Source organism: Rhodococcoides kroppenstedtii (assembly GCF_900111805.1).
Lineage (GTDB): Bacteria > Actinomycetota > Actinomycetes > Mycobacteriales > Mycobacteriaceae > Rhodococcoides > Rhodococcoides kroppenstedtii.
In genome coordinates, this window is the sequence record NZ_FOJN01000008.1 from 1 (window position 1) to 115,343 (window position 115,343).

95 protein-coding genes and 1 pseudogene (1 of these 96 running past the window's edge) are annotated in these 115,343 nt (G+C 70.4%); 38 read left to right on the forward strand and 58 right to left on the reverse strand.

Going from position 1 to position 115,343, the window contains the following annotated elements; translation table 11 throughout:
• On the forward strand, nucleotides 1-386 hold a 386-nt coding region (locus BMZ18_RS10500; protein WP_139203913.1), incomplete at its 5' end, for an integrase core domain-containing protein.
• A gap of 31 nt (nucleotides 387-417) precedes the next feature.
• Here the strand turns inward: BMZ18_RS10500 and BMZ18_RS10505 are convergent.
• From BMZ18_RS10505 to BMZ18_RS10520, 6 genes are all read right to left on the reverse strand, one after another.
• Nucleotides 418-1,173, reverse strand: a complete 756-nt coding sequence (locus BMZ18_RS10505) for a glycosyl hydrolase family 28-related protein (protein WP_082895092.1) — start codon at nucleotides 1,171-1,173, stop codon at nucleotides 418-420.
• Nucleotides 1,174-1,230: 57 nt separating this feature from the next.
• Nucleotides 1,231-1,353 carry a hypothetical protein gene (locus tag BMZ18_RS20170; RefSeq protein WP_280141986.1) on the reverse strand — a complete coding sequence of 41 codons (123 nt, stop codon included), beginning with the start codon at nucleotides 1,351-1,353 and terminating at the stop codon, nucleotides 1,231-1,233.
• Nucleotides 1,353-1,529: a hypothetical protein gene (locus BMZ18_RS19680; protein ID WP_156511630.1), complete on the reverse strand. Its 177-nt coding sequence runs from the start codon at nucleotides 1,527-1,529 to the stop codon at nucleotides 1,353-1,355. The genes BMZ18_RS20170 and BMZ18_RS19680 overlap by 1 nt, the downstream gene beginning before the upstream one ends.
• Before the next feature lie 97 nt (nucleotides 1,530-1,626).
• The gene (locus tag BMZ18_RS10510; RefSeq protein ID WP_082895089.1) at nucleotides 1,627-2,490 is read right to left on the reverse strand and encodes a sialate O-acetylesterase; all 864 of its coding nucleotides are present in this window, start codon (nucleotides 2,488-2,490) and stop codon (nucleotides 1,627-1,629) included.
• The gene (locus BMZ18_RS10515; protein ID WP_068364216.1) at nucleotides 2,491-3,504 is read right to left on the reverse strand and encodes a GDP-mannose 4,6-dehydratase; all 1,014 of its coding nucleotides are present in this window, start codon (nucleotides 3,502-3,504) and stop codon (nucleotides 2,491-2,493) included. It lies immediately after the preceding gene.
• 17 nt (nucleotides 3,505-3,521) lie between these two features.
• Nucleotides 3,522-4,583: a glycosyltransferase gene (locus BMZ18_RS10520; protein WP_244516498.1), complete on the reverse strand. Its 1,062-nt coding sequence runs from the start codon at nucleotides 4,581-4,583 to the stop codon at nucleotides 3,522-3,524.
• On the opposite strand from BMZ18_RS10520, the gene BMZ18_RS20050 reads away from it, so the two are divergent.
• The gene (locus BMZ18_RS20050) at nucleotides 4,476-4,736 is read left to right on the forward strand and encodes a hypothetical protein (protein WP_244516502.1); all 261 of its coding nucleotides are present in this window, start codon (nucleotides 4,476-4,478) and stop codon (nucleotides 4,734-4,736) included. The genes BMZ18_RS10520 and BMZ18_RS20050 overlap by 108 nt on opposite strands.
• A gap of 197 nt (nucleotides 4,737-4,933) precedes the next feature.
• Nucleotides 4,934-5,554, forward strand: a complete 621-nt coding sequence (locus BMZ18_RS10525) for an acyltransferase (RefSeq protein ID WP_068364221.1) — start codon at nucleotides 4,934-4,936, stop codon at nucleotides 5,552-5,554.
• A 37-nt stretch (nucleotides 5,555-5,591) separates the two neighbouring features.
• Here BMZ18_RS10525 and BMZ18_RS10530 read toward each other — a convergent pair whose 3' ends face one another.
• The 4 genes from BMZ18_RS10530 to BMZ18_RS10545 form a co-directional block, all read right to left on the reverse strand.
• Entirely contained in the window at nucleotides 5,592-6,635 is a 1,044-nt protein-coding gene (locus BMZ18_RS10530) for a lipase family protein (RefSeq protein ID WP_244516488.1), read from the reverse strand.
• A gap of 193 nt (nucleotides 6,636-6,828) precedes the next feature.
• Nucleotides 6,829-8,073 carry a lipase family protein gene (locus BMZ18_RS10535; protein ID WP_068364228.1) on the reverse strand — a complete coding sequence of 415 codons (1,245 nt, stop codon included), beginning with the start codon at nucleotides 8,071-8,073 and terminating at the stop codon, nucleotides 6,829-6,831.
• Nucleotides 8,074-8,168: 95 nt separating this feature from the next.
• Nucleotides 8,169-9,422: a lipase family protein gene (locus BMZ18_RS10540; RefSeq protein WP_170851483.1), complete on the reverse strand. Its 1,254-nt coding sequence runs from the start codon at nucleotides 9,420-9,422 to the stop codon at nucleotides 8,169-8,171.
• 32 nt (nucleotides 9,423-9,454) lie between these two features.
• Entirely contained in the window at nucleotides 9,455-10,777 is a 1,323-nt protein-coding gene (locus BMZ18_RS10545) for a tyrosine-protein kinase domain-containing protein (protein ID WP_068364231.1), read from the reverse strand.
• A gap of 328 nt (nucleotides 10,778-11,105) precedes the next feature.
• Between BMZ18_RS10545 and BMZ18_RS10550 the strand changes: the two genes are divergently transcribed.
• The 9 genes from BMZ18_RS10550 (at nucleotide 11,106) to BMZ18_RS10590 (ending at nucleotide 21,895) form a co-directional block, all read left to right on the forward strand.
• A complete protein-coding gene (locus BMZ18_RS10550; RefSeq protein WP_068364234.1) occupies nucleotides 11,106-12,101 on the forward strand; it encodes a GDP-mannose 4,6-dehydratase in 996 nt (331 codons plus the stop codon).
• On the forward strand, nucleotides 12,098-12,643 hold the full coding sequence (locus BMZ18_RS10555) for an acyltransferase (RefSeq protein ID WP_082895091.1): 546 nt from the start codon (nucleotides 12,098-12,100) through the stop codon (nucleotides 12,641-12,643). Before BMZ18_RS10550 ends, BMZ18_RS10555 begins: the two co-directional genes overlap by 4 nt.
• A gap of 35 nt (nucleotides 12,644-12,678) precedes the next feature.
• Complete coding sequence (locus BMZ18_RS10560) at nucleotides 12,679-13,758, forward strand: glycosyltransferase family protein (RefSeq protein ID WP_068364237.1); 1,080 nt, start codon at nucleotides 12,679-12,681, stop codon at nucleotides 13,756-13,758.
• A 2-nt stretch (nucleotides 13,759-13,760) separates the two neighbouring features.
• Nucleotides 13,761-14,924 carry a lipopolysaccharide biosynthesis protein gene (locus BMZ18_RS10565; RefSeq protein ID WP_068364240.1) on the forward strand — a complete coding sequence of 388 codons (1,164 nt, stop codon included), beginning with the start codon at nucleotides 13,761-13,763 and terminating at the stop codon, nucleotides 14,922-14,924.
• Complete coding sequence (locus BMZ18_RS10570) at nucleotides 14,925-16,037, forward strand: glycosyltransferase (protein WP_068364241.1); 1,113 nt, start codon at nucleotides 14,925-14,927, stop codon at nucleotides 16,035-16,037.
• Entirely contained in the window at nucleotides 16,022-17,473 is a 1,452-nt protein-coding gene (locus BMZ18_RS10575) for an O-antigen ligase family protein (protein WP_074922157.1), read from the forward strand. The genes BMZ18_RS10570 and BMZ18_RS10575 overlap by 16 nt, the downstream gene beginning before the upstream one ends.
• A complete protein-coding gene (locus BMZ18_RS10580; protein ID WP_068364246.1) occupies nucleotides 17,466-18,728 on the forward strand; it encodes an acyltransferase family protein in 1,263 nt (420 codons plus the stop codon). Before BMZ18_RS10575 ends, BMZ18_RS10580 begins: the two co-directional genes overlap by 8 nt.
• 7 nt (nucleotides 18,729-18,735) lie before the next feature.
• Nucleotides 18,736-20,271 (forward strand): cellulase family glycosylhydrolase, encoded by a 1,536-nt coding sequence (locus BMZ18_RS10585; RefSeq protein ID WP_068364249.1) that lies wholly within the window; start codon nucleotides 18,736-18,738, stop codon nucleotides 20,269-20,271.
• Between the two features lie 169 nt (nucleotides 20,272-20,440).
• The gene (locus BMZ18_RS10590) at nucleotides 20,441-21,895 is read left to right on the forward strand and encodes a cellulase family glycosylhydrolase (RefSeq protein ID WP_169817734.1); all 1,455 of its coding nucleotides are present in this window, start codon (nucleotides 20,441-20,443) and stop codon (nucleotides 21,893-21,895) included.
• Between the two features lie 131 nt (nucleotides 21,896-22,026).
• Here the strand turns inward: BMZ18_RS10590 and BMZ18_RS10595 are convergent, their stop codons facing one another.
• On the reverse strand, nucleotides 22,027-24,453 hold the full coding sequence (locus BMZ18_RS10595; RefSeq protein WP_074922158.1) for an outer membrane protein assembly factor BamB family protein: 2,427 nt from the start codon (nucleotides 24,451-24,453) through the stop codon (nucleotides 22,027-22,029).
• Nucleotides 24,454-24,632: 179 nt separating this feature from the next.
• On the reverse strand, nucleotides 24,633-25,409 hold the full coding sequence (locus tag BMZ18_RS19685; protein ID WP_068361092.1) for a variant leucine-rich repeat-containing protein: 777 nt from the start codon (nucleotides 25,407-25,409) through the stop codon (nucleotides 24,633-24,635).
• A 724-nt stretch (nucleotides 25,410-26,133) separates the two neighbouring features.
• Here BMZ18_RS19685 and BMZ18_RS10605 point away from each other — a divergent pair.
• The 3 genes from BMZ18_RS10605 to BMZ18_RS19695 all read left to right on the forward strand — a co-directional run bounded on the left by BMZ18_RS10605 (nucleotide 26,134) and on the right by BMZ18_RS19695 (nucleotide 26,910).
• Nucleotides 26,134-26,475 carry a hypothetical protein gene (locus BMZ18_RS10605; RefSeq protein WP_074922160.1) on the forward strand — a complete coding sequence of 114 codons (342 nt, stop codon included), beginning with the start codon at nucleotides 26,134-26,136 and terminating at the stop codon, nucleotides 26,473-26,475.
• Nucleotides 26,472-26,621, forward strand: a complete 150-nt coding sequence (locus tag BMZ18_RS19690) for a hypothetical protein (protein WP_156511593.1) — start codon at nucleotides 26,472-26,474, stop codon at nucleotides 26,619-26,621. Before BMZ18_RS10605 ends, BMZ18_RS19690 begins: the two co-directional genes overlap by 4 nt.
• Before the next feature lie 142 nt (nucleotides 26,622-26,763).
• Nucleotides 26,764-26,910 carry a hypothetical protein gene (locus BMZ18_RS19695; protein WP_156511594.1) on the forward strand — a complete coding sequence of 49 codons (147 nt, stop codon included), beginning with the start codon at nucleotides 26,764-26,766 and terminating at the stop codon, nucleotides 26,908-26,910.
• 12 nt (nucleotides 26,911-26,922) lie between these two features.
• Here the strand turns inward: BMZ18_RS19695 and BMZ18_RS10610 are convergent, their stop codons facing one another.
• Nucleotides 26,923-27,615, reverse strand: a complete 693-nt coding sequence (locus BMZ18_RS10610) for a GAF and ANTAR domain-containing protein (RefSeq protein ID WP_068361126.1) — start codon at nucleotides 27,613-27,615, stop codon at nucleotides 26,923-26,925.
• A gap of 168 nt (nucleotides 27,616-27,783) precedes the next feature.
• On the opposite strand from BMZ18_RS10610, the gene BMZ18_RS10615 reads away from it, so the two are divergent.
• Nucleotides 27,784-28,527: a polyprenol monophosphomannose synthase gene (locus tag BMZ18_RS10615; protein WP_068361096.1), complete on the forward strand. Its 744-nt coding sequence runs from the start codon at nucleotides 27,784-27,786 to the stop codon at nucleotides 28,525-28,527.
• Nucleotides 28,528-28,546: 19 nt separating this feature from the next.
• Here BMZ18_RS10615 and BMZ18_RS19700 read toward each other — a convergent pair whose 3' ends face one another.
• From BMZ18_RS19700 to BMZ18_RS10630, 3 genes are read right to left on the reverse strand one after another with little or no spacing between them, the layout of a single operon-like run.
• Nucleotides 28,547-29,653 (reverse strand): hypothetical protein, encoded by a 1,107-nt coding sequence (locus tag BMZ18_RS19700; RefSeq protein ID WP_082894900.1) that lies wholly within the window; start codon nucleotides 29,651-29,653, stop codon nucleotides 28,547-28,549.
• A gap of 9 nt (nucleotides 29,654-29,662) precedes the next feature.
• On the reverse strand, nucleotides 29,663-30,775 hold the full coding sequence (locus tag BMZ18_RS10625) for a GGDEF domain-containing protein (RefSeq protein ID WP_068361097.1): 1,113 nt from the start codon (nucleotides 30,773-30,775) through the stop codon (nucleotides 29,663-29,665).
• Nucleotides 30,772-31,260, reverse strand: coding sequence for an Lrp/AsnC family transcriptional regulator (locus tag BMZ18_RS10630; protein ID WP_068361101.1), 489 nt, complete (start codon nucleotides 31,258-31,260; stop codon nucleotides 30,772-30,774). The genes BMZ18_RS10625 and BMZ18_RS10630 overlap by 4 nt, the downstream gene beginning before the upstream one ends.
• Before the next feature lie 221 nt (nucleotides 31,261-31,481).
• Here BMZ18_RS10630 and BMZ18_RS10635 point away from each other — a divergent pair, with 221 nt between their 5' ends.
• Nucleotides 31,482-32,984 carry a tyrosine-protein kinase domain-containing protein gene (locus BMZ18_RS10635; RefSeq protein ID WP_068361104.1) on the forward strand — a complete coding sequence of 501 codons (1,503 nt, stop codon included), beginning with the start codon at nucleotides 31,482-31,484 and terminating at the stop codon, nucleotides 32,982-32,984.
• 4 nt (nucleotides 32,985-32,988) lie between these two features.
• Here the strand turns inward: BMZ18_RS10635 and BMZ18_RS10640 are convergent.
• From BMZ18_RS10640 to BMZ18_RS10665, 6 genes and pseudogenes are all read right to left on the reverse strand, one after another.
• Nucleotides 32,989-34,304, reverse strand: a pseudogene (locus tag BMZ18_RS10640) (MCE family protein).
• Between the two features lie 43 nt (nucleotides 34,305-34,347).
• A complete protein-coding gene (locus BMZ18_RS10645; RefSeq protein ID WP_068361107.1) occupies nucleotides 34,348-35,082 on the reverse strand; it encodes a TetR/AcrR family transcriptional regulator in 735 nt (244 codons plus the stop codon).
• A 15-nt stretch (nucleotides 35,083-35,097) separates the two neighbouring features.
• The gene (locus BMZ18_RS10650) at nucleotides 35,098-36,720 is read right to left on the reverse strand and encodes an FAD-dependent oxidoreductase (protein WP_068361132.1); all 1,623 of its coding nucleotides are present in this window, start codon (nucleotides 36,718-36,720) and stop codon (nucleotides 35,098-35,100) included.
• Nucleotides 36,720-37,691 (reverse strand): AurF N-oxygenase family protein, encoded by a 972-nt coding sequence (locus tag BMZ18_RS10655; RefSeq protein ID WP_068103388.1) that lies wholly within the window; start codon nucleotides 37,689-37,691, stop codon nucleotides 36,720-36,722. The genes BMZ18_RS10650 and BMZ18_RS10655 overlap by 1 nt, the downstream gene beginning before the upstream one ends.
• A gap of 240 nt (nucleotides 37,692-37,931) precedes the next feature.
• A complete protein-coding gene (locus tag BMZ18_RS10660) occupies nucleotides 37,932-38,447 on the reverse strand; it encodes an arsenate reductase/protein-tyrosine-phosphatase family protein (protein ID WP_074922161.1) in 516 nt (171 codons plus the stop codon).
• Nucleotides 38,448-38,469: 22 nt separating this feature from the next.
• A complete protein-coding gene (locus BMZ18_RS10665) occupies nucleotides 38,470-39,630 on the reverse strand; it encodes a GGDEF domain-containing protein (protein WP_068361115.1) in 1,161 nt (386 codons plus the stop codon).
• A 196-nt stretch (nucleotides 39,631-39,826) separates the two neighbouring features.
• Here BMZ18_RS10665 and BMZ18_RS10670 point away from each other — a divergent pair, with 196 nt between their 5' ends.
• Together BMZ18_RS10670 and BMZ18_RS10675 are read left to right on the forward strand one after the other, a co-directional pair.
• Nucleotides 39,827-41,173: an NAD(P)/FAD-dependent oxidoreductase gene (locus tag BMZ18_RS10670; RefSeq protein ID WP_244516489.1), complete on the forward strand. Its 1,347-nt coding sequence runs from the start codon at nucleotides 39,827-39,829 to the stop codon at nucleotides 41,171-41,173.
• A 137-nt stretch (nucleotides 41,174-41,310) separates the two neighbouring features.
• Entirely contained in the window at nucleotides 41,311-42,795 is a 1,485-nt protein-coding gene (locus tag BMZ18_RS10675; RefSeq protein ID WP_068361120.1) for a DUF7159 family protein, read from the forward strand.
• Nucleotides 42,796-42,851: 56 nt separating this feature from the next.
• Here the strand turns inward: BMZ18_RS10675 and BMZ18_RS19375 are convergent, their stop codons facing one another.
• From BMZ18_RS19375 to BMZ18_RS10690, 3 genes are read right to left on the reverse strand one after another with little or no spacing between them, the layout of a single operon-like run.
• On the reverse strand, nucleotides 42,852-43,403 hold the full coding sequence (locus BMZ18_RS19375) for a YdcF family protein (RefSeq protein WP_068103378.1): 552 nt from the start codon (nucleotides 43,401-43,403) through the stop codon (nucleotides 42,852-42,854).
• A 6-nt stretch (nucleotides 43,404-43,409) separates the two neighbouring features.
• Complete coding sequence (locus BMZ18_RS10685; protein ID WP_139203919.1) at nucleotides 43,410-44,984, reverse strand: sugar transferase; 1,575 nt, start codon at nucleotides 44,982-44,984, stop codon at nucleotides 43,410-43,412.
• Nucleotides 44,981-45,304, reverse strand: coding sequence for a phosphopantetheine-binding protein (locus BMZ18_RS10690; protein ID WP_371828499.1), 324 nt, complete (start codon nucleotides 45,302-45,304; stop codon nucleotides 44,981-44,983). The genes BMZ18_RS10685 and BMZ18_RS10690 overlap by 4 nt, the downstream gene beginning before the upstream one ends.
• Nucleotides 45,305-45,534: 230 nt before the next feature.
• Between BMZ18_RS10690 and BMZ18_RS10695 the strand changes: the two genes are divergently transcribed.
• Both BMZ18_RS10695 and BMZ18_RS10700 read left to right on the forward strand, forming a co-directional pair.
• The gene (locus tag BMZ18_RS10695) at nucleotides 45,535-46,305 is read left to right on the forward strand and encodes a GNAT family N-acetyltransferase (protein ID WP_139203920.1); all 771 of its coding nucleotides are present in this window, start codon (nucleotides 45,535-45,537) and stop codon (nucleotides 46,303-46,305) included.
• A 256-nt stretch (nucleotides 46,306-46,561) separates the two neighbouring features.
• Complete coding sequence (locus tag BMZ18_RS10700) at nucleotides 46,562-47,779, forward strand: glycosyl hydrolase family 28-related protein (protein ID WP_244516490.1); 1,218 nt, start codon at nucleotides 46,562-46,564, stop codon at nucleotides 47,777-47,779.
• Nucleotides 47,780-47,836: 57 nt separating this feature from the next.
• On the opposite strand, the gene BMZ18_RS10705 is transcribed toward BMZ18_RS10700, so the two are convergent.
• Genes BMZ18_RS10705 through BMZ18_RS10740 form a run of 8 tightly spaced genes read right to left on the reverse strand, consistent with a single transcriptional unit; the run spans nucleotide 47,837 to nucleotide 59,032 of the window.
• A complete protein-coding gene (locus BMZ18_RS10705) occupies nucleotides 47,837-49,186 on the reverse strand; it encodes a glycosyl hydrolase family 28-related protein (protein ID WP_074922164.1) in 1,350 nt (449 codons plus the stop codon).
• Nucleotides 49,183-50,898: an alpha/beta fold hydrolase gene (locus BMZ18_RS10710; RefSeq protein ID WP_074922166.1), complete on the reverse strand. Its 1,716-nt coding sequence runs from the start codon at nucleotides 50,896-50,898 to the stop codon at nucleotides 49,183-49,185. Before BMZ18_RS10710 ends, BMZ18_RS10705 begins: the two co-directional genes overlap by 4 nt.
• A gap of 58 nt (nucleotides 50,899-50,956) precedes the next feature.
• Nucleotides 50,957-53,038: a Wzz/FepE/Etk N-terminal domain-containing protein gene (locus BMZ18_RS10715; RefSeq protein ID WP_074922167.1), complete on the reverse strand. Its 2,082-nt coding sequence runs from the start codon at nucleotides 53,036-53,038 to the stop codon at nucleotides 50,957-50,959.
• Nucleotides 53,029-54,417: a hypothetical protein gene (locus BMZ18_RS10720; protein ID WP_068363823.1), complete on the reverse strand. Its 1,389-nt coding sequence runs from the start codon at nucleotides 54,415-54,417 to the stop codon at nucleotides 53,029-53,031. Before BMZ18_RS10720 ends, BMZ18_RS10715 begins: the two co-directional genes overlap by 10 nt.
• Nucleotides 54,414-55,418 (reverse strand): CgeB family protein, encoded by a 1,005-nt coding sequence (locus tag BMZ18_RS10725; RefSeq protein ID WP_068363820.1) that lies wholly within the window; start codon nucleotides 55,416-55,418, stop codon nucleotides 54,414-54,416. Before BMZ18_RS10725 ends, BMZ18_RS10720 begins: the two co-directional genes overlap by 4 nt.
• Complete coding sequence (locus BMZ18_RS10730) at nucleotides 55,415-56,788, reverse strand: lipopolysaccharide biosynthesis protein (protein ID WP_068363816.1); 1,374 nt, start codon at nucleotides 56,786-56,788, stop codon at nucleotides 55,415-55,417. Before BMZ18_RS10730 ends, BMZ18_RS10725 begins: the two co-directional genes overlap by 4 nt.
• Nucleotides 56,778-57,971 carry a glycosyltransferase family 4 protein gene (locus BMZ18_RS10735; RefSeq protein ID WP_068363813.1) on the reverse strand — a complete coding sequence of 398 codons (1,194 nt, stop codon included), beginning with the start codon at nucleotides 57,969-57,971 and terminating at the stop codon, nucleotides 56,778-56,780. The genes BMZ18_RS10730 and BMZ18_RS10735 overlap by 11 nt, the downstream gene beginning before the upstream one ends.
• Nucleotides 57,968-59,032, reverse strand: a complete 1,065-nt coding sequence (locus BMZ18_RS10740; protein WP_068363810.1) for a glycosyltransferase family 4 protein — start codon at nucleotides 59,030-59,032, stop codon at nucleotides 57,968-57,970. Before BMZ18_RS10740 ends, BMZ18_RS10735 begins: the two co-directional genes overlap by 4 nt.
• Nucleotides 59,033-59,513: 481 nt before the next feature.
• Here BMZ18_RS10740 and BMZ18_RS10745 point away from each other — a divergent pair, with 481 nt between their 5' ends.
• The 3 genes from BMZ18_RS10745 to BMZ18_RS10755 all read left to right on the forward strand — a co-directional run bounded on the left by BMZ18_RS10745 (nucleotide 59,514) and on the right by BMZ18_RS10755 (nucleotide 64,149).
• Nucleotides 59,514-60,662: an Hsp70 family protein gene (locus tag BMZ18_RS10745; protein ID WP_068363808.1), complete on the forward strand. Its 1,149-nt coding sequence runs from the start codon at nucleotides 59,514-59,516 to the stop codon at nucleotides 60,660-60,662.
• An 86-nt stretch (nucleotides 60,663-60,748) separates the two neighbouring features.
• A complete protein-coding gene (locus BMZ18_RS10750; RefSeq protein ID WP_068363805.1) occupies nucleotides 60,749-61,729 on the forward strand; it encodes a DUF1839 family protein in 981 nt (326 codons plus the stop codon).
• Entirely contained in the window at nucleotides 61,726-64,149 is a 2,424-nt protein-coding gene (locus tag BMZ18_RS10755; protein WP_082895061.1) for a glycosyl hydrolase 2 galactose-binding domain-containing protein, read from the forward strand. The genes BMZ18_RS10750 and BMZ18_RS10755 overlap by 4 nt, the downstream gene beginning before the upstream one ends.
• Here the strand turns inward: BMZ18_RS10755 and BMZ18_RS10760 are convergent.
• The 11 genes from BMZ18_RS10760 to BMZ18_RS10810 all read right to left on the reverse strand — a co-directional run bounded on the left by BMZ18_RS10760 (nucleotide 64,136) and on the right by BMZ18_RS10810 (nucleotide 72,845).
• Nucleotides 64,136-65,089: an amino acid--[acyl-carrier-protein] ligase gene (locus BMZ18_RS10760; protein WP_068363802.1), complete on the reverse strand. Its 954-nt coding sequence runs from the start codon at nucleotides 65,087-65,089 to the stop codon at nucleotides 64,136-64,138. The genes BMZ18_RS10755 and BMZ18_RS10760 overlap by 14 nt on opposite strands.
• A 1-nt stretch (nucleotide 65,090) precedes the next feature.
• Complete coding sequence (locus BMZ18_RS10765) at nucleotides 65,091-66,263, reverse strand: acyl-CoA dehydrogenase family protein (RefSeq protein ID WP_068363799.1); 1,173 nt, start codon at nucleotides 66,261-66,263, stop codon at nucleotides 65,091-65,093.
• Nucleotides 66,264-66,267: 4 nt separating this feature from the next.
• Complete coding sequence (locus BMZ18_RS10770) at nucleotides 66,268-66,525, reverse strand: acyl carrier protein (protein WP_068145423.1); 258 nt, start codon at nucleotides 66,523-66,525, stop codon at nucleotides 66,268-66,270.
• Between the two features lie 187 nt (nucleotides 66,526-66,712).
• Nucleotides 66,713-67,981: a YibE/F family protein gene (locus BMZ18_RS10775; RefSeq protein ID WP_082895060.1), complete on the reverse strand. Its 1,269-nt coding sequence runs from the start codon at nucleotides 67,979-67,981 to the stop codon at nucleotides 66,713-66,715.
• Nucleotides 67,982-68,214: 233 nt separating this feature from the next.
• On the reverse strand, nucleotides 68,215-69,237 hold the full coding sequence (add, locus tag BMZ18_RS10780; RefSeq protein ID WP_068363793.1) for an adenosine deaminase: 1,023 nt from the start codon (nucleotides 69,235-69,237) through the stop codon (nucleotides 68,215-68,217).
• Nucleotides 69,238-69,240: 3 nt separating this feature from the next.
• Nucleotides 69,241-70,512, reverse strand: coding sequence for a pyridoxal phosphate-dependent aminotransferase (locus tag BMZ18_RS10785; RefSeq protein WP_068363832.1), 1,272 nt, complete (start codon nucleotides 70,510-70,512; stop codon nucleotides 69,241-69,243).
• A gap of 70 nt (nucleotides 70,513-70,582) precedes the next feature.
• On the reverse strand, nucleotides 70,583-71,242 hold the full coding sequence (locus BMZ18_RS10790) for a hypothetical protein (protein ID WP_139203922.1): 660 nt from the start codon (nucleotides 71,240-71,242) through the stop codon (nucleotides 70,583-70,585).
• Nucleotides 71,239-71,811 (reverse strand): hypothetical protein, encoded by a 573-nt coding sequence (locus tag BMZ18_RS10795; protein ID WP_068363787.1) that lies wholly within the window; start codon nucleotides 71,809-71,811, stop codon nucleotides 71,239-71,241. Before BMZ18_RS10795 ends, BMZ18_RS10790 begins: the two co-directional genes overlap by 4 nt.
• Nucleotides 71,812-71,833: 22 nt before the next feature.
• A complete protein-coding gene (locus tag BMZ18_RS10800) occupies nucleotides 71,834-72,106 on the reverse strand; it encodes a DUF4235 domain-containing protein (RefSeq protein ID WP_068103340.1) in 273 nt (90 codons plus the stop codon).
• Nucleotides 72,103-72,411: a DUF3618 domain-containing protein gene (locus tag BMZ18_RS10805; RefSeq protein ID WP_068363784.1), complete on the reverse strand. Its 309-nt coding sequence runs from the start codon at nucleotides 72,409-72,411 to the stop codon at nucleotides 72,103-72,105. The genes BMZ18_RS10800 and BMZ18_RS10805 overlap by 4 nt, the downstream gene beginning before the upstream one ends.
• Nucleotides 72,408-72,845, reverse strand: coding sequence for a phage holin family protein (locus tag BMZ18_RS10810; protein WP_068363829.1), 438 nt, complete (start codon nucleotides 72,843-72,845; stop codon nucleotides 72,408-72,410). Before BMZ18_RS10810 ends, BMZ18_RS10805 begins: the two co-directional genes overlap by 4 nt.
• A gap of 80 nt (nucleotides 72,846-72,925) precedes the next feature.
• Between BMZ18_RS10810 and BMZ18_RS10815 the strand changes: the two genes are divergently transcribed.
• Genes BMZ18_RS10815 through BMZ18_RS10820 form a run of 3 tightly spaced genes read left to right on the forward strand, consistent with a single transcriptional unit; the run spans nucleotide 72,926 to nucleotide 74,277 of the window.
• Nucleotides 72,926-73,606 carry an SOS response-associated peptidase gene (locus BMZ18_RS10815; RefSeq protein ID WP_068363781.1) on the forward strand — a complete coding sequence of 227 codons (681 nt, stop codon included), beginning with the start codon at nucleotides 72,926-72,928 and terminating at the stop codon, nucleotides 73,604-73,606.
• Between the two features lie 19 nt (nucleotides 73,607-73,625).
• Nucleotides 73,626-73,754, forward strand: a complete 129-nt coding sequence (locus BMZ18_RS20175; RefSeq protein WP_280141987.1) for a hypothetical protein — start codon at nucleotides 73,626-73,628, stop codon at nucleotides 73,752-73,754.
• A gap of 55 nt (nucleotides 73,755-73,809) precedes the next feature.
• The gene (locus tag BMZ18_RS10820; protein WP_068363826.1) at nucleotides 73,810-74,277 is read left to right on the forward strand and encodes an SRPBCC family protein; all 468 of its coding nucleotides are present in this window, start codon (nucleotides 73,810-73,812) and stop codon (nucleotides 74,275-74,277) included.
• A 332-nt stretch (nucleotides 74,278-74,609) separates the two neighbouring features.
• Here BMZ18_RS10820 and BMZ18_RS10825 read toward each other — a convergent pair whose 3' ends face one another.
• Nucleotides 74,610-77,849: a heterodisulfide reductase-related iron-sulfur binding cluster gene (locus BMZ18_RS10825; protein WP_068363778.1), complete on the reverse strand. Its 3,240-nt coding sequence runs from the start codon at nucleotides 77,847-77,849 to the stop codon at nucleotides 74,610-74,612.
• 456 nt (nucleotides 77,850-78,305) lie between these two features.
• Between BMZ18_RS10825 and BMZ18_RS10830 the strand changes: the two genes are divergently transcribed.
• Nucleotides 78,306-78,983: a DUF8020 domain-containing protein gene (locus tag BMZ18_RS10830; protein ID WP_068363776.1), complete on the forward strand. Its 678-nt coding sequence runs from the start codon at nucleotides 78,306-78,308 to the stop codon at nucleotides 78,981-78,983.
• 170 nt (nucleotides 78,984-79,153) lie between these two features.
• Here the strand turns inward: BMZ18_RS10830 and BMZ18_RS10835 are convergent, their stop codons facing one another.
• The 7 genes from BMZ18_RS10835 to BMZ18_RS10865 all read right to left on the reverse strand — a co-directional run bounded on the left by BMZ18_RS10835 (nucleotide 79,154) and on the right by BMZ18_RS10865 (nucleotide 88,359).
• Nucleotides 79,154-79,528 (reverse strand): hypothetical protein, encoded by a 375-nt coding sequence (locus BMZ18_RS10835; protein WP_074922170.1) that lies wholly within the window; start codon nucleotides 79,526-79,528, stop codon nucleotides 79,154-79,156.
• Between the two features lie 482 nt (nucleotides 79,529-80,010).
• Nucleotides 80,011-81,057: a S1 family peptidase gene (locus tag BMZ18_RS10840; RefSeq protein ID WP_068363773.1), complete on the reverse strand. Its 1,047-nt coding sequence runs from the start codon at nucleotides 81,055-81,057 to the stop codon at nucleotides 80,011-80,013.
• Nucleotides 81,054-82,364, reverse strand: coding sequence for a S1 family peptidase (locus BMZ18_RS10845; RefSeq protein WP_068363770.1), 1,311 nt, complete (start codon nucleotides 82,362-82,364; stop codon nucleotides 81,054-81,056). Before BMZ18_RS10845 ends, BMZ18_RS10840 begins: the two co-directional genes overlap by 4 nt.
• 120 nt (nucleotides 82,365-82,484) lie before the next feature.
• Complete coding sequence (locus tag BMZ18_RS10850) at nucleotides 82,485-83,549, reverse strand: hypothetical protein (protein WP_074922172.1); 1,065 nt, start codon at nucleotides 83,547-83,549, stop codon at nucleotides 82,485-82,487.
• 132 nt (nucleotides 83,550-83,681) lie between these two features.
• A complete protein-coding gene (locus BMZ18_RS10855) occupies nucleotides 83,682-84,779 on the reverse strand; it encodes a hypothetical protein (protein ID WP_139203923.1) in 1,098 nt (365 codons plus the stop codon).
• Complete coding sequence (locus tag BMZ18_RS10860) at nucleotides 84,776-86,629, reverse strand: helix-turn-helix transcriptional regulator (protein ID WP_068365957.1); 1,854 nt, start codon at nucleotides 86,627-86,629, stop codon at nucleotides 84,776-84,778. Before BMZ18_RS10860 ends, BMZ18_RS10855 begins: the two co-directional genes overlap by 4 nt.
• Nucleotides 86,626-88,359 carry an Hsp70 family protein gene (locus BMZ18_RS10865; protein ID WP_139203924.1) on the reverse strand — a complete coding sequence of 578 codons (1,734 nt, stop codon included), beginning with the start codon at nucleotides 88,357-88,359 and terminating at the stop codon, nucleotides 86,626-86,628. Before BMZ18_RS10865 ends, BMZ18_RS10860 begins: the two co-directional genes overlap by 4 nt.
• Before the next feature lie 268 nt (nucleotides 88,360-88,627).
• Here BMZ18_RS10865 and BMZ18_RS10870 point away from each other — a divergent pair, with 268 nt between their 5' ends.
• The 3 genes from BMZ18_RS10870 to BMZ18_RS10880 all read left to right on the forward strand — a co-directional run bounded on the left by BMZ18_RS10870 (nucleotide 88,628) and on the right by BMZ18_RS10880 (nucleotide 96,227).
• Nucleotides 88,628-92,668, forward strand: a complete 4,041-nt coding sequence (locus BMZ18_RS10870; RefSeq protein ID WP_068365955.1) for an IniB N-terminal domain-containing protein — start codon at nucleotides 88,628-88,630, stop codon at nucleotides 92,666-92,668.
• Between the two features lie 173 nt (nucleotides 92,669-92,841).
• A complete protein-coding gene (locus BMZ18_RS10875; protein ID WP_082895244.1) occupies nucleotides 92,842-94,764 on the forward strand; it encodes a dynamin family protein in 1,923 nt (640 codons plus the stop codon).
• Entirely contained in the window at nucleotides 94,761-96,227 is a 1,467-nt protein-coding gene (locus tag BMZ18_RS10880; protein WP_068103314.1) for a dynamin family protein, read from the forward strand. Before BMZ18_RS10875 ends, BMZ18_RS10880 begins: the two co-directional genes overlap by 4 nt.
• Before the next feature lie 12 nt (nucleotides 96,228-96,239).
• On the opposite strand, the gene BMZ18_RS10885 is transcribed toward BMZ18_RS10880, so the two are convergent.
• Nucleotides 96,240-96,815: a hypothetical protein gene (locus BMZ18_RS10885; protein ID WP_074922175.1), complete on the reverse strand. Its 576-nt coding sequence runs from the start codon at nucleotides 96,813-96,815 to the stop codon at nucleotides 96,240-96,242.
• A 180-nt stretch (nucleotides 96,816-96,995) separates the two neighbouring features.
• On the opposite strand from BMZ18_RS10885, the gene BMZ18_RS10890 reads away from it, so the two are divergent.
• Nucleotides 96,996-98,300 carry a lipase family protein gene (locus BMZ18_RS10890; RefSeq protein WP_074922176.1) on the forward strand — a complete coding sequence of 435 codons (1,305 nt, stop codon included), beginning with the start codon at nucleotides 96,996-96,998 and terminating at the stop codon, nucleotides 98,298-98,300.
• A gap of 28 nt (nucleotides 98,301-98,328) precedes the next feature.
• Here the strand turns inward: BMZ18_RS10890 and BMZ18_RS19705 are convergent, their stop codons facing one another.
• The gene (locus tag BMZ18_RS19705) at nucleotides 98,329-99,174 is read right to left on the reverse strand and encodes a hypothetical protein (RefSeq protein WP_068364785.1); all 846 of its coding nucleotides are present in this window, start codon (nucleotides 99,172-99,174) and stop codon (nucleotides 98,329-98,331) included.
• 75 nt (nucleotides 99,175-99,249) lie between these two features.
• Nucleotides 99,250-99,849: an HhH-GDP family DNA glycosylase gene (locus BMZ18_RS10900; RefSeq protein ID WP_068364788.1), complete on the reverse strand. Its 600-nt coding sequence runs from the start codon at nucleotides 99,847-99,849 to the stop codon at nucleotides 99,250-99,252.
• A 587-nt stretch (nucleotides 99,850-100,436) separates the two neighbouring features.
• Here BMZ18_RS10900 and dnaK point away from each other — a divergent pair.
• Genes dnaK through BMZ18_RS10920 form a run of 4 tightly spaced genes read left to right on the forward strand, consistent with a single transcriptional unit; the run spans nucleotide 100,437 to nucleotide 104,609 of the window.
• Entirely contained in the window at nucleotides 100,437-102,278 is a 1,842-nt protein-coding gene (gene dnaK, locus BMZ18_RS10905) for a molecular chaperone DnaK (protein ID WP_068103305.1), read from the forward strand.
• Between the two features lie 11 nt (nucleotides 102,279-102,289).
• Nucleotides 102,290-102,907 (forward strand): nucleotide exchange factor GrpE, encoded by a 618-nt coding sequence (gene grpE / locus BMZ18_RS10910; protein WP_068364838.1) that lies wholly within the window; start codon nucleotides 102,290-102,292, stop codon nucleotides 102,905-102,907.
• Between the two features lie 45 nt (nucleotides 102,908-102,952).
• Nucleotides 102,953-104,128, forward strand: a complete 1,176-nt coding sequence (gene dnaJ / locus BMZ18_RS10915) for a molecular chaperone DnaJ (protein ID WP_068364792.1) — start codon at nucleotides 102,953-102,955, stop codon at nucleotides 104,126-104,128.
• Nucleotides 104,129-104,162: 34 nt separating this feature from the next.
• Nucleotides 104,163-104,609, forward strand: coding sequence for a heat shock protein transcriptional repressor HspR (locus BMZ18_RS10920; RefSeq protein WP_068103302.1), 447 nt, complete (start codon nucleotides 104,163-104,165; stop codon nucleotides 104,607-104,609).
• A 21-nt stretch (nucleotides 104,610-104,630) separates the two neighbouring features.
• Here the strand turns inward: BMZ18_RS10920 and BMZ18_RS10925 are convergent, their stop codons facing one another.
• The 3 genes from BMZ18_RS10925 to BMZ18_RS19710 all read right to left on the reverse strand — a co-directional run bounded on the left by BMZ18_RS10925 (nucleotide 104,631) and on the right by BMZ18_RS19710 (nucleotide 107,141).
• Nucleotides 104,631-105,407: an FAD-binding oxidoreductase gene (locus BMZ18_RS10925; protein ID WP_068364795.1), complete on the reverse strand. Its 777-nt coding sequence runs from the start codon at nucleotides 105,405-105,407 to the stop codon at nucleotides 104,631-104,633.
• On the reverse strand, nucleotides 105,407-106,885 hold the full coding sequence (locus BMZ18_RS10930; protein ID WP_068103299.1) for an alpha,alpha-trehalose-phosphate synthase (UDP-forming): 1,479 nt from the start codon (nucleotides 106,883-106,885) through the stop codon (nucleotides 105,407-105,409). Before BMZ18_RS10930 ends, BMZ18_RS10925 begins: the two co-directional genes overlap by 1 nt.
• Before the next feature lie 85 nt (nucleotides 106,886-106,970).
• On the reverse strand, nucleotides 106,971-107,141 hold the full coding sequence (locus BMZ18_RS19710) for a hypothetical protein (protein ID WP_167322910.1): 171 nt from the start codon (nucleotides 107,139-107,141) through the stop codon (nucleotides 106,971-106,973).
• A gap of 267 nt (nucleotides 107,142-107,408) precedes the next feature.
• Between BMZ18_RS19710 and BMZ18_RS10940 the strand changes: the two genes are divergently transcribed.
• Nucleotides 107,409-108,239 (forward strand): alpha/beta fold hydrolase, encoded by an 831-nt coding sequence (locus BMZ18_RS10940; protein WP_068364798.1) that lies wholly within the window; start codon nucleotides 107,409-107,411, stop codon nucleotides 108,237-108,239.
• Nucleotides 108,240-108,280: 41 nt separating this feature from the next.
• Nucleotides 108,281-115,343, forward strand: the 5' portion of a protein-coding gene (locus tag BMZ18_RS10945) for a non-ribosomal peptide synthetase (protein ID WP_068364801.1). Its footprint extends 9,137 nt past the window's final position; 7,063 of the gene's 16,200 nt are visible here — the first part of the coding sequence; its start codon is at nucleotides 108,281-108,283; the stop codon falls past the right edge of the window.

The window sequence follows — 115,343 nt, forward strand, 5'->3', positions numbered from 1 at the left end:
TGCGTACCGACCTCGTCGTAGACGCACTGCAGATGGCGCTGTGGCGACGCCACCCCGATACCGGGACGATCATGCACTCGGACCGCGGATCTCAATACACCAGTTGGGTTTTCGGTCAACGACTGCGCACGGCAGGACTGCTCGGGTCGATGGGTCGGGTGGCCTCGAGCGTCGACAACACGATGATGGAGTCGTTCTGGTCGACGATGCAACGCGAGCTGCTCGACACCCGATCGTGGGACAGCCGAGACCAGCTTGCCTCCGCGATCTTCGAATGGATCGAGGCCTGGTACAACCCGCATCGCCGGCACTCCGGGATCGGCTACTCCTCGCCAGTGGACTACGAACACGCCTACCATCGACGGGTCACCTCACAAGTGGCCTGAACACCCAACCCGAACTGTCCGGGAAACCGGGTCAAGCTCCAATTACAGCCAGCTGCGCCTGCTGGAACGACATTCCATTGAACAGGTGCGTGTGTCCGCTCTTGTTCGAGGCGAAGGTGGTCGACTCGTTGTACGTCACGTCGTAGCTGTTGAGCTGTCGGCAGATCTTGAGATCGACGCCGGCGGCCTCGGCGGAGTTGGCACCGAACGCATCCATGCGACCGCCGTTCCGCGTCGTCTGGTTCACCTGTCCGGACATCAGGACGCAGATCGACTGGGCCGAGTCGTTTCGACGTTCGACCACCATGCCGTAGAACTCCATGATCTGGATCGGGTCGAGGGCGTCGACACCGCCGCCCTGGAACCAGATCTGGGCACCGGCGAAGTTGTACACACGGACGCAGTCCCACTTGGCGTGCCACAGGCCGGATGAGCCGGCTTTGGAGGTCCCTCGGCGGGCCCAGATGTGTATTTCGTGCTGGCCCGCGTTACCGGCGGCGACGATGCCAATGTCTTTGAGCATGGTGTGCTGGGTGATGCCCTCGGCGATTCCGAAGACGAACGTGTTCGCGCTGCCGGCGACTGCGGTGATGATCGATTGCTCGCGACCGTCGCCGTAGATCATGAACCCGGAACGGAACAGCAGCCCGTCTGCTCGGTAGTTCGCTTTGGGCAGGTAGACGCTGCACGAGTTGGCTGCGGCGTAGTCAATTGCCGCCTGGATCGCGGCGGAGTCGTTAGTGGTGCCGTCGCCCTTGGCGCCGAAGTCCTTCCCGTTGATCGCAATTTCGTGAGCGCGAGTGGCACGACGGAGGTTGCGGGTCTGGGTAGACCCGTCGCCGCCCTAGACGTATCCCCGCACGTCGACCACCAATTCCCCGCTACCGAGCGAGGTGGTGTTAGCGAGCAATTTCGCCAGGGTCTTGCGATACCAGGGTCGCGCCCCAGCCTCGAAGGGGTTGGCCATCAGTATTCCGTTCCTGCGTCGAATCCGCCGCCGCCGCCGGCGCCGGTCGTCCTGGTCCAGGCCGCCGACTCGGTGGCGTCGAAGGTGGTGCGGGTGGTGCCCGCGGTGATGCGGGTGCCGATGGATCCGTCGGGGAGAATGCGCAGCGCGCCCGCGGCAACCGGGGTCTCCTTCACCCAGAGGGGGCATAGTTTTGGTCAGCGACACCTTCGTCAAGGATTCCGGCGCCCAGATCGAAGCTCCTGCCGACCGGGAGTTCTTCAACTCGCTGAATCAGACGAGTGCGCGGTACACCTCGAACATCCGCCGCCCCAGCTCCCGCTGGCCGGTCGCGCTGTAGTGCCGATCCTCGGCGCTGTTCGTCATGCCGGCCGGGCCGGGGACGAAGGCGCACATTGGATGCCGAGTGGGGGTATCGACGTGAACGGCGTTGATGGCCGGGTACTTCCGGTGCCCCACAGCCATCTCTTCGGGGACCATGCCACCGAGGATCACGGGGACGGGCCCGTACCGCTCACGGAGGAGCGTCAGCAGCCGGTCGAGCTTCGTGCGGTACACAGCTGCGTCGAGCAGCGGAACGTCGGATTCGCCCTGATGCCAGAGGATTGCAGTCAGAATGTTGCGGGGGTCCGTCGCCAACGCGGAGTCGATCTGCCGCACGGCCCGCCGGTACAGATTGACCCGCGTTCGCGTGTCGTCCGCATCCCAGGTGAACCCGTTCTTCGGAGCGAAGGACGTGTCACCCCGTGCATACGGCACCAGCAGGACGCGGTCGCCGCCGTCCGCGGCGAGAAGCGAGGCGAACGTGCTGCCGAATCCGACGCGCTTGCCGGGAACGTCGTGCAGCAGCGGTTCGCCCCCCAGCAGGATCGTTCCCTTGCGCCGTCCCGCCGACGGCCACTGGTGGACACGCGGGTCCGGGGCGTCGAGGCCGGCGCGGTCGAGGCCGAGCCCCGAGCCGTACGCATTGGATTGTCCGAGCACGGCCACGACCCGGTAGGGCCCGCTGTTCGGGGGCGCCGGCGTTCCCGAGGCTCGCGCACGGATGACGACTTCCTTGGCTCGGGTGATCAGTCGCTCACGCCACGGGGAGTCGCCGTGGCGCTGCCGGTCCAGAATGTCGTCGGGGTCGCTCACCTAGGTCACGCCCTCCGCGAGTAGTGCGCGGTCGTGCTCGACCATGGCCGCCACGACGTGCTCGAACGAATGCGTCGGCGTCCATCCCAAAACCTCTTTCGCCTTCGACGCATCGCCCACCACGACGGCGGCGTCGGCGGGGCGGAGGAGGTCCTCGTCCAGAGTGACCACGCTGCGCCAGTCGGCGATACCGACGGCCGAGAACGCCGCAGCGACGAAGTCCTCGATGGTGCGGGCGTGGCCGGTGGCGACCACGAAGTCGTCCGCGACACCGCGGACGGCCATGGCGGCCATGGCCTCGACGTAGTCCGGCGCCCATCCCCAGTCCCTGGCGAGGCGCACGTCGCCGAGCGCCAGCGAATCCTGGCGCCCCGCGGCGATGGCCGCAGCGGCCTTGGTGATCTTTCGGGTCACAAAGGTATCCGGGCGCCGGGGTGATTCGTGGTTGTACAAAATGGCGTTGATGCCGGCGAGCCCCTTGGACCGATACACCTGAACCAGGCTGTGCGACATGGCTTTCGTGGCGCCGTACGGAGAAGTGGGGACGACCGGCGTCGATTCGTCCTGCCGCGCGACGCCGGATCCGGCGAAGATCTCGGCCGACGACGCGTTGACGAACACCACCGGCTTGTCGGCGTCGTCCTGCAGGTGAACCGCCGCGTTCAACAGTGCGGCCGCGGACACCGAGTTGACCCGGGTGGTCAGCACGGGGTCGTTCCAGGACTTCCACACCGACGAGATCCCGGCGAGGTGAAAGATGTGGTCCGGCCGAACATCTGCGACGGCAGCGGCGGCCACGTCGGGGTCCGAGACATCGCCGAAGCGCACGTCGACACCATCCAGGAACTCCTCGTAGGGCGGCGCGTCACGGTCCGGACGAGTGATGCCGTGCACCGTCCACCCACGCCGTAAGAGGAGTTGCGCCAGGTACGTTCCGTCCTGGCCGGCCACTCCGGTGATGAGGGCGACGGGGCTCGAAGGCGGAGGGCCGGATTCGGCATCACGGTCGCGCATGGCGACAGTATGCCCCGTCATCGGCCTCGGGTCGTCGGGGCGCGAAACCACGTTCCCTTGCTCGAGGCCGCCCCCGCGGTGGTCGGCTGTGTCGGGAGGGCGACGGCGCGAACGTCCACCATCGGCACGGCACCGGCTCCGACGGCCCGCGCGACAGGAGGTGCGCCGTCGCCGAGCCTCCGCTCGGCGAAGGCGTACGCGGCGGAGAGGCGGGTCTGCATGCGCGAGAACGAGAAATCCTGTGCGATGCGGGAGCTGCGGCGAACCACGTCGGCGTGGAAGTCGGCGTCGGCGAAGAATCGGTTCGTGGTCGCCGCCACCTCAGACACCGTGGCGCCGGCCAGGGGATAGCCGAGAGCCGCCATGCTCGGAATCGAGCGGCACAGCACGGGGCACCCCATCACCGAGGCTTCGATGGTGGAGAGCGGCGCCCCTTCCCACGCCGCGCTGTGGAGGTAGAGGCCGGCGGACCTCAGCAGGGACCGTGTGCGCGCGGGATCGACCCACCCGGTGATGCGTACTCCCGCCCGGTCGAGATGGTGGCGGCCCTCGTCGCCCTCGCCGATCCAGACGTAGTCGAACCTGCCGGTGCCCAGCTGCTCGGCGACGGCGGCAAAGAACTGTGGGTCCTTCTGGTCGGCGACGCGCCCCACCATCACGATGGTGGGTTTCGACCCGCTCGGAGCCACGGTGTCGTCGTCGACGGGTGCCACGTCCGGCGCGCTCACGGGCGTGGCGCAGTTGGGCACCTCTCGGATGGGCAAGGCCGACCGCAGGTGGTGACCGAGTTCGGCCTCGCGTGGACCGACGGCCATGAGCATCTGCGGGCGCTGAGCCAGCATCCGCTCCACGGACCAGTACACCGCCCGCTTCATCGCGGGGCGGCCGGTCTCCATCGCGTAACAGTGCGGCGAGTAGACGATGCGGATACCGCTGGGAAGCAACGCGCGTAACAGGCCCGCGTAACTCGAATGCAAATGCACGATGTCGGCTCGCTGCTGCAGAACGAATGCACGCGCCTCGAAAAGAAAACCAAACAGTCCACCGCGGTATTCGACGAATCGCGCGGAAACCGGCACGTCGAAGGTTTCGTGGCCCGCTCGCGCACGGGCGAAGATCAGATGCTCATGATCGTCGGTCGCCTGAACGTAATTGATGATGGCGCTGCGCAACCCGCCACCGAAGGCTTCCGAGACGTGGATGATCCTCATAGAACCGCTGCTTCCGGGTAAGCGATCGCATCATGACAAGAGCCTCGATCCCGACCCGCAAAAGGGTATTGGCCTGCACGCTTTTTCGCAACCGGTGGAGAATCCGAGTGACATCAATCACAGTATCATTCCCGGGCCAATCCCGTCGGCCGTCGTTCGGATAATTTTTACCCGCAATCGACAGGCGCGATCAGAGCGAGTCAGACGGAGGAAACACCATGACGGTTCCGGATTCCGGCCCGATCGACACGGCCGATCGGTCGCCGTCCCCGGTGACCAAGCCCCCGAAGAAGTTCGGCACCGAAGTGCCCACCAATGCGCGGGAACAGATCGGCGAGCGCCTCTTCAACTTCGCAGTGACTCACATCCCGTCGCACACGATTCGTCAAGCCTGGCTGCGCGCGTTCGGCGCCCGCATCGGCAAGGGCACCTCGATCATGATGGGCACCCGCGTCCACGGCCTTCAGCAGATCGTCATCGGGAACAACTGCTCCATCGGCTCGCGGTGCCTGCTCGACGCCCGCGGTGATCTGGTGATCGAGGACGACGTGGTGATCGCCTCGGACGTTCACCTCATCAGCGGTCAGCACGTGGTGGACTCGGACGATTTCGGCCGCTACCACTCGCCGATCACCATCGGACACCACGCCTGGATCGCCAGCCGCGCCATGGTGGTGGTGGGCGTCGACATCGGCTACGGCGCGGTGGTGGGGGCGGCATCGCTGGTTCGCGACGACGTCGAACCCATGGAGATCGTGGCCGGCGTACCCGCGAAGCACCGAGGTGTCCGCAAGTCCACGCTCGACTACCACCCGACTTTCCGGCCACTGCTGTACTGACCCGCCGGCCTGATCGACCGACGCCGTGCCGAGCCGGTCAGCAATCGTCGGGCGCGTCCATGCCGGCGAATCGTTCGCCCAGCCATGTGACCGAGGCGTTCCCGTCGACGTCCGCGTGACCCTTGTCCGGCTGGAACGAGATCGCGACCGTGCTCCCGCTGTCACAGGACTGCTCGAGCGCGGCGCGAGTCCACTCCGGGTCGATGTACGTGTCCTCGCCGCCGTAGTAGACGGTCATGGGTGCCGCGGCGCGGGTGCCCTCCACGGCCCAGGACTCCAGGATCCCGCGCAGCCGGTCCGCGGCGTCCGGTGACGTCGGCCGAAGATCGTTCGGCTCCACGGCATTCAAGGCGCGGGCGCGGTCCGCTGCGAGCGGGCCCGCGCACACCGCCAGGGCGTCCCACGACGCCGCGAGCGACTCGCTGCGGTACTGGTCCAGGTCGAGGTCCGGGAAGGTGGCGGCGACGCGGTTGAGCAACCAGATGTACGCCGCGTTCTGATCGTCGGTGAGCGTGCCGGCCTCGGCCTTGTTCACGAGTCCCGAGACATCCGCCGCGGGAACCAGACTCACGGTACCGACCAGCGACAGCTCGGGGGCGTACTCGCCGGCTTGCTCGTTGGCGGACCAGGTGGCGCCGCCGCCCTGCGATCCGCCGAATGCAGCCCACCGCGTGGACACCCCGCCCACCGTCTTGCGCAGGGCGCGGACGGAGTCGATGACGTTCCGGCCGGCCGTGCGTGCGTCGAGGTACGGGTGAACGCCCGGCGTCCCGAGCCCCTGATAGTCGGTGGCCGCCACGGCGAAGCCGAGCTTCAGGTAGCTCGCGATCAGCGCGGTCCCGCCCGCGAGATCGGGCGTGGACGTGGGTGCGCAGCTCTCCAGGATCCCGGTGGTGCCGTGGGCGAACGCGATGACCGGCCACCCTCCGGCAGGCGGTGCACCCGCGGGCGTGAACACCGCGCCGCTCACCTCGGTATCGCTGCCGTCGACGGCCGAGGTGGATCGGTAGACCACCTTGACCGCCCGAGCGCCGAGAGCGCGGATCCCGTCGTCGATGGCGGGCATCGTCTGCGCGGACACCAGAGTCCCGGGTCCGGTCCCTGAAAGATCGGCCCCCACCACGGGTTGGGGCTCCGGCACCGGTTCACCGCCCGTGTCACGGGCACACCCGGAAACCAGGACAACGAGCGCTGCGAGCGCGGCGCCCACCGCGGTCGACCTTCGACCCATCACGTCCCCCGTTTCCCTCCGCGCGAGCCCGCACGGGCCGCTGTCACCGCGCACAGCCGTTCTCGGCCCGTTGCCCGTCGAATCGGGCACCGATCCACGGAAAAGCCTGCGCCGCATCGATGTCGCCGTGACCCTCACCGGGACGGAGAAACCACGAGATGGAGCTCCCCAGCTCGCAGCCTCGCTGCAGGGCCGACTCTATCCAGCTCTGATCGACCAGGCGATCGGCCGAGCCGTAGATCACGATCATCGGCGCGGCCGCACGCTGACGGGGCACCGCGATCTCCCGGAGCCACCCGGACATCCGCTCGGCGGCCGCGTCGTTCACCGGCACCAGATCGGCGGCCGATGCGGTCTCGAGGAAGTCGACGGCCTCGGGGATGCGAGGGCCCGTGCAGAGAACCAGCAGGTCCCTCTTCTCGTACATCTCGCCGCGCACGTAATCGCTCAGCACCAGATCCGGATGCAGCGTCGCTTTCATCGACATGATCGCCAACAGATACAGGTGCAGTTGGTCCTGCGTCAGGGTGCCGGCCGCGGCTTTCCGGGGTAGCTCGGACGCGTCGACCATCGGCACCCACGAGGCGGCGCCCACCAGATCGAGTCCGTCGCCGTAGGTCGAGGCCTGCTCGTTGGCGGCCCAGGTGGCCAGGCCGCCCAGCGATCCGCCGAACGCCGCCCACTGCCGTCCGACGGAGGGCACCAGGTCGGCCGCGGCGCGGACGCCGTCGATCACGTTCCGGCCCAACGGCGCAGCATCGAGCAGCGCGTGGGCGATGGCCGAGCCGCCGGCGCCGCCGAGTCCCTCGTAGTCCGAGGCCACGACGAGGTAGTTGTTGAGCAGTAGTGCGGCGATGGGGAGCCACTGCTCCTTGAGGTCGTCGTAGAGCGACGGCCCGCAGTTCGGGGCGATGCCGGTGAAGCCGTGATTGAACGCGACCACCTTCCACCCGCCCTCGGGTGCCGCGCCGCCGGGAACGAAGACGCTCCCCGTCACCTCGACCGGGCCGCCGCCGATCGCGGCGGTGGACATGTAGCGGATGCGATAGGCCGTGGCCCCGGTGTCCGTGACGGTGTCGATCACCGAGTCGAAAGGTTCGACGGCGGTGAGCGATCCGGGCTCGGTGCCGCCCAACTTGGGGAAGAGGCTCGCATCGGCCGATTCCGACGGTGTGGACGCGACCGGCGCACGGCTGGTGGTGAACGACGCGGTCGATCTGTCGGATTCGTCCACCGGCGCGGCCGAGCAGGACACCATCACGGCCGCCGTCGCCAGGATCGCTGACACCCGCAACGCCGTACCCGGGACACCACCCGATATTCGTTGCCTCACAGACGTCTTCACCGATCTCCGAACCTTGCTGTCGGCTCCTGCTCGCACTGTCAGGAACACGAATCGGATGCCCGCCCGACACCGTCCACCGTATCCCGCAGCCAGGGGACCGCGGGCGAGGTGTCGGCAGTGGCGTCCGTCTGACCCACCCGCACCAACACCTCGATCCGGGAGCCGAGGCCACAGGCGGCCCGGACGGCCGCGGCGGTCCACTCCGGCTGTGACGTGGCCTCGGTCGTGGCGTAGATCAGCAGCATCGGAGCGGTCGAGGCGAGGCGAGGGAGTGCACGCTCGCGCAGCCAGCCCCGCAGCCGCTCCGTCGCCTCCGAGGATCTCGGCACGGTGTCCGACGCCGGTAGCGACTGCGCCAACTCCGCCGCCCGGTCCGCATCTGGACCGACGCAGGCCGACAGCAGCTCGAGATTGCGGAACGTCTCGCCGCCGATGTAGTCCTCGACGTTCATCTCCGGGTGCGACGTGCGTTTGATGGACAGTACTTCCAGGACGTACTGATACCGCTGCGCCGCGGAGAGGGTCGACGTCGCCGCTGCCGCGGGCATCTCCGTCAGGTCCGGGGACGGCACGAGGGACACCGACCCCGCCGGATCGAGCTCGGGCGCGTACTCGGCGGCCATCTCGTTGGACGCCCAGGACGCGGTGCCGCCGATCGAGGCGCCGTAGGCGGCCCACCGCGGCGCGGCATCGGGCGCGATGCGTCGTGCAGCTCGGACCGCGTCGATCATGTTGGCGCCGAGCGTGTCCGGGTCCGACATGGGGAACGCGCCCGGTGAGCCCAGACCCTGGTAGTCCGGGACGGCCACGACGTACCCGCTCAGGAGCAGACCGGCCACCTGGTCCGCGTGTCCGAGCAGATCCGGGAAGAGCGACGGTCCGCACTCGTTCCGGACACCCGTCTGGCTGTGGCCGTAGGCGATCACCGGCCACCCGCCCTCGGGTGGGGTGCCCGCCGGCACGAACACCGTGCCGCTCACGACCGTGGGAACTCGCGCGTCGGTAGGTCCGGTCGAGGAGCGATAGGTGATGGTCATGCCGCGGGCACCGGTGTCGAGAATCTGCCGCGCGGCCGTCGTCGTCTCCGTGGCGGTGACCACCGAACCGGCTCCGGTGTCGGTGAAATCGGGGCGCAGGACCGCGGTGGCCGAGTCGTCGACCGCCGCGCCGCCGCCGTCGGAGGGCGCACTGGTCGCCGTCGCGAAGCGCGTCGGCTCCGTGTAGTCGTCGGTGGGAGCGGGTGTGCAGGCACTCGCCACGAGAGCGATCGCCACGCCGACCGCACCCGCCATCGAGACCGTTCGCCGCATCGCGCCGGTCTGCGTCAACGGAGGAGTCGGCGACGGCGCGCGCTGGTCGCGACCGCGCCGATCACTCGTCCGCGGGCCAGGGTGATCTTCGAGACCGTGTCGCGCAGTTCCGGCGCGGACGTCGACCCCCGGCGGGCGACGAGCACGGCGCCGTCGGCCAGTGCGGCCAGGACGGCGCTGTCGGAGGAGGTGCTCACCGCGGGCCCGTCCACGACGACGATGTCGAAGTCGCCGTGCAGTTGCTTGATCAGGTCGGCCATGCGGGTGCCGCCGATCAGTCCGCTGCTCGACGCGTCCGCTGCTCCCGTGCCCACGATGCTCAGATTGTCGACGGCCGTCGGAACCACCACGGCATCGAGATCCTCGTTACCGCGGAGGAAGTCGACCAGTCCCGGTCCGGCTTCCGCGCCGAACGCCGCGGCCACCGAGCCTCGACCGAAGTCGGCGTCGAGAAGCACGACGGACCGCCCGGTCTCCGCGACGGCGACCGACAGCCCGACGGCGACGGTGGTCGCGCCGGCACCGACACGCGGACCGGTGACGACCACCGTCCGGAGCGATCCGTCGTGATCCATGGCGAGCAGATTGGTGCGGATCTCCCGGAACGGCTCCGTGACGACGGGCGTCGGCGCGGCGTCGACCGACCCTGTCTCGTCCCGTGTGCCCTCGGCGGGAGGAATCGATCCGAGCACCGGACCGCCCACTGCCGCGGCGATGTCGTCGGCGGTGCGGACCGAGCGGTCCAGCTTCCACCGGACGACGGCGGCCACGAGTCCCAGGATCAGACCGCCGACGAGGCCGAGTCCCAGGTTCCGGACCCAGGACGGACTGCTCGGCGACGTGGGCAGGTCGGCCAGGTCGACGATGGTCGCCGACGCGGCCGGCACTCCGCCGCGCGCCGAGGTCTCGAGCTCCTGGACCAGCGAGCTGGTCTGCGAAGCAACGACATTCGCCAGGTCACGAGCGAGCCCCGGGTTGGTATCGGTCACGGTGATGTCGAGGAGAACCGAATCGGGGACCGGCTCGGCGCTGACTCGGGACATGACGTCCTCGGCGCTGGCTCGCAGACCCAACTCGTCGACCGCCCGCTGCGCCACCTGCTTCCCGGTGGCGAGGCCCGCATAGGAGGTGACGCGGTTGGTGGAGAAGAGATTGCCCTGGTACGCCTCGCTGACCGACGCGCCGCCGGTGGTGGTGGTGAACAACCGGGTGGTGGCGACGTACTTCGGTGTCATCAGTGCGGACACCCCTGCGGCCACACCGAGCGCGAGAACGACGCACGCCACGATGATCACCCACTGTGCGCGCCACGCCGCGAGATAGTCGCGAATGTCCACGGATGTGCCCCTGTCGCATGGTGGCGAGAAATGGTCGAGACCGACTCGGCGCAATACTAAGCAGACTCGGTCCGATGCCGCACGACGGAACGACGCCGGTCGCTTACGGTCGGCACCGGACACCGCATTGTGTAACGATGTTCCCGCCTGACGACGAGGTGTGGGCAGCGCTCGGCCCGGCCCGTACCGGACGGTGCCTTCTGCGCGGCAGGCCGATTCGAGGAAACGAGGTCGAAAACCGACTTCGATCCTGCTTCGAGCGCATAACAGGGGCTCTTTCCGAAATCGATTCCATGCGGTGCGAGCAATGACAGAAAGGCGGGTCGGCGTGAAACGCGCACTGATCACCGGAGTGACCGGACAGGACGGTATGTATCTGTCCGAATTGTTGCACGGCAAGGGTTACGAGGTGTTCGGTTTGGTTGCCGGACAGAACAACCCGAAAGCCGAGTTGCTGGCGAAGAGTCACCCGTACGTCCGCATCGTCAGTGGCAACCTGCTGGACCTGGTGAGCTTGATCCGCGCCGTCGCGGACTCCGAGCCGGACGAGGTGTACAACCTGGGCGCGGTCTCCTTCGTGGCGTACTCCTGGCAGAACGCCCGCCTGACCAGCGATGTCACCGGGGGCGGGGTGCTGAACATCCTCGAGGCGGTGCGGTTCTATCAGGACAGCTCGGGCAAGGCCGTCCGCTTCTATCAGGCGTCGAGCTCGGAGATGTTCGGCAAGGTGCAGGACGTTCCACAGCGCGAATCCACCCTGCTGTGGCCGAGGTCGCCGTACGGAGTGGCCAAGGTCTTCGGCCACTACATGACCATCAATTACCGCGAGTCCTACGGCATGCATGCCAGCTCGGGGGTGCTGTTCAATCACGAATCGCCCCGGCGCGGACCGGAGTTCGTCACACGCAAGGTGTCCCAGGCGGTGGCCAGGATCACACTCGGACTGCAGGCCGGGATCGCCCTGGGCAACCTGGACGCCAAGCGGGACTGGGGCTTCGCCGGGGACTACGTCGAGGCGATGTGGCTCATGCTCCAGCAGGACGAGGCGGACGACTACGTGATCTCCACCGGGGAGACACACTCCATCCGCGAGCTGTTGACCATCGCGTTCGACGAGGTCGGCATCACCGACTGGGAGCCGCTGGTGACCATCGATCCCCGCTTCATGCGCCCGGCCGAGGTGGACCTGCTCATCGGCGATTCCACCAAGGCGCGCGAGAAGCTCGGTTGGAAGCCTCGCGTCGAGTTCGACGAGCTGGTGCGCATGATGGTACGCAGCGACCTGGAGTTGCAGGCCGCCGCAGGCAGCGAGCGTTCCTCGTGAGCGAGCTGTACGTCAGCTCGCGCAAGGAGCAGTTCGGGGAGCGGATGTTCAACTTCCTGATCACGAACATTCCCTCCCACACCATCCGGCAGTGGTGGTTGAGGTATTTCGGCGCCACCCTGGGCACGGGATCGTCGATCATGATGGGCTCCACCGTGTTCGGACTCCACCGGCTCCGCATCGGGAACAACGTGTCCATCGGGTTCTCGGTTCTCCTCGACGCTCGGGGCGGCATCACCATCGACGACGACGTGGTGATCGCCTCGGACGTGCAGATCATCACCGCCCAGCACACCGTCGACAGCGACGATTTCCACGTCACCCTCGGGCCCGTCCACATCCAGCATCACGCGTGGGTGGCCAGCCGGGCGATGGTGCTCCAGAACGTGACCATCGGCGTCGGTGCGGTGGTGGGTGCGGCCTCGCTGGTGCGCACCGACGTCGGCGAGCTCGAGATCGCCGCGGGCATCCCCGCGAAGGCCCGTGGCACCCGCAAGTCGACGCTCGACTACCACCCGACCTTCCGACCGTTACTCTACTGACCACTGCACAGACCCGTCTCGGGAAGAGGAACGACGTGCCCGACCTCGCGAACACCAGCCTCGTCTATGTGGCCCCCGCCGCCGGCAAGAGCGGCGTGGGCGATTACGCCGACGACTTCCTCGCCGCCGTGGCGCCGCGGTTCCGGGAAGTGATCGACTACCGAATCGACACCGAGGGTGCGGAATCTGCGGCCGACGTCGTCCGCCACGTCCGTGCCGTGCGAGCGCTGGCCAAGAAGAAGAGCGCCGAAGGTCCGACCATCGTCCATTTCGAGCAGAGCGGCGGATCGCTGTCGGTGTTCTGGGCGTCCCTGCTGCCGCGCGATATTCCGGTCACCGCCACGGTCCACGATCCGCCGTTCCAGGTGTGGTGGCCGTTCAAGACGCGCTTCGTCGGTCAGCATCGCCTGGTCCATCACGCGATCCATTACCCGTTCAAGATGCTGACCAGACGGTTCCAGCGCCGGGTCATCGCCGGGCGCACCGTCTTCACGCTGACCGGCATCGGCGCCGAGGTGCTCGGGCAGAAGGCGCCCGAGAGCAACCCCGTGGCGTCGCGCATCTTCGTCCCGGCCCGCCGCGACCTGAAGCCGCTGTCCTCCCGGCCGGTGGCCGTCGGACTGTTCGGACACGTGTACCGCGGCAAGGGGTTCGATCTGCTCGGCGCCCTGCGGGAGCGCATCGATCCCGACGTCGGCATCATCGCCGCCGGCCGGGGAACCGCCGCCTTGCCGCCGGTCGACGGAGTCACCCTGCTCGGGGAGGTGAACGGTCCGGACGAGGACGACTTCTTCGAATCCATTCGGCTGCTGCTGGTTCCGTACTCCAAGCACAGCCAGTACGGGAAGGCCTACCCCGCGTCGAGTGCGGTCACCCGCTCCTACGCGTACGGCACGCCCATCGTCTGCATCATGGACGGCGCGCTGGGCGAGGCCGTGGACGAGGGCGGCGCGTACGGCGTGGAGCGCGTCGAGCAGATCGCGGAGGCGGTCAACAGCATCGTGCGGGACGACGTGCAGCTCGAGAAGCTCGGTGACCAGGTGGCCGTGCTCCGCGTCGAGCACGATCTGGACCACTGCGTCGTCCCGTTCCTCGAGGCCTGGGAACGCTCGTGAGAGTGGTCGACAGCCACCTGCTGCGGGCGGGGTTGGCCTCGTTCTGGAGCTACAGCGGGCGTGTGTTCGGGCTCGGGTGGACGTTCGCCCTCATTCACGTTCTCGGCATCGGGTCCTACGGTCAGTACGCCGTCGCGGTGGCCGCCGCTGCGATCCTCAACGCCGGTATCGACAATGCCTTCTTCGTCCGGTCCCTCCGCCTCGACGAGGCCCGCTACGAGCGGGAGCGCTGTGCCCGTGTGCTGTTCGGCATCGCGGTGGCCGCCGTCGGCGTGCTCTGCTACCTGCAGTGGTTCGTCGCGGGGTTCGCCGTCGTCGTGGCCGCCGGCGAGTTGCTGTTCAACACCTACAAGTCTCGCTTCCTGCGTGCGGGCCGACCCGACGTCACCATGCGTTTCGACGCCGTCCGCCAACTCACCAGCATCGCGCTGGGAGCGTCGTACCTCTACCTCGCCGCGGACCCGACGGTGGCGGTCGCGGGCGCTCTCTACCTGCTTCCGTACCTCGTGATCGTCGTCCTGTGCCTCGGCTACGTCCCGGGCCGCTCGCCGGCATTCCCCGGTGGCGGAAAGGAATTCGGCCTGCTGTCGGCCGAGGCGTTCGTCGGCGGTGTGTACACGCAGGGTGACGTCCTGATCATCGGGTGGATCGCCGGGTCCGACGTCGCGGGGTACTACTCGGTGGCCCTGGTCACCGCCATCGCCATCTCGATGATCGGCCAGAATTTCGCGAACACTTACATCGAGAAGATTCGCGACGCCGACGGGCACCTGTCGAGCGCACCGTCCCGTGGCGGAATCGCCCGCGTCGGTCTGATCACCGGCGCGTCGATGGCCGCCGTCGGTGTCGGCGTCCTGGTGTGGGGCGGTGCCGACGAGACGGGATGGATCGCCGTGATCCTGTCGGTGTTCGTCTTCGCGCGCTCGGTCGACCACTCCTTCATCGTCGTCCTGTTCGTCCAGAAGCGGGACGCTCTGCGCGTGCGGGCCACCCTGGGGGTCGCGGCGGTGAAGCTGGCCGTCCTGCCCGTGACGGTGGCGTCCCTGGGCGGCGTCGGCGCCGCCGTCGTCTGTGCTGCCTGCGAACTGCTCCTCCTCGCCGTCTACTACCGCGCCGTCTACCACTCCCCGGTGGCGGCACCTCTCGACCGGGAAGTGGTGACCTAGGTGAAGGCGACCTTTCTGTTGCCCAAGGACCCCAGTGTCGAATCGACGGGCGACCTGACGATGGCCACGCTGGTGATGACGCTGGCGGCGGAGAAGTGGGACGTGCAGGTCGTCTGCCTGTCCTCCGACCCCGGGTCCTCCCGCGACGGATACACCCGCGTCCCGAAGACGATGCCGCCCGCTCCGGCGCTGCTGCGCGACAGCCTACGTAGCGGGCGATCACTGGTGCACTCGCGCTTCGTCTCTCGCGAGCTTATCGACGCGATCGACGCCACCGAGACGGACATCTTCGTCGCCGACCACAGCTACATGGCCGAGGCGTTCCTGCAGTCGTCCCACGCGCACGACCGACGGGACGGCGAGTCGGTCCTCGCGGTCAGCACGGTCGTGTCCGAGTCGCTGGTGTGGCGGGCGACCCGCGGAATTCTCGGCAAGCTGGACGGCCGTCGCATCGTCCGTGACGAGCTCCGCGTGGCGCGCCACGCCTACAGTGTCGGCACGTACGACGCCGAGGAGGCCGAGTTCTACAGCCATCACGGCATTCCGCGCGCCCACTGGCTGGACCTGACGCTGCCCCCCAAGAAGCAGGTGGATCTGGGCAATTCGCGTTCGCGTCTGGTGTTTCTCGGCGACCGCAAGTGGCCACCGAATCAGCAAGCGTACGAACGTCTTCTGCGGCTGTGGCCGGACATCGCCCGCGGCATCCCCGGAGCGGAGCTCCGCATCGTCGGATCGCCCGATCCGACCAGGACCGTGGCGCCCGTCGACGGCGTCGAGGACCTGGGCTTCGTCGACGACCTGGACGAGTTCCTGTCGAGCTGCCGCGCCATGATCGCCCCCATCGTCACCGGGGGCGGTGTGCGGGTGAAGATTCTCGACGCGGCCAGTCGCGGCATGCCCATCGTCGGCACCACCGCGGCCATCGGGTCACTGGGGTCGGTGCTGGGCATCGACGGGATCGACGACCCGGCTGCCTTCGTCGCCGAATGCCGTCGGTACCTGCTCGACCGGGACGCCGCGGTGGCCGAGGGCGAGCGCCTGCACGGTCGCAACGCGGAGCGGTGGAACACCGGCGCCCCGCATCGCACCGTCCACGAGTGGCTGGCACCGTGACCACCCGCACCGACCGGCCCGTCTCCGGCTCCGTCGCCGCCGGCGTGCTCGCGGCGCTCGGGGCGGTCCTGGTCGGCGCCCTCGCCGGCGGTGACGCCGGCCCGTCCCAGCTGCTGGCCGTCGCCGTGACCGCGATGGTGGCCGGTATCGCGGTCACGCTGTCCTCGCCCGTGGTGGTCTACGCGGCCCTCGCCTTCGTGCTCGGTGCCATTCCGTTCGCCGTGATACCCGGTGTGGGACCGGCGATTCTGGTCCTGAGCCTGGCGGTCTGGGCCGGCGTCCTCACGCACCCCCTGGCGCACCTCCGCACGCACGCGCTGGAAGTATCGGTGGCACTGCTGATCCTGGTCTCGCTGGCCTCCGTGACGATGAGCGCCGCCGGGGCGGTGCACGTCGCCGAATTCGTCAAGTGGGTGATCGCCACCTCGCTGCTGTTCCCGCTGATGCGGTTGAGCCGCCGCGACCTTCGAGTCGTGGGTCTCACCTACGCGGTGGGTGCCGCTGTGGGCGGCGGGTTCTCGTTCTTCCTCTTCCTGTTCGACCGGTCCGGCACCATGATCGGCCTGCTCTCGCCCATCGGGTACGGAGTCGCGGGCACCATCGGCACCACCCTGCGCTTCTTCGAGGCCGGCGACACCTCGATCGTCCGGCTCACCGGAACCTACGTCGACCCCAACGCGGCGGGCCTGTTCCTCTTCCTCGGTCTGATGCTCGCGCTGGCACTCATGCGGGGGTGGGTGCGCCTGATCGCGGCGTCCGTGATCGCGGTGGCGCTGCTGGTGAGCCTGTCGCGCTCGGCCATCTTCTCGGTGCTCGTCGCCGTCGTCGTCTTCCTGATCTTCCAGAAGCTCTCCACCACGGCCCGTTTCGGCGTTCTCCTCGCCGGGGCCCTCGCGGTGGCCGGCGCCTTCGCGGTGCCCGCGGTCAACGCCCGCATCGTCAACTCCTTCGACTCGTCCGATCGGGGCACCAGTGACCGCGCGGACGCCCTGGCGAACTTCCTGCCCTCCATGCAGGGCAACTGGTGGTTCGGACGAGGCTGGGGAGCGAAGGAGTTCATCGACGAGGTGGCCGGATACGAGGTCAACTACGTGGCCAACACCCCGTTGCTCACGATCTACCGAGGCGGCCTCGTCGTGGGCATCGTGTTCCTCGTCCTGCTCGGCATCGGCGTCGTCACGGCGTATCGCAGCATGCGCACGTCCTCGTGGGAGGCGGGCGTGGTCGGTGCCGGGTTCATCGGATTCACCCTCGTGGCACTGCAATTGGATTTCCCGGTGGTGACCAACGCTGCGGCGACGATGATGTTCGCCATCATGCTCGCGGTCCTCGCCCGCTACCCCGATCTCACCGAGCGCGCCGACGACGTCGTTCTCGATCGTCCCGTCCCCGCCGGGGCCGTGCATCACCGAACGCCGGAGGTCACCCATGGATGACATCACCCGTCAGCGCCCGCCCGAGGCGTCGCCGAGCGCACCGCCCGCCGACACGCTGTCCCGTCTGGCACCGCAGACCAAGGGCACCCGCCTGGCCGGTCTGGAGGGACCGCGCGGCCTCGGCGCGATCTGCGTCATCGTCGCGCATGTGGGGGTGCACACTCCCGGCATCTCGACGGCGGCCCGCCTCGATTTCCTCGGCCAGGCGCTGACGTTCTTCTTCGTGCTGTCCGGTTTCCTCCTGTACCTGCCGTACGTCCAGCGCTACCTCGACGGCCGGCCCCGGCCGGATGCCAAGCGGTACTTCGCCAATCGCGTCCGCCGCATCTTCCCCGCCTACCTCGTGATCTTCCTGATCGTGAACTTCGTTCTGCGGGTGAGCTATCTGGAGAACCCGGTGGTGGCGGGCTGGGACAAGTCGGACAACAGCACGGGCATGATCACCGACCCGATACCTCTGCTCGCGCACCTGACGCTGACGCAGTCGCTGTTCCCGTCCACGCTGCAGACCGGGATCAACCCCGCGTGGTCCCTCACCGCCGAGTGGGGTTTCTACCTCGTCCTCCCCCTCGTCGGGTACTTCCTGTTCCGGTCCGTGCGGCGGCGCTCGGCCACAGTGACGGGAGCGCTGATCCCCGCGGCTGCGTTGATCGCGGTGGGCTTGGTGGCCAACACGGTGACCGGATTCCTGCAGCGGGGAGCGACGAATCTGACTCCGCTGGAGGCGTACTGGGGCCCCAACTGGATCGCGGTACTGTCCCGGAGTTCGCTCGCGTTGGCCGACAACTTCGCGTGGGGGATGGTCGCCGCCGTGATCTACGTGGCCATCGCCCGCGGTGCCTTCCGCGGCACGTCGACACGCACGGTGGTGCGCGTCTCCACGGCTGCCATGCTGATCGCCCTCGTTGCCTCGATGATCGCGTTCGTGCTCGGCAGCCGGTACATCTCGTCGATCTTCGCCGTCTCGTCGTGCGCTCTGATCGTCATGATCGTGGCGCCACTGGCGCGGGGGGAGGAGTCGCGGCTCGCGCGGATCACCGACTGGCGCCCACTCAAGTACCTCGGCATGATCTCGCTGTCGGCCTACCTCTGGCACTACCCGGTCCTGATCCTGGTCGAGCGCTGGGGGGTCCCCATTCCCAACAGTCCTCTCGGCTTGCTCTGGGGCTCGGCGGTGGTCATCGGCATCACGGTCGCGCTGGCCACCGCCACGTACTACCTGGTGGAGAAGCCGATGATGTCGTGGCGTACCTGACGCTGCCGTGACCGCACTCGACCGACGCCGTTTCCTGGGGGCCGCATCCGCCCTCCTGCTGGGTTCGGTGGCGGGGTGTGCGGGGGAGTCGGTGCCGTCGGAATCCACCCGTCCGGGACCCACGGGTACCACGCCGCCTGTGTCCGCGAATCCGACGGCCACGGTGCTCGGGTACTCGACCGGGGCGTCGGTGCTGTGGGCGGATCCGGACCTGTTGGCGCGAACCATGGACGCCGTCCGTGACGGCGGTGTGTCGTCCGTCCGCGTCGACATCTCGTGGAACTTCGCCGAGCCGTCGCGCGGTCGTTACGACTGGACGTCGTCGGACCGCGTCGTCGATGCCGCGGTGGCGCGCGGTCTGACGGTCCTGGCCACGCTGACCAATACGCCGACGTGGGCCGCGCTGGGCGGGAGCGCCGTGCACACGACGGCGCCGCGAGACCCCGCCGAGTACGGGCGATTCGCGGGAGCGGTGGCCGAGCGTTACCGCGGCCGCATCGCCGCCTACGAGATCTGGAACGAACCCAACGGCACCATCTTCTTCGGTCCACAGCCGGATCCGGTGCGCTACACCGCCATGCTCCGCGAGGCCTTCGCCGCCATCAGGGCCGCCGATCCCGACGTCGAGGTGATCGCCGGTGCCACCGGGAACACGGCGACGGAGAACGGTCAGGTCGACGCCAACGAGTTCGTCGCCGCGGTGTACGACGCCGGCGGACAGGGCTACTTCGACGCCCTGTCCTACCACCCCTACGACTTCGGCATGCCCTTGGGCGACGCGACGCGGTACCCGAATTCTCCCATGCAGCAGATGATTCGGATGCACCAGCTGATGGCCGAGCGTGGTGACGGGGGCAAGCGCATCTGGATCACGGAGTACGGCGCCCCCACCACCGATGTCGACCCGGTCGGACAGGCCCGGCTGATCTGCGATTCGGCCCGGCAGTGGACCGAGGTGTCCTTCGCCGGGCCGTTCTACGTCTACACGGTGCGGGACGCCGATAGCGCGTCGGACGATCCGGAGGACCGGTTCGGCGTGCTGACGGACACGTTCGACCCCAAACCGGGGTATGAGGAGTTCGCCGCTTTGGCGGCGAGCGGTGTGCCGCCGCGGCCCATCGTCGCGGACTTCGAGGCCCGGGCACGTGAGGCTTCCCTCGGGGAGGCCTGGAGTCCGGTCTTCCCCCTGTCCGACGGGTACTCCCAGCAATTCGCGGGGGGTAGCGTCTATTCCACACCGCGCGGTTGGTTCGTCTCGCCTCCGGCCATTGCCGATCTTCTTCGACCGGCCGGTCTGCTGCCTGTCGGACCATTCGTCGACGGCATTCAGGATTTCGCGTCGGAGATCGACGTCCGTGCCTATTCTCATCCGGTTTTCGGGACACATGCGGTGTACGGCGCCATTCTTTCGGCGTGGGAACCACGATTGGGCTTCCCGGTGACCGCAGAGTATGCCGTCGAGGACGGGGGTCGAGCCCAGGATTTCGAGAACGGACGCATTACGTGGGCCGTGACAGGAGAAACGCGCGTCTTCTCCTCCTGACCGCCGTTCTTGGGTTGGGCAATGTGTTTGCTAACAACGCCATTCGGGAATCGATGTGATTAATTGAGCACCTACCTCACCGGGAGGTAGCACTACCGATTCCGAGGCGGCCATGGGTGAGTTCTCGCGTCGTATCGTTCTGACCCACGCGGCCCTCGCAGGAGCGGCCGTGACGAGCGCGCTCGTGCTGGGACGCAACGAGAGCCGAGAGGCGGTACTCCCGGCCGCGCGCTCGCTGAGTCCGGTGGGGTTCTCCGCCGGGTCCGCGATTCTGTACATGAACGACGCCGACCAGAACCAGACCCTCGACGCACTCGTGGCCACCCGAGCCACGCAGATCAGGTTCGACATTCCGTGGGTCTTCGCGCAGCCGTCACCGACGACGTTCCAGTGGGATTTCGTCGACCGGGTGGTGGACAAGGCTCGTGCGCGCAATCTGAGCATTCTGGCCGTGCTGACGTCGTGTCCGCCCTGGGCCGCGCTGAATCAGAGTTCGCAACCCATGACGCGACCCGCGCAGGCCTCCACCTATGCCACGTTCGCCGCCGCCGCAGCCCGTCGCTACCGCGGCAAGATCACCGCCTACGAGATCTGGAACGAGCCCAACGGGGACATGTTCTTCGCCCCCGCACCCGATCCCACGTTCTACGCCTCGATGATGGTGGCCGCCTACAACGCGATCAAGGCGGTCGATTCCTCGCTGACCGTCGTCGCGGGCGCGATGGGTCCGGTGGACGACGGCGTCGGCACGATCTCGGCCAACAAATTCCTCGCCACCATGTATGCGGCCGGGGTGGCAGGGAAGTTCGACGCTCTCTCCTTCCACCCGTACGAGAACGACGCCACGTTCGCCGGGGCGTCGCTGTACGAGAATTCGCCGGCGCGACAGATGATCGGCCTTCACAACACCATGAAGGCGCGCGGCGACGGTGCCAAGAAGATCTGGCTCACCGAGTACGGGGCTTCCACCTTCGACATCACGGCCGACGCGCAGAACGCATTGGTGACCGGATCGCTCCGCCAGTGGCCGGAGGTGTCCTTCGCCGGGCCGATGTACCTGTACACGGTTCGGGACGCCGACAGCTCGCTCGCGGAATCGGAGGCGCAGTTCGGCGCCTTCACCTCCACGTACCAGCCGAAGCCCCTGGCCTACAGCATCGAGTCGTACGTCCGCCTCGGCATGCCAGAGCGCGAGGAAGGGCAGGTGTTCGACGCGAATGCCGATGCAGCACTGGGCAAGTCCGTCACACCGGTCTTCCGGATCAGCTACGGCTACGGCCAGGAGTTCGAGCTCGGTTCTCGGTTCCTCTCCAACGGCGGCTTCCTCAGCTCCCCGCCCGCCGTCGCGGAGGTGGCCAGGCGCAACGGCCTGGTGCCTATCACGCCCTTCACCAACGACATGCAGGACTTCGACAAGGACACCGGCTTCCGGGTCTACAGCCGGCCCGCCACCACCGGCACGCACGTTCTGGTGGGCTCCTTCATCACCACCTGGCAGCCCAGCATGGGCTTCCCCGTCACCGACGTCTACGCCGTGCCCGGCACGCAGAACTGGGCGGTGGACTGCGAATTCGCGCGGATGACGTACTCGCCGACGACGGGGATGTCGGTCACGCCGACATGACGGGACCCCCGGTCGCCGATCCGGTGCAGTAATCGGTGTACAGCGCCGTTGTCCGCACAGGATCCGTGAACCCGTCGCACATGCCCCCGCACCGCGGGCGAAGGTCGGTCGATTGATCCTCGCCTGCACAGTCACCGACTCGCCGTACTCCCCGCAATCGGGTGTGTAGCGCTGATGAGTTTCGCGAAACAGTGGTCGGCGTCGAGGCCGTTCTGGTCACACCACCGGTTGGCCCCGGCGGGGTCCGAGAACGTGGTGCCGGCGGCCGTCACCCAGAAGTCCGAGAAGCTGAAGACACTCCACTCGCCGGACCACATGAGCTTGACGTTCGGGTACCTCAGGCGCAGATCGAGGTGCTCGGCAAGCGTGGACGAGTTGTTCCACGTCGTCCCGTCGGCGACCAGGCCCGGCTTCTTCGAGCTCAGCTGCGGAACCCACCGCTCGCCGAGGTCCCGCAGGATGACAGGCCGGTCGGCGTTCGCGATCGCGCGCAAGGCGTCGAAGGCAGCGGACTCGGACGTGCCGGTGACCGGCTCGGCCGGTGCGGAGGCCGTGACCGGTTCGATGTCGGAGCCGAGCTGCGCCCGCGCGCCCGAGGACTCCCCACGGTCGCAGTCCACCACGTACCTGGTCCCGCCTGACGTCGATCCCCTGGTCGAGCCCGTGGAGGAGTCCGGGGGCAGCCAGAAGGAGCCGACCGGGAAGCGGAACGACTGCTGGACCGAGCTGTTCCCACCTCCGCTCGAACCCAAGCCGGTGGTGTCGGCCCCCGGAATCGCGAGGGGAGCCTCCGACATGTCGAACACCGCGGAGGCCACGTTCGCTCCGCCACGGGTGATCGACAACCGCATCGCGTCGGACGACAGGACGTCACCCGCCGGGCAGGTGGCCCGCACCTCCATGGTCACCACCAACGCGCCGCTGTCGGTGGTCACCTCGGTGGGGGTGAATGTCGGCGGAGTCCCGCACGCCGTCACGTAGGAGTCGGACGAGTCCGAGCTCCCGGCGTCGGCGTCACCGGCCGCGACCGCGCCGGCGGGCGGGCCGGTCGGGTCGAAGCGGTGCAGGACACCGGAACCTGCATACAGGAGCCCATCGCCGACCGTCTCCAGCGTGCCTCCTCGTTCGTCCAGGGGGTACAGCGGAACGCTCCACAGTGCCGATCCGTCCTCCAACGAGAAGGCGGCCAGCGTCGAGTCCGCCGTCGACAGGAACGCGCGACCGTCGGTCGCGTCGACGGTCGCGCCGTAGCGCGGCGCCGTCCACAGGGTGTCGCCTGTCGCCACGTCGAGCGCCTCGGTCACGTCGCCGGACGGCACGACGATCGTCGATCCGATCATCGCTGCCTCGGACATCTTGTCCGAGAGATCGGGACGGGCCCAGCGGAAGTCACCCGTCACGGGGTCGAGCGCTCCACCGCCGCGATACAGGAACGGTGCGGACGGGTCCGCGTCGGCGACGAAGGCGTAATCGACCGGGAAGTCCTGCGGTGTCGCCGTGGTCAAACCGTCGCTGGAGACGATCGCCGGCGTGAATTCGCCGCTCGACGGGTTGTCGGGACACCGGCTGGCCATGACGGCGCGCCCGCCCATTGGATACGAGTACCCGGTGTTCGAGATGACGAGGTCGCCGTCCGCGGTGTTCGCCACCACCGACGTGCCGGAGTTCTTGACCAGCACGTCACCGATGACGTCGAACGTGTTGCTGTCCCCGCTCCCGGTGACCGAGCAGCGGTTGTCGGGATAGGACCGGGACCACGACGCCGTTGGGTCGTCGACGGTGCCCTTGCTGATGACCGAGGCTTCCGCGTTCTGGTCCCAGCCGCTGACGTAGAGGTCGGATCCGCTCACGTAGACGGCGCCGACGTACGCCGCCACCTCGTGGGTGGAGTCGGCGGCACCGGTCGAGGCGTCGAGAAACTGGACGCTGCTGGACCCGGGAGTCGAGCCCCGGTCGATGCAGGGCAGCCGTCCGTCGAGCGTGGCGTTGGCGCACCCACCGAAGTTGTCGATCACGTGCGTCCACTCGACCGTGCCGTCGGTGGCGTCGACCGCCGCGATGGTCGTCGACCGGGTGGATCCGTCCCGTGCGGCGACGAAGGCTCGCTCGCCGTCGACGACGGCACCGGGCCGTTCGTAGTCTTGCTCTCCGAACAGAGGGTTGAAGAAGTAGCTGTCGGACCCCGGAACCACCGTGGACGGCTCCAGCGACCAGACCGCGGTCGGCGCAGTGGGGAACGTTCCCCCGGTAAGAGCGTCCGCGACAACCGTTGTCTGCGAGCCGAAATCGGGCCGTACGACCACGACGACGGCCGCCGCCAGAGCCACGACGACGGCTGCGACAGCAGCGCCCAGAAGGACGACGCGACGACGTCCCGACCTCGGCGCGCTGCCCGGTTCGGTCGACGACGCGGGTGCGTCGCCCGAACCGGCGAGGGGCGCGGGCGCCGGTTCCTCGGGGGTCAACGGACGGTTGGGCGCAACCGGTGGGGCGGGGGGCGTGTCCGTGGTCGACGACGGGGTCTCCGGCGTGGTGCGCGGCGACTTCGACAGCGACACAACGGGTGTGGTCTGTCGGGGCTTCTCGGTGCGCTTGGTCAGCGGGATTACCGGCCGCTCCTGCGGAGGCGGTGGTGGCGACGGCGCCGACTGCGAACCGGTGGACGGCGGGGGTCCGGGTGGCGGCGGGGGCGGCGGTCCGGGTGGTGGCGGCGGCGGTGGCGGCGGGGGAGCCCCGGTCATACTCGTGCGGCCAGGGCGCGTTCGACCTCCGGGTCGCCGAGGCCGCGAAGCCAGTCGAGCAGTCCCGGATAGCAATTGGGGTTGGCCGCCACGGTGGACCTCAGTGAGGGCTCGTGCTCCGCGATCTGCGAGAGCACCGCCTGCGGAGTGGTCGGGTCCGACGCCTGCGCCGCGGTGAAGCGGGACGGAGCGGACGACGGGGCCGCCGACGTGGGCGCGGGGATGACGACGGTCGGGTCGGTGACCGGCGCCGCCGGAACCCCGGACTCCACTGGCTGCTCACTGGCGAACACGATGTCGTTCACCGCCCGCTTGGCCGCCTCCACCTTCGCGCGCTCCGATTTCGAGGCTGCAGCGAAGAGGACGCCACCACCGTGGTTGCGGAAGCCGATGCCGAGTTCGTGCGCCGTGTAGAGCAGAAACGCCCCCAACCCGATCACCAGCAGACCGATCACGGAGAGCGCGGGGCTCAGCGCAGCCATTCCCGCGGTCAGGTACAGGCCCATGATGACCCCGAGGCCACCCTGGATGAGCTTCCGTGTCGAGAACGACTCCCCGGCATTGATCTGGGAGACGTGACGCAGTGGGCTGGTCTGTTCGTTGTAGCCCCTCGGGATGATGCCGAAGATTGCATTGGGCTGTCGCACGATGACCCGGCGGTCGGTGATGACCATGGTCGTCTTGAACTGCGTCAGAATCATATTGGGGCTGAACTCTTCCGAGAAGCGCGCTCGCTCTCCGGTGGCGAGCGTGATGTCGGGGATCTGGTTCATGGCCGTCCGTTCTGTGTGTATCGACCGGAGAGCCAGTGTTTCCCGGAGGATTGTCGGCCACAATCGCCCGAACGAACGACACCCACACGCCGGCGGTTGACGAGTTGTCCTTTGAACGAAGCAATCTGCGGCAGATGTACTGTCGCGGAAAGTCGGGCGTGCAACCTTCAGTCGTGGCCTCGAACCTTCTGACATCGGTTCCGTCGGCGCGGGTGGTCCGTGGCGCTGCGTGCCGAGTCGACCGGTCGCCGTCCCGTCCAGCCGAGGATTTTTTCGAGGTCAGGTGCGGGGGCCGTCGCATACCCGGGCGTCAGCGCCCACAACTCGCGTCGAACACCGGGATCCCGGAGATTCGACCGAATTCAGGGCACTCGCGCCCGCGAGTATCGCCACAAGATCCGCGCGATAGCCGCGAATTCGCGGATTGTCACCCGATAGTGTGCCGAAACTCGCGCCCCCACCTACCTCCGCGACGATCTCCTCCGCGGTACCCGGGGCGTGAGGACTGCGCCGACCGATAGTGGAACCTACCCCCCCGCGTTCCGGGCCCACATTCCACGATCCGAGGTCGCGTGCCTCCCGAACCGACCGCCGACCTTGCACCCATGTCCCCGAACCACTTTCGTGCGCCCACATCATTCACACCCATCCCACCGCCCGGGTTGACTGAACCCATCGGGGGAGCGGCATCCGGCCGCCCCCGGGTCGATGGGGGAGAGATCAGATGGTGGGTTCGGCGATCGTGGCGGCCACGGCGATCACGGCGGCGCTGGCGGGCGGGGGGCTGCCCTTCACGCCCGACATCCAGGGCGTCGTGGAGTCCGCCGAGGTGCAGGTGGACGAGTGCTCGCAGGCCGTGCTGTCCAACGGCATCGGTGCGGCCGGTCTGGGGGCGGCGATCGGGGCGTCCGGCGGTTGGGTCGGGACGGCGGTCGGTGCCGTGCTCGGCGGTGCCGGCGGGGTGGCGGCGGGCGTCGTCACCGAGTGCCCCCGCGAGATCGAGGGACGACCCGTGCCGGCGCCCGACGAGCCGCGGGTGGGTCACAAGCGCAACTCGCACAAGTGACGCGCAGTCGGCATCTGTTCGTGGCCGCCATGTTCGCCGCCGCGGCGTCGGTGGGGTTTCTCACCGGCGCCGGGGCGGTGGCGTCATGGTGCTTCGTCGGCGCGTCCGTCGTGTTCGTCGTTCGCGGTGCACGAGCACGTGAGTGACCCGTGGGGCGTCAGAGATCCATGAGGCGGCGAACCGCACGCCCCTGTAACAATTCGTTGCAAATACCGAAGAACAACCAGGGAACGGAGTCGGAAACGGTACCTTTCCCCAAAACGGAGACTTCCACCCCAGGAGCACGAGATGCGGCGCCCCCATACCGGCCTTCATGCGGCCCTTCTTCGTCGCTACCCGCTGAGCCCGTGGCTGCACCTGTTCCCGGCCAAGCCGGCGCAGCAGGACGTCACGTCGACGACGGTGAACCCGCCCAAGACCACCCACGCGGCCTGACGCGCGGCGCGGCTACTGCAGCCGCGACTCCACCACCTGCTCGGCCAGCGTGACCACCGGGGTGTTGGTGTCCTGGGAGAGCTTGCGCAGCATCTCGAACGCCTGCACGGCGTCCACTTTGTACTCCACCATGATCATGCCCTTGGCCTGACCGATCACGTCGCGCCGAGCGATGGCGCTGGCGAACCCGCCGAACTGCTTGCTCGCATGGAGAGCCAGGGCGGCATGGGTGGCGTAGACCAGGCCGATTTCGGCGGAGTCGTTGTCGAACGCCCCGACCGCGTTCGAGAAGAGGTTCAGCGCGCCCTGTGAGCCCTGGTGGGTGAACAGTTGGAACGACATCGACGACCGCGCGGGCGTCTCCGCGACCACCCGCGCCGAGAAGTCCGGCCACCGGGGGTCGGACTCGATCTCGTCCACCCGCACCATCGGCTGCTCCCACGCAGCCTCCAGGCACGGACCCTGGTCCGTCTCCTTCTGCAGCCGATCGAGCGTGTTCATCAGCGGATCCGTCGGCGCGAGCGTCCGGAACGTCTTGTCCTTGCTCACCAACAGCACGCCGGCGTACTGCGCGCCCGGCACGTGCTCGATCGCGCCCGCGGTGATGGCGTCGAGAACACGGCCCTCGCCGCCCTCCTCGCCGACCCCGGTGGCGTGCATCTGCCGTGCCGTCTCGGCGATGGCGCGATGGACGTCGATCGTCATGATGCTCCTGCTCCTGTTCACGCTCGGAAAATCGGACTCGTTCTCGGTACTCATCTCACCACGACCGGTTCGACGCAGCGCCGAGAACCAGACGAGCGGGACCGCGCCGCGAACCGTGCCGTATGTCCGGTTCTTGCGATTCGCGAGCCGATCGATCACCATTCCACGGTGTCGGAAGCCCCCACAGACCCCCGCATCACCGTCGTGGTCCCCACGTACAACGAGCGCGAGAACCTCCCCAAGCTCGTCGGCATGCTCACCGACCTGCAGTTGCCCAACCTGGGAGTGCTCGTCGTCGACGACGGATCGCCCGACGGCACCGGCGACGTGGCGGAGCAGCTGAGCCGCGACGCCGCCATCCCGGTGAGTGTTCTTCATCGCACCACCAAGGACGGCCTCGGCCGCGCGTACGTCGCCGGCATCGTGCGGGCCCTGGACGACGGCGCCGACATCGTCATCCAGATGGACGCCGACCTCTCGCACCCCTGCGAGGCCATCCCGCGCATGGTGGCCGAGTTGCGCACCACCGATGCCGCCGTCGTCCTCGGCTCCCGCTACGTTCCCGGCGGCGCCGTCGCCGAGGATTGGCCGTGGCATCGCAAGGCCCTGTCCAAGTTCGCCAATCTCTACGTGAACGCCATCCTGCGGCTGAAGGTGCGGGACGCGACGGCCGGCTTCAAGGCCTGGCGCGCGTCGACCCTGCGTACCATCGACGTGGCGTCGGTCGGCAGCAACGGCTACGCCTTCCAGGTGGAGATGAACTACCGCGTCATCAAGCACGGCCTGCGCATCGCCGAGGTCCCCATCCGCTTCGAGGAACGTGTCGACGGCACGTCGAAGATGAGCCTGGCAGTACAGCTGGAGTCGGCCGCGGTTCCGTGGCGGCTGCTGCGCTCGGGCATCGGCCGGTAGCCCGCAGTCGACCCGTCCGTCAGTCGGTGCCGAGCCGACTCTTGGCCGCTCGTCGCCGCGCTGCTTCACGATGGCCGAACGTGGCGCCGAGAATCTGCTCCTGGTCGGCAACCGTGGACCCGACCGCACCGGCCACCGTGCCCAGCGAGGCCGCGAGCCAGGCCAGCCGCACGTAGTCGACGGCCCCGGCCTCGCGGCCGATCTGCTCGGACAGGAACTCGGGAGAGATCACCACGGCCGACGCCGCTCCCACCACGACGAACAACGCGGCATACATGACCATCACGCCCGCGAGAACCGTGGCCAGGGTGGCCATGTTGTACATGGCGCGGTCCACACCGGTCTGGCGACGAGTTCGCCGCTCCCACAACCCGTTCGGCAGGATCAGCCACGCCGTGATGAGCGCGAGGGCGGTGACGGAGACCCACATGAGCCGCAGGATCGACATCGACGCCGCCATCTGCCAGATGCTCGAGTAGAAGACACCGAACGCCGACGTCGCGGTCGCGGCGGCCAACGCACCGGACAGTGCCGGCACCAAGCGCCACGGCCGGTTGGTGCGAATCATGCCCGCCACCATCCGGGTTCGGCCGAGCAGCGCCGGGGCCACCAGGATGTCGTGACCGGAATCGACGGCCCAGTGCGCGAGACCCGTGGCGGGAGTGGGGTGATCGGGCGCGATTGCGCTGCCGTCGTCCGTCTCGTCGTCCCGCCGACGCATCGAGTCGATCGCCGTGAGCGCCACGGCGCCGGCCCGGCGGGCCACGGCGCGCATGCCGAACGAGGGGACGTAGAGCACCACCATCGAGGTGCCGACGATCTCGGCGAGTACGGGGCGCGACCCCACCCGCCGGGGAATCTCGGAGACGCACACCGTGATCGTCTCGGCCTGACCCTCGTCCGACCCGCCGGTCGCGAGCAGCGACGCCCATGTCTCCATGTCCGGTCGCCCGCTCTCGACGGGCGGCAGGGGGAGCGAGACCGACTCCGCCCGTAGCACGGTGCCCGACGCGAGCCGATGCCCGTCGAGGCGATCCGTGACCTTCTCGGCGACGGCGGTGGCGAAGCCCGGGTCCGCCGCGATACGCACCGTACCGGTGCCGTCCTTGGTCCCCGACGCGCTCACCCCGGTCGGCTACCCCCGGGGGCTGCCGTGAAACTGGACGTTGTCTCGTCCCGCGCTCTTGGCCCGGTACATCGCGATGTCGGCGCGGTGCATCCCGAGGCGGATGGTGGACCGGACGTCTTGCTCGGCGACGTCGTCCGGCGTCACCAACGACGCGCCCACGCTGGCGGTGATGGGGACCGCGTCGGTGGGCACGTGCAGGCGGTGCCGGGCGGACTCGGCACGGTCGACCAGTTCGGCCGCGTCGACGTTCTTCGCCGTGATCACCACCAGGAATTCCTCCCCGCCTCGCCGCGCGACCAGGCCGTCGTCGCCGACGAACGTCGCCAGGCGGGACGCGGCCAGCGCCAACACCTCGTCGCCGACGAGGTGGCCGTGCAGATCGTTGACCCGTTTGAAGTGGTCGAGATCGACGAGCAGGAAGCCCAGGGCCACGTCGTCGTCGACCCGCCGGAGGACCATCTGCTCGAGACCGCGCAGGTTGAGCAGGCCGGTCAGCGGGTCGGTCTGCGCGCGCCCGATCTGCGTGCGCAGGTTGCTGTGCAACGTGGCGGACGTCTGACTGATCACCGTCATCGTGCCGTTGACGGCCAGCCACAACGACACGCCCGCGGCGGCGAGGGCCAGGGTGTCCGCCGCCGGGTCCATCGCGGCGCGCAGCGTGATGATCAGGATGACCGCGGTCGTCGCCACGACGTGGAAGCCGACGGCGACGGACGTTCCGAAGAACGCGACGAACGACGAGACGACGGCGAACAATGCGCAGCCGAAGAGTGCCGTGCCCTGGTCCCGGAAGAGCAGCAGGAAGGCGGCGGTCCCGACGTCGGCGTAGACGGTGAAGGCCAGGGCCAGAGCCGCCTGACGGCTGGGTCTGTTGAACCACAGGAAGGCCGTGCGCGTGCGGTAGACGATCAGGGACACCGGCACGGTGCTGAGCAGGATGCCGACGGCGGCGATGCGCGGCGCGCCGGGCGCGGGCCCGGCCGGAGAGCCGAGAATCAGCAACGCACCGGGGAGCGCGAACGCGGTGATGAGCACGGCGATGCGCCGACGCACCAGGTCGACGATCGCGGGCTGGTCGGGAGTGTCCTTGGTGAACCGGCGATCCGCCGGCGGCGTCATCGCGACGTCCTCCCGTCGTCGTCGGCGAGACGCTCGATGAGTGGCTTGGTGCGATAGGGAATGGCCTCGCGCATGATGACCGAGACGGTCGTGCGTTCGATGCCGGGCACCGCCAGAATGAGGCCGGCGACGCGATAGAGATCGTCCGCGTCGGTCGCGGACACCCCGATGTGGAGATCCGCCTCGCCGGACACCCCCACCACTTCGGTCACCTCGGGAATGTCGCGCAATCGATCGATGACGGCCTCGAGTCGGTGTTGATCGGTGACCGCTCCGACGTAGGCGCGCAGGGGATAACCCAAATCCCGGGGTGAGACCAATCGATCGATGCGGCCCAGCACCTGTGATTGATCCCAACGTGCAAGCCTGGCCTGCACCGTGTTTCGCGCGAGACCGAGCAACGACGCCAGATGGACGCCCGTCGCGCGCGGCACGTCGCACAGGGTCAACAACAGCCGCGCATCGGTACGGTCCAGCTTGCTCACGGGGAAAACTGTCTCACAGCGGACGCCCGTGCTCGGGGGTAATGCGGCGGGAAAACAGGGCAGTTTCCGGTTATCGATGCGGGTCTCGGGGCCGGGTACCGACCGGTGTGCTCGAGGTGCTCACACCCCGCCCAGTCGATAGGGTGAGCCGAACACGATCGAGTTCCGCGGCGTCACGCCCGTCCTCGACGCGGTGGGGAGACCCGGACGAGGAGCAGTCGGTGGAGATATCGGATTACGTCAGAATCCTGCGCGCGCGGTGGATCGTCATCGCCTTGACGACGGTCGTCGCCGCCGCCGCGTCCCTCGTGTTCTCGTTGGTCTCGACGCCCGTGTACGAGGCCTGCACCCGGCTCTACGTCTCAACCGGATCGTCGTCGTCCTCGGTCACCGAGGTCTACCAGGGCAACCTGGCCTCGCAGCAGCGCGTCGCGTCCTACACCCAGCTGCTCGGCGGCGAAGCGGTCGCGGCCCGCACGGTCGACGCTCTCGGACTCTCGCTCACCCCGGCGCAGCTCGCGTCGAAGGTGCGCACCACCTCCTCGCCCGACACGGTGCTGATCGACACGTGCGTGTCCGATGCGAACGCCGTCACCGCCCGCGACCTCGCCAACGGCATCGGCACCACGTTCGTGGACTTCGTCGACGATCTCGAGACCCCGCCCGGCGGCGGCGCCGCGCTCGCTCAGGTCAGCGTCGTCGAGCCGGCGCAGGTGCCGGCCGCGCCGATCTCACCGAAGACCACCCGCAACCTCGCGCTCGGCATCGCCGTCGGTCTGCTGCTCGGCATCGCCCTCGCGGTGATCCGCGACCGGCTCGACAACACCGTCAAGGACCGCGAGACACTCGCGGGCCTCAGCGACAGTCCCGTGGTGGGCGTGGTGCCGTTCGACAAGACCATCAAGGAGGAGAACGCGCTCTCGTTCGCCGAATCCTCTTCCGGTACCGCCGAGTCGTTCCGGGAGCTGCGCACCAATCTGCAGTTCCTCGAGGTGGACTCGCCGCCGCGCGTGCTCGTGGTCACTTCCGCCGTTCCCGGCGAGGGCAAGACGACGACGGCCGTCAACCTCGCGCTCGTCCTCGCCGAGGCCGGGCACCGCGTCGTGCTCGTCGAGGGCGATCTCCGCCGGCCCCGCGTCTCCAAGTACCTCGGCCTGGTGGGATCGGTCGGACTGTCCACCATCCTGTCCGGACAGGCCGACGTGGACGACGTCCTGCAGCCCACCAAGTTCCCCGGCGTCGACGTGCTCGCGTCCGGACCCCTGCCGCCCAACCCGTCCGAGCTGCTCGGATCCGAGGCGTCCCGCACGGTCATGGCCACGCTGCGCAGCCGATTCGACTACGTGGTGGTCGACGCGCCGCCGCTGCTGCCCGTCACCGACGCGTCCGTCATCACCGCCCACGCCGACGGCGCCCTGGTGGTCGCCCGCCACGGGCACACCAAGCGGGAGGAGATCAGCCGCGCCCTCGGCAATCTCGCGCAGGTCGGCGCGCCGGTCCTCGGCGTCATCCTCACCATGACGCCGAACAAGGGGCGCAAGGACTACGACTACCGGCACTACTACGAGACCGACGCCGACGCGCCGCGCCAGGAGGCCGCGTTGCGTCCGCAGGCGCCCGCGGCCGTACCCGAACCGCCGCGCACCGAGCCCGCCCCGCCGCCGCGCAGCGAGCCCGGACCGCGCTTCCGGCGTGGAACCTCGGTTCCGCCGCGCACGTCCTGACGGGTCACCTGATCCGGACGTCGCTGCCGCGCAGGGCGGGTGCACCGACGAGCGCGGCCCAGCCGGGCACGTCCTGCGGATCCAGTCCGCTGCCCTGCCCGTAGACGACGGCGAGGGTGTCGCGTTCGAGCTGCGACCCGGCGTACTGGGTGGCTGCTGCGGGGAGCGGTGAGAACTGCGGCGGGCTCACGGTGGTCACGGTCGTGGGACCGGGGTTCCGGGACGGCACCGCGTAGGACCCGTCGTTGATGCCGCTGCCGGGGTACTGGGGGAAGAACGTGCCGGGTGCCGTGACGTCGTCGTAGCAACTGCCCGGCCGGTCGTCGAACAGGCGCGGCTCGTCCTGATTGGGCAGGTAGCGGCCGCGGGGGTTGACGAAGTTGATGGTGGCGCGGGCGCCCGGGTACGTCTCGTTCACCCCGAGAATGCGCTGCGCCTCCGGGTAGAGCGCGGCGAACTTCGGCAGCACGCACGCCAGGGTGGGGGAGAACTCGGCCAGCAGCTCCACGGCCCCGCGCGAATCGGCGGCGAAGGACACGATCGACTCGGCGTTGGTGTTCACCAGATCGGCCAGCGATCCCGAGGCGCCCGCTGCGCTACGCAGCAGGGTGTCGACGTCGCTGCGCCGTTCCACCACCGTTCCCGTGGAAATGCGCAGATCGTCCAATGCGGCGACCAGATCCGGTGCGGCCGTGGAATAGGTCTGGGACAGGTCGGCGAGACCGCGGAGATCCTCGCGAATGGTCGGGATCTCTCCCGCCAGCTCGGTGACGATGGTATCCAGCCGATCGATGGTGCGACCCAGTTGCTCCCCGTTGCCGTCGAGTGCGGACGCCAACGCGCCGAGGGTGGACGAGAGGTCCTCCGGCGGGATCGCCTCGAGCAGGGGCAGCACGGAATCGAGCACCCGGCCCACCTCGACGGCGTTGCCGGTGCGGTCCTGCTCGATCTCCGCGCCGTCGATGAGACCCGTGCGGCCGGGGTTCTCGGGAATCTGCAGGGCCACGTAGCGTTCGCCGAACAGCGTCTTCGGGAGCAGCCGGGCTGTGACGGTGGACGGGATCCGTTCCGCCTGTGCCGGGTCGAGATACAGAGACGCCACCACCCGGCCGTCCTCCGTCGCCGTCTCCCGCACGTCGCCCACCAGCACGCCGCGCACCTTGACGTCCGCGTTGAGGGGAGAGCGTTGCCGACGTCGTCGAGGACCAGGCGCACCCGGATCGACTCGTCGAACGCCCGCGCGTACTGGGCGGTGGTGAATCCGACGAACGCAGCCACCGCGACGAAGAACGTCAGACCTGCGAGGCGACGCTTCACCATTGCGGAATGGTATAGCCGGAACGCCAGGGAAATGGGCGAAATGTCAGCGAGAAGTGGTGGATTCCGGATCGGTGAACAATGCCTCCAACGGCGTCTCCGGCATCGTGATGCCGCGCGAGGACGCCAATCCGAGAATCTGGATCCACACCGTGTCGGAAAGAAACGCGACCACCTGATCCAGGGCAACGCTGTTCGGGCCCTGTCCCTCCCAGGCGCGCACCGACGCCATACAACCCGAGATCAGACCCGCCACCCACGGGCCGGTGAGCCGCTGATCGTCCGGGTCGAGTTTCGCGCCCACCAGGGCGAGGAAGCCGTCGACGGCGAACTCGATGAGTTCGGCGATCCGGCCGATGACGTCCGCCATCGGGTTCTCGGTGGCCCCCGGTACCGCGCGCTCGGCGAATCGTGTCCACGACGGGTGAGCCACCGCCCATCGCACGTAGGTGTCCACCACGCGGTGCACGGCGGTGCGCGCCTGGCCCTCGAGGACCACCGCGCGGCTCAGATCCGCCTGCAGCCGGTCGCAGATCTCGCGCTGGATGGCGACGTCGAGGTCGGTCTTGTCCTCGAAATAACGGTAGATCCCGGTGCGGTGGATCCCCGCCTGGTCCGCGATCTGCTGGGCCGTCACCGGACCACCCGGATCGTCGTTCCGGTCGAGCACCGCGAGCGCCGCGTCGATCACCTGCGCGCGGCGGTCCGCATTGTGCTGCGCCCAGCGTCGTTTACGACCGTCGTCGGGTCGGCCGGCGGGCGAGGGCGTCTTCTGGCTCATGTGGCCAGAAGTGTCTCACGCCGGGACGACTCCCCATGCTCGCTTGGTCCGCGGCGCCCTTGGCGCCTCTCGGGGCTCCTGGACCCGCGCCTGTTCGTGAGGATCGGAGATCTTCGTCCGGGGTCGGTCCTCCGCCGCACCGCGCGCCGTCTCCGCGGCGTCGAGGCGTCGCCACCCGTCCAGGTCGACACCCCGCCGTCGTGGCTGCGCGGTCGGTGCGGGAAGGCCGGCGTCGAGGTCGTCGAGAATCGACTCGACGGTCTCCTGCGCGCACGTCTTGTTGGTGCCGATGAACCCGCGCGGACCCCGCTTGACCCACCCCGCGACGTAGAGGCCGGGTTCGATGCGACCGCGATCGTGACGGGCGATGCCGGTCACCGGGTCGGTGGGCAGATCCGTGGTGGCCGTTCCCCGGAAACCGATGGCGCGGACCACCAGACCGGCGTCGACGACGCGGGTGGAGCCCGTCGGGACGCCGTCGGCGCCGGTGCGGGCGATCTCGACGGCGACCGTTCGGTCGTCGCCGAGGATCTCGACGGGGGCGGCGTGGAATTCGAGGACGATACGTCTTGTCGCGGGGTCGGTGGGAGCGGGGCGCTCGGCCAACTCCCGGAGTATTCGCGTGTGGCGATCGGTGCCGGCCAGGGTGGCCGGATCGGCCTCGACGACGACGTCGACGTGGGTGGCTTGCTTCAGGCCCAGCAGCTCCGGCACGGTGAACGCGGCGTTCGCTGGGCCCCGTCGTCCGAGGATACGAACCTCGCGGATGGTGCTGTGGCGCAGCTGGTTCAGGGCGTGCGGCGCGATGTCGGTCTGCTCGGCCAGCCACTGTGGGTCACGGGTCAGCATGCGGGCGACGTCGAGGGCGACGTTGCCGTTGCCGATCACCACCGCGCGCTCGTGGTGAAGCGGAACGGTGAGCTCGCGTCGATCCGGATGGCCGTTGTACCAGCCGACCAGGTCGGTGGCGCCGAGGGAGCCGTTCAGGTGCTCGCCGGGAATGCCCAGCTGCTTGTCGTGCGACGCGCCCACGGCGTACACCACCGCGTGGTACTCCGAACGGAGTTGCGCGAGTGTGACATCCGTGCCGACGTCGACACCCAGGCGGTAGCGGAAACCGGGCTGCGACTCGATGGCCGCGAACAGCTCGGTCACCCGCTTGGTCGACCCGTGGTCCGGGGCGACGCCGTGGCGAACCAGGCCGTAGGGGGTACGCAGGCGGTCGATGACGTCGACGGTTTTGATCTCCGGATGCCGGAGCAGCTCGTCGGCGGTGTACAGCCCGGCCGGGCCGGCGCCGATCACGGCGACGCGGAACGGGCCGGGACGACGGAGCCGTCGCTGTTTCGGCACCAGCGCCAGCGGGGTGCGGTCCTCGTGCGGATTCTGTTGGTAGTACTGGGCGTTGAGCTCGAGGAACGGCAGCTCGGCGGGGGTGAGCGCCGTGTCGGGCTTGATGGCGCCCACCGGGCACGCCGTCACGCACGCACTGCAGCCGACGCACGTGGCCGGATCGACGAACAGCATCTCCGTGGTGCCGAACCCCGGTTCGCCGGGGGCGGGATGAATGCAGTTGACCGGGCACGCGACCACGCACGAGGCGTCGGCGCAGCACGACTGCGTGACGACGTGCGGCATCAGGCCGCCGCGGACGCGGGCTCGCTGCGGAACCGCGAGGGCCGACCGTCGATACCCAGGGCGCGCCACACGCGTCGGGACACGGGGTTCATGAGCTGCAGGTCGTCGGCAAGCATCCGGACGTCGCCGAACATGTCGCGCAACATCTTTCGCGATGCTTCGCCATCCCACCAGACCTCGTCCACCACGTGGTCGGGGATCTGCAGATCACGGCGCATGGCGGGGGTGGGCTTGATGATGGCGTCGCACAGCACGCGCATGATCACCGGCATGATCACCGAGATCAGGCCGCGCTGGTAGGTCTTCAGGCGCGGGGCCTTGTGGCGCAGGTACTGGTGGGCGAAGCCGATGTGGCGTGCCTCCTCCGCGACGTGGATCTGCATGATGCGCGTGATCAGCGGGTGCCGGTTCTCGCCGCTGCGCAGGATCGACTTCTGCACGTGGTCGATCGGCTCCTCGCCCGCGAGCACGCCCACGAAGAATCCGAAGGACAGCGGGCCGGCCGCCAGCGGCATGATCGGTGCCAGGGCGCGGAACCAGCGGGGCCCGCCGGCCACCTCGATCCCGATGCGGTTCACCAGCTCCTGGAACATCTGCGTGTGGTGGCACTCCTCCGTCGCCTCGTGCGTGGAGTAGCGGAATTCGGCCTGGCCGTTGGGGAGCCGGAAGGCGTAGTTCATCAGCCCGGCGATGAGGATCTGCTCGAACTGCAGACCCACCTTCATGATGTTCGCCTGCCGGTACATCCCGATCTCGATCTGCCGCTCCGTGCTGAGCGAGCGGTACCAGTCCGTGGCGCCGAGCGGATCCGCCTCGGGGAGGATCCAGCGCGGATCGTTCGGGACCACCGCGTACTCGGGGTCGTCCCAGGGGATGTCGGTGAACGCGTCGAAGTGACGCTCGACGGACGCCTCGGACAGGATGCGCAGCGTGTCCTGGTAGGCGGTCGGGTTCTCGTGCAGAGCGGTCATGGTGGGTCCTCCGCAGGCAGCCGGGGTGTGTGCAACAGCGTGTTGCAGACAAAGTTAGTGCAACTGGCTGTCGCAGACAAGGGGTGGATGGGTCTCGGGGCCGTTTCCGCGGGTGGTGGGGGTGTTCGGCGGGGGTGATCGCGCCGATCCGCTGCAGTTCCAGCAGTCCGCGGCACCTGCAGCCGACGCGGATCACCGGAAGTCGCGCGGATCCCGCCGCGCTGCGCAGCGGGCCCCCGACTACCGCGCCCGGTACCAGGCCTCGAACAGCGGCTGCAGGCAGTCGGCGATGACCTCTCCCACGGCCTCGAAGACGGCCGGGTCCTGGCCGATGGGGTCGTCGATGTCGAGGTCGGTGACGGGGGAGGCGGCACGGGCGGAGAACCAGGCCGCGGGGTCGACCACTCCGGTGCGGCGGGCGAACTCGGCGGCCTCGCGGAGGGTGTAGGTACGACGGAGGGTGCGCGGGGCGACGGTCAACACCTCGTCGCGGTGCCCGGCGGTCATGGTGACGACGATGTCGGCGTCGGTCGCGATGGCAGGGGTGAGCCGTCGGGCGGCGAAGCCGGTGGGATCGCCGCCGAGCGATTCGAGCACGGCGGCGGCGTGGGACTCGACGCCGTGGCCGACCACCGCGCGCACGCCGGCGCTCTCGGCGGTGACGTCGACCTGCAGCTCGTCGGCCCACGCCGTCGTGAGGCGTTCGGCCGTGGGGGAGCGACAGATGTTGCCGGTGCAGACGTAGAGCACGCGCATGAGCGGAGTGTAGGGGTCCGGGTCAGGCCACGTCGTCGTACGGCCGCCGGTGCGGCGTGGAATCGGAGCGCGTCGCCGGACGGTCGCCGGGAGCATCCGGAGGGCAGTGCGCGATGTCGAGGCGGTCGCCGCCGTCGCGCTTCGCGTCGTACATGATGCGGTCGGCCCGTCGGAGCAGGTTGTCGACGTCGCTGTGATCGCGCCGGAACTCGTCGGCGCTCTGCCACGCGAGTCCGGAGCTGGCCGTGACGGGTACGGGATCGTCGCCCCAGTGCACGGCCTCGTGGACGGCGGTGAAGCGGTCCCGGAACGCCGAGGCGGGCACCGCGGCGACCACACCGAACTCCTCGCCGCCGAGTCGCGCGGCGACGGCCCACCCGTCCGTGGCGGCGCGCAGGCGTTCGCCGACGCGGCGGAGGACGTCGTCGCCGCCGGCATGGCCGAGGGTGTCGTTGACGCGCTTGAAGCCGTCGAGGTCGATCACCAGGGCACCGACGACGTGATCGGCCGGGAGATGCATGTGGCCGTGCCCCGCCACTACCTGATGCAGGCCGCGCCGGTTGAGCACGCCGGTCAGGGGGTCGTCGGCGGACCGGTAGGCATCGTCCCGCAGGTGGAACAGCGGCACCTGCGTGAGCAACGGCATGAAGACGAACAGCGTGGCCAGTACCAGCAGCTGCACGACGAGAAGGGCCGTGTCACCGTCGGACGCCCGCGCGGCGATCACCATGAGGATCGCGGACCCCGACACCGTCGCGCCGACGTGGAGGAACAGAGCTGTCATCGGCAGGAAGTGTCCGCAGTAGACGCCCACCACGAGGAACGCGGTGGACAGCGTGAACGCCGTCGGCGCGTCGGCCACGGACAGCAGAGCGCAGAAGATCAACAGGTCGGCGCAGACGACGAAGAGCACCGACTGGCGGTACGTCGGCCACGGTCGCACCCACCAGAGCACGGCGACCACGGCGCCGCCGACCATGGCGGTGATCATCAGCGCCGACTCCGCCGCTCCGGTCGGGCCGATCGGGCTGAGGAACAGCGCTCCGCCGGCCACGACCATCGTCAGGACGATCCCACCGATGCTGCGCCGGTAGTGATCCAGCAGCCCGTGTCGCCGCATGTAGTCGGGGAGCGCTGCATAGTCGAACGGCAGGCGCCGCCACCGAGCCAGCAGACGGAACATGAGGACAACTCCCGAGACACAGGGGGGATCAGCGACGCGAAGCAGAACCGAATCTCGGTAGAAGAGTACCGAAACCTACCGAACGGATCGTTAATCCGGCAGAAGTGTTACAGAAGCAACTTTCACCGGGCGGTGAGACAGCGGGCAACCGGGTACACCTCGACGCACCGTTCGCACGCCGAGGAGGATGACCAGGGTGACCGCGCAGCAGACCGACCCCGACGCCGATCGACTCCCGCGTCGCCGCCCGTCCGTCGTCGTCATCGGGGGTGGATTCGGCGGCCTCTACGCGGCGCGACGTCTTCGCAAGGTCGACGGCGACGTCACCGTGCTCGACCGCGGCACCTCGCACGTCTTCCAGCCCCTGCTCTACCAGTGCGCGACGGGACTGCTGTCCGAGGGATCGATCACCTCTCCGTTGCGCCATCTGCTGCGGCGGCAGAAGAACACGCATGTGGCCCTCGGCGAGGCGTCGGGCATCGACCCCGAGAATCGGACCGTCACTGCGACGCGCATGGACGGATCGACGTTCGAGCTGCATTACGACTACCTCGTGGTCGCCGCGGGCATGCGGCAGAGCTATCACGGGCACGAGGAGTTCGCGCGGCACGCCCCGGGCATGAAGACGGTCGACGACGCCCTGGCGATCCGACGCAAGCTCATCGGTGCGTTCGAGATGGCCGAATCGCTTCCCACCCCCGAGGAACGACGCCCGTGGCTCACGTTCGCCGTCTCGGGCGGCGGCCCGACAGGGGTGGAGATCGCCGGGCAGATCCGCGAACTGGCCACGCGGGCCCTCGAGCACGAGTTCCGGGCGATCGACCCCGGTGAGGCGCGGGTGCTGCTGTTCCACGGCGGCGATCGCGTGCTGGAGTCCTTCGACGAGCGCCTGTCGGCGAAGGCGCAGAAGACGTTGGACGCCGTCGGTGTCGAGACGCACCTGGGCGTGCACGTCACCGATGTCCGTGAGGACGGCATCGAGACGACGACGAAGAAGGACAAGAAGGTCACCTCCTACGACTGCCGAACCGTCCTGTGGACGGCGGGTGTCGAGGCGGTGCCCTTCGCCGGGACTCTCGCTCGCGCTCTGGGAGTCACCCAGGATCGCGGCGGCCGCATCCCGGTCCAGCCCGATCTGTCCGTGGCCGGCCATCCCGAGATCTACGTGGTGGGCGACGTCAGTTCGCTGAACGACCTGCCCGGTGTCGCCGAGGTGGCCATGCAGGGCGGACACCACGCCGGAGCGATGATCGCGAAGACGCTGCAGGGCGAGCGGCGGTACTCGACCCCGTTCCGGTATCGCGATCTGGGATCGGCCGCGTACATTGCTCGTCGTCACGCGTTGCTGCAGGCGGGTCCGATCCAACTGTCGGGGTTCGCGGGGTGGGCGGCGTGGGGCGCCATCCACATCGCGTTCCTTTCCGGCCGACGCAATCGGGCCGGAACCCTGATCAACTGGGCGGCCACGCTGGCCTCCGGAACGCGACGCGAGCGTGCGGTGACCTTCGGCGATCCCGAAACCGCGCGCACACCGTACGCCTGAGCCGAACCGGGCCGTACGTCTGCCGAGGGCGGTGAAAACCGTCGGGGTGACGCCCACTGGGGTGTGTCGTTACACTTCGGGACGGAAAGCAGCGCCCGTGGTTCGGTCCGCTGCACGCGAACTGTCGAAGGCGGCTGATGAGCTCGGTTCTCGGTGTGTCCGTGGGCACCAGTGCGGTGCGCATGGCCAGCCCCGTGCACGAGGTGCACGCAGGTGCGGCCGCGCGGTTCCGCCACCGTGTCATCGACACCAGCTTCGACCCGGCCGAGCAGCTCGCCGCCCAGTCCATCGGCGAGGTGCTGGCCGATCCCGCCATGCCGGACCCCATCGCGGCCACCGGCGTCGCCTATCGCGACGATGCGCAGGCCGGCGCCGTCGCCAAGGCCATGGCCCGCCAACACATCGCGAACTACCGCCTGGTGCCGGAAGTCCACGCCGCGATCAACTACCTGCGCACCACCGGTGACCTGGAGGGCCTGCGGACGGTCGCGTTGTACGACCTTGGCAGTTCCGGGCTGTCCGTCACCGTCGTCGATTTGGAGTCCGGCGAGGTGCTGGCGTCGGAGCGCAGCTTCGTGGTCAGCGGCAACCTGTTCGACGCGCTCATCCGAGACAACCAGATCGGACGCCAGCAGCCGGGTGCCGACGGCGTCGACGAGCGGGAGTTCGAGGCGCGCTGCCGGGTGGCCAAGGAGCAACTGTCCACCAACGGCGCGGTGTGCGTCCCCGGGATGGGCGGCCTCATCCTGCTCTCCCGCGAGGCGTTCGACGCCATGGCGACGGTCCCGATCGAATCGTCCGCGCGGCTCACCCGCGACGTCCTCGCCCGCGTCGACCGTCCCGTCGACGCGCTGGTCCTGGTCGGCGGTGGCGCTCGAATCCCGCTGGTGCGGGACACGCTCGCCTCCTGGGTGGGGCTGCGCACCATCACGCCCGACGAGCCGGAACTGGTCGCCGCCAAGGGCGCTGCCCTGTCCGCGACGCCGGTCGAGCACGCTCCCACCGTCGCGGCGCCGAGAGAGCACGCTCCCACCGTCGCGGCGCCGGTCGGCGACGCCCGTCCCGCGCCGGTCGGTCCTCGGCCGGGGCCGCCCGTCGATCCCGGGCCGGTCGCCGACGAGTCCGCGCCCGAGGACGCTCCCCGGTCGAGCGGCATGGCCTACAGCGAGGTCGCGGATCCACGCGCGGCCGAGACGCCGGCATGGCTGTCCGGTGACACCGGCGCGCCGTCGTCGGACGGGTATCGACGACGATCCAAGGCACCGCTGTTCGCCGCGCTCGGGTTGGCCGTCGCGGCGGCGGTCGGCCTCGTCCTGGGCTACGGCGGTACCACGTCGCAGGCGGTGGACGACGCGTCCACCGGTGCTGACGTCACGTCGTCCTCGACGCCCGTGACCACCACGCCGCGGGCGACGACCACGAGGCCGACGACGACGCCCCCGCCGCCGTCACCGACCACCACCGTCGCACCGCCCGTCGTCGAGGATTCGGGCCCGGTGTACGAGGCGCCCGCTCCGGCACCCGCGCCGGCTCCGGCACCCGCGCCACTGATCCCGGGTCTGCCGCAGATCCAGCTGCCGCCGCCGATTCAGTTGCCTCCGTTGGTGCTTCCGCGCTTCTGATGCCGACGCGAGCGCCGTAGCCCCCCGACGACGCCACCGGATGGGTGGCGCCGCTGCTACGGCGTTCGCGTCGGTGTGCACTCGCTGTCGAGTGCGGCCTTGAGGTATCCGGCGGTCTGATAGACGTAGCTCCACGCCCACTCGGCGATGTTCTGCGAGGTGGGGTTGGCTGCCATGGTGACGCGGCCGGAGAAGCACTGCTCCACGATGAAGCGCGCGCGGGACAGGTGCGGGGTGTAGGTGACCACGATGACGTGGTGCCAGTTCTTCTCCTCCGCCAGGGCGGCGATCTCCTCGGCCTCGCCCTTGGTGGAGTACGGATCGGGGAGGAAACAGCTGACCGTCACCGAGTAGTCGCCGTCGCAGATCTGTTGCATGCGAACGTCGTCCGGCCCGACGGAATTGGACAGCACCACCTCCGGTGCGAGCCCGCTCTCGGCCAGGTCGATGCCGTAGTGGAAGCGAGCGTAGGGCTCCCCGCCGAGCACGACGACGGCGTCGGCGGGCTCGAGGGGATCGACTTGCGGGTGGACGTACACGGGCCATCCCGCCGCGATCACCACCGCGAGCAGAGCCGTGAACGCCACCACGAGGCGGCGGAAGGTCATGGTCGATCAGCCGCCGGTCCGTCGGAGCACGGCCATCACCGTGCGCAGGAGAATCTTGACGTCGAGCCAGAGGGACCAGTTCTCGATGTAGTAGTTGTCGTACAGCGCACGGTCCTGCAGCGAGGTGTCGCCGCGGAGTCCGTGCACGGCCGCCCAGCCGGTGAGTCCGCCCGGAACACGATGGCGCGCACTGTATCCGGGGATCTCGCTGGCGAACTTGTCCACGAAGTGCGGCCGCTCGGGCCGCGGGCCCACCAGGTCCATGTCGCCCTTGACCACATTCCACAGCTGCGGGAGCTCGTCGAGCGAGGTGGCGCGGAGGAACCGGCCGAGGCGTCCGATGCGCGCGTCCTGCGAGATGTTCCAGGTGGTGTCGGCTTCCTCGCGTGACGCCGGCTTCATCGAGCGGAACTTCAGGCACTCGAACACCCGACCGTCCGCGGTGACGCGGATCTGACGGAAGAGCACCGGCGCCGAGGGATCGGACAGTCGCACGGCCAGCGCCACCAGCGCGAGGACGGGCGCGAGCGTCACCATGGCGAGGCCGGCCAGCACGCTGCTCACCACCCGCTTGACACCCCACGCGAGGGACCGGTGGACGTCGCGACGGATGCGGACCAACGGGATGGCGTGGAGTCGGTCCATGTCGCCGGAGACCGACACGAACTCGAACAGTCGGGGAACGACGAAGATCTCGCAGTCCATGCGGTCGCACTCGCGCAGCAGGGTGAGCAGTGCGGACTCGCGCATGGCCGAGAAGGCGATGACGACGGTGTCGATCTGCCGCACGGCGATGTAGGCCCGCAGTTGGTTGGCCAGCGGCTCCACCGGGATGTGGCTGGCCACGATCGCCGGCATCGGCGAATCGTCCAGCAGCGCATGGGGAGCGAGTCCGTGCTCGGGGTAGGCCTGCATGCTCTCGACCAGTCGTCCCGCGACCTGGCCGCTGCCGATCACCACGGTGCGCCGCTGGAACCGGGTGGACCGGCGCAGGCGGCGGGTGACCACGTAGGAGAGTTGACGGCCCACGATCATGGCCACCAACACGGCACCGGCCACTGCGGTGGCGCCGCCGACGGACGTTCCGGGCGCGGTGATCACCACGGCGATCAGGGTGGCCACGGCGACGGTGGTGGCCATGCGCGGCAGGTCGTCGAGCACCGAGAGGGTCAGGCGCTGCCGGCGCTGGTGGGGGACCACCACGGCGAGCACCACCAGGACGGCGAGAAGGAGGCGGTTGCCGGCGAACGGCACCGCAGCGAGGGCGACGACCAGGGCCGCCGTCTCGAGCAGCACGCCGAGCACACCGTTGAGATGCAGCGCCAGCCACCGGGACCCGCGGCTCCGCGGTGCGGACATCCCGGGCCGCAGGGGGATCGGCTCGGCGACGTGGTCGTCGACCGGCTCCGTGCGCGGTGCCGGGGCGCCCAGCCGTGCCGTCGCGCGCTCGTCCGCGCGAGGGGATTGGTACTGCACTTCCTCGGCGCGACGGGCGAAGCGCGGCAGCAGGTTGTCCGGCTCGGATTCCGGGACGGAATCGGTGAGGCGGAGAGGTGCGGTGTCGGAGTGCGACGTGGTCATCGACGGCTTCCCGGTACGGACGCGGCGGTGCCGTCCGTACCCTCCAGCACCCGGGCGAGTGCGGCGCGGATGGTGGCGATCGAGGCGAACGTGGACTTGCGCAGCAACACGTCGGGGAACTCCGCGCCGATGGAGTCCTCGAGGTCGACCAGAACGGCGACGCTGGCGTGCGACGTCAGCCCGGCGTCGAAGAGGTCGTCGGAATCGGTGATGGTCCACGCGTCGACGGGAAGCCGACCCGCCCGCTGCAGCGAGCTCCGCACGAGGTGATCGTGGGAGGCGGCGGGTGCGTCGCTCGGTGCGGGCGCCGACTGCGTCACGGGGCTCACTCCTTCGAAGTACCTCGGACCGGCGACGGTCCCCTCATGTGCGTGCACACCGTCCGACGACGGCTGTCTGCGCCCCGCGGCGACACCCGTCGACGACCGATGAGAAACTGATACCGCCCGCTGCTGCGGAGCGACTCGGTTGTCACGGAGAACTATATACGAGTCGTTTCCGTACCGCACGATTGTTTCTGGGCCAGCGAAAGAACCGATACTCTGTCGAGGTGTCCGTTGTGTCCGATCTTCATCGCGTCCGCCGTGCCTTCGGCGAATCCGCCGCCCCGTGGGCTGTCACGACTCACGACGTCGGTGAGCACCATTGGACGGCCTTCAGTGGTACGCAGCAGATCGACTACAACATTGCGCTGGTGCACGGCGGTGACGTGCAGGTTCTGGTGGCCGCGGCCATGGCGGCCCTCGCGGACCACGGAGTGCCCGGCCTGATCATGCTCGCCGGGGAAGGCCTGTCCGGTGCGCAGGTGATGGCCGACGCGGGATGGGTCGCCGCGCGGGCGATGCCGCTCATGCGCCGCCCCGCCAACGCGGGCGTCGCGGCGGTCGACGTGCGCGAGATCACCCCCGCGGACCTGCCCCGCACCCGCGAACTTGCGAGCGAGGCCTTCGGACTCGGCCGTGAGTTGGCCGGCGCCGTCTTTACCGAGGATCTCCTCGCGCGGGACGACGTCGTCTTCGGCGGGCTGTGGGAAGGCGCCCCTGACGAGACGTCGTCGATGGTCTCCTGCGGGCTGCTCTGTCGTGCGGAGGGAACGTCCGTGGGGTGGACGCTCGCGACGGACCCGGCGCGGCAGCGTCGTGGGCACGCCTCCCGGCTCGTGGCCGGCGTCAAGCACATCGACGCGGGAACGCGCGGTCCCACCGAGGATCTGTGCCTGGCGTCCATCCCCGGTGCGCCGCTGTACGAGCACATCGGGTTCGAGCGGCTCGAGCACTGGCAGGTCTGGACACGCCCCCGCTGGATGCTCGGCGCGTCCTGACCCTCGGACGCGCCGATCTCGGCGGTTCGCCGACTCGCCCCCCTCGAAACAGGGCGCAGGTCCGGCATCGGCCGGATTGTCGATCGCGGTGGTCGGTCTGTTTGCGCCACAGGTGTTTTCGATCACGCACCTCCGGCGAGTCGCACCCGCACGGCGTCCCACCGGTGCTTTTCTGTGCCCGGGGTGACCGGGGGGGGCGTGGCATCCCGTCTGCGAGCGAGGAGGTTCCATGGTGGGTCCGGGGCGTATGGAAAAGATGGGTCGACGGTCTTTGCTCGTCGGCGGAGTGGCGGCAGGAGTCGGAGCGGCCGCGCTGGTCGGCTCGACGCGGGACCCGGTCGCCGTCGAGATGACCGCGGGTGAGACCGATCCCGGCTCCCTGCTCGGCTGGGTCAGCGTCAAGGCGGCACCGTTCAACGCGCAGGGCAACGACACCGCGGACGACACCGCGGCCATCGCCGCCGCGTACACCGCGGCGCAACAGCAGGGACGGCCGCTCTATTTCCCGCCGGGCGAGTACCGGGTGCGATCGCTTCCCGCGTTCGACAACTACGCCACCGTCTTCGGCGCCGGCGCGGATCTGACGACCATCATCCACGCCGCGTCGGGAACGTTGCTGACCCTGAAGAACAAGCAGCGCGTGGCCATCAAGAACCTCGGGATCTTCTCGCTGGACCCCAATTCCACTGCGGTGGTGCTCGATCAGTGCTTCCGGTGCTCGTTCGACTCGGTGGTCTTCCGCGGAAACCACACCGCAGGCACCCACCCGCGGTTCCTCCCGCAGCGCGGGGTGTCGTTGATCAACAACACCGGCGGCACGTCGTTCGTCAACTGCGACTTCAACAACTACGGCACCGCCATGTCCACCACCGCGATCCAGTCCTACATCGCGAACTGCAAGTTCACCACCAACTGGGTGAGTCTGCTGGGCACGGGGAACAACTTCGCGTCCGGAATGTCGCTCGCCAACGTCGAATTCACCTCCGACATCAACCCGAAGACGACGTCGGTGCACCTGCTCGTGGACGGCCGCGCGAACGACTGGTGGCTCACCAACGTCTGGTTCGAAGGTGCCGGCACCGCCCTGCAGATCGGCAAAGCCGGAGTGGGTGGGCCGTCGCAGTTCGGCATGGTCAACTGCAAGGTCGCCGCGCGCACCATCGGACTCGACCTCATGCACTGCCGGCAGCCCTACCTGGCCAACGTGGCCTTCGATCCCGACCAGCAGTCGACGCCCCGCCTGATCCGCATCGACCCGAACAACGTCCCGGAGGGGACCGCCGTCAACCTGATCACCAGTCAGGGTGCGGACTTCCCGCTGAACACCTTCCCCCGCGGGTGGGCCGTCCAGGGTCGCGGCAAGACGGTGTCGGCCGGTGGGGGACCGATCGTCGTCTCGCCCGACGGCAAGGCCTGGCGGCTCACCATCTCCAACTCCGGACAGGTGACGGGGCAGAACCTCGGCGTCATCTGACCCGTGCGCCTTTTGCACATCCAGGGATGTGCAAAAGGCGCACGGGGGCGGAGCCCACTACGGTCGGGTCCGGCCGAGCGAGTCGGTGCGCAGCGCCCCGTCGGTCCCGACGACGAGTCGCCAGTACCCGCCGTCCGAATCCTTGAGCACCACACCGGCTCCGGGATCGTCGGAGACCCAGGTGCCGTCGGGACGGACCACCGCGGTGGTGCGTCCGTCCCGTTCGGTGCGCAGTAGATCGTCGTCGCCCGTGGCCCGGGCGACGACGGTGCCGGTGTACGTCGCGCCCGCGGAGGCGCCGCGGCCGGTCACCGTCCAGTCGGGTGGGAACGCCGAGAAGTCGACGTCGTCGTCGGACCCGGAGATGAGATTGATCGCCGTGCCGGTCGGGGTGTGCACCGGGTCGATCACCACCTCGGCGGGCGTGCTGTCCGGGTCCGGATCGAGAATGACGTTGGCCAGGTACGGCTGTCGGCAGTAGCGCAGTTCGATGCACGTGGTCCGCGCCGCGACCTTGCAGTTGACCATGCCGAACTGCGACGGGCCGCCGACGTCCGGCGCCCCGACCGACACCGCGACGTCCGACCCCTCGAACCAGACGTTGGTGAGCCACCAGTCGTTGGCCGGGCCGTCCACCACCAGGTGCTTGTCGGTGGTGTCCCGGTTGTTGTCCGAGACGAACTCCACGTTGGTGAGCGCGAGCCCTGCGGTGAAGTCGCCGCCGGTGCCGAGCACCCCGACGCGGTTGCTGGTGAACTTCGACGCCGTGACGTAGTTCTGAATGGTCCGGGTGGTGAGGCCGACTCCGAAGTTGTTGATGTCGCAGTTGGTGAACGTGGTCCCACCCGTGTTGTCGGACAGCACGATTCCGCGTTGCTCGACGAACTGCGGGAACGTCGACGACGAGTGGTTGCCCCGCACGGTCACCGAATCGAACGAACAACGGAAGCAGCCGGCCAACACGATGCCGGTGGCCGTCGGGCCGGTCAGGAAGAACCCGAGCCGCCGGAAGTTCACTCGCTGCTTGTCCCGCAGCTCGATCAGAGTGCCGTTCTGCTCGTACAGCACGGTCGTGACGTCGGCGCCGTCTCCCGAGAGGGTGGCGTAGTCCGGCATCGTCGGCCAGGACGTGACGCGGTACGTCCCCGTCGGCAGATACACCGCCGTCGGACGGTCGAGGCCCTCGAAAGCCCGCGCGATCGCGGCGGTGTCGTCCGTGGTCCCGTCGCCGGTCGCGCCGAAGTCGCGGACGTTCCGGGCGGCCGGAGCGTCGCCGATCGGGGCGTTGGCGAATTCGGTCGTGGGGGCGTCGTCGTCACGCGAGCAGGCCGCGGCCACGAGGGGCAGCGACGCTGCGCCGAGACCACCGAGCAGCAATCGTCGGCGGTCGACACCGGAGGACGTCATGCGCTGAGCACTCCGTCCCGGTGAGCCTCGGTCACCGACAGCGCGCCGAGCACGGCGTCGGTCACCGCGGCGCGGAACGTGTGGTGGAACCCCGAGTGATCGCCGACGCCGACCTCGACGACGGACGGCGCACGGCCCGTGCGGGCGATCCGGCGGACCCCTTCCGTCCCGCGCTGGTCGACGAACCACCGGTGGTCCGCCGGGGCGAGCACCACCGTGGTCTGCACCCCGCGCTCGGCCAGGGTGCTCAGCAGGACCTCGGGCACCTGGGTGATGCCCCGCCGTCCCAGCAACAGCCACGCCCGGTACGGAAGATGCTTCTGCAGAGCGGCTTTGATGCGTGCCCGCGGCGTCTTCTGCCACTCCGGGTCCGTGCGCGGCACGCCCATCGTCGCCGGATCCACCGCGCCGACCGCGGACTTCTTCTGGCGCCAGCTGTAGCCGATGGCGTTCACCAGCACCACCGAGGCCGCGCCCGTGCGCGACGCCGCGTAGGCGGCGTTCCACGACCCGGAACAGATGCCCGACAACACCACTCGACGCGAGTCGGCGTGTGCCTCCCGCGCCGCGGTCACGACGTCGTCGGCACCCTCGGGCGAGTAGATCGGGGTGTGTTCGCGCGCCGTCACCGGGCCGGTCTCCCCGGCGCCGCGCCGGTCGTATCGGAGGGCGCTGCGGCCGGACAGCGCTGCGCGACGGGCGGACTCGACCCAGAGCCGCGCCGGCCCGATGCGCGTGTCGTTGGCCGTCGCGCAGAACACCACCGTGGCGTCGGCGTCGCGCCCGGCCGGCCCGTCCTCGGGAGTGGTCGGCGTGGTCCTGATGGCGAACAGCCCGTGTTCACCGAGCGCGTCGATGGTCTCGGTCACGTGGCCGCCGCCGGTGCGGATCGTCGCCGATCGACGCGGGGTGAACGACACCGGGTCGGCCGCCAGGCCGTCGTGTGCGTCGTCGACCGCGCCGACGATCGTGCGGACCGCATCGGCAGGGATGGGCACCAGAAAGCTGGCGGGCGAGACGAAATCGGCCATCGGGCCCACGTCGATCGTGCGGGCGTCGGCCGCCTCGAGAGTGGCGGACAGGCGCGCCGCGGCGCCGCCCTCACGCAGCGCGGCGATCCAGGTGCCGACGGTCGGGGCGGACAGGGTGAGGTTCAGGGCGGACAGCTCGGCCGCCGCCTCGCGGGACAGGGTCTGTCCCAGCGTGTGCAGCTCGGCGCCGTCGCTCGGTGCCGGATCCGTGTCCGACCCGACGCCCAGCCGATAGAGCGCCTGCTGCTCACGCACGTAGCCCCGCCCACGCGGGGTCGGATCCCACAACACCACCGTGTGCAGCGGCCCGAGATCGGCGGCGGCGTGATCGAGCAGCAGTGCGCCCACGCGCAGACCGATCGCGGAGACCGTGCGGCACCCCATCTCGCGCAGCGCCGCGACGCCCTCGGCGATGCTCGCGGTCCAGCCCGCGAGGGCATCCGAGGCGTCCTGCTCGCCCGACGAATCACCCACGCCCGCATAGTCGAACCGCAGCACCGCGAACCCCGCCGCCGTCAGCTCCTGCGCGAGGAACTTCATCCCGCGGTAGGTGTCCACGTGCTCCTTGCCCATCGGCGGGCACAGCAGCACACCCGCTCGGGCACGTCCGCCCTCCGGCAGGTGTACCACCCCGAACAGGGGGCGGTCCGTCGATCCGAACCAGGTCGGGGACGTGGTCATCGGGCAGAACTCCTTCGGTGCCGAGCGTCTGAGGGGCGGGTTAATGTGGGCGGGTGGATCAGTCCGTGTGACGACGCAGGCTCGACGGTCGGTGCACCCGGCCGTTGCGCGCTCCCGCGAACGGGGACGCATCCTCGTCGCCGTTCCCGGACTCGGATGCAGAATCCTCCGACGACGGGTTGCGGCCGGAACCGGCACCGCGCGAGCGCATTCGGCGCAGCGCCGAGGACGACGGCGCGGTCTTCTTCGGCGCCACTCGTGTGGGTGCCGATTCCTCCACCTCCGGCGACTCGTCGGTCCCGGTGCCCGTCGACGCGGTATCGGACAGCTCCGTGTCGGACGACTCCGTGTCGGACGACTCCGTCGACGCGACGTCGGGCTCGGTCGACTCCGCCGTCGAGTCCGCGCCCTCGGCCTCCGGGGCATCCTCGGTCGCCGACGTGTCCGCGTCGTCGCGGTCGACGTGCTCGTCCCGCGCCGCGGCGTCGTGATGCTCGACCACGGTGAGCCGGTCCGTCACGGCGTCGGCCGGCGACACGGCCGCACTGTAGGTCTCGCGACCGTCGTGACCCCGGTAGTCGTCGAACTGCCCGTGGTCGTCGTACTGCCCGTGGTCGTCGTGGCCCCGGTGCTCGTCGTAGCCGGCGTCGTAGCCCCGACGGCCGTCGTGACCCTGGTGGTCGTCGTCGTACGGCTCGGTGGGGTCCTGGTACGGACGGGCCTCGTTCTGTGCCTCGTCGCGGCGGGGAGTGGGCCGCCGTGTGGCCGGGGCAGGGGTGGGCGCGGGGGCGGCCGCCGCCGGGGTGAGCGTGTCGGCGGCGGCGTCCTGCCCGCGGCGACGGAGCAGGGCGGGCGAGAAGCTCGCCGGGCGATGCGGCACCAGGATCGTGCCGGCCACGGACGCGCCGATGTCGGTCAGCTCGGTGAGGACCTCCTCGAGGTCCGCCACCGTGGTGGTGCCGGCCTCGACGACCACGACGGTGTGGTCGGCGTGCGCGGCGAGGGCGAGGGCGTCGGTGCCGTCGGTGGTCCCGGTGGCGTCGACGAGCACGTAGTCGTGCTCGCGGCCGAGTTCCTGCAGGATCGTCGCGAAGCGTGCGGACACGAGGAACGTGGCGGTGTCGCCGTCCACCTGGCCGAGCGGCAGGACCCGCAGATCGCCGACCTGCGTCGGTCGGGTCAGCTCGCTCGCCGACCGACGCTGATGCGCCAGGTCGGCCACGCCCGGCATCGTGGCCGGACGCATGCGGGAGGAGATGCCGCGGCCGGAGGTGGCGGCGTCGACCATGAGCGTCGACTTGCCGAGCACCGCCAGCGCGCGGGCGACGGGGAGCACCGTGTCGGACGCGGTCGACTGGCGCGACCGGGACGACGCGGCCGTCGACCCGACGAACACGACGACGCGCGGCGACGCCTCGGCGAGCACGCCGTCGAGACGCAGGGCGACGCGGCGGGTGTCGGTGGTGCGCGACGACGCCTCGACACCGCCCAGGAAGTGCGTGGTGCTCAGCGCGGCGACCTGGCCGGTGGTGCGAATGCGCTTGTCCAGCCGGTCGCGCAGGTACGCGAGTCCGCAGCCGAGGAGGAGGCCGACCATCGTGCCGGCCGCGAGGTTCTTGGTGGGTGCGGGGCCGGCGGACGCCGACGGCGTGGTGGCGGGGTCGATCACCGTCACCTTGGCGGCGGGGGCGGCGCCCACCTGCGTGCTCTCGAGCTCGCCGACCAGATCTCGGAACTTGGCGACGACGAGATCGTTGATCACGCGCGCCTGGTCCGGGGTGTCGGCGGAGACGTCGACCGTCATGATGACCGTGGCGGGGGCGAACGTCGCGGTGGTGCGCGAGGCGAGCTCGGCGGCCGTGGTGTCGAGCGAGAGTTCGGTGATGACGTCGTTCATGACGCGGTCACTGGTGACGAGGTCGACGTAGGACGTGATGCGTTGCTGCGCAGCCATTCCGCCCTGGTACGAGTCGGACACCGATGTCCCGGTCGCCATGCTGACGTACATGCGGCTCTGCGCGGTGTACGAGTAGGTGAGCGACGAGGTGTACACCGCGCCGGCAACGATCCCGGCGACGACGCACGCGAGGATGATCATCCAGCGCCGCTTGGCGATCTCGAAGTAATCGTTCAGACCCATGATGGCGATCCTTTACGTCGACTGTCGATGTCGGGGTAGTCGAAGGTCGTGGGCGGCGGTATCGCCCGCGACTGTCTGCCGTACTCCCCGACCACGAGCGTCACGATCCAGACCAGGATCGCGAGTTGGAGAGACTTGCCGAGAGATTCGGTGGTGCCGAGGATTCCGCGCTCGAAGAGCACCGGGTACTCGATGAGCGTCAGCCCGAGCACCACCGGGACGAAGTGGCGCGCGGTGAGCATGCGCACGGTGATCAGCACCATGACGAAGGTGAAGGTCATGGAGACCGCCACCCCGGCGTAACCGCCGAGGACGAAACCCTCGCTGATGTTGCCCTCGGCGAGCGAGACCGAGACGGTCCGCATGTCGACCGAGGAGCCGCGAACCTGTTGTGCCCAGGCGGTTCCGGATTGGAACTTCTCCGCCCCCAGGATCTGCGACGGAATGAAGTTGAGGACGGCGTTGCGCGCGACGTCGAGGTGCGAGATCCACTCCCGCCCGTTCATGAAGTACGCGTCGGTGGCCGCCTCGAGCAGGTCGAACCGGCGCAGGATCGGCAGGAACGGCTGCACCACAGGGGGATAGCTCGCCTCGGCGAGCGCACTGATGGCCTCGGTCTCCGGATCGACCTTGAGCGCCTGCAGGAGGCCGAACGCGCCGATCGCCGTGACCGAGATGCCGGCGACGCCGAGCACGGTCCGGCGGGTCCAGCCGATGAAGGCGAACCGCACCGCGACCGCGAGGGCCGCACCCATGACGGGCGTCTTGGACTCCACGATCACCGTCCAGACCAGCTCCATGCCCAGCAGGAAGCCGAGCAGGATCGTGGTGCGCTGCCACGTCGCCGGGCGGGCGAAGACGATGAGCCCCAACGCACCCACGGTGGCCATGGTGGCGGCGAAATCGAGGAAGGGGTTGGCGCTGGTGACCTCGCCGGCCGAACCGGCGCTGCCGGTGGCCCACGAGACGAAGCGCCCGCCGAGACCCATCACGTAGACGACGGCGAGACCGCGGAAGAAATCCGGGTCCGCGGTCGGGGCGACGGGGGAGCGGGGGACGACGTTCCGGGAGCGCTGCCACAGCACGTACGCCACCACCAGGGCGACGTAGAACCACAGGCCGAACGTCACCGGCTTCAGCACCTCGGCGATGCCCTTGTCGTAGCCCATGGTGGCCAGGCGCGGGTCGGCGAGACTGTCGGCGAACTGCGGTTCCGGCAGCACCCACAGCAGCACGACGGGGCGTGCGACGTAGCTGAGCGACCAGTACGCGACCTGGGCCACCACGAAGACGCGCGCGACGCCGCGCAGGTTCAGGCCCGCGATCAGCAGCGCCGTCAGCGCGAGTGCCGTCACCACGACGGACGTCACGGCGCTCATCGGATCGCCGCCGTGATCTCGCGGGCGCGGTCGACGTACGCGTGACCGTCGGCCACGATGCGGACCCGGCCGCGTTCGGCCATGTCCCGGGCCTTGTCCGGTTCCGTCTCGGCCCACGCCAGGATCTCGGCGAGCTCCTCGGGGGTGGAGAACAGGCGGCACTCGGTTCCGTCGTCGAGCAGCCGGGCGTGCTCGTGCGTGCGCTCCCCGACGAACAGTCCACCCGCCGCCGGCACCTCGAAGGTGCGGCACGTGTGGGTGTCGCGGTTGTCGGAGTTCAGCAGCACCAGGTTGGCGCCGATCGAGGCGACGGCGCCCGAGAACTCCTCGCCGTACACCGCACCGCCGAGGTGCGCCGAGGTGGCCCGCAGCGCGGGAACACGACGCCAGCCGGGACCCAGAACGGCCATGCGTGCGCCGTGGATGCGGGCGAGATCGGTGACGAAGTCGCGCCGGTCGGGGCGGCACGCGCCGACGAAGCCGACGGTGAACTCCTGCGGGGATCGTCGCGCGGTGGGCCGGTGCCACGCCGGGTCGTAGGCGCTGAGGACGAACAGCGTCTCCCGCGCCCCGCGCTCGGCGAGTTCCGGGACGTTGTGTTCCTTGGTGGTGATCACCAGGTCCCAGTCCCGTTCGCGCCGCAGGTACTCGGGCGTGGTGTTGTACGGGTTGGCGACGTCGTCCGGGCTGTAGTGCACGCGGACGGCGGCGGGCAGGGCCAGCAGCCGATCCTGGTCCAGATGCACGGTGCGGAAACAGAACAGCATGTCGGGCCGGAAATCCCGCGCCGCGGCGTCGATCCGCCGATGCAGATCGGCCAGCACCCACGGCGCGCGGCCGCGACCGAGCTTGGCGTAGACCCACGGCGGAGTGAGTCGACCGGGGAGGGCGACGGGGGTCGTGTCGATCACCAGGACGTCGTGACCCGCCTCGCGGAACCCGTCGGCCATCGAGCGTGCGTTGCTGCCCACCCAGTCGTCACCGAGGAAGAGGATTCTCATCGCTCACCTCCCGGAGCGGCAAGCCGCACCGGAACGAGCGGCTCGGTGATCGCGTCGTCCTGGCGGACGTCGCTGCGCCGACGCAGCATGCGCACGCGCAGCAGATACCAGGTGGCAACGGCGATCTCGCAGGTGAACGTGCCGAAGACCAGCGCCCAGACCGACCCGGTGGCCACCGCGGCGAGCAGCGCGCCGCCCGCGAAAATCGCACCGACGACGGCCCCGATCAAGGTCCCGCGGGTGTCCTGCTGGACCGGCAGCACGGCCGTCGTGACGAACGACGTCAGCGCGGTGAAAGGCAGAATGAACGCCTGCACGCGCATGATCTCGACGGCGCCGGTGAACTCGGCGCCGAAGATCAGTGGAATGACCCAGGGGGCGGCGATCCACAGCGCCACCGAGACGCCCGCGGCGATGGCGACGGTGGCTCGGAGCCCGCGGAACGCATTGCCCCAGAAGTGATCCTCGCGCCCCCGAGCGAGCCGGGGCAGCAACCCGTAACCGATGGCGTCGAGCAACGACTGGAACGCCCGCACCAACCGGTCGCTCGCGGAGAACAATCCGAGGGACGCCGCGGTGAGTGCGACCGAGTAGAAGCTGGCCGCGCCCTGGCCGTAGCTGGTGATGAGCAGACGCGACGTGAGCACGGGCGCACCCATTCTCACCATGGCGAGCACCCCGTCGGGCCGCGACGGCAGACCGTGCTCGGTGAGCGTCAGGCGCCAGGTGAGCACCACGTTCACCAGCGTCGAGAGCAGGAGGCACAGCATGGCCACCGACGCGCTGGGGAAGTGCGGGAGCAGACCGACAAGCAGCACCAGGTAGAGGACGCGGCCGATGGACTGGTACACGACGCCGATGCCGAACCTGGCCTCCGCCACCAGAACCCAGTCGTCGCCGAACGAGGAGACCCCGCCCGCGAACAGTCCGAGCAGCACCATGTGGAGGTGGACGTGGGCGTCGATCAGCATGCCCAGCGCGAGCGCGACGCCCATCGTGCTCAGCACCCCGGCGCGCAGGGCCAGGTAGTTGCCGCGCAGGCGATTGACGTTGTCCGCGTTCATCATCGCGGCCAGGAAGGTCGTAATGCCCATGTCCACCAGCAGCGCGCCGATGAAGTAGGCCGACATGCCGATGGCGAGCAGGCCCAGGCCCTCGGTACCGAGGATGCGGGCGGTCAACGGCAGCGTGACGATGGTGACCAGGTACTGCCCGTACTTGCCGAAGCTGACGAACGCGATGTCGCGGATCGCCGCGAGGCGCGGCGGAACACGCAGGCGCCGACGCGGAGTCCTGGGTGCGGCTGCCTCGGGTGCGCCGGGCTCGGTACGTCCCGTCAGGTCGATGCGGTCGGTGGCGTCATCCCACACGGGATTCTCCCTCCGACTGCGACTCCGACCCGGGCAGCGCGCGCACCGGCGCGGGCCGACCGACGATGCGGGCGAGGAAATCCTCGACGGCACGGGCGGATTCGGCCACGTCGAACTCGGCGGCGCGGGCCGGCGCGGCCTCGGCCAGCCGCGCGCGCAGACCACGGTCCGCGACGAGGCGGTCCAACGCCGCGGCGAGGACGGCCGGGTCCCCCGACGGCACGAGCAGGCCGTCGACCCCGTCGCGCACGATCTCGGCGGGCCCGCCCGGTCCCGACGCCACGACGGCGCAGCCGGCCAGCATGCCCTCGACGATCACCTGACCGAAGGGCTCGGCGGTGAGGGTGCAGTGCACCAGGACGTCGGACCGGCGCATGTACTCGGTGGGATCGTCGACGTGACCGGTGAACAGGACGGGGACGTCGAGCGTCGCCGCGCGCGCCTCGAGCTCCTCGCGGTACGGCTCCTCACCGAAGAACGTGCCGCCGACGAGGTAGACCCGCTCGGGGCGCGTCGTCATCCGCGCGAGCGCGTCGAGCAGCACCACGTGCCCCTTCCACGGCGTCAGGCGCGCCACGAGGCACAGCACCGTGCGGTCGGGCTCGGCCTGCGCGCGGCGCAGCGGGCTGCGGCCCGTCGGGTCGATGCCCGGGTACGCGACCACCGACGGGCGGCGACGCGCGGGCAGCGAGTCGAGCGTCGACACGCTGTTGGCGACGAAGCCGGCACAGACCACCCGGCCCAGTAGACGCAGGACGGCGGACAGCACGGTGCCGAAGTACTCGGCCGAGATGCGATCGTGCGAATGCCACACCAGCGGGATGCCGGCGCGTCGTGACGCGACGGTGCCCATGAGCAGGGCCTTAGTGGACTCGGCGACGAGCACGTCGGCGCCGCGCTCGCGCGCGACGCGGCCGACCTCCCAGCCCAGCCGGACCAGTCCGGTGACGCCGCGGAGCACCCGCGCCGGGGACAGGCCCCCGATGGTCACCGTGCGGCTGTCGAACGACCCGTCGACGACTACGGTGTCGATGCCGTCGGCCCGGACACGCTCGACCATGGGGCCGTACTCGGTGAACGCCACGGTGACGTCGGTGTCGCGCATCGAGCGGACCAGACGGTGCAGGGCGATCTCGGCGCCCGACGGGGCGGCGGTGTGCGCGAGGAACAGGGCCCGGGTCACGACGCCACCTCCCGGTACAACTCGACGTGCTCGGCCGCGGCGGAGTCCCAGGAGAAGCGTTCCGCGTGGGCGCGGCAGGCCTCGGCACCGGGGACGACGCCGCCCAGAGCGGTGGTGAGGCGGGCCGCGAGCGCGTCGCTGTCCCCGGCCGGAACGATGAGCGAGGGGTCGAGACCGGCGACGGCGTCCGGCAGACCGCCGCAGTCGGTGACCACGGGCGGGCACCCGACCGCGCACGATTCCAGGGCGATCAGCCCGAAGCCCTCGAGCGCGACCGTCGGGACCACCGACACGGTGGCCGCCGCGTAGAGGCTGCGCAGCCGCGCGTCGTCGACGCGGCCGAGGAACTCGATGGACGACGACGCGGGCGAGCTCGCGGCGAGCGCGCGCAGCGCACTTTCCTGCGTGCCCTCGCCGACGACGAGCAGCCGGGCGTCGGGATGGGCCGACGCCACCGCCGGCCAGGCCGCGATCAGACGGTCGATGCCCATGCGGTTCTCGAGCCGACGTACGCACAGCACGGTCGGGCGGTCGGACCGGCGCTGGGCCGGGACGGTGAAGCGAGCGAGGTCGACGCCGGGCGCGATGACGCGGATCCGGTCGGCGTCGACGCCGTAGTCGGTCCGCAACAGCCGGGCGGAGTGTTCGGAGAGGACGACGAACCGATCGATGTCCAGGAAACGCAGCCGCTCCACCCAGTACTTGGCGCGGACCGCGGCCGGACTCTCTCCGGAGGCGGCGCTCTCCGCGGCCCAGGGACCGTGGAAGTGCGCGACCGAGGGCAGCCGGCCCCGGCGACCCAACGCCGGGCGGCCGAACAGGCTGAAGTGACGATCGACGACGGTGGAGGAACTCAGACCGCGGTCATCGCGGAGGGAGGTCCACACGCGAGCCACCGTGGAGCCGGAGCTGGGCCCCCACGAGTGCCCACCAGCGGCCGCGTTCCCGAAGGCCGACGCGCTGACGCGGGTGTCCGGCCGAGCCTGCAGCGACTGGAACAGGTCGGTGAAGTAACGATTGAGCCCGCCCGGAGTGGTGGCGAACCACTCGGCGCCGGTCATGTGGACCTGCACCGTCGAAGTGGCCGTCACGGATGCGGGTGTCATCGGGGTCCATAGCCTTTCCCTCTCGTGGGTGTGCGTGTGCACACGGCGTGTCCGTCCGCATCGCTGTTTCTGTGAGGTGGAACCAGGAGGTGCCTGGTTCCCGCTCGCGAACCGGTCGAGTGCGGGCGATGCCGGCAATGTGGTCTCCCCCGTCCGTCGACTTCTGCTCCGGCCCCGCTCGGAGCAGTACGTCCGGGGTATCGGCTGCGCTGCCGATGCCGTCCCACCCGGTCGCGCATCGCACTACCAGGCAGTAAGGTGTGATCCGGTCGTGTTTGTGACTGGAAACGACGGCGCAGTACCCTATTGCTGGCTTTAACATACCGGAAGAATCTTTCGTCCGCCATAACGCTCACGAGGACCGGTTTGCCGATCCGCCGGTGAGTGTCCGTCCGGGAGAGTTGTGAGAGATGACAACGCGAGTGGAGTCGCGCTGATGCGAGAGACGGTCGACGCGACGGTCGTCGCGTCGGTGCGTGACGACGCTCGTGACTCTCGTGGCGGCGTCGGCGGTGCCGACTTTCGTGCTGCCGCTCCGGTGCGGACCGGGTGCGCGACCGTGGTGGTCCTCGATTTCGGGCGGACCGGGACCGGCGTGACCGTGGTGGGGGTCGACGAGGACCGGGTGGTCGACGAGGTGCGCTGGCCGTCGCCGAGCGGCGACGCGTGCGACCTGATCGTGCTCGACCATCTGCGCGCGCAGGGGATCCTCGGCCCGCGCGACGGCGACCGCGAGTCCCCGGAGATCCTCACGTTCTGCCGGTCGGTGAAGGAATCGCTGTCCACGTCCACCGCGGCCCGGACGCCCGCGTCCGGTCCGGGCGGGCCGGTCACCCTCATCACCCGCGCCGATTTCGAGGACGCTCTCCGGCCGTCTCTGGAGGACCTCGTCGATCGGGTCGCCGCCCTGGTGCGCGACGCCGGTCGGGTCACGGAGGCCGTGGTGCTCACCGGCGGCGGGGCGGCCGTGCCGCTCGTGCGGACGGTGGTCGAGGAGCGGTTGGCGCCGATCCTGCCGGAGGTGGCGGCGGCCGCCGACGCCGTGCCGGCCGCGCGGGTCGTCGAGGCTGCCCGGGAGCCCTCCCCGGAACCCTCCCCGGAATCCGAAGTCCCGACTGCCGAGACCCCGGCACCTGCCGTCGATCGGCCCGCCGCTCCCGATGCTGCTGTGCCAGGTGCCGGTCCCGAGCCCCGCGCGCACGAAGAGCCCGACCGTCGGGACTCACGGTCGTTCGCGTACTCGGCCGTCGAGACCGCGCCCGTGCAGGACGACGCGGACTGGGACCTGCTCGACGACCCACCGCCCGGCCCGCAGCGCCGCCGCCTGTGGACCGCCGTCCTCGTGGTGGCGTTGATCGTCGTCGCGGCCGGTGCCGCCGCCTGGGCGTACCTGGGGACGGCCACGCCGATGGACGGACCGGACGGCGCCGGACCCGCCGTACCGCCGACCGCCACCGTGGCGACCGACCCGCGGGGAACGTCGGTGGCTCCCACCACGGCGGCGAGCGACGAGGACGCCGACGGGGACGGGTTCCCGGACAGCTGGGGCGACGACATCGGGTCCCGGCTCGGCACGGCCAACTGAATCCGGCCGGTCCCGCGCGGGGATCGGCGCACACACGGTGTCGGGGGACACGACCAACGGTTCGACAAAGGAACGAGGACACGACGGTGCAGACCACGACCCCCCTCCTGGACGGTCTCGAGCCGGGCACGTACCGCCCGCACGCCGTGCACACGACGGACCGCATCTGGTCGGAGACCAATTGCTACGTCGATCTGTGGATCGAGGTGTTGCACGCGTCGGGTGTGGATCCGGTGCCGGCCTTGTCGTTCGTCCTCGGCGCCGGGTTCGACGGTCGGCAGTGGGACTTCGTGAAGTACCAGCCGGAGGATTTGCGGCGCCTGCACGGCATCGAGGTGAACGAGATGAACGTGTGGAAGCCGTTCGCGGAGCACCTGATCGAGAACATCGAGGACGGCGTCGCCAGCACCGTGGAGGTGGACGCGTTCCACCTTCCGGACACCGCCGGGGTGTCGTACGGACTGCAGCACACCAAGACCACGGTGGTGCCCACCCGGATCGACCGGGCCGCGCGGGAGATGGACTACTTCCACAACGCCGGCCTGTTCCGGCTGTCCGGGAACGATTTCGATCGCGTTCTCGGCCTGGAGGTTCCGGACGGGGCCGTCGCGCTCCCGCCGTACCTCGAACGCATCACGCTGGAGGGCGGAGTTCTTCGGGTGGACCCGACCGAGGACGACCGCGACCTCGACGTCGCCCGGACGCATCTGCGACGGGCGGGGACGGACAACCCGGTGGCGGGCCTCGCGCAGCGGGTGGTCGACGACGTGGAGTGGATTCGCGAGTCGGGTCCCGACGCGTTCCATCTGTGGTCGTTCGGCACGCTGCGGCAGTGCGGGGCCACGGCCGAGCTCGCAGCCGACGTGGCGGCGTACCTCGAGGGTCGCGGCGTCCAGGGCGCCGGCGCGGCCGCCGAACCGTTCCGTGAGGTCGCGACGGGCGCGAAGTCGGTGCAGTTCCGGATGGCTCGTGCGGCCCGCGGGCGGGCCGTCGATCCGCGAGAACCGTTGGACGCCATGGCCGTGAAGTGGCAGCAGGCCGTCGACATCCTGCGCGCCGCGCTGTGACCACCGGGTACGGGCCGGTGGCGGCGGACTGGACCGTCTGCCGCACGGACGCCGGTGCGGCCGACGCACCACCCGGCCCGGAGGCGGAGCGCATCCCGGCGCGGGTGCCGGGGACGGTCGCCGAGGCGCTCCGGGACGCGGGTCGCCAGATATCCGACGGCAACGATCTCGGCACCAACGACCTCGACGGCGCCGACTGGTGGTTCGAGACCACGCTGACCGTGCCCGACGTCCCCGGGCGGCTCGTGTTCGACGGGCTCGCCACCGTGTCCGAGGTCTGGGTGGACGGCGTGCTGCGTGCGTCGAGCACCTCGATGTTCGTCCCCGTCGTGGTCGACCTCGCCGACCTGGCCGGCCGGACCGTCGCGGTGGCGGTGTGCTGCCGCGCGCTGTCCCCTCACCTGCGTCGACGACCCCGCGGACGGTGGCGCTCGTCGATGATCGCGCAGCAGGGGCTGCGGTGGGTGCGGACCACGATGCTCGGTCGGGCCCCCGTCTTCGCCGGTGCGCCGGTGCCGGTGGGCCCGTTCCGTGATGTCCGCGTGGTCCCGGCGAGTCCGGACCTGCAGGTGCGCGGCCGAGTGACGCACGGCCGCTGCGAGATTCACGTGACGGGACGCGCGGACTCCGACGTGACGGTCTCGATCGGAGGCGACAGCTACCCGGTGGCCGTGGACGGCTCCGGATCGGTCGACGCCGTGGTCGACGTCGGAGAGCGCGAACGTTGGTGGCCGCACACGCACGGCCGTCCCGCGCTCCACGACGTGGTTCTTGAGTCCGCCGGCACCCGTATCGCGGCGGCGGTCGGATTCCGCTCGGTCGACGTCGATCCGTCCCGGCCGGGGGAAGCCCTCCGCGTCAACGGCATTCCCGTGTACGCGCGTGGCGGCTGCTGGGTTCCGCTGGACCCCGTTTCGCTGCGGACCGATCCGACCGCCCTCGACGCCGCGCTGGACGACGTGATCGCGTCCGGCGGCAACCTGATCCGCCTGACGGGCACCATGGTGTACGAGACGCCGGACTTCCACGCACGGTGCGCCGAGCGAGGCATCATGGTCTGGCAGGACGTCATGATCGCCACCGTCGACCCGCCGGACGACGACGTCGTCACCGCGCAGGTGGTCGCGGAAATTCGCGCGGCTCTCGCGGCGTCCGGGCCGGCCACCGTCGTCGTCAGCGGGGGGAGCGAGACCTACCAGCAGCCGACGATGCTCGGTCTCGCCGCCGACGATGCCCGTATTCCGCTGCTGGACAGCGTCATACCGGACCTGCTGGCGTCGTCGTACCCCGATCTGGCGTACGTCCCGTCGTCGCCGTCCGGTGGGGACCTGGCCACGCACGGCCGCGCGGGCGTCGCGCACTGGTTCGGGGTCGGCGGGTACCTCCGGCCGCTGTCCGACGTGCGCACGGCCGGGGTGCGCTTCGCGGCCGAGTCGCTCGCCTTCGCGATCCCGCCCGAACGTCGCTCGGTGGACGCGCGTTTCGGCTCGGCCCACCCCGCCGGGCACGATCCCCGATGGAAGGCCGCGGTGCCGCGGGACCGGGGATCGTCGTGGGACTTCGAGGACGTGCGAGACCACTACGTGCGCACGGTGTTCGGCGTCGAACCGTCCCTGGTGCGCCGCGACGATCCGGAGCGGTACCTCGACTACGGCCGCGCCGCGGTGTGCGAGGCGACCTCGGCGGTGCTGGGGTACTGGCGGCGCCCGGACTCCGAGTGCGGCGGGGCACTGGTGCTCACGCTGCGGGACCTCATGCCCGGCGCGGGATGGGGTTTCACGGATTCCGACGGTGAGGTCAAGGCTCCGTGGTACGCGATGGCGCGGGTCCATGCGCCCACCACCGTGCTGGTGTCCGACGAGGGGATGGACGGGCTCGCCGTCCACGCCGTCCACGACGGGGCCGATCCACTTTGCGCCGCCGTGACCGTGCGGGCCGTGAGTCGAACGGGGAGCGTGATCGCCGACGGGACGTGGCCGGTGGACCTACCGGGCCACGGACATGCGAGTACGACCGTGGATGCGGTGCTGGGCCGCTTCACCGACGCGACGCACGCACATCGCTTCGGCCCCCGCGCGGTGGACGCCGTGGTGGTGGACCTGGTGCAGGACGGCGCCGTCTTGGCGCGCTCGGTGACGCTGATCGGCGGACCCGCACTGCCCGTGCAGGATTCGGTAGGGCTGACGGCCGGCGTGGAGCCCGCCGACGACGGCACATGGGTTCTCGAGGTGGCGGCCGAGTCGGCCGCTCAGTACGTGTGCGTCGACGTGGACGGGTTCCGACCGTCGGACAACTGGTTCCACCTGGCGCCGGGTGTTCCGCACACCGTGACGCTGAAGCCCACCGGACGTGCCACCGCGCCGCGAGGGCACGTCCGGGCGCTGAACAGCTTGACGCGAGGGGCGATCAGGCCGGCCTGAGCGCGCTGGGCCAGCGAGTGACGTCGAGGCCGTGGGTACGGAACATGGCCAGCGCGATGCGCTCCATGCCGAACCCGACGCACGCGCTGTGGGCTTCCTCGCCGTCCGCGGTGCGGATGTCGAAGGTGTGGCCGAAATGTTCGCGGTGGCAGTTGCACGAGACCACGGCGGTGCCCTGGTCGAGGTCGCCGTAGAGCCGCACCACCAGCTCGGTCTTGAGGTTCTCGTTGCGCTGGTTGGCCGCCAGCATGCGCCCGGCCCGTCCGAAGAACGGGTCGTTGGCGATCACTGGTGTGGCCTCGAGACCGAGGTGATCGAGGACGGACTGCCCGCGCTCGATCCACGACTCGCGGTGCTCCACGGCCTGATCGGGGGTGCCGACCTGAACGAACTCGTGCATCCGGAACGCCTGCATGCGAGCCGGATCCACCGCGGGCTCGTGCCGGAAGCAGTAGCCGTACACGTCCAGCGTGCTCCCGCCGGCGGGCAGATCACCGGTGAGCATGGAGTACGCCGGATGGCAGGCCGCGGACACCAGCATGGTGCCGGCGGAGCCGAGGAAGTGGTCCCAGTCCTCCCCGGCGGACCGCGCCGCGAGCAACTCCGCATGCGCACGGTTGTCGCCGGTGAAGGTGGTGATGGCCCCGGTGAGGTTGGGGAACGAGGCGACGTAGTCGGTCTTCTCGAAGGACTCGCGCGGGAAGACGGGCGGGAACCGGAAACGCTGTGCGGAGCTACCGTGAGCCTCGCGGCCGGCGGCGCGGACGGCGGTGTCGATGACGTCGATGACGTCCTCGAACACGCCGGAGCGTCCGTAGAGGCCGTCGAGCGAGCTGCGGACCAGCAGGCCGGCGTCGACCAGCTGATCGCGGAACTCGGCACGGGCGAGATCGAGGTCGGACAGATCCGTGCGCGTATCCCTGTCGAGGGTGGAGGTCATGTCAGAGACCCCCGCCCGGCACGCCCTTGTGCACCAGCGTGAGCTGGGCGTTGTGGGCGAGGATCCGCTCGTTGCTCACCATGATGGCCGAGCCGTGGGAGTCGCGGAGGTGGCGGCTCATCCGTAGCTCGCTGTCCTCGCGGTAGCCGGCGATGCCGCAGATCAGCAGCGCGCGGGCGACGATGTCGATGAGCAGGTTCGACGCCGTGACCTTGACTGAGTTGATCGACAGAGCGAATCCGATGGACCCGAGGAACCGGGCGTCGTCGGCATGGGCGTCGAACGTGGTCGCGGCGGTGTGGACCGTGTCGTGCAACTGCTGGTGCACCACCATGAGCTCGGCCAGGCGGGCCGCGGCCGGCGGCGTGACGCCCGGCGTCTTGCGGGCGGCCTTCTGCACCGACGTCCGAGCCTTGCGCACCGCGGCGTCGGCGATACCCGTCCAGGCGCCGCCCCACAGGACGTGCGCGGACGGCAGCATGGACTGCGCCGAGATGTCCGCGTAGGGCGCCGGAACCACGTGCTCGGCGGACCCCGTCGCGTGCAGCATAAAGCCGGGGCTGCAAGTGCCGCGGAAGCCCATGGTGTCCCAGGTGCCGGTCTTCTCCAGCGTGAGGTCCTCCCGCAGCGCGGCGACCAGGACCTGATCGCTGGGGGCGCTGTCGACGGAGCGACGGGCGGTGACCAGGACGACGTCGGCGTACTCGCCGTACGAGATCACCGGCGCGTTCTTGGTGAGGCGGTACCGGTCGCCGTCGTACTCCACGGCGCAGCCGCTGGTCCGCACGTCGCCGCCGATGTTGATCTCGGTGGTGGCCGACGCGACCAGCAACTGCTCGCTCACGATGCGCCGCAGCAGGTCCGCGAGGGCGGGCGAGGACAGCCCGTGGCGCGACAGGCTCATCACCTGCGTGTGGTGCATCGCGAAGATCATGGCGGTCGAGGCGCACGCGCCGCCGAGCGCGCGTGCGACGCGTGCGAGGTCGGTCAGCGAGTACCCGCCGCCGCCCAGCGAGGCCGGGATCGACGCGGAGAGCAGACCCGCGGCGCGCATGGCCGCCACGGATTCGGCGGGGAAGCGGGCGTCACGGTCGACGGTGTCGGCGTGCTCGGCGGCCACGGCGACGACGTCGTCGACGGACAGCGCGTGGGTGGGGCGTTCGAGGGTGGTCACGGGCCTACTGCTCCAGCGTCGCGAGCGCGTCGGCGATGGCGGTGATGGAGGAGAACGTGGCCTTCTGCAGCAGCTCGTCCGGGAACTCGACGTCGAACTCGTCTTCGAGGGCGATCATGACGTTCACGCTGGCGTGCGAGGTGAGGCCTGCGTCGTACAGATCGTCGTCGTCGGCCACGGCATCGACCGCCACCGGGAGCTTGCCGTGGGTGGCGAGGATCTGCCGGATACGGTCGACGTCCAGTGCGGCGGTAGTGCTCATGCGTCGGTCCTTCACGTGTCGATGGTTTCTGCGGACGGAATCCGTCACGCAGGGTCCCCAAACCCTCGGGAAACAGTACACGAGTTTGTTTCGGCAATCATGACGAACCACGAGACCGGATCGGTTCGTGATTTCTGTGTACGTCGTCGCCGGGCCGTGGCGAGTCGGCCCTGGTGAGCCGGCCCGATCAGCCGGCCGCGTGCCGCCCCGTCGACTTCCGGTTTCCCGCCGCCCGTGCCGCACCACGGCGGGGTGGCCGGGCGAGCACCACCGCGATCGCCGTGGTCAGGGGTACGGACAGGGCCAACGCCGTACCGCCGACGCACGATCGGACGATCTCGATGGCCACCGCGTCGCCGGTGATGACGTCGTGAATCGACCTGCCGGCCACCGAGAACAGCAGGAGCAACGGCAACGCACCACCCGCGTACGCCAACACCAGCGTGTAGACGGTGCTCGCGATGTGGTCGCGGCCGACGCGCATCGCGGAGGCGAAGATGGACCGCCGGGTCGCGTCGGGATCGAGCGAGGCCAGTTCGAACGCGGCCGACGCCTGGGTGATGGTGACGTCGTTCAGCACGCCGAGCGAGCCGATGATGAAGCCGGCCAGCAGCAGCCCGGTGATGGAGACGTGGTCGAGGTAGGCCTGGACGTCGGTGTTCTGTTCCTCGGACAGCCCGGTCACCGATGTCAGACGGATCGCGCCCTCGGACAGGACGGCGGCGATGCCCATCGACACGACCGTGCCGAGCAGGGCCGACGACGTCCGCAGGTTGGGTCCGTGCGCCAGGTACAGCACGCCGTACAGGATCACGGTGCCGCCGACGAGCGCGACGAGGATGGCCGATCGCCCGTCGAGAATGGCCGGGAGGACGAAGACGACGAGCACGCCCAGCGCGATGCCCAGACCGATCAATGCGCGCAGTCCGCGCCAGCGCGCGACGACGCAGATGACGACGGCGAAGATCGCCGCGACGAGGGCGAGCGGAAGGGTGCGGGAGTAGTCGTCGAAGGCGTAGATCGCGGTGCCGGTGTCGTCGGTGCCGCGGACCAGCCGGATCTCCTCGCCGACCCGCAGATCCGGAGTGCCCGGTCCCGGCGTGATCTCGAGGAGGGTGCGCGTGCCCTCGTTGGTGCCCGTGTCGATGGTGACGATGCTTCTGCGGCAGTCGAATCCGGACACCGTGGGCGGGGTGGGCGAGCTTGCGAACACGCGGCCGTTGGACGGACTGCCGCACGGTCCGATGTCCTGGGACACCACGGTGCCGTACTCCGTGGTGACGGCACCGCCGGTGGAGCTCTGGAACGGGGCGGGGACCGCGACGTCCCGTCCGCTCGGCCAGAGCAGGATCATGCCGACGACGGCGGCGAGTCCGATGACGGTGAGCAGTCCGACGACGACCCGGGCGGCGGTGCGCCCGATGGGGGCCGGGCCGGAGAAGTGATCGTGGCTCACCGGGGGCAGCCTACTTGCCGCGGTGGGGGCGTCGAGGCGCGAGAGTCCGGACGAAAGCAGGTGGCGGGAGAGCAGGGGGGGTGTCTCCCGCCACCGAACCGTGCGACCCGCCGGGGGGGTGGGGGGCCGAGCGGCGCTTTCGGAATCCCGAAGGACTCGTTGGCCAATCTACCCCTGCAGTCAGAGTCCAATCGTCACGGGGGTGCAAAGAATGCGCGTCTTGTTGTGACCTGTCACACAGTCGGGGCGGGAACGGCCTCCACCGCTGCGCGGACGCGAGCACGGGTCGCCGGCTCCGCGAACGACGCGTCCACCGCCGTCCGCGCGGCGGCCCGCAGCGCCTCCGCGTCCAGGCCGAGACGATGGGCCGCCAGGTACTCCCGGGTCAGATCGGTGCCGAACATCGACGGGTCGTCGCTGTTGATCGTGACCGGGACGCCCGCCGCCACCAACCGGGGCAACGGGTGGTCCTCGAGTCGCTCGACCACCCGGGTACAGAGGTTCGACGTCGGTGACACGTCCACGGCGATTCCCCGGTCGGCCAGGTAGGCCATCAGGTCGGGGTCGGCGGCCGCGGCGATGCCGTGGCCGATGCGGTCGGCGCCGAGGTCGTGCAGCGCCGACCACACCTGCTCCGGCCCGCCCGTTTCCCCCGCATGGGGGATCGAGCGCAGTCCGTGCGCGCGGGCGCGGGCGAACACGTCGCGGAACGGCGCCCGCGGAACTTCGACACCGCCGATACCGAACCCGACGATCGACTCCGTCCGGTGCGCGAGCACCGCGTTCAACGTCCGATCCGCGGCCTCGACGCCGAAGTCACCGGGGAAGTCCGGAATCCACCGCGCGACGATGCCGGACTCGGCCCCCGCGCGTCGTCGTCCCTCCTCGAGGCCCTCGAACACCGCGGCGGCGTCGACACCGCGCATGAGGTGACCGAACAGGCTGACGTGCATCTCCGTGTAGGGCACGCCGTGGGTCGCGAGCTCGGTCAGGCTGTCGTACGCCAGACGGGCGAAGTCCTCGGCGTCGCGCAGCACCCCGATCGAGGTCAGGTACACCTCGATGAAGTGCGCGAAGTCGCGAAAGGTGAACCAGCGCCGCAGCTCCTCCTCGGTGCGCGGGATCTCCGGGATGTCGTGGCGGTCGGCCAACGCCTTGGCCGTGCTCGGCCACATCGACCCCTCGAGGTGGACGTGCAACTCCACCGTCGGCAGCGCCCGCACGAACTCCTCGATCGTGCGCGGTGCGTCCGCCATCCGCTACTGCCGATACGAGGCGAGGAAGTTGCCGAACCGCTCGATCGCCGTCGACAGGTCCCGCGCCCACGGCAGTGTCACGATCCGAATGTGGTCGTGGGCCGGCCAGTTGAAGCCGGTGCCCTGCACCACCAGGATCTTCTCCTGCAGCAACAGGTCCTGGACCAACTTCTCGTCGTCGTGGATGTCGTGCACCTCGGGGTCGAGGCGAGGGAACGCGTACAGCGCGCCCCGCGGCTTCACGCAACTGACACCGGGGATCTCGTTGAGCTTGGACCACGCGACGTCGCGCTGCTCGAGCAGGCGCCCGCCGGGCAGGATCAGGTCCTCGATGCTCTGATGGCCGCCGAGCGCCACCTGAATGGCATGTTGCGCAGGCACGTTCGGGCACAGACGGGTCGACGCCAGGAGGTTCACACCCTCGAGGAACCCGGCGGCGTGCTTTTTCGGCCCGGTGATCGCGAGCCACCCGGCGCGATATCCCGCCACCCGGTACGCCTTCGACAGCCCGTTGAAGGTCAGGCACAACAGGTCCGGCGCCACCGACGCCAGCGAGACGTGCTGAGCGTCGTCGTAGAGGATCTTGTCGTAGATCTCGTCCGCGAGCAGCAGGAGGCTGTGCTTGCGCGCCAGATTCGCGATGCCCTCCAACACCTCTCGCGAGTACACCGCACCCGTGGGGTTGTTCGGGTTGATCACCAGCAACGCCTTGGTGCGCGGCGTGATCTTGGATTCGATGTCGGCAAGGTCGGGATTCCAGCCGTTGTCCTCGTCGCAGAGGTAGTGCACGGCCTTCCCGCCGGACAGCGTCGTCATCGCCGTCCACAGCGGGTAGTCCGGCGCCGGGATCAGCACTTCGTCCCCGTCGTCGAGGAGCGCCTGCATCGTCATCGTGATGAGCTCCGAGACGCCGTTGCCCAGGTAGATGTCGTCGACGTCCACCTCGGGGAAGCCGTCGACCAGCTCGTACCGGGTCACGATCGCCCGGCGGGCGGACATGATGCCCTTGGACTCGGAATAGCCCTGCGCGTAGGGCAGGGCCGCGATCATGTCGCGGACGATGACGTCGGGTGCCTCGAAGCCGAACGGCGCCGGATTGCCGATGTTCAGCTTGAGGATGCGGTGGCCCTCGGCTTCGAGCCGGGCGGCATGGGCGTGCACGGGTCCGCGGATCTCGTAGAGAACGTTCTGCAGCTTGACCGACTGGTCCAGTCGACGCGTGGCGTTCTGCCGCCCTGCGGAGGTGTCGAGGTCGCGCGAATCCGTTGTGCTCACGCCGTCCATACTGACACCGGTCCCGCCGGAAGTGGACTGCCCGGGTGGGGACCACTTCCGGCGGGTGGGCTCAGTCGTCCTTCGCGGCCGCCTTGCTTGCCTCCGCGACGTCGTCCAGACGCTCGGCGTCCTCGCGCTTGGCCTCGGCCTCCTCGAGCTTGCGGGCGGCCTCGTCCAACTCCGCCTGGCGAGGCTCCTTCTTCTCCTCCTCGCGGCGCTCGACCTCCGCGAGCTTCGCCTCCCGCTCGGCCTCGGCGGCCTCGATGCGACGGTCGGCGATCTCGTCGGCCTGCTCCTTGCGGTCCTCGAGGCGCGCCGCGGCCTGCTTGCCGGCCTGCACCTTGGCGTCGATCTCGTGGTCCGCGGCGGCCTCCTGTTCGGCCTCGGCCTTCTTCCGCGCCGTCGTCGCCTCGGCGGTGGCGGCGTCGACGCGCTGCTGCGTGCGACGGGCCGCGTCGGCGCGCTCCTTTCGGGCGCGCGCCTCGAGCTCGGTCGCCTTGGCCAGCTCGGCCGCGGCGGTGCGCATCTTCTCCCCGCGGCGGGCGAGGTCCGAGTCACCGAGGAGGGCGCCGACCGTACCGTCGAGACTGCCGACGACCTGCTCGTAGGTCGATCGCACCTGCCCCTGGCCGTCGAGCCTGCTGACCACCGTCGCCTCGAACACCTGGAGCGGCAGTCGGGCGATGTTGTACTGCAGTCGCAACACCCGGCGCGGCAACGACATGCTCACTGCTGATCTCCGTTCGTCTCGAGGTCGCGCTCCGCCTGCGCGGCGCGTTCCCGGGCCTCCGCTGCCTTGCGCTCGAGGGCGTCGGCCTTGTCCAGGGACTCGTCGTAGTCCTCACGAGCGGCCGAGATTTCGTCCGCCGCAGCGTTCTCCGCGGCGCGACGGGAGGCGTCGGCCTCCGCCATCCGGCGCTCGGCCTGCGTCTCGGCCGCGATCCGCGCTTCCTTCGCGCACCGCATCGCGTCGGCTTCGGCCTCCTGATGCTGCCGTAGCCGATCGTTCTGCGCCGCAGCCTCGTTGGCGTCGGTGCGGTCCTCGACGTTCTGGCGGGCGACATCCGCCTCGGCCTCGGTGGAGGCGATGTCCTGCTCCGCCTCCTCGATCTCGAGCGACGCGGCCGTCTCGTCGGCCTCGGCCTCGCGGCGCTTCTCGGCCTCGGCCTGCTGCAGACGGCCGCGATCGGCCAGATCGTCGTTGTCGACGATCGCGCCGGCGACCTCCTTGACCCGGCCGGCCACCTTGTCCACCAGATCGCGTCGTGCGCTGGATGCGGCGCCGTCGTCGTCACTCATCGTCTGTGCCCCTTCTCTCGTCTCACTTCGGATCGGTGTTCGCCAGTGCGCGAAAACCCTTGGCGCCCGCTCGATCCACGCCGGCCTTGACCAGCCCGAAGACCAACCCGTGCAGGGCGGCGGCGATCAGCACCTCGCGATTGGTACGGGAGAGGTCCTTCGGATCGGGCATCTCGGCGTCGTTCTCGCCGACCCGCTTGTAGATCTGGTTGAACAGCTGCCCGGCGAGCACGCCACCGAGAATGCTGGTGGCGAGGGACAGGGGCTTGTAGAAGGCCTTCGAGGTCGCGCTCATCCCAGCAGGCTCCGTTCCCGACGCGTGCGTCGACGACGGATCACGAACACCAGCAGCAGGGCCGCCGCGACGCCCGCGAGCGAGATGCCGGCGGTCTGCGGGTTCTCCTTGACGGCGCTGACGCCCTCACGGGCGAGGTCCTGCGCCTTCTCCGTCTGCTCGCGGGTGGCCGCGGACACCCGCGCCGGGACGTCGACCTTGGCGGCGAGGGCCTCGACGGTCTGCGCCAGTTCCTCGCGCTGCTGCTCCACCGGGGGCGGAGTGTCCTCGGGCAGAGCGTGTTTCGGTTCTCTGGACTCGGTCACGGGTGCTGTCCCTTCCGGGCTGCGTTCACGGTGTCGACGTCGCGCTGCACGCTCGCCACCGTGGCGGCGGGCGCGGGCGGGACGGCGTTCTTGGCCTTCGACGCCCCCACGGCGGCGAGGATCCCGCCGACGACGAGGAGTGCGGCAGCGACGATCAACGCCGCCAGCCAGGGGTCGAGTGCGGTCGCGAGGCCGAGCACGGCCGTCGCGACCAGGGTCGCGGTGCCCAGGAAGAGCAGAAGGGCACCGGCACCGGAGATGCCGATACCGACGCCGAGCTTGGTGCCCTTCGACTTGACCTCGTCGAGAGCATTGCCGACCTCGGTCCGCACCAGGGTGCTGACTTGCGTGGTGAGCCGCTCCACCAGCTGGACCGTCGACAGGTCCGCGGGGGAGCGCTCGGGATGGGATCGTTCGTTGGGCGCTGGATGCATCTGCCCGAGGTACCCGTGACCCGGGTGGGTGAAACGGACGTCCATGCGGACCGGCACGTCGCTGGAGCAGAATCGGGGCCATGTGTGGTCGCTACGCCAGTACCCGATCCGACGACGACCTGTCGTCGCTCTTCGACGCCGTCGTCCGCCTCGGTGACCCGCCGGAGCCGTCGTACAACGTGGCGCCGACCGATCCGGTGCGCATCGTCCTCGACCGTGACGACGACCGGCAGCTGCGGACCGTCCGGTGGGGGCTGGTGCCGTCGTGGGCCAAGGACAAGAAGATCGCCAGCCGGTTGATCAACGCGCGGTCGGAGACCGTGACGGAGAAGCCCGCGTTCCGGAAGGCGGCCGCGAAGCGGCGGTGCCTGATCCCCGCCGACGGTTACTACGAGTGGGAGAAGCGCGAGGGTGCGAAGGTCCCGCACTTCCTGCACACCGACGGCGTGCTGGCCATGGCCGGGCTCTACGAACTCTGGCCGGACCCGTCGCTGGACGACGACGACCCGAACAAGTGGTTCTGGTCCACCACCGTTCTGACCACCACGGCCACCGACACCCTCGGCCACATCCACGATCGGTCGCCGGTGGTCGTGCCCGACGACCTGTGGTCGGCCTGGCTCGACCCCGGGCTCACCGACCTCGCCGGCGTGGCCGACCTGCTGCAGTCGATCCCCGAGCCGCACCTGACGCCCTACGAGGTGTCGACGGCGGTCAACAGCGTGCGCAACAACGGTCCGGAGCTGGTGGCGCCGGTGTGAACGCCTTCTGGTGGAGGGGATGCTGCACGGTCGGCTGGGACGTGGCCGGACGTCGTCGGCGGTCCGTCGGTTGCTGATCGCCGACGCGGTGCGGCTGGTCGGGTCCTCGGTGTGTGCCGGATGTGCGTTGGCGTGGTTCGTCGGGTGAGGGTCGTTCGGTGCAGCGACGCCGCGGTGCGACGCCGGTGGGCATACTCGCAGGCGTGACTTCGTTCGAGCATTCCGATTCCGTCGTCGTCGAGACGACTCCCGACGCGCTGTACGCCCTGGTCTCCGACGTCACCCGCACCGGGGAGTGGAGTCCGATCTGTCAGGCCTGCTGGTGGAACGACGACGCCGAGGCCGGCCGGGTCGGGGCGACGTTCACCGGGCGCAACGTCACCCCGGACCGCACCTGGGAGACCGTGTCCACGGTGACGGCGGCCGAGCCCGGGCGCGAATTCGGCTGGGTGGTGGCCGGGAAGGTCGTGCGGTGGTCCTACACCCTCGAACCGGTGGGGTCCACTGCCACGCGCCTGACGGAATCGTGGCACTTCACGCCCGAGGGCATCGAGTTCTTCCATGACAAGTACGGCGACGACGCCGAGCGGGAGATCGCGGCCCGCCGCGACGCCGCCCTCGACGGCATCCCGCGCACCCTCGCCGCGATCAAGCGCATCGCCGAGTCCTGACGGGCGGGCGTCAGCGTCCGGAGGTCGGGGCGATCGACGGGATCCCGGCGCTCGACGCGAGTTGTGGGCAGATGCGCCCGGTCCGGTGCGAGTTTCGCCGCATTTTTCAGCCGAGTTCTGCGGATTCGCCGGATCGGGGCGGATCGTGTGGCATTTCTCGCGCGGCCTGAGATCGTGGTGCGTTGACGTCGGGTGGGGCGGCGTGCCTGAGTGTCCACAAGTCGGTCGGATTGCCGGGATCCCGTCGGTTCGGTCGACTCGTGTGCAGTGGCGCAGGCCCTGAACGCCGAACACCCCCTGCCCGACGGACAGGGGGTGTTCGGTGAGTGGGGTCAGGACTTGCGGCCCGGAGCCTTCGCGCCCGACTTGAAGCCCAACCCGCCGGCCTTCGGCTGCGGGGGAGCGGGGCGCTCGGTGCCGTTGGACTCCGAGCCGTTCGACTCGGCCGCGCCATTCGACTCGGCGGCACCGTTCGATTCGGCAGCGGGTTCGGGCTCGGTGGCCGGCTCCGGCGTGGCCTCGGGCTTCGGTGCGGCAGCCACACCGGGAGCCTTTGCGCCGGGCTTCTTGTAGCCCGACTTCACCGCGAGACCCTTGGCCTTGACCGTGGGCTTGACCTCGGCGGGTGCCGCGGGAGCCTCGGAGGTCGGTGCCTCGGCTGCGGGTGCTTCGGGAGCAGTGGCCTCGGGTGCCGGTGCCGCTGCCTCCGCGGGGGCAGCCGGAGCCGCCGAACCCGGAGCCTTCGCGCCCGGCTTCTTGAACCCGGACTTCACCGCGAGACCCTTGGCCTTGACCGTCGGCTTGACCTCGGTGGCACCGGACTCGGAAGCGCCCGACCCGGAAGCGCCCGACTCGGCCGGGGTCGATGCGGAAGCCTCGGCGGGAGCCGCCGCCTCGGCCGGCTCGCCCGGTGCCTTCGCGCCCGGCGGACGACCCTTGACCTGCAGACCCTTTGCACCCGGAGCCTTCGCCTTCCCGGCCATGCCCAGCCCCTTGGGCTTGGCGGTGGGAGTGGCCGGAGCCGCAGAGGCGTCGGTGGCGTCGTCACCATCGGCGTTGGGCGATTCGGCAGGCTTCGCCGAACCCGGGGCCTTCGATCCCGGAGCCTTCGCGCCGGGAGCCTTGGCCAGGCCCTTCATCTTCAGGCCCTTGCCGGAGGCGGTGGCGGGGGGCGTCGCACCCTCGGCAGCGGCCTCGACCTCGGACACGCGGCCCTTCTCCTCGGCCGCGGCCTTGTCCTCGGTGGCGACGGCGTCGGCCTTCGGGGTCTCCACCGGCTCCTCGGCGGGAACGACCTTCGGCTTGGCGCGCGGAATCACCTTGACGTTCTCCCCGAGTTGCTTCGGCTCGAGGCGGGTGATGGAGCTGAGCAGCATCTGCGAGACGTCGATGACCTCGACGTTCTCGTTGGTGCCGCCCTCCTGGCGGGCGGTGACGCCGTCGTTCAGCATGACGCGGCAGAACGGGCAGCCCGTGGCGATCTTCGACGGCGCGGAGCCGTTCGAGCCGAGGGTGTCCAGCGCCTCGTCGACACGGTCGATGTTGATGCGCTTGCCGATCTTCTCTTCCATCCACATGCGCGCACCGCCGGCGCCACAGCACATGGAGCGCTCGCCGTGACGCGGCATCTCCTTGAGCGTGGAGCCGGACGCCGCCATGAGCTCGCGCGGCGCGTCGTACACCTTGTTGTGGCGGCCGAGGAAGCACGGATCGTGGTAGGTCACGTCCTCTTCGACCGTGGCGACCGGGATCAGCTTCTTGGCCCGGACCAGGCGGTTCAGCAGCTGGGTGTGGTGGACCACCTCGTACTTACCACCCACCTGCGGGTACTCGTTGCCGAGCGCGTTGAAGCAGTGCGCGCAGGTGACGACGATCTTCCGACGCGATTCCTCGACACCCTCGAACACGGAGTTCAGGGTCTCGATGTTCTGCATCGCGAGCTGCTGGAACAGGAACTCGTTGCCGGCACGACGGGCGGAGTCACCGGTGCAGGTCTCCTCCGCGCCGAGCACCACGAACTTCACGCCGGCGGTGGCGAGGAGTTCGGCGACGGCCTTGGTGGTCTTCTTGGCGCGGTCCTCGTAGGCGCCGGCGCAGCCGACCCAGAAGAGGTACTCGTAATCCTCGAAGGTCTCGGCGTCCTGACCGAAGACGGGGACGTCGAACTCGAGCTCGGAGATCCAGTTGGTGCGGGCGGAGGCGTTCTGGCCCCACGGGTTGCCCTTGTTTTCCAGGTTCTTGAACAGGCCGGCGAGCTCCTGCGGGAACTCGGACTCGATGAGGACCTGGTAGCGACGCATGTCGAGGATGTGGTCGACGTGCTCGATGTCGACGGGGCACTGCTCCACGCACGCACCGCAGTTGGTGCAGCTCCACAGCACCTCGGGGTCGATGATGCCGCCGAGGCCACCGTCGTCGAGGGTGGTCTCGCCGACCAGGGGGCGCTCGGCCTCGTCCCGCGCGGACTGCGGGATCTTGTTGAGCTTGGCCTCGTTCGGCTTGCCGTCGGCGTCGACCAGGCCGACCTCGTCACCGCCCATGTCCTTGCGGCCACCGGCCAGCAGATAGGGGGCCTTGGCGTTGCCGTGGTCGCGCAGCGACGTGATGAGCAGCTTCGGCGAGAGCGGCTTGCCGGTGTTCCACGCGGGGCACTGCGACTGGCAGCGACCGCACTCGGTGCAGGTGGTGAAGTCGAGCCAGCCCTTCCAGGAGAAGTCCTCGATCTTGCCCGCACCGAACGCGTCGACGTCGGGGTCGGCATCCTCCATCTCGAGGACCTTGCCGCCGGACATCATGGGCTTGGCGGCACCGAGCGCGCCGCCGCCGTCGTCCTCACGCTTGAAGTAGATGTTGAAGAAGGCGCTGAAGCGGTGCCAGGCGACGCCCCAGGTGATGTTGCGGCCCACGATGAGCAGCCACACCATGCCGGACATCAGCTTGACGAAGGCGAAGACGGACACCAGGTTCGGGCTCGCGGGCAGCAGCTCGGCGAGACGCATGGTGAAGAAGTCGGTCCACGGGTTCGAGTGGCCGTAGGTGGCGATCTTGCCGGCCTTCACGAAGATCATGCCGAGGCCCTCGATGAGGACGACGGCCTCGACGAAGTACGCCGCACGGAAGTTCGAGCCGGAGAACCGGGACAACCGCTCGGTGGAGCGCGGATGGTTGCGCTGGCGGATGATGATCAGGGTGGTGATGCCGATGACGGTGCCCAGGCCCAGCAGCTCGTCGATCAGGTGGTAGGCAGCGGTGTCACCGATCAGCGGCCAGTGGAATTCCGGGTTGAACGTCTGCCCGTAGGCCTCGAACCAGACGATCGCGCCGAGCATGAAGCCGATCATCACCAGCCAGTGCGCCCAGCCGACGGAGCGGAACTTGTTCATCCGCGTGTGCGCGGCGAACTCCACCACCATCTGCTTGAAGCGGGGGACGAACGGACGCAGGCGCGTCCGGTCCGGCTGGCCCAGCGCGATCGAGCGCACCATCAGGATGGCGCCGCGGAAGAAGTACGCCCAACACACGATGCTGAGCAGCGCACCCACGGTGCCCAGCGTGATCGTCAACGCGTTCATGACGCCGCCTTTCGTTCGACGGCGGGGCCGCCGTCGTGTTCTCCCGACCGACCGCGTGTCGACGCGAGGGGCTGTCCCGCGACAAGCGTTCGGTGGGCGTTCGCTACCGAAGAGTAACAAGCCCGAGGCTACCGGCCGGTAACTTTTCGGTCGAGAGGGGTTCTCGCTGGTGAGGTTCGTGGACCACGGCCGGCGAGAGTGTGACGGGGGCTACGTTAGGCGCGCGGTACGACAGCGGCGCGTGAAGGCCTGCCTAACTCGCCGACGAACGTGGACGGCGTCCCGATTGCGGACAAACACACCACGATCGCGTACTGGTTGTTATCCTTCACGAGCTCGAACTGCAGCTGCGCTGATGTGGACGAAACCAACCGTCGATTCGGTTGTGTCGGCGGTTACGGCTACAGTGCACGGGTCGGGGCCCGACACCTCTCTCCTTGAACGAACGGAACATAGATGAACCTGCGTCGACTCGTAGCGACCTCCGCTATCGCTGTTGCCTCCCTCGCGGTGTGGACCGGAACTGCCTACGCTGACCCGGCTGCCCCCACAGCCGACGAGAAGGGCACCGAGAACTCCGAGATCAACTGGGCCTCCCGCGTCGAGGCCGGTGGCGTTGTCACCACCGTCGACGCCGGTCTGTTCCGCGCCTCGGACGACGACAAGTCCGTCGTCCTCGAGGACAACGGGGGCAACGAGGTCCTGAGCCTTCCCCTGTCCTTCAACCTCAACGGTGTTGAGTTCCCCTACGGTGTCGAGTACACCAACGAGGGTCGCACCGTGAAGCTGATCCCGAACCTGTCGGCTCCGATCGGTGAGCAGGCCAGCGCCCTTGAGCAGAACGTTGCGTCGCCCGACGAGAATTACAAGGCTCAGCAGAACTTCGCCTCGCAGTTGGGTCTGGCGTCTGCGGTCGGTGGGTTGACCGGTACCATCGTCGGCGCCGTCGCCGGTTGCTTGCTTGCCGGCGGTGCATTCCTTTCCCCGACCTGCTTGGCCGGAATCGTTCCGGGCGCCGGAGTCGGTGGCGTCATCGGCACGATCGTTGTCGGCGGCCCGACCCTCGCAATTGCCGGTGCGGACTTCGTCAACACCCTCCTGGCTCCCCCCGGCACCACCCAGTGGGCCAACTGATTCATTAAGAGTTTCCGGCTGTCGACCGACGGCTGACGTCGATCCCCGCACAGCCCGATTCCGGGAGGTGCGGGGATCGCGTCGTTTCGGGGTTGTCGACGGCCACCGGCGCTTCCTTGGATACAACGATGCCCGGCCGCGAGTGCGGCCGGGCATCGTGCGTGTGGGGTTCAGAAGTACGGCAGCGTGGCTCCGAGGAACACCAGTCCCGCGACGAGGCCGACCACCCCCGCGGCGATACCGATGCCGGCGTCCATGCGATCGGCGTCCGGGATTCGCAGCGCTACGGCGCCGAGCACGAGAGCGCCGAGTCCCAGGACGAGCCCGAGGCCGAAGGCCCAGAACGTCACCACCGACAGCGCGCCGAGGAGTAGAGCGGCGTCGGCATGATGACCGTCGAGTCGGTGCCAGAGTCGAACGACGGCCGACTGTCGGGGCGGCGTCGCTGTCTCTGCCGTGTGGTCGGTGGACGGCGCGTACTCGACGGTGGGGGTGGCCTCACCGACGGATCGGTCGAAGGGAACGGACGAGTCGGCGACGGTCACGATGCACCCCCGATGCGCGTGACGATCGACCCGATGACCTGGCCCGGGTGTGGTTCTCGGCGCAGCACAGCAGAACACCTCCTCGTGAGTGTGCGGACAATCGAAGCTCGACGACGTCGGACGGACGACGGAGCGACTGCGCACCTCGATGTTACCACTGGGGCGGATGTGGTTCAGACCACGAAGCGCGCTACAAGGGTCGAAGGTGTTGACCGACAACGGTTTCGGCTCGGAAACGACTGCGGCCCCGCAACCGTGAGGTTGCGGGGCCGCGAGTACCCGATGCTCAGCTGGCTGCGCCCGAGTTGCTGATGATTTGGACGATGTATCCGAAGACCTTGAAGATCAGTCCGAGCATGTCAGGATCCATGTGCCGTTCCTTCTGTTCCGTTCGTCGACATCCCGCACCACCCCGAGGGCGCGGAGGCGAGTGCCTCGGGCCGGTACTTTACCGAACACATTCCGTTCGGTCTCGTGCTTGGTCACGATGTGCGCAGGCGCAGCCCGGGATTGTCCTCGAGAATCTTCGACACGGGCGTCGCGAAGAGTTGCGGTCCGGTACCGGACACGAAGGCGACGGCGTCGGCCACGGCGCACTGACCGTATTGCCCCACGTTGGACGCACTCGAGACCCCCACGGCGGAGGTGCCCGACACCAACGGTCCACCGCTGTCACCCTGCAGGGCGCAGATGTCGGTGACGACGGCGTCGCGCAGCACCCGAGCCCCGACGTCGACGGTCCGTCCCACCGCGGTCACGGTGCCGCACGTGAATCCGGTGGTGGCGCCGGCCTTGCAAACGGGCATGCCGACCACGGGTTCGGCCACACCGGTGATGTCGAGTGGCGCGGCTCCCGGCACGCGGATGTCGTTGTTGCGGAATCGGTCCGCCACGTCGTCGTTCAGGCGGACCACGGACCAGTCGTGCCCGTCGAGGGACCCGCGCGCGACGGTGCCCAACGGTGACCCGTCCAGGCCCTGCACCTGCGAGGCCCCCGAGGTTCCCGCCGCGGCGAGGTTCGGGTCGCAGTGGCCGGCCGTGACGATCACGGGCGCACCGGAATCGGTGCCGTTGAACCCCACCGAGCACCGCAGACCGGCAGTGCCCGAGGACGCGACGATGCCGTCGCCACCCGACGACGTCGCGTCGGCGATCGACGTGGCGGAGAGGGTGGCCTGCGGTGCGCCGTCGGCGGTGACGGTCCCGACGGTGAACCCGGCGCGCAGGACCGCGGCACGTGCAGCGTCGAGCGTGGTCCCGCTGGTCAGGTCGACGACCCCCTGCCCGGTGGCGTCGAGGCGCACCCCGGCGACGCTGTCGGCGAAGTCGACGCGGGCACGATCGGCGAAGGCCGTGAGATCCGCGGCGACGGCCGAGCGCTGGAGCCAGTCGGACTCGGTCAGCCCGAGGTCGCGCTGGAGTGCGTCGGCGAGTGTCGCGGCCACCGTGTCCTGCGCTGTCGCGGCGGGAGCGGTGGCCAGCGCGGCGCTCGTCAGTAGAACCGCGACGACGGCGGCACGAACGATCACGACGTGCGCACCGTGGTGCCGGACTCGGCGGCGACAGCCTGAATCGGGATGCCGAGGCTCGCCGTGCCGCCGTACTGCGCGAGCGCGAGATTGGCCTCGCCGCAGCTGGGGGCGCCCCCACTGTTCGAGCCGCTGGTGATGCCCAGGGCGAGTGTGCCCGTGACGATGGCGCCGCCGCTGTCGCCGGCGAGAGTGCAGGCGGTGCTGGCGAATCCGCGGATGGTGGCTTCGCTGCCGTCGCCCAGGATCAGCTGCGTCTCCACCCGGTCGGCTGCGACGACACCGCACGTGAACGACGACGCCTGGCCGGACTTGCACACCGGGGCGCCGATGACCGGCGCCGCCGTTCCGGTGATCGTGAGCGTCGTGCCTCCGGCACCGCGCACGGCAGGCTCGTGCAGACCGGCCGCGACGCCGGCGTCGTCGAGCGCGATGACCGACCAGTCGAGTCCCGCGGGGCCGCCGACGGTGGACCGATCGAAGCGACCGACGGGCGCGCTGGCCCGCACGTCCGCACCGGACGGGAGGTACACGCGGGCAGTGCCGTCCGGGCCGGGACCGGGATCGCAGTGGCCGGCGGACAGGCTGACCGGGCGGCCCGACGCGTCCGTTGCGGCGAAGCCGAACGAGCAGATCTCGATGCTCTCGAGCGGTGCGGTGGCCAGATTCTCCGACGACGTCACGTAGTCGTCACCGCCGGTGACGGCCGGAGTGCCGCCGGGCGCCGGGGCCGGCGGCGAGAGCACCACCTGCAGGTTGGCGATGGCGGTCGGGAGATCGAGTGCGCGTCCGATCGGGCTGTTGGCGATGTCGACGACCACCTTGCCTCGCAGCACGTCGACGGCCGCGGAATTGATCTGCGACGAGACATCGCGCGGGAGCGCCGAGACCCAACGACCGAACTCGGCGAGGGACGCGTCGAGGCTGTCGGCCGACACGGGCGACTGTCGGCTGCGGAAGCCGTCGTCGGCCACGCGCGCCGCCGCCTCGGTGGTGGTCACGGCGACCACCGGGACGCCGTCGTCACCCATCCACGCGCCCGCGAAGTCGGCGGGGTTCTGCTGCCGGAAGTCGTCGGCGTAGGACCGCAGCTGCTGCGCCGCCGCCGCGCGGTCCAGGTATTCCTGCGGACTCAGATGCAGGTCCCGCTGCACGGCGGCGACCAACTCGGCCGGCAACCGGTCCGCGGGCAGTTGGGTGGGCCCGCTCTCGGTCGGTGCTGCGGTGGCGACGGCTGCGGAGAGACCCGTTCCGAGAACCGTGGCGCCGAGCAGGGCGGAGAACCGAACGAGGGCGGCGTGACGCATGAAGTCCTTTCGGGGGCACTGATGTCCACCGGGGTCGTGGGGCGATCGGTCTCGACCGGAGGGCGCACAGGAGCCTAGGGCATCGAGATGAGCGAACCCTGTGAGCCGTATCCGGTCGCCTCAGGGTGTGGGCGTCACCGCGCCGGTGGTGCCGCTCGGGGACGGCGTCGTGGTCGGCGCCGCCGTACTGGTCGGAGCCGGCGCCGTCGTGGCGGGGAGCGGGAACTCGGGCAGGGTGGGGAGACCGGGCAGGTCGGGGAGGTCCGGAAGGTCCGGGACGGAGAACGGCGGCCACTGCCCGTCGGGCGGAACCGGCACCGAGGTGAGACCCGGGGCCGGCGCGAACCCGGGCACGGTGGTCGCGCTCGCGGGCGGCGGTTCGACTGCAGCGGAGTCCGTAGCCTCCGGCGCGGGCGCGCTCTCCGGGGCGGCCGGATCCGGAGTCGACGACGGGTCGACGGCCTGGTCTTCCGGCGTCGCGTCACCGGCCGTCGCGTCACCCGACGTCGCGCTGCCGACCGGAGGCACGACGTCGCGTGAGGTGGCGGGCTCGACGTCGCGAGCGTCGTCCAGGTGGGTCGCCGCGGTGGCGCCGCCGACGAGGACGACAAGGGCACCAGCGGCTGCCAACACGGCGGCGCGGGTCGGAGCGGGCGCGCGGCGTCGGCGACGGGCCGGCCGGTCGAGCCGGGGCTGCGGGGTCAGCTCGGAGCGGGCGGCGATCTCCGGATCGACCGAGGTGGCGGCCCGCAGCGAACCGGCGAACCCTCCGTGATCCAGACCGTCGCGCAGCGCCTCGACCGCGTCGGGCGACAGGTGCGCCGGGTGGAGGACGGTGACGTCGGTGTCGCGGGGAAGGCCGTACAGCTCGGACACGGCTGCGACGACGGAGAGGACGAAACCCGCGGCGACGTCCTCGGTGCGCAGGTGGCGGCCGTCGAGGACCCACGCCCCCGTCCGGTCGAGGCCGTCGACGAAGCCGGAGGTCCCGGCCGCGGCGGCGACCACCTGCCCGCTCGCGTCGCTGCCGGCGACGGTGGGACACCGGAACAGGTGCGCCTCGGCACCGTCGATGCGAGCGGCGACCACGGTGCCTGCATCGACGAGTGCGAGGGCCAGTTCCGCCGAGGCCGGTGCGGCATCGCCGAGACGCCCGTCCGCACGGGTGTTCCGGCGCGCAACCACAGCTGTCGTCCCCCTCGGCGAGTCGTGTCGGTCCGGGATAACAGAACGCCCGGTACGCCCACCCTAACGGCTGGGTCCGACACCCGCCGAACTACGAGACGGCTCCGTGATGTTTCCCGAACCCCGCCGTCGTCATCCCGCGGTCGGCGGTGCCGGCGACGGCGAATCACTCGGGGACTCGTCATCACCCGGCGTCTCTTCGTCCGACTCGCCCGGTTCCGTTTCCGAAGGATCGGTGTCGCCGGGTTCGGTAACGGGGTCCGGCTCGGGAGCGGGCGAGTCCGACGGGGCCGGATCGACGGTGGGTCCGGGCGGGGGACCGACTGGCACGACGGGCAGCACCACGGACGGCGACGGGACGGGCGCCGACGCGGCCGGCGGGGACGCCGGTGCGGCGACCTCCGGCGCGGTGGCCGCGACGTCCACGGCGGAGACCGCGGCACCGGCGGGGACCGTGGGGAACGGTCCCGCCGAACGGGACACCCCGGGCCGGGGCGTGGTGGTCGGGGACGCGGGATTCGCGTCGGCGATGACGGGGACGGCGGTGCTCACCGTGCGGTCGCTCGTCACGACGATCGCCCCGGCGACCGCGGCAGCGATCGCGATCGTCGCGACCGCGGCCCCGACGACGAGCGGAAGCCGACGACGGCGCGACTCCGGCGCGAGGTCCGTCGACTCGACGACGCCCGGAACGGGACTCGGTGCGAGGCCGGCGGCGGTGCGGGCCGCGGCCAGTGCGACGGCGAGGTGGTCGTCGACGGTGCCGGCGGGAGCGTCCATGACCGGCACCAGGTCCACGCCGGACAGCGACAGGAACGCGAGCGAATCCTGGAGTGCTGCGGTCTGTTCCGTCGACCACGTGGTCGGATGTGCGACGGCGACGATGTCCGCGTCGGGCAGTGCCCGGTCGATCAGCAGGAGCAGCACGGTGGCCAGCAGGTCCTCCGCGCGCAGGACCGCGCCGTGGGCGGACACCACACCGGCGGGATCACCGAGGTGATCGGAGAAGCGGTCCACCACATCGACGGTCGGGCTCGGCTCGTCCGGTCGCGTCAGGGAGGACGACCCGTCCGGGAGAAGATAGAGGACACCGTCGGTCACGACGGGCACGCGCACCATCTCACCCGTCGTCGACGAGAGCACCACCGCCACGGCTGCGCGGTCCGTGACGTGCAGTCCCAGAACGCGACCGGGCGCGGGGGTGTCGGTCGTGGGCATATCGGGCGTCATGGGTGCTCGCGTTCCTCCTGCTGCCCGTACCCCGCGGCGCGCAGCATCGACAGCAACTCCGACCGGGAACCGGCGTCCAGCCGCCGCCGGATACGGGCGACATGGTGCTCGACGGTCTTCGCCGAAATGTACAGGCGGGCGCCGATCTCCCGGTAGGTCAGGCCCAGCACCAGGTGGTGGGCGACTTCCGCCTCGCGGTCGGTCAGCTCACCGGTCGACGACGACGCGTCGGGAACGGCTGCGGCCGAGGTGATCTCGCGCGCGGTCTGCAGGAGTGCGGTGGCGGTGCGGGTGTCGTCGACCCGCAGGGCGGCGTCGCTCGCCAGGCGTGCGGCCTCCCAGGCGTGGCCGAATCGTTCGAGGGACCTGGTGGACGCGCGGACGTCGTCGGCGTCGGGTTCGCCCTGCAGGACGCGGAGCCAGCAGCGGCCGGCCGCTGCCACCGCCGCGGCGTGTGGGCTGTGTGCGGCCAGGGCTCCCAGCGTGCGGGCGTGGGGCACCAGGTCCGCGGGCGCGCCCGCCAGAATGGCGGCCTGGACGCCGTACCAGTGCCACGCCGTGGCCCACAGGGGAGGCTCGCCGAGACCGGCCAGGATCGCGGACGTGCGGTCGACGGCGTGCCGGATGCGCCCCGCGTCGCCGAGGCGCGTCGAGGCGAGCCACAGTTCGCCGACGGGAAGGACGGTGTAGAGGTCGGGTTCGACCTCCACGAGCAGACGACGAGCGTCGGCGAGAGTGGACGCCAGGGCCCCGGTGTCACCGCGTCGCCGTGCGACGGCGGCACGGAGTCCGCTCCACCACAACAGGTCTCGGCGGTCGAGGCAGTCGGGTTCGGTCCTGCGAATGCGGGTCTCGGCGGCGTCGACGTCGCCGAGGAGCATGGCGGCCCACGCGCCGAGAAGGCCGGTGCGGGTCGTCGACGCCTCGGTCAGCACGTCCCGCGCCGTCCGCGGGTCGCCCAGGTGTATCGCGAGAAGCCCGGCCAGCGACGCCGGGTGGTCGTCGGTCGTCGGGTCGGCCAGGGCGCAGGCGCGGAGCATCGAACCCAGCGCCGCCGTGGGGGTTTCGGACACCGACGCGAGCATGCCGTCCGCGACCAGGGCGTTCCGAGCCGTGTCACTGGTGGGCAGCGCCGACGACGGCGCGCCCGAGAAGGTCTCGGCCGTCTCCCGTTCGCCGACGGCGAGGAGCGACACCACCGCGTGGGCGACATCCGATCCCGCGCGGGCAGCGCCGAGCCAGCGGTAGACCGAGGCGGCGTGCGAGGGAGCGCCGCGGCGGAGGGCGACTGTGGCCGCCACTCGGGCCGCGCCGCGCTTGGCCTCGTCGTCGCTCGTGGGGTCGGTGAGAACGGTGTCGGCCTGCTGCGCCGCGGCGTCGAGGTCACCGGCGGCCAGACGCGCCCGCGCGCGAGGCGCGGCCGCGCGGCCCGGGTCGGCGCCCGCGGCGATCGCCGCGTCCCACAACGCCGGTGCGTGCTTCGGCGTCGCCGATTCCGCTGTCCGCGTGAGGAAGTCGGCCAGCGCGGGAAGTCGAACACCCGCCGTCGCCAACGCGACGGCCGTGTCGGGGGCGAGGATCTGCGCGTCCAGCAGTCCGGTGGCGACGCGGCGCAGCAGGATGGTGGTGCCGTGCGGCCCGACCGTCTCCCGCAACGCCGAGGACACGTCGGTCAGGTCCGCCGTCCGCTCGATCGCGCCCACGGCGTCGGGAATCGGCAGCGCCGCGATCTCGGAGACCAGATAGGGGTTGGGTTCGAGACCCACCGACCGCAACGCGAGGACGGTGAGCGCGGAGTGGTCCCGGACGTCGATGGCCGTGGCTCCGGCCGGGGCGTCGTCGAGGGTCACCGGCCGGTGATCGCGCCGAGAGTGCCTCCGAGAAGGTCGCCCGTGCCTTCCACAACCTGACTCGCCCCGTTGAGGGTGCCTCCCACCACGCCTCCGACTGCGCCCGGAATGTTGGGACCTTGGTACGACGGGAATTGTGGCGACGGGAGGTTCGGCGAAGGGATAGTGGGTGCGGGGACGGGCGCGGGACTGAACTGCGGCAGCGTCGGCGCGTTCACCGACGGCACCTGCACGTCCGGCGCCGTCACGCCCGGGACCTCGGCCGCGCCGGTCGGCACGGCGGCTCTCGGGGCGCCGGGTGCCGTGCCCGTCGTGGGCGATCCGGCCGCGGTGCTGCCGGGGATCCGCGCGCCCGTGCTGGGATCCGTCGCTCCGGCGGATCCCGTGGCGGCGGAACCGCTTCCGGTCGTCTCGCCGCCGGTGGCGTCGTCGACCGAGGCCGGTTCGACGACGGCACTGGTGGCGGGGGAGTCGGAGATGGGGTTGTCGACGACGCCGGTGGCCACGCCGACCGACAGCCCGCCGGCGGCGAGCACGGCGACGGCCGCGGCCACTCCGACGACGACGCCCGCGCGTCGTCGACCGGTGGCGGGCTTGGCGTGGGAGTGCGGTGTGACCGGCACGGGCGGCAGGGCGCGCTCGGGACGTCGCTCGATCGGGGCGATGAGGTCGGTCTCGGCGTCGTCGGTCGTCGCGGCCGCCGCAGCGGGCGCGACCGCCGCGAGCCGGGTCGCGGTGAGCGCCGCGCCCCACGCCGACGTCGCCGCCGGGTCGGAGCTCAGGGTGAGGGGGACCCGCAGTCGCGCGGACAACGTCTCGGTGAGAAGGGGAATCGCGCCACCGCCGCCGGCGAGCACCACGCGGGACAGGGTCGCGGCGTCGACTCCGGCCGAGCGGAGAGCCTCCTCGACGACGCGGACGACGTCGTCGGCACTCTCCCGCAACAGTTCCTCGAGTTCCGACCGCACCACGCGCACGTCGGCGGACACGCCGGGCAACCGGACGGGCACCACGGTGTCGGTGTCGGCGGACAGGGCCTCCTTGGCCGTCGCGCACCGCTCACGGAGGTCCGCGAGGGCATCGACGGTGGCCGGGTCGGCGGGGTCGAGGGCGTCGGTGTCGACCTGCGCGAGAACGTGTTCGAGCAGGAGACCGTCGATGGCGGCGCCCCCGGTGTCGTCGGATCGCATGGTGCGGCCGAGCAGCACGGCCTCGTCGCCGGTGCGGACGACGGACGCGGTGGTGCCGCTCTGTCCCTGGTCGACGACGGCGACCACACCGTCCGCGACGGCGTCGGGCGTCTGCTGGAGCCAGGCGACGGTGCAGAGCGCTTCGGGGGCGTACTCCGCCTCGATGCCGCGCTCGGCCGCAGCGGAGCGCAGGCGGTCGACGGTGTACGACGACCATTCGGTGGGATGGGCGACGACGACGGAGGTGTGCGGTCCGGCTTCCTCGATCAGGCCGGCGAGCGTGCGGGCGACGAGCTCGTCGCCCGAGAAGGTGCGGCCGTCGTCGGTCACCAGGTCGACGGGGTCGCCGACGCGCCCGGCGTAGCCGCGGACGACGGACCCGGAGCGGTCGGCGGCGTCGGCGAACCGAGCGTCCCCGCTTGGGTCGATCTCGAGTGCGGACGGTCGCGCGACGACGCGGGCGTCGTGCAGATCGGCCGACCCCGCCGAGACCGCGATCGCGGTGGCCGTGCCGACCTTCGTGCCCAACCCTGACGCCATGTCGCCGACTCCCGTTCGCAGTGTCACCCGTCCGCCCGTGACGTCGTCGTCCGGCGACCGTTCGTTACACATCACAGCACGTTTCCGACCGACTGGGGGATCGATCCCCTATACCCCCTAACGGCCCGGCTCGGGCCCCCGGGAACCCCCGGGTGGCGAGAAGGGGGCTCGGCCCCGTTGGGACAGATCACCAATCGCCCTAGTTTCGATGACAACGCGGCCGAGACCCATCGGTCGACACGAGACCCTCGACGATCGGACACCCACGATGGCCACCAACGCCGTTCTCGACTTCATCCTCAACCTTCTCCGCGACGACAAGGCCGCTGCCGCGTACTGCGCCGATCCGCAGCGCGCGCTGAACGCCGCCGGCCTGCCCGAGGTCTGCCCCGCCGACATCGTGGCCGTCGCCCCGATGGTGTCCGAGTCCGGCCTGTTCGACGGCGGCTCGCGCCTGGCCTCGATCGTCAACGCCGGCAACGTGACCAACACGATCACGAACGCCAACACCAACAACTTCGGGGACATCACCAACACCTTCGCCCCGTCCCTCGTCGGCGGGTCGTTGGCCCTCGGGTCCATCGGCGCCATCAGCAACGTCGGCAACAACAACAGCGTCGGGAACTTCGACCTGGGCGGACTGAACTTCGGGAACGTCGACTTCGGCAACGCCGACTTCGGCTTCCTCGACCTCGGCGGGCTCGACTTCGGGGCGATCGACCTCGGTGGGCTGAACATCTTCGACAACGCCTTCGACTTCGGCAACCTCGACTTCGGCGCCATCGACCTGGGTGCGATCGATCTCGGTGCGATCGACTTCGGCGCCTTCGACCTCGGCTCTCTCAGCCTGGGCGACCTGACCCTCGGGGACCTCGACCTCGCCGGCCAGTTCACATCCATCCTCGCGCTCGTCATCGGCAACGGCCTGTCCCTCGGTGGCGAGCTCGCGGCGCAGTTCGGTGCCGCCCTCGGCGCTGCTCTCGAGGGCCTGCTGGCCCTGGGCGGGCTGCTGGATCTCGACGTGCTCGCGGAGCTCGGCGCGACGCTCGCCGGCGCTCTCACCGCTGCACTCGGCCTCGGTGCAGGCGCCGGAGCTCAGCTCACCGCAGCACTCGACGCCGTCCTCGGCACCATCACCGACCTCGACCTCGGCGGTGCTCTCGATCTGTCCGGCGCCCTCGGCGGCGCCCTCGAGCTGGGCGGCGCGCTGAGCGCCAACCTCGGCGCGGCCCTGGGCGGCGTGCTCGGCACGGCCGTCACCGCCGGTGGCGCCCTCGGTGCGGAACTCGCTGCCGCGCTGACCGGCGGCCTCGGCCTCGCCGGTGGCCTCGGCGTGATCCTCGGCGGCGCGCTCGGCGCCGGTGCAGACCTGACCGGCTCGCTGACCGCCGGCCTCGGTGCCGCGATCGACGCCTCCGGCGACCTCGGCGCCACCCTTACCGGGATGCTCGACGCGACCGTGATCGCGGCGCTGGCCGGCTCCCTGACCACCGCGCTCTCCGGCGCCCTCGAGACGGCCCTCGCCGCCGGTGGCGACATCGCCGGCGAGTTCGGTGCCGGCCTCGGCCTGCTCCTGGGCGGCGTCGTCGACGCCGCGGGTGGGCTGGACCTCGACGCGCTCCTCGGTGTCGGCGGCAGCCTCGGCGCTGCGCTCACCGGCGCGCTCGGCCTCGGCGGCGGCCTGGCCGCGCAGCTCGGCGCGGCGCTCGACGGTGCCCTCGGTCTGGCGGGCGACCTCGACCTGGCCGGTGACCTCGGCGCGACTCTCAGCGCAGCCCTCGCCGGCGCGCTGACCGCCGGCGGCACGGTCGCCGGCGACCTGGGCGCGGCCTTCGGCGCCGTCCTCGGCGGCGTGCTCGGGGCCGACCTGACGGGCGACCTGGGTGCGCAGCTGGCCGGCCTGCTCGGCGGCGGCCTCGATCTGGACGCCGCTCTCGGTGCGGTGCTCGGCCTCGGCGCCGGTCTCGGCGGGGCCCTGGATCTCGGCGGGGCGCTCGATCTCGACGGTGCTCTGGCCGCCGCGCTCGGCGCGGGCGGGCTGCTCACCGGTGACCTGCAGGCTCTGCTGGGTGGTGACCTGGCGGCGCAGCTCGGTGCGGCGTTGACGGCCGGTCTGGCGCTCGGCGGCGAGGCCGCGGGCGAGCTGGGTCTGGCTCTGGGCGGCGCTCTGGCCGGGGTGACGGATCTGGCGGCCGGTGCGGACCTCGGTGCGGCACTGGCTGCGGCTCTGGGCCTGACCGGAACCGGTGCGGCGACGCTGGCCGGCGCTCTCGACGCGGTGCTGGGCCTCGGCGGTGAGTTGGACCTGACCGGTGACCTGGCCGCGACGGTCGGTGCGGCGCTGAGCGGCGCGCTGGCGGCGGGCGGCGATCTGGCGGCGACCGTGGGCGGCACGCTGGGTGCGGCTCTGGGCGGTGCGCTGACGGCGGATCTGCAGGCGACGCTGGCGGGTCTGCTCGCCGGTGGCCTCGATCTCGACGCCGCACTGGGCGCGGTGCTCGGTGCGGTGCCCGGGCTCGACCTCGGCGCGGACCTCACCGGTGCGCTCACCGGCATCGTCGGCACCGGACTGGACCTCGACGCCCTGCTCGCCGGCGATCTCGCCGCGCAGCTGTCCGCGGGTCTGGCCGCGGCGCTCGGCGCCGGCGGCGAACTGGCCGGCACCGTCGGTGCGGCACTGGGCGGAACGCTGACCGGCGTGACCGACCTGGCCGCCGGGGCGGACCTCGGTGCGGCGCTCACCGCGGCACTGGGCCTGACCGGCACCGGCGCGGCTGCTCTGGCCGGCGCGCTCGACACCGCGCTCGGACTGACCGGCGGACTCGACCTGACCGGTGACCTCGGTGCCGCGCTCGGCGGTGCGTTGGCGGCAGGCGGCGACCTGGCCGCGACCGTCGGCGGCACCCTCGGTGGTGCCCTGGGCGGCGCCCTCACGGCCGATCTGCAGGCGCAGCTGGCGGCCCTCCTGGCCGGCGGGGTGGACCTCGAGGCGGCTCTGGGCACCGTCCTGGACGCGGCTCCCGACCTCGAGCTCGGTGCCGAGCTGACCGGTGCCCTCACCGGCGCGATCGGCGCCGGACTCGGACTGCTGGGCGAGGTGGCGATCCCGGAGACCGGTCTGGACCTGAGCGGCAGCCTCGCCGGTGCCCTCGGCGCGGGCGGCGCGGCCGCCGCGGGTCTGGGCGGCACGCTCGGTGCGGTGCTGGGCGGCACGGTGCTCGGTGACCTGGACGCCGAGGCTCTGCTCGCCGGTGACCTCGGCGGTGCGGTGGCCGGTGCCCTCGGCGGCGCGCTGGACGCCGACGCCGAGCTCGTCGGCGACCTGGCCACGGCGCTCACCGGAGCCCTCGACGTCGCCGGCGTCGTCGACGCCGCCGGCGGCGTGACCGGCGACCTGTCCGCGGCCCTGGGCGCGGCGTTCGGAGTCGGCGGTTCCGTCGGCACCGAACTGGGCGGCGCGCTGGGCGCGGTTCTCGGTGCCTCCGGCGCCGTCGACACCGCGGGCACCCTGGGCGCGGCTCTGGGAGCGGGTGGCCAGCTGACCTCCGCTCTGGACGCCGCGCTGAACGGTGCCCTCGCTGCGGGCGGGGCGATCGACACCGACGGCCTGCTCGACGTCACCGCCACGGTGGACAGCAACCTCGGCACGGTTCTCGGTGGCGGCATCGTCGCCGGTGGCGAGATCGCGGGCGGTCTGGGCGCCGGCGTCGTCGGTGCGGCCGACACGCTGGCCGGTGCCGGACTGGACGCGGCCACCGGCGCCACGGCCGGACTCGGCGGTGCCCTCGCCTCGGACGGTGCGATCGGCGCCGGGCTGGGCCTGGGCACGGGCCTCGGGCTCGACACCGGCCTGGTCGGTGACCTGGCCGGCACCGTCGACACCACCGGCGCTCTCGGCGGGGTCGTCGACACCGCCGGAGACCTCGGTGGGGCGGCCGACGCGGCCGGCGCCATCGGTGGTGCCGTCGGTGGCGCACTGGGTGCGGCCGGAACGGTCGGCGGCGCGCTCGATGCCGCGGGCTCGCTCGGCGGCGCGGTCGACACCGCCGGTTCGCTCGGCGGCGCGGTCGACTCCACCGCCGATCTGACCGGTGGCGTCGCGGACACCTGGCAGAACGTCGACGCCGACGACGCGTTCGGCGGGGTCGGTGCCGTTGCCGACAGCGCGGGCGACGTGACGGGTGGCCTCACCGGTGGCCTCACCGGCGCGCTGGGTGGTGGCCTGGGCGGCGCTCTCGGCGGCGGCGTCGACGCCGGCCAGGAGGCCGTGATCGACACCGCGACCGATCAGGCCGACGACACGCAGTAGGCACGACCCGCAGTAGGCACGACCCGCAGTAGGCACGACCCCGCTCGACCGACGACCCCGCACGCGCTCCCCGCGTGCGGGGTCGTCCCTTACGGTAGGAAAGAGGTGGTGAGACCTCACAGTCTCCCGCCACGTCGTCGCCCACCCACGGCTCGAACGGAAATGGTGTTCCGATGCAGAATGCGCGCGACCGCGCGGTGCAGAACGCGCCCCACGGCACGGCGCCGGCGTCCACCGCGGCGACCCCGGCTCGCGCCGACGCGCCGACGACCCTCGCGGACCTGCTCACCCGGACCGGCGAGGTCGCGGCGAAGGCCGGCCGACGGGACCTGGTCGATCGGGTGACGGCCGCCCGCGAGCGGGTCTCCGATCCGCGGCTGCGCATCGTCGTGGTGGGACCGCTCAAGCAGGGCAAGAGCCAGTTCGTCAATTCGCTTCTCGGACTGGACGTCTGCTCGGTGGGTGACGACGAGACCACGGCCGTGCCGACGATGGTCGCGCACGGCGACGAGCGTCGGGCCGAGCTGGTCGTCGCGCAGCCCGGCGGCGACCCGGCGCGCATCCCGATTCCGTTCGAGGACATCCACGCCGTCACCCCGGCGGATCCGCGGGCGGAGGGTCGCGACGTCCTGCGCCTCGAGATCACCGTGTCCTCGCCGCTGTTGGCGGACGGCCTCGTCATCGTGGACACCCCGGGTGTCGGTGGCCACGGCAACCCGCACGCCAGCGCCACTCTGGGACTCATTTCCTCTGCCGATGCCGTTCTCGTACTGTCGGATTCGTCGCAGGAGTTCACCGAGCCCGAGGTCGCGTTCCTGCGCCGCGCCGTCGACCTGTGCCCGGCCGTGGCCTGCCTGATCACCAAGACCGACCTCTACCCGCACTGGCGCCGGATCGTCGACGTCGACCGCGAGCATCTGGCGCGCGAGGGTGTCGAGGTTCCGCTGCTGCCCGTCTCGTCGTTGTTGCGCTCGCACGCCCTGCGCCTTCAGGACACCTCGCTCGACGAGGAGTCGGGCTTCCCGGCGCTGTACGAGTTCCTGCGCGGCGTCGTCCGCAGCGCGGCCGTCACGACCCGCAAGGCGGTGGCGCTGGACGTCACGTCGGTCGCGGAGCACGTCGCCCTCGCGCTGGGTAGCGAACTGGCGGCGCTGCGAGACCCGGAATCCGCCGCCGCGGCCGTCGGTCGGTTGCAGCGCGCCCGCGAATCCGCCGACGAGATGCGTCGACGCAGCAGCCGGTGGCAGCAGACCCTCGCCGACGGCATCGCCGACCTGGCCTCCGACATCGACCACGATCTGCGAGACCGGTTGCGCCACATCACCCGCGAGGCGGAGACCGCCGTCGACGAGGGCGATCCGGGCAAGGACTGGACGCGCATCGGCGAGTGGCTCCAGGAGCAGATCGCGGACGCCGTCGGCGACAACTTCGTCTGGGCACACGAGCGGTCGATCTATCTGGCCGAGAACGTTGCTCGGCATTTCGCCGAGTCCGGCGAGGGGCAGCTCCCGGCCGGTGACATCGCCGCGCTCGCCGAACTCGACGGCATCATGGACCCCGTCACCTCCCTGTCCGACCTCGAGTCGGGCCGCATGGGCATCACGTCCAAAGTGCTGGTGGGCATGCGTGGGTCTTACGGCGGCGTGCTCATGTTCGGTCTCGTGTCGACGATGATGGGTTTCGCCCTGCTGAACCCCGTGTCCTTGGGCGCCGGTGTGCTGCTGGGCAGCAAGGCGTACAAGGACGACAAGGAACAGCGCGTCCTCAAGCGCCGCGCCGACGCGAAGCAGGCCATCCGTAAGTTCACCGACGACGTCGCGTTCCAGGTGGGCAAGGAATCCCGCGACCGGTTGCGCGCCGTGCAGCGGGTGCTGCGCGATCACTTCACCGAGGTGGCCGAGCAGACGCTGCGGTCCGTCGACGATTCGCTCAAGGCCGCGCAGGAGGCCGCTACGCTCCAGAGCAGCGAACGTGCTTCTCGCACGGCGGAACTCGAACGTGCGCTGAGTGACGTCGCGACGCTGCGCCGCATCGCTCGCACCCTCGACCCGACGGACGCGCCGCCCGCCGACGGCAAGCGAGGTCTGCCCGCGTGAGCGCAACGATCGACCGAGCCCGATCCCTCGTCGCCGCGGCGCGAGCCGAGTACGCGGCGGATCCTACTGCGCGACAAGCGGTGCAGGAGTGCGGCGAGCGGCTCGACGAGCCGCTGCGGATCGCCCTCGCCGGTTCGCTGAAAGCCGGCAAGTCGACGTTGCTCAATGCCCTCGTCGGTCAGGACATCGCGCCCACCGACGCCACCGAGTGCACGCGCGTCGTCACCTGGTACCGACGCGGACTCGCTCCGTCGGTCACCGCACGGTACGACGGCGACAAGGCCGCCGAGATCCCCGTGGTCCGTCGGAACGGCCGGCTCAGCTTCGATTTCGGTGAGTTGACGGCCGACCGGGTCGACCGGCTGGACGTCGAGTGGCCGGCGCGGGCGTTGGCGCGCAACACCATCGTCGACACCCCCGGCACGTCGTCGCTGTCGCGCGACGTCTCCGAACGAACCCTCGCGATGCTCACCCCGGACGACGCCGCGTCCGGCGCGGACGCCGTCGTCTACCTGCTTCGGACCCTCAGCGCCGCGGACACGACGTTTCTCGGTCGGATCAACGACGCGGTGGGCGGCGAATCGGGACCGCTCGGGGTCATCGGTGTCGTGTCACGCGCCGACGAGATCGGCGCCGGCCGCATGGATGCGCTGCTGTCGGCCAAGGACGTCGCGGCGCGTTTCGCGGGGGAGCTGGAGAAGACCGGTCTGTGTCAGGCCGTCGTTCCCGTCGCGGGTCTTCTCGCGCTGGGCGCGCGGACGTTGCGGCAGAGCGAATTCGCCGCGCTGGTGGCGCTCGCGGACGCACCTCCGGAGGATCTCTCGCTGGCGATGCTGTCCGCGGATCGGTTCGTCCGGCCGGACATGCCGCTGCCCGTCGACGCCGAGACCCGGGCCGGGCTGGCCGACCGGTTCGGCCTGTTCGGAATCCGGTTGGCCGTCACGTTGATTCGGATGGGCACGCGCGACTCGCCGGCGTTGGCGCGCGAACTCGTGGAACGCAGCGGCCTGGACGAGTTGCGCCAGGTGCTCGACGCCCAGTTCGGCGACCGCGCGGATCAGTTGAAGGCGCACTCCGCGCTGGTCTCGCTCGACCGCATTCTCCACGACCACCCGACGCCGGGCGCGCAGCAGATCGCCGACGAGGTGCGGCGCACCCTCGCCGACGCGCACGGGTTCCGGGAGCTGCGCCTCATCGGCCGGATGCGCGCGCGCGAGGTTCGACTCCCCGACGATCAGCGCGCCGCGTTGGCGCTGGTGATCGGGGCGCAGGGGATGGATGCGGCGACGCGTCTCGGGTGCGATCCGGACGCCTCCGAGTCCGAACTGCGCGATGCCGCGCTGGCCGCCGTCCGGACCTGGCGGGCGCGCTCGACGCACCCGCTGCTGGACCGGTTCACGGCGTCGGCGTGCGAGGTCGCGGTGCGCAGCGCCGAGGGCATCCTGGCCGGCCTCTCCCGGTAGGGACGGCAGGGACTACGACGTCCGTCGATGCTCGGCCGCCCGAAGCCAGCGGCCGACGGCGGACGTGAAGGCCAGCGCCGCCCCGATCACGAGCAGCACCGCACCGCCCGCCGGCACGTACACCCAGGGCCGCGCCACGGCGTCGTCGGTGGCGATCACGAACGCCGCGCTGCCCGCCGCCGCGAGCACCGCCGTCGTCACCAGGACGTTGCGCGCGGAGGCCCTCCGCCCGCGGAGCTGCAGGGCGCCGAGCAGGCCCAGCAGGACCACGACGGCCGCGACGGCGCCGGCGACGGTGAGTGTGACGGTGACGGTGTCGGCCGCGTCGGTGACGCTGGTGTCGGGGGCGTCGGCCAGGACGACCGCCCGGAGGCGCTCCCGAACGGTCGTCAGGTCGAGACCGACGGCGACCGCGGCGGCGAGCACTGCCACGACGCCGAGGGCGACGGCCGCCACGGCAGTTCCGACGGCGCGCGGGGGCGTGTCCGGGACGGGGTCGTGGAGGGGGTCGACGTGGATGCGGGGTCGGGGCGGGGGACGCCGACTGTCGGAGGACGGTGAATGCTGCGCCGGGCCGTCCGTGGTCATGTGAACGAGGCTATCCGGTTCGTCTTTTTCTGTGGCCGAACTCAACCGTCGACGAGCACGCGCCATGACCGGACACGGAAATCGTGATCGGGGCCGAACCGATGTCGGGGATGTGCCTGGCGTCACGTAGTTTATCGGATGCAACGGTTCGGTCGGGGCGCGTCGTCGCCCCCGGGGTGGATGGGATGTGGACGCGTGCGCGCTGTGAAACTTGCGGGGGTGGGGCTCGCCCTGTGCCTGGGCATCGTCGGGCTGGGAGTGCCGACGGCCGTCGCCGAGCCGCCCGGCCCGGCCGCCGGCTTCTACACCCCGCCGAATCCGCTGCCTCCGGGCGCGGAGGGTGACCTGATCCGCACGGGTCCGTCGAACCTCGCGCTGTCCCTGCCGCTGCCCAATGGGCCGATTCCGGGCACGGCCACGCGCGTCATGTACCGCAGTCAGGACGCGAACGATCAGCCGAACGCCGTCACCGGCACCTACATCGATCCCTCCGCGCCGTGGACCGGGCCGGGCCCGCGCCCGCTGGTGGTCATCGCGCCGGGCACGCATGGCCAGGGTGATCAGTGCGCGCCGTCGCACCAGCTGAACAACGTCCTGACCTACCAGCCGATCCTGGGTCTGATGGTCGAGTACGAGTTGGTCTCCACCTACGCCCTGCTGTCCAAGGGCTACGGCGTCATGATCACCGATTACGACGGCCTGGGCACGCCCGGTACGCACACGTACGTCAACCGTGCGGCCGAGGCGCACGCGGTGCTCGACGCGGCCCGCGCCGCGCTGAAGCTGCAGGGCGTGAAGGTGGGTCCGGACTCGCCCGTCGGCCTGTGGGGCTACTCCCAGGGCGGCGGTGCCGTCGCGGCCGCCACCGAGCTGGCGCCCGAGTACGCGCCGGATCTGAAGATTGCCGGAACCTACGCCGGTGCGCCGGTGGCCGACCTCGCCGCCACGCTGTCGCAGGTGGACGGCACGTTCCTCACGGGCGTCATCGCGTACACGGTCAACGGCCTCAAGCGCACCAACCCCGAGCTCATCCCGATCATCGACGCGTCCACCAACGCCAACGGCAAGGCCGTGCTGGCGGCGGCGGAGAACCAGTGCATCGTCGAGTCGGCGCTGACCATCGGCTTCCACCGCACCAACGAGTGGATCGCCAACGGCCAATCCCTCTCGGACTACCTGAAGAACATCCCCGAGGCGCAAGAAGTATTGGCGGAGAACCGCGTCGGCAACCGCACTCCGAACTCGCCGGTGTACGTCGACACCAGCACCGGTGACGACATCGTGCCCTACGGCCAGGCCGAGCAGCTCTCCCGCGAGTGGTGCGGCCGCGGTGCGAACGTCACGCTGAACACGCAGCGACTGCCGTTCATCCTGCCGGGTCTCGCCCTGGGCCACGTGCTGCCGGACTTCATCGGCCTCACCGGCGGACTGAACTGGATCGACGCCCGGTTCCGCGGCGTGCCCACGGCGGGCACCTGCGCCTGACGTCACCCGCTCCGACGACGCGTCTCGATCACATCCGATCGAGGCGCGTCGTCGCGTTGCGGACACGTGCGTCGGCGGCGTCCCGTGCCGCGGTCGCCTCGTCGACGTCGTGCTCCCGGGCGGCGGCCTCCTCCTCGGCCTGCTCCAGCGCCTCGCGCAGCCGCTCGACCTCAGCGCGTGCGTCGTCGCGGCGGTCGGTCGCGTCGGCCAGGGCGGACTCGGCGTCGTCCAACCCCGTGCGGGCGTCGGCGAGCTCCGCCTCCGCGTGACGACGGGCTTCCTCCCGTTCCTTCCGTTCCTTCGCGGCCTGCTTCTTCTGCGCCGCGTCGTCGTCCTCGGGTGGGCTCGACGGCTCGGGCGGGGTGGCGTCCTCCGGTGTGTCGGGGACGGCGACCAAGCCGAGCGGGCCGAATCCGCTGTACTCCACCGCGCCCAGCAGGCGACCGGCGCGCACGTCGTCGGCCACGTCCGGGTCCGCGAGCGCCGCGCCGAGCGACGACGCCACCTCGCGCGTGACGTCGTCACCCACCTCGTGGCCACGGTCGGCGGCGATCTCGGCGGCTCGCGTCGCCAGGGCGCGGACGGCCCGCTGGCGTTGCTTGGTGAGGGTGCGCAGGGTCGCGCCGGACAGGTGTTGCTGCGCTTCCCGGAGCGCCTCGCCGAGGTCGAACAGGTCGCCGACCTCGTCTTCGGCGTCGCGGACCAGGACGTTGAGCACCCAGCCGACCGTCGTGGGTTTGCGCAGCGCGCCGATGTCCTTGGCCAGGGCCTTGTCGCCGTCGGCTCGGGCCTGCTTCTGCCGTTCGGTGCGGACCCGGACGAAGTCGGCCGGGTCCAGGCCGTAGAGCTCGTCGGCGACGTCGTCGAGGGTCATGCGTTCAGTGTCGCTCCGAATCGAGGTGGAATCGTGGAGTCCAGGCCCCGGAATGCGGGGCCGGGAGTACACGATTCACGACAGCGAGTGGCGCACCAGCGCAGCGGCCAGCACCGCGCGCTCGCCGCTCCGTGCCCGGTCGCCGAGTTTCGCCGGGTCCGTCGGCAGCCCCAGGTCCTTCGCCGCGGCCAGCGCCTTCTCGTCGAAGTACGGGCCGACCCACGGCCAGACGTCCTGCACCTCGCGCAGGAAGATGTCCGCGCCCGTCGGCCCGATGCCGTCGAACTCCTGCAGCAGCCGGGACGCCGCCCCGACGTCTCCGTCCGCTTTCTCCGCCAGCCGCCGCAGGTCGCCGTGGTAGTCGCTGCGCACTTTCTCCGCGGTCTCGCCGAGACGGGTGGCCGTCGACTCGTCGTACCGGGTGTAGCGGCCGCGGCCGAGGGCGTCCACCTTGTCCTGCCACGACGCCGCGGCCATCTTCTCCGGCGTGCGGTATCCGGCGGAGAACAGCTCCCGCGCCGCCGCGACGGCGATAACCGCGGAGATCCGCGCGCTCAGCAGCTGGGTCAGCACCAGGAGCTCGAACAGCGGCGACGGTGTGTCCTTCAGCGTGATGCCGGCCTCGTCGGCGTAGGTGCGGCCGTGCTCGTCCAGCAGGGTGTCCAGGGTGGTCATGCACTTCGGCTACCCGGTTCACGCGATGGGAACGCCCCGCGGGCTGCGGGGACGGGCCTGCCTGGCTGCACACAGGTGTGCCGGATCGACGGGAACCTGTCCATTCGGTCGACCTGTGTGCGGTGAGGCAGGTGGAGGCCGATCCGGTGGCGGGCCGCAGCCCGATCCGAGGGCCGCACCCCGATCCGCTGCACTTCCCGCGATCCGCCGGTGTTGCAGCAGGCGCGGATGCCTGGACCGCGCGCGGATCCGGCGGCGCTGCGCAGCAACCATGCGCCGGAGGAGCGAGGCCGTCGCCTCATGCCTCGCTGCACACAACCGCGCCGATACGCCGGGATCCCGCCGATCCGGCCGAGTCGTGTGCCACCACGCAGGTGCGTGGTGGGGCCGGGGCAGGTCCGGAACCCCCGCGACGGGGCTCGGGAACAAAGTCCCCGCCGCACCCGTTGAGCCGTACGACTGCCATTGAGCGTGGTCCACTCAAGGAGAACTTGACGGGTACGGAATCCGACAGGCAAACTTGAGCGCAGTTCGCTCAGGCAGGCAGCTTGTCGAATCACCCGAGCATCTATCAGGAGGTTTCTCACATGGCTCGTGCGGTCGGAATCGACCTCGGGACCACCAACTCGGTCGTGTCCGTCCTGGAGGGCGGCGAACCGGTCGTGGTGGCCAACTCCGAGGGTGCACGTACCACCCCGTCCATCGTCGCCTTCGCCAAGAACGGCGAGGTGCTGGTCGGACAGTCCGCGAAGAACCAGGCGGTCACCAACGTCGACCGCACCATCCGGTCGGTCAAGCGCCACATCGGCACCGACTGGACCGTCGCCATCGACGACAAGAAGTACACGTCGCAGGAGATCTCGGCGCGCACGCTGATGAAGCTGAAGCGCGACGCGGAGGCGTACCTGGGCGAGGACATCACCGACGCCGTCATCACCGTCCCCGCGTACTTCGAGGACGCGCAGCGTCAGGCCACCAAGGAAGCCGGCCAGATCGCCGGCCTGAACGTCCTGCGCATCGTCAACGAGCCCACCGCGGCCGCCCTGGCGTACGGCCTGGACAAGGGCGAGAAGGAACAGACCATCCTGGTGTTCGACCTCGGCGGCGGCACGTTCGACGTGTCCCTCCTCGAGATCGGCGACGGTGTGGTCGAGGTCCGCGCGACCTCCGGTGACAACCACCTCGGTGGTGACGACTGGGATCAGCGCATCGTCGACTGGCTCGTGGAGAAGTTCAAGAGCCAGAACGGCATCGACCTGACCAAGGACAAGATGGCTCTGCAGCGTCTGCGCGAGGCCGCGGAGAAGGCGAAGATCGAGCTGTCGTCCAGCCAGAGCACCTCGATCAACCTGCCGTACATCACCGTCGACGCGGACAAGAACCCGCTGTTCCTCGACGAGCAGCTGTCCCGCTCGGAGTTCCAGCGCATCACCTCGGACCTGCTCGACCGCACTCGCGCGCCGTTCCAGGCCGTGGTCAAGGACTCCGGCATCGCGGTCAAGGACATCGACCACGTCGTGCTCGTCGGTGGCTCCACCCGTATGCCGGCCGTGTCCGAGCTGGTCAAGGAGCTCTCGGGCGGCCGTGAGCCGAACAAGGGCGTGAACCCTGACGAGGTCGTCGCCGTCGGCGCCGCGCTGCAGGCCGGTGTGCTCAAGGGTGAGGTCAAGGACGTCCTGCTGCTCGACGTCACCCCGCTGTCCCTCGGCATCGAGACCAAGGGCGGCGTGATGACCAAGCTCATCGAGCGCAACACCACCATCCCGACCAAGCGCTCGGAGACCTTCACCACGGCGGACGACAACCAGCCGTCGGTGCAGATCCAGGTGTTCCAGGGTGAGCGCGAGATCGCTTCGCACAACAAGCTTCTCGGCTCCTTCGAGCTGACGGAGCTGCCCCCGGCCCCGCGTGGCGTGCCGCAGATCGAGGTCACCTTCGACATCGACGCCAACGGCATCGTCCACGTGACCGCCAAGGACAAGGGCACCGGCAAGGAGAACACGATCAAGATCCAGGAGGGCTCCGGCCTCTCCAAGGAGGAGATCGAGCGCATGGTGAAGGACGCCGAGGCGCACGCCGAGGAGGACCGGACCCGTCGCGAGGAGGCCGAGACCCGCAACCAGGCCGAGTCGCTCGTCTACCAGACGGAGAAGTTCGTCAAGGACAACGAGGACAAGGTTCCGGCAGAGACCAAGGAGAAGGTCGAGGCGGCCATCACCGAGGCGCGCACGGCTCTGTCCGGCACGGACCTCGCGGCCATCAAGGCCGCCGTGGAGAAGCTGAGCACCGAGTCGCAGGCTCTGGGTCAGGCGCTCTACGAGTCCGCCGCCGCCGACGGTGCGGGCGCCGACGGCGCTCCGACCGACGGTCGTGAGGACGTCGTCGACGCCGAGGTCGTCGACGAGCCGAACGACACCGACAAGAAGTGAGCGGAGACGAGATGGGTGCGGACGACACCGACCAGGTGAACGACCCCGCCGTCGATCCCGCCGCCGAGGAGACCTTCGCGGGTCCCTCGGCGGGGGAGCCCTCCGCAGCGGACGACGGTGCCGCCACCGACGACACTGCCGCCGACGCCCCGGCCGCCGAGCAGGCCCGGGAACCGGAGAAGGACGAACTCGCCGAGCGCACTGCGGATCTGCAGCGCCTGTCGGCGGAGTTCGCCAACTACCGGCGCCGGGTGGCGCGGGACAAGCAGGCCGACATCGAGAACGCCAAGGCGTCGGTGTTGTCGGAGCTGCTGCCCGTGCTCGACGATCTCGACCGGGCTCGCCAGCACGGCGATCTCGAGTCGGGACCGCTGAAGTCGGTGGCGGACAAGCTCGAAGGCGTCTTCACGGCCCAGGGCGTCGCGTCCTTCGGCGCCGAGGGCGACGCGTTCGACCCCGCGGTCCACGAGGCCGTGCAGCACGAGGGCGACGGCAGCAACCCGGTGATCGGCAGCGTGTTCCGCAAGGGATACACGGCCGGGGATCGGGTGCTGCGGACGGCCATGGTGGCCGTCGTGGACGGCCCGACCGGAACCGAATCGGCCACCGACGGCCCGGATTCGGCCTAGGTTCACGACGAGCCGCATGATCGACACGAGAGGAGGAGACGACCGGTGAGCCAACGGGAGTGGATCGAGAAGGACTTCTACAAGGAGCTGGGCGTCTCCTCCTCCGCGTCGCAGGACGAGATCAAGAAGGCGTACCGCAAGCTGGCGCGCGACAACCACCCGGATTCCAATCCGGGCAACGCGACCGCCGAGGCCAAGTTCAAGGCCGTCAGCGAGGCCAACGCGGTGCTGTCGGATCCGGCCAAGCGCAAGGAGTACGACGAGGCCCGATCACTGTTCGCCAGTGGCGGTTTCGGCCGCGGCGGGTTCTCGCCCGGCGGCGGAACCAACTTCGGCGGCGGAGGATCGGCGGGCGGTTTCGACGTCGGCGACCTGTTCGGCGGCGGCGCCGGGGGAGCCGATCTCGGCGACATCTTCGGCGGCCTGTTCAACCGCGGTGGCCAGTCGAGGACGTCTGCGGCGTCGCGGCCCCGCAAGGGTAGCGACCTCACGGCCGACGTCACCCTGAGCTTCCGCGACGCGGCGACCGGAACGTCGGTGCCGCTGTCCATCACCAGCCCGTCGTCGTGCACGACGTGCCACGGCAGCGGCGCCAAGCCGGGCACCAGCCCGCGGGTCTGCCCGCGGTGCAACGGATCCGGTGTCGTCAGCCGCAACCAGGGCGCGTTCGGCTTCAGCGAGCCGTGCGACGACTGCCGCGGCACCGGCTCGATCATCGACGACCCGTGTGCCGACTGCCGGGGAACGGGCGTGCAGAACCGCACCCGCTCGGTGACCGTGCGGGTGCCGGCGGGCGTGGCGGACGGTCAGCGGGTCCGTGTGGCCGGCCGCGGCGAGGCGGGACTACGCGGAGCGGGTGCCGGCGATCTGCTGGTTACCGTCCACGTGACGCCGGACCGCGTGTTCGGCCGCAGCGGAGACGATCTGACTCTGGTGATCCCGGTGTCCTACAGCGAGTTGGTGCTCGGTACCACGCTGTCCGTCCCGACGCTCGACGGTCGGGTGGGGCTGAAGGTCCCGGCCGGCACGGCGGACGGCCGCACGTTCCGCGTGAAGGGCCGGGGGATCGCGAAGAAGTCGACGACGGGTGACCTGCTGGTCACAGTGAAGGTGGCGGTGCCGTCCGAGTTGAACGATGCTGCCCGAGAAGCACTGGAGCACTACGCCGAGGCCGAGCGGGCGGGCGGATTCGATCCCCGCGCCGGGTGGCCCGGCGCCTGACCACAGCGGACCGATAAGGAGAGGGGCGAGGGTGATGGCGGACGACGCGAGCACGAGCCGCGCTGCTCGGGGGGTGCGTGCCGACGGTGGCCCGGCCGATGCGGCGGCCGATCCCGACGCCCGGATCTTCGTCATCTCGGTGGCCGCGGAACTGGCCGGAATGCACGCGCAGACGCTGCGCACGTACGACCGCCTCGGGCTGGTGACACCGCACCGCACCACCGGGGGCGGGCGCCGGTACTCGCCGCGCGACGTCGCGCTCCTGCGCGAGGTGCAGCGGCTCTCGCAGGACGAGGGCGTCAACCTCGCCGGGATCAAGCGCATCATCGAGCTGACCAATCAGGTCGAGGCGCTGCAGTCGCGGATCAGCGAGATGGCGGCCGAGTTGGCCCAGCTGCACGCGGGTATGCGGCGGGATCTCGTTCCCGTGCAACGGAGCAACGCGCTCGTCGTCTGGCAGCCCCGCTCACGCAAGCAGTAGCAGCCCGAGCGCCAGCGACTCTCAACCCCGTCGGATGTTCTCCGGCGGGGTTCCCGTCGTCTCCAGCGCCCGTACGGTGAACGACGCCATCGCGGGCGATCCGCACACCAGCACACGCTGATTCGGATAGGGCCCCCGTCGTGCCGCGGCTTCGCCCACCCGGCCGGGCAGCAGGCGATCCCGGCCGTACGTCGCGTCGGGCATCGCCAGCAGCCGGTTCTCCTCCGCGGCGTCGAACCACGGGTCCCGATGCGGCGGGTCCTCCGGCCGTTCCGTCACGGGAAGCACCGTCAGCCAGGGGTATTCACGGGCCATGAGCCACACCATGTCGGCGGCGTAGAGGTCGCGCGGTGAGCGGCCGCCCATGAAGAGGCGCACCCGCGGCGGCGTGCGGCGCCGGGCGAGGTCCCGCAGAATCGCCAGCATCGGAGCCAATCCCGTTCCCCCGCTGATCATCACGACGTCGTCGTCGGACGGGTCGACCCGCAGGTCGCCGGCGGGAGCGTCGAGAGCCCACACGTCGCCCTCGCGCGTGTCGGCGACGATGCTGCCGCTGACCCATCCGCCGGGGACGGCGCGGACGTGGAACTCGTACTTGCCGTCGCGGGACGGCGGCATCGCCGGTGAGTACCGCCGGGCGCCGCGGGGAGCGGCGGGCACCGTGACGGCGAGCGACTGGCCCGGCTCGAAGGGGACCAGGTCTCCCACGAGCCGGACCACCACCAGGTCCTCGCGAAGCCGGTAGGTCTGGACCACCTGGGCGGTCGCCGCCCCCGGAACGTCGACGGGGGACGCCATCAGACGGTGGCCTGGCCGATCTCGCGGTTGGAGACCATCTGGGTCGGGGCGGTGTCCTCGCCGGTGCGGTCGAGGGCGGCGAGGAAGGAGCGGGCCCACCGATCGACGTCGTGGGCGAGGACCTGACGACGCATCGCGCGCATGTGCCGACGACCGTCCTCGGGGTCCTGCTCGATGGCGGCCATCATGGCGTCGGCGACGTTGTCCAGATCGTGCGGGTTGCACTGGTACGCCTGACGCAGTTCCGCTGCGGCGCCGGTGAATTCGCTGAGCACCAGTGCTCCGCCGAGGTCACTGCGGCAGGCGACGTACTCCTTGGCCACCAGGTTCATGCCGTCGCGGATCGGGGTGACCAGCATGACGTCGGCGGCGACGTAGTAGGCGATGAGTTCGTCGCGAGGAATCGGCCGGTGGAGGTAATGCACCACGGGATGTCCGACGCGGCCGAACTCGCCGTTGATGCGGCCGACCTTGCTCTCGATCTCCCCGCGCATGTGTCGGTAACTCTCCACCCGTTCACGGCTGGGGGTGGCCACCTGGATCATGACGACGTCTTCGGGATCGACCTTCTCGGAGAGCAACAGTTCGTGGAACGCGCCCAGCCGCACGTCGATGCCCTTGGTGTAGTCCAGGCGGTCGACGCCGAGCATGATGACCTTCGGGTCGCCCAGCTCGGCACGGATTTCGCGAGCGCGGTCGCGAATCGACTTCCGCTTGCTCTTCTCGTCCATCTCGCCGGAGTCGATGGAGATGGGGAAGGCACCCACGCGGACGGTGCGGAAACCCACCTGCACCACACCGAGTTTCGACCGCACGCCGATGTTGCCGCGCGAGGTCGGTTGGCCGGCGAGGCGGCGGGAGAGGTAGAGGAAGTTCTGCGCGCCGCCGGGCAGGTGGAACCCGATGAGGTCGGCGCCGAGCAGTCCTTCGACGATCTCGGTGCGCCACGGCATCTGCATGAACAGCTCGACCGGCGGGAAGGGGATGTGCAGGAAGAAGCCGATGGTGAGATCGGGCCGGAGCATGCGGAGCATCTTCGGCACCAGCTGCAGCTGGTAGTCCTGGATCCACACCGTGGCGTTCTGTGCCGCCGCGGTACTGGTGGCTTCGGCGAAGCGGCGATTGACCTCGACGTACGCCTCCCACCACGTGCGGTCGTACACGGGGCGGACGATCACGTCGTGATAGAGCGGCCAGAGGGTCGCGTTGGAGAAGCCCTCGTAGTAGTCGGCGACCTCGCGCTCGGACAGCGGGACGGGAACCAGCTCGAGGCCGTCGTCCTCGAACGGCTCGACCTCGACGTCGGGCACCCCGGGCCAGCCGACCCACGCGCCGTTGTTGTTGCGCAGAATCGGCTCGAGGGCGGTGACCAGCCCGCCGGGGCTGCGCTTCCACCGCCGGGACCCGTCCGGTGCGGTGTCGAGATCGACCGGCAAGCGATTGGCGACGACGACGAAATCCGAACCCTCTGCGGTCACTGCTGATCCTTCGTGATGCCTCGTGTGCCGGCCTGCTGCCTACGGACCCGGTGTACCCCGGCGGGCCCGGATCACCCCGCGTCGGTCAGACGGCTTTGGCGGCGGGCGCGATGCCGAGCATCGAGAGCAGCATGATGCACTCGTCGGCGTCGGTGGCGTAGGCCGCGACGACGCGCTGCGCCTGGCTGGCGGTCTCGTCCGCGACGGGTTCGATGTCCTCGTCGACGATGTCGGTCTCGGGGGTGCTGGCGGCCATGGTGCGATTCTCCCGGGTGTGGTGCGGTGTGGTGGTCTCGTGCGGGGCGGGCCGCGAGAACACGTCCACGACGAGGCCACACGTCCGCACGCACTCTAGGAGAACTCGCCCGGTGCTCGCAAAAATCCCGTGATCGGGCGCAGCGCGAGGGGGCGCACCGGACTCCCCGGTAGCGTCACGAGTCGCCTGTCACGCGTCACCTGTCACGAGTCGCCTGTCACGCGTCACCACAGTCACGAGCCGCCACCGATCGGGAAAGGACCGCCGATGCCTCCTGTGCCAGCCAACGAGGTGGTGACCGTCAACGGGATCCCGCTGAACCACACCGTGACGGGATCGGGCCCGCTGGTGGTCATGATCATGGGCACGGGCAGTCCGGGGCGGGTGTGGGCACTGCACCAGGTGCCCGCCATCGTGGCCGCGGGGTACCGGGTGTGCACCTTCGACAATCGCGGCATCGCCCCCAGCTACGAGTCCCTCGAGGGCATGCAGATCTCGGACCTGGTGGCCGACACCGCGGGACTGATCGAGCACGTGCGCACCGACGCCGCCGAGAAGGCCATGGTGGTGGGTACGTCGATGGGGGCGCGGGTGGCGCAGGAGCTGGCGCTCGCCCGTCCCGATCTGGTCTCGCGCGCGGTGTTCTCCGCCGGGCACGCACGCCTCGACGCGTTCCAGCAGGTGCTGGGCGAAGGGGAGCGGCAGTTGGCCGACAGCGGGGTCGCGGTGCCGCCGAAGTACGCGGCCGCCGTTGCCGCCGTGATGAACCTGTCACCCGCGTCCCTGCGCGACGAGGCCGCGGCGCGGGACTGGCTCGACCTCTTCGAGTTCTCGGTGCAGCCGCTCACGCCGGGGCAGCGGGCGCAGCTGACGATGGACGAGACGTTCGACCGTCGCCGGGACTACGCGCGCATCGCGGTTCCCTGCCTGTCGATCGGGTTCGCCGACGATCGGATGATCCCGGCGTACCTCTCGCGCGAGGTGGCGGACGTGATTCCGGGCGCGCGGTACGTCGAGATCGCCGACGCGGGCCACTACGGCTACCTGGAGAAGCCGGAGGAGTTCAACCGCGCGATCCTGGACTTCCTCCGGGGGTAGTCGCCGCCGAACGACGGCCCGGCTTAGGTTAGCCTTCGTTCATGTTCCGGGTCGTCGACACCGACACGCTGCCGCTCACCGCTGCCCAGTCCGAGGTCTGGACGGCGCAGCACATCCTCGGCGATCGACGAGACTTCGTCATCACCCTGCTGGTGGAGGTCACCGGCACGGTGGACCTCGCGCGCGTGCGCGATGCGGTCCGCACCACCCTCACCGATGCCGAGGCGCTCCACGTACGGATGGACTTCTCCGGCGAGCACCCGGTCCAGCGGCCCGACGTGCGGAACTGGGACGTCGACGTCGTCGACCTGTCCGGTGACGACGACCCCGTCGCGGCGGCGCACTCCTGGATCGCCGACGACGTCGCGAGCGCCGACGTCACCGGCGCGGGACCGCTGTTCCGTACGGCCCTGCTGGTCCTCGCCGACGACCACCTGTTCTGGCACCAGCGCTATCACCACGGGATCGTCGACGGCTTCGGGATGTCCCTGATCTTCAACGAGGTCCGCGCCCGCTACGTCGATCCCACCCGTCGGACGACGGACGACGCCTGGGCGCTCGGTCCGCTGGTCGAGGCCGATCGCGACTACCGCTCCTCGCCGGCCTTCGCCGTCGACAAGGCGTTCTGGACCACCCAGCTCATCGGTGCTGCGGAACCACCCGTTTTGCTGCCCGACGTCCCCGACGTCGGTCGCGCGGTCACCGAGCGTGTCGAGGTGTCGACGGACGACGCCGCGCGTCTGCACGCGCTCGCCGCTCGGGAGAACGTGCGCCGGACCCGCGTGATCCCGGCGCTGTGGCTCGCCTACCTGGCCGTCGCCACCGGGTCGTACGACCTCACCGTCTCCCTGCCCGCCACCGGTCGGGTCGGACGGCGCCAGCGCAGCACCCCGTCGATGGCGTCGACGATCCTGCCGCTGCGTCTGCGCCTGTCCCCGTCGATGACGCTCGTGGACGTCGCGCGCGCCTTCGAGCGCGCCACCATCGGCACCGTGCGCCACGGCCGCTTCCGCGGCGAGGACGTCGTGCGGGCCGTGCGGGAGATCGAGCCGCACCGGCGCGTCGTTGGGCCGGGGCTCAATGTCCTGATGCTCCCGCACGGCGTGGACCTCGGCGGAGTGCCGGCGCGCATGCACAGCATGGACACCGGGCCGGTGCGCGATCTCGACGTGACCGTGACGGGCGGCCTGGACGGCGAGCCGGTGATGTTCGACCTGCGCTGCCGACCGGGCGCGGTCCCGGCGATGCGCGGCCACCGGGATCGATTCCGCGTGGTGCTCGAGCAGCTGCTGGCCGACCCGACGCGGCCGCTGTCCTCGCTGACACTGCTGAGCGAGGACGAGCGACGACGCCTCCTCGTCGAGTTCGTCGACACCGCCGAGCCCGTGACGCGCGAGACCGTCCCCGCGATGTTCGCGCATCGGGTCGCCTCCGCGCCGGACGACGTCGCGATCGAGTCGGGGGAGCGGTCGCTGACCTACTCCGAGCTCGCGGACCGGGTGTACCAGGTGGCGCACCACCTGCTCGCCGACGGGCTCGCTCCCGAGGAGATCGTCGCGGTGTCGATGCCGCGGTCGATCGAGATGGTGATTGCACTGCTCGCCGTCACCGCGGCCGGGGGCGCCTTCGTGCCGGTGGATCCGGAGTGGCCGGCCGACCGCCGGGCCCGCGTGCTCGCGGACTGCCGCGCCAGGATGGTCCTCGGCGGCCCGGAACACCCGGTGGCACTGGACGACTGGGCGTACGGCGACCGCCCGACCACGGCGCCCGACGTGACGATCGACGGCGCGCGGGCCGCCTACGTCATCTTCACCTCCGGCAGCACCGGCACACCGAAGGGCGCGGTGATCCGGCACGAGGCCATCTGCTCGCGCATCGCCTGGCAGCGCGATCGCATCCTCGGGTTCGGGCCGGGTGACGCCTCGCTCTTCAAGGCGCCGTTGGCGTTCGACATCTCGATCAACGAGATCCTGTTGCCGCTGCTGACCGGGGGACGACTGGTGGTCGCCGAACCCGGTGGGGAGCGCGACGGGCTGTACCTGCTCGACGTGATCCGACGTCGGCGGGTCACGTTCGTCTACCTCGTCTCGTCGATGCTCGACGCCTTGCTCGCGCTCGACGACCCCGACCGGCCGGCGCTGGCCGGTCTGAAGCACGTGTGGTGCGGCGGTGAGGTCCTCACTCCGGAGTTGTTCGCGCGCTTCCGGTCTCGCCTGTCGACGACGCTGTACCACGGGTACGGACCCGCCGAAGCGACCATCGGTGTGTCGCACGTCGTCTACACCGGCGACGCTCCCCGCATCGCGACGAGCATCGGTCGGCCGAACCCGAACACCCGTCTCTACGTCCTCGATTCGTCCCTCTCGCCGACGCCCATCGGGGTGACCGGCGAGCTGTACGCGGCCGGGTTCCTGCTGGGGCGCGGGTACGTCGGCGCCCCGGGGATCACCGCGTCGCGATTCGTCGCCGACCCGTTCGCCGGGCCCGACGAGCCGGGCGCTCGGCTCTACCGCACCGGCGATCTGGCCCGGTGGACCGAGGACGGGACGCTCGACTTCCTCGGTCGCGCCGACAACCAGGTGAAGATCCGCGGCATGCGCCTCGAACTCGAGGAGGTCGAGGCCGCGCTGTCCGGAACGCCGGGGGTGCGCCGGGTCGTGGTGGACGTTCGCCGTTCGCCCGCGGGTTCGGCCTTCCTCGCCGCGTACGTGGTGCCCGACGCGGGGTCGGTCCTCGACGCGTCGACCGTCCTGGACCACGCCGCGACGGTCCTGCCGGAGTACATGGTGCCGAGCACCGTCACCGTGCTGGATGCGTTGCCGCTCACGGTGAACGGCAAGGTGGATCGGCGTGCGCTGCCCGATCCGGAGCAGACCGTCGCCGGCGCGGTGGCCCCGCGCACCGAGCGCGAACGCGAGCTGTGTGCCGTGGTGGCGGAGGCCCTCGGTCTGCCCGAGGTCGGAGTCACCGACGACTTCTTCGCTCTCGGCGGCGACAGCATCGTCGCACTCGCCGTGGTGGCGAAGGCCCGTGCGCGGGGCATCGCGATCGGTCCGCGCGACGTCTTCTCGCTGCGGACACCGGAAGCAATCGCTGCGGCCACGCCGGACGCCGTCACCGCCGTGGCGGACGAGCCCACGGGGGCCGTTCCCCTCACCCCCGTCGTCGCTCGGGCGCTGCGGCACGGGGCGATTCGGCCACGCTTCCACCAGACGGCGTGTGTTCCGCTGCCGTCGGGTACGGACCCGGGTCGCCTGCGGGACGCCGTGCAGGCCGTCGTCGATCGCCACCCGGCGCTCTGGGCGTCCTGGCACGACGGCGCGCTGCTGGTGCCCGAGACGGCGCCGCGCATCGACGTGGTGCACGACCCGGCGGCGTCCGTCGACGGCACCGTCGCGCGCCTGGACCACCGTCGGTCCGGCGGCGCGGTGGCCGTGGCACTGACCGACGACACCGCCATCCTGGCGGTGCACCACCTGGTGGTCGACGGGGTGTCGTGGCGAATCCTGCTGGGCGACCTGGCAACCGCTCTGTCCGGTGGCGACGTGCCTCCGGCGAGCACGTCCTTCCGCCGGTGGGCGCAGGCGCTGTCCGACTACGCCGCGGCGGGAGACATCGAGGCCGAGCTGCCGTACTGGCACGGTGTTGCACGGACACCCCTCGGGTCGCTGCCCACCGACGCCGACCCAGGGCTCGCCGGTGACCTGCAGCGGCGAACCGTCGTCACCCCCGAACCGGTCACCGAGGCCGTCCTGCAGGACGTTCCGGCCGCCTACGGCACCGGCCCGACCGAGGTCGTTCTCGCCGCGCTGGCCCTCGCGCTGGGCGCCTGGTCCGCCTTCGACTGCGATCGCACGGTGGTCGAGGTGGAGGGCCACGGCCGCGAAGAGGACGCCGTCGGCACCGCAGGGATCGACCTCACCCGAACAGTCGGGTGGTTCACCACGGTTCGGCCCGTTCCGCTGCCGACCGATCGGCCCGGTGATCCCGCGGAGACGCTGCTGGCCGTGCGCGACGAGCTGCGTCGAGCCCCGGCCTCGACACTCGGCCACGGTGTCCTGCAGGAGCTTCGGTCCGATCCGGTCCTCACCTCGGCGCCCGCGCCGCGCATCCTGGTGAACTACCTCGGCCGACTCGGCGGAGCCGGAACGCTGACGTTCCACGGTGCGGACGACCCCACCACGCCGGCCGCCCACGCGCTGATTCTCGACGTCCTCGCGACGGACGGACCGTCGGGTCCACGCCTCGAGACCACCCTGCGGTGGTCCCCGGCCGTCCTGACCGACGACGACGCCGCGTCGTTCGTCGACCGGTGGACCGACGCGCTCGCGCGGCTCGCCGCCGTCGGACCCGACGTGCGGCACACCCCGACCGACTTCCCGCTGGTGGAGCTGACGGACGACGACGTGGCCGGCCTGCCCGGTGACGTCGAGGACGTCCTGCCGACCACCGCCGTCCAGGACGGCATCCACTTCCATTCCGCCTTCGCCGACGACGACCCCTACGTGGTGCAGCAGGTGATCGACCTTGGAGGCACGGTCGATGCGGACCTGCTCCGCGCTGCCGTGCAGCGCGTGGTGGATCGACATGCGGCGCTGCGCACCTCGTTCCGTCCGGTGTCGAGCGGCCGGATCGTGGCGGTGGTCCACACCGCCGTCGCCGTACCGTTCGACGTGCAGTCGCGGTCGGTGGAGGACGTTCTCGCGGATCATCGTCGGCAGGGCCTCGCCCTCGACCACGCGCCGCTTCTCCGGTACACCCTGGTTCCGACGGAGACCGGTGCTGCACTGGTGCAGTCGATTCATCACCTCGTCGCGGACGGGTGGTCCATCCCCGTCATGCTGCGCGAGATGCTCGAGTCCTACGGGGACCCGGCGCCGCTCCCGGCGCCCGCCTCTCCGCGAGAGTGGTTGCGGCACCTCGCCACCCGCGACCGCGCCACGTCCCTGCAGCGGTGGCGGGACGCTCTGGACGGCGTCCGCGACGACGTGCCGGTGCCGAGCCACGGAGCCTCGGGAACCGGAACCGGCTCGCACCGAGTGGAGGTCGATGCGGAGACGACCGCCGCCGTGCAGCGCACCGCGCGTGACGCCGGGGTCACGGTGAGCGCGTTGCTGCACGCGGCCTGGGGCGTGGTCCTCGGTCGGCTGACGGGCCGTCGCGACGTCACCGTGGGGTCCACGGTGTCGGGCCGCACCGCGCCGGTACCCGGCCTCGACGCCATGGTGGGACTGTTCATCGACACCGTGCCCACGCGCGTTCGACTGGACACCGTCGACACCGTCGACGCCGTTGTCACTGTCGGGGACGTGGCGCGGCGCTGGCAGCGCGACCAGGCCGACCTGCTCGACCATCACCACGTGGGTCTGCCCGAGCTGCGCCGGATCGCCGGCGTGGCGTCGTTGTTCGAGACGCTCGTCGTGGTCGAGAACTACCCGATCGGCGATCTGGTCGCGGCGGCGTCGTCGGCCTCGTCCTCGTCCGGCGGCCGCCTCGAGATCACCGGTGTCCGCGTCGACGAGAACCCCGCGTATCCGTTGACGCTCATCGTCATTCCGGGTAACCGGCTGACCGTCGACCTGAAATTCCATCGCAGTGCCGTCGCCGAGGAGACCGTCGCCGCGATGGTGGAGATGCTGGTGGCCGTCGCCACGGCACCCGCCCACACGCCGGTCACGACCGCGGGCGTGACGCCCGCGCCGGCTGCGCTGGGGTCTGCGGGGCAGCCGGGCGGCGCCACGGTCGTCGACCTGCTGGACCGGCAGGCCGCGGCGACACCCGCCGCGACGGCGCTCGTCCACGGCGGCACGAGCCTCACGTACGCCGACCTGCAGGTGCGGACCGACCGCGTCGCGGCGGCCCTCGCGGACCGGGGTGCCGGTCCGGGAACGCTGGTGGCCGTGGCTCTTCCGCGGTCGATCGACCTGGTGGTGGCCCTCGTCGCCGTGCTCAAGTCCGGGGCCGCGTACCTGCCGCTCGATCCCGGCTACCCGGCCGACCGCCTGCGGTACATGATCGACGACGCGCAGCCCGCCGTCGTGCTCGACGGCCCCCTGCCCGAGCAGGACCCGCGGCCGCTGGTGCGCCCGAGCGCCGCCGATCCCGCGTACGTGCTCTACACCTCCGGATCGACCGGCCGGCCGAAGGGCGTCGTGGTCACGCACGGCAGCGTGGTGCCCCGCCTCGAGTGGATGCGCGAGCATTCGCCGCTCGGCCCCGGCGAGGTGGTTCTGCAGAAGACGCCGTCCAGCTTCGACGTCTCGGTGAGCGAGTTCTTCGGGCCCCTGATCTCCGGCGCCGCACTGGTGCTGGCGGACCCCGACGGGCACCGCGACACCGCCCACCTGGTGGCCACCATCCGCGCGCAGCACGTGACCTGGGTGCACTTCGTGCCCTCCATGCTGGACGCCTTCCTCACCGACCCCGAGGTCTCGTCGTGCACGTCGCTGCGCGTGATCACCTGCAGCGGTGAGGCGTTGCCCGCCGCGTCGGCCCGTCGGGTGGCTCGGCTGCTCCCGCAGGTTCGGCTCGACAATCTCTACGGACCCACCGAAGCGGCCGTGGACGTGACGGCGGCTCAGGGGGTGCAGGGCACCGGGGCGGACTCCGTTCCCCTCGGCCACCCGATGGCCGGCGTCGAGACTCGGGTCCTCGACGGGTGGCTCGGGCAGGTCGGACCGGGCATGCCGGGTGAGCTGTACCTGTCGGGACCGCAACTGGCACAGGGGTACTTGCGACGCCCGGCGTTGACCGCGACCCGGTTCGTCGCGGCACCGCACGGGCAGCGGCGGTACCGCACCGGGGACGTGGTGCGCTGGTCCGAGCGCGCCGGGCTCGAGTATCTCGGACGCGCCGACGATCAGGTGAAGGTCCGCGGGTTCCGCATCGAGCTCGCGGAGATCGACGCCGTCCTGCGCGAGCATCCCGCGGTCGATCGCGCCGCGACCGTGGTGCGGACCAACCGCGGCTCCGCACAGGTGGTGTCCTTCGTGGTCGGCCCCACCGACGACGCGTCCGTCTCCGCCTTCGTCCGAGAGCGGTTGCCCGAGCACATGATCCCGTCGTCGATCACCGTGGTCGACGATCTCCCCACCGGGCCGTCCG

Bases quoted from the DNA above. Each gene is read 5' to 3' on its own strand.
- BMZ18_RS20170 (WP_280141986.1), bottom strand. From the start codon at position 1,353: ATGGCCAACCCCTTCGAGGCTGGGGCGCGACCCTGGTATCGCAAGACC.
- BMZ18_RS10515 (WP_068364216.1), bottom strand. From the start codon at position 3,504: ATGCGCGACCGTGATGCCGAATCCGGCCCTCCGCCTTCGAGCCCCGTC.
- BMZ18_RS20050 (WP_244516502.1), top strand. From the start codon at position 4,476: ATGCAAATGCACGATGTCGGCTCGCTGCTGCAGAACGAATGCACGCGC.
- BMZ18_RS10525 (WP_068364221.1), top strand. From the start codon at position 4,934: ATGACGGTTCCGGATTCCGGCCCGATCGACACGGCCGATCGGTCGCCG.
- BMZ18_RS10540 (WP_170851483.1), bottom strand. From the start codon at position 9,422: ATGGCGGGTGCGGTCGGCGTGGCGATCGCTCTCGTGGCGAGTGCCTGC.
- BMZ18_RS10580 (WP_068364246.1), top strand. From the start codon at position 17,466: ATGGATGACATCACCCGTCAGCGCCCGCCCGAGGCGTCGCCGAGCGCA.
- BMZ18_RS19685 (WP_068361092.1), bottom strand. From the start codon at position 25,409: ATGAACCAGATCCCCGACATCACGCTCGCCACCGGAGAGCGAGCGCGC.
- BMZ18_RS10605 (WP_074922160.1), top strand. From the start codon at position 26,134: ATGGTGGGTTCGGCGATCGTGGCGGCCACGGCGATCACGGCGGCGCTG.
- BMZ18_RS19695 (WP_156511594.1), top strand. From the start codon at position 26,764: ATGCGGCGCCCCCATACCGGCCTTCATGCGGCCCTTCTTCGTCGCTAC.
- BMZ18_RS10610 (WP_068361126.1), bottom strand. From the start codon at position 27,615: ATGACGATCGACGTCCATCGCGCCATCGCCGAGACGGCACGGCAGATG.
- BMZ18_RS10625 (WP_068361097.1), bottom strand. From the start codon at position 30,775: ATGACGCCGCCGGCGGATCGCCGGTTCACCAAGGACACTCCCGACCAG.
- BMZ18_RS10645 (WP_068361107.1), bottom strand. From the start codon at position 35,082: ATGAGCCAGAAGACGCCCTCGCCCGCCGGCCGACCCGACGACGGTCGT.
- BMZ18_RS10650 (WP_068361132.1), bottom strand. From the start codon at position 36,720: ATGCCGCACGTCGTCACGCAGTCGTGCTGCGCCGACGCCTCGTGCGTG.
- BMZ18_RS10655 (WP_068103388.1), bottom strand. From the start codon at position 37,691: ATGACCGCTCTGCACGAGAACCCGACCGCCTACCAGGACACGCTGCGC.
- BMZ18_RS10660 (WP_074922161.1), bottom strand. From the start codon at position 38,447: ATGCGCGTGCTCTACGTCTGCACCGGCAACATCTGTCGCTCCCCCACG.
- BMZ18_RS10665 (WP_068361115.1), bottom strand. From the start codon at position 39,630: ATGTTCCGTCTGCTGGCTCGGTGGCGGCGCCTGCCGTTCGACTATGCA.
- BMZ18_RS10675 (WP_068361120.1), top strand. From the start codon at position 41,311: ATGAGCTCGGTTCTCGGTGTGTCCGTGGGCACCAGTGCGGTGCGCATG.
- BMZ18_RS19375 (WP_068103378.1), bottom strand. From the start codon at position 43,403: ATGACCTTCCGCCGCCTCGTGGTGGCGTTCACGGCTCTGCTCGCGGTG.
- BMZ18_RS10685 (WP_139203919.1), bottom strand. From the start codon at position 44,984: ATGACCACGTCGCACTCCGACACCGCACCTCTCCGCCTCACCGATTCC.
- BMZ18_RS10700 (WP_244516490.1), top strand. From the start codon at position 46,562: ATGGGTCGACGGTCTTTGCTCGTCGGCGGAGTGGCGGCAGGAGTCGGA.
- BMZ18_RS10705 (WP_074922164.1), bottom strand. From the start codon at position 49,186: ATGACGTCCTCCGGTGTCGACCGCCGACGATTGCTGCTCGGTGGTCTC.
- BMZ18_RS10710 (WP_074922166.1), bottom strand. From the start codon at position 50,898: ATGACCACGTCCCCGACCTGGTTCGGATCGACGGACCGCCCCCTGTTC.
- BMZ18_RS10715 (WP_074922167.1), bottom strand. From the start codon at position 53,038: ATGGGTCTGAACGATTACTTCGAGATCGCCAAGCGGCGCTGGATGATC.
- BMZ18_RS10720 (WP_068363823.1), bottom strand. From the start codon at position 54,417: ATGAGCGCCGTGACGTCCGTCGTGGTGACGGCACTCGCGCTGACGGCG.
- BMZ18_RS10725 (WP_068363820.1), bottom strand. From the start codon at position 55,418: ATGAGAATCCTCTTCCTCGGTGACGACTGGGTGGGCAGCAACGCACGC.
- BMZ18_RS10740 (WP_068363810.1), bottom strand. From the start codon at position 59,032: ATGACCGGCGCCGAGTGGTTCGCCACCACTCCGGGCGGGCTCAATCGT.
- BMZ18_RS10745 (WP_068363808.1), top strand. From the start codon at position 59,514: ATGCGAGAGACGGTCGACGCGACGGTCGTCGCGTCGGTGCGTGACGAC.
- BMZ18_RS10760 (WP_068363802.1), bottom strand. From the start codon at position 65,089: ATGACCTCCACCCTCGACAGGGATACGCGCACGGATCTGTCCGACCTC.
- BMZ18_RS10770 (WP_068145423.1), bottom strand. From the start codon at position 66,525: ATGAGCACTACCGCCGCACTGGACGTCGACCGTATCCGGCAGATCCTC.
- add (WP_068363793.1), bottom strand. From the start codon at position 69,237: ATGGCGGACGCACCGCGCACGATCGAGGAGTTCGTGCGGGCGCTGCCG.
- BMZ18_RS10795 (WP_068363787.1), bottom strand. From the start codon at position 71,811: ATGAGTGACGACGACGGCGCCGCATCCAGCGCACGACGCGATCTGGTG.
- BMZ18_RS10800 (WP_068103340.1), bottom strand. From the start codon at position 72,106: ATGAGCGCGACCTCGAAGGCCTTCTACAAGCCCCTGTCCCTCGCCACC.
- BMZ18_RS10810 (WP_068363829.1), bottom strand. From the start codon at position 72,845: ATGCATCCAGCGCCCAACGAACGATCCCATCCCGAGCGCTCCCCCGCG.
- BMZ18_RS10815 (WP_068363781.1), top strand. From the start codon at position 72,926: ATGTGTGGTCGCTACGCCAGTACCCGATCCGACGACGACCTGTCGTCG.
- BMZ18_RS20175 (WP_280141987.1), top strand. From the start codon at position 73,626: ATGCTGCACGGTCGGCTGGGACGTGGCCGGACGTCGTCGGCGGTCCGT.
- BMZ18_RS10825 (WP_068363778.1), bottom strand. From the start codon at position 77,849: ATGAACGCGTTGACGATCACGCTGGGCACCGTGGGTGCGCTGCTCAGC.
- BMZ18_RS10830 (WP_068363776.1), top strand. From the start codon at position 78,306: ATGAACCTGCGTCGACTCGTAGCGACCTCCGCTATCGCTGTTGCCTCC.
- BMZ18_RS10845 (WP_068363770.1), bottom strand. From the start codon at position 82,364: ATGCGTCACGCCGCCCTCGTTCGGTTCTCCGCCCTGCTCGGCGCCACG.
- BMZ18_RS10855 (WP_139203923.1), bottom strand. From the start codon at position 84,779: ATGACGCCCGATATGCCCACGACCGACACCCCCGCGCCCGGTCGCGTT.
- BMZ18_RS10865 (WP_139203924.1), bottom strand. From the start codon at position 88,359: ATGGCGTCAGGGTTGGGCACGAAGGTCGGCACGGCCACCGCGATCGCG.
- BMZ18_RS10870 (WP_068365955.1), top strand. From the start codon at position 88,628: ATGGCCACCAACGCCGTTCTCGACTTCATCCTCAACCTTCTCCGCGAC.
- BMZ18_RS10875 (WP_082895244.1), top strand. From the start codon at position 92,842: ATGCAGAATGCGCGCGACCGCGCGGTGCAGAACGCGCCCCACGGCACG.
- BMZ18_RS10885 (WP_074922175.1), bottom strand. From the start codon at position 96,815: ATGACCACGGACGGCCCGGCGCAGCATTCACCGTCCTCCGACAGTCGG.
- BMZ18_RS10890 (WP_074922176.1), top strand. From the start codon at position 96,996: ATGGGATGTGGACGCGTGCGCGCTGTGAAACTTGCGGGGGTGGGGCTC.
- BMZ18_RS19705 (WP_068364785.1), bottom strand. From the start codon at position 99,174: ATGACCCTCGACGACGTCGCCGACGAGCTCTACGGCCTGGACCCGGCC.
- BMZ18_RS10900 (WP_068364788.1), bottom strand. From the start codon at position 99,849: ATGACCACCCTGGACACCCTGCTGGACGAGCACGGCCGCACCTACGCC.
- dnaK (WP_068103305.1), top strand. From the start codon at position 100,437: ATGGCTCGTGCGGTCGGAATCGACCTCGGGACCACCAACTCGGTCGTG.
- grpE (WP_068364838.1), top strand. From the start codon at position 102,290: ATGGGTGCGGACGACACCGACCAGGTGAACGACCCCGCCGTCGATCCC.
- BMZ18_RS10920 (WP_068103302.1), top strand. From the start codon at position 104,163: ATGGCGGACGACGCGAGCACGAGCCGCGCTGCTCGGGGGGTGCGTGCC.
- BMZ18_RS10925 (WP_068364795.1), bottom strand. From the start codon at position 105,407: ATGGCGTCCCCCGTCGACGTTCCGGGGGCGGCGACCGCCCAGGTGGTC.
- BMZ18_RS19710 (WP_167322910.1), bottom strand. From the start codon at position 107,141: ATGGCCGCCAGCACCCCCGAGACCGACATCGTCGACGAGGACATCGAA.
- BMZ18_RS10940 (WP_068364798.1), top strand. From the start codon at position 107,409: ATGCCTCCTGTGCCAGCCAACGAGGTGGTGACCGTCAACGGGATCCCG.